Genomic DNA, 114,311 nt, shown 5'->3' with positions numbered 1-114,311 from the left:
GAGCTGCGACGAGCCCGGCGATCGCGGGCCCCACCAGCATCGAGGCCTGGAAGCCGAGGTTGAACAGCGCGAGCCCCGCGCCGACCTGGTCGGCGGGCAACAGGCGGGCCGCGAACGTGCGGCGCGCCGGGGCGCCGATGGCCCCGCAGGCCGACTGCAACGCGACGAGGCCGAGCAGCACGGCGAGCGAGTCCAGGCCCGCGAACGCCTGCGCGGCCAGCAGCCCGGCCACCACCATCTGACCGAGCGTCGTGCCGAGGACCAGGCGCCTGCGGTCGACCGCGTCGGCGAGGACGCCACCCACCATCCCGAACACGACCATCGGGACCGCCTGGGCGAGCCCGATCGCGCCGACGGCCACCGGGCTGGACGTGAGCTCCCACGTCTGCTGCAGGACGGCGACGACAGCGAGCTGGCCGCCCACCGTCGAGAGGACCCCGCCCGCCAAGACGCGGCGGAACGGCGCGCTGGAGCGCAGCGGTCGCGTGTCGAGGATGAGCTTCACGACTCGGCGATCCGGTCGGCGATCCGGTCGTGGAAGGAGCGGCGGGCGAGCGCGGCCTGCAGGTCCCGGACGACCTGGCTGAGCGCGTACGGGATCTCGGCCTCCAGTTCGGCGACCGCCTCCTCCGTGGCCCGCCACTCCGCCTCGAGGAAGGGCAGGATCTCCCGCGCCCGGTCGGTGAGCACCACCTCGCGGGTGCGGGCATCGGCGCCCGCTGCGGTGGTCACGAGACCGTCGCGCTGCAGGGCCGCGACGGTCTGGCTCATCGCCGAGTGCGTGACCTCGAGCGAGTCGGCCAGCTGCCGGATCGTCATCCCACCCCGCCGGCCGAGCCGGATCAGCGGCGCGACGAACCGCGGCCGCACGCCGGTGATGCCCCGATCCGCGTAGAGGCGGGCGATGTCCGCGTCCATGGCATCGAGCAGCTGGCGCAGCGGCCGCCAACGGTGCTGTTCGAGCGGGTCGGGCGTCGCGGTCACGGGCGGATCGTAACAGCGCTTATATAAGTGCTGTTACGGTCTGCGGATCACCTCCGCAAGACTCGCCCACCCGTCCTGGCCGTGCCCCCGCACGATCGCCCTGTCGTAGAGCGACTTGATCGCGGCCGGGAGCGCCGTGTCGAGCCCCATGCCGCTGTTGGCACCCACCACGTGATCCGCGGTCGCGCCCATCATGAGCACGTTCGCCAACTCCCCCGGGTACTCGCCCTCGTCGACGGCGCGGGCCGCATCGGGCAGGAGGGCGGCCACGTCCTCGCCCGGGGCCGCGCGGGCAAGGAACTCCTGCGCCGGGATCCCAGCAGCGGCGAACATCGCGAACGACTGCAGGTACGCGGCGAGCGTCGTCAGGAACACCTGCAGCTGGGCCTGGTAGTGCAGCTGCGCGAGGCCGTGGTCGGCGCCCAGGTACTCCGGCCGCCCGATCGCGGCGAGGGTGGGCTCGTGCGCGTCGAACGCCTGACGGCTGCCGCTGTAGAGCACGGACGCCCCGTCGGCCCCGACCATGTCGGCCGAGGCCAGCACCCCGCCGGCCACGAGCTCCGCGCCGCGGTCGCCGAGCCAGTCCGCCGCCGCGCGCGTGGCGTCCGGGGTGTCGGAGCTGAGGTTGACGACGACCCGGCCAGCGAGTGCGCTGCCGGTGTCGCCGAGGATGTCGTACATCGCTTGATAGTCGGTGAGGCTCAGCACGACCAGCTCGCTCGCGGAGACCGCGTCCGCCGCCGTCGCGGCCCGCACCGCACCCGCTCCCACCAGCTCGTCCGCCCGTGCCTGCGTCCGGTTCCACACCCTCGTCGGCCGGCCAGCCGCAAGGAACGTGCGTACCATCGCCCGGCCCATCGGGCCCAGCCCGATCACCGTCACGCCGTCTGCCTTCATGCCCCTGACGCTCGCAGAGCGCGCGCACGGTTCTCGCACGGAATGCGAGCGGGAGGCGCACGCCTGGACCCTGATGCGCCGGTGGCCGACACCGACGTCAGGTCGGCCGGGACGTCGGAGGCGCGGCGCGCAGCCCGAGGGCCGTCGTCACACCCGGCCCCATCAGCTCGGCGACGGCGGCGAGCACGTCCGCAACGGTCACGGCGAGCAGCGCCGGGTCCGGGTCGCCTGCGAACGGGTCGCCGCGCCGCAGCGCCGGGACGGTGAGCGCGCGGTGCGGCCCGTCCTCGGGCGGTCCCCACTCCTCGACCGGCGCTGGTCCGAACAGCACCACCGACGGCGTCCGGTAGGCCGACGCCAGGTGCGCCACGCCGGTGTCCCCGCTGACCAGCAGGGTGGCGCCGGCGATCAGGGCCGCGAGCTCGCGCAGGCCGGTACCTCCTGCGAGCACGGCCGCAGGCGACAGCCCTCCCAGCTCCGCGACGGCGAGTGCCCGGGACCGCTGCGCGGCCGAGCCCGTGACCACCACCCGGTGGCCGCCGGCCCGCAGCGCGGCAGCCACGGCCGCGAACCGCTCGGTGGGCCACTCCTTGGCGCCGTACCCGGCGCCGACGTGCACGACGACGGCGCCCGGCGCGGGTGACGGCTCCTCCGGGCGGCGCAGCAGCAGGTCGGCGGGGTCGGCGGGGATGCCGTGGGCCGCGAGCATCGCGCACCAGCGGTGCCGCTCGTGACCACCGGGCCACCACTGCGGCCCCGGCCAGCCCGGCGCGGCGAACCCGATGCGCCGCTGCGGATCGAGCGCGTCGAGCGCGGCAGCGCTCTCGCCGCCGGCCGCGTGCAGGTTGACGGCGACGTCCGGGCGGCGCGGGCGCATGAGCGGCACCAGACCGCGAGTCGGCTCGAACCGGTCGATCCCCCCGATCAGCGCGGCGACCGGCTCGAGCCAGCCGTGCGTCACGAGGGTGAGCTCGTGGTCGGGGAAATGCCGGCGCAGCGCCCGCAGCGCCGGCACGACCACCAGCAGGTCACCGAGGTTCAGGGCACGCAGCGCCACCAGCCGCGGGGGAACGGTCATGATCTTGCGGTACCCCGCCGCCCGGTCCCCACGCGCCGCTACCCGGAAGTCCGCCGAGCGGGCGACCGGCTACTCGCCGCCGAACTCGGCGGCTTCCCGTTCGGCGGCGGACCGTTCGTCCTCGCCGCTGTCCGTTGGCGGGTGCGGCTCGCGCTCCTCCGCGGGCTGCGGGTGGTCGTCGTCGGGACTCGTCGGCGGCATCGCGGCTCCTGGTGACGGGCAGATTCTGCGGTCCGGTCGAGCGTGCCCGGTCGCGCCGTCGCGAAACCGCCGGTCGGGAACGCGGATGCGGCACCGGCGGTCCGTGCGCGACGCTGGCGGTGTGATCGAAGAGATCCCGCTCGTCGGCGGCAACGTGAGTGCGGGCGTCGTCCGCGTCGGCGACACCGTGCGCCGCCCGGCCGGGCCGTGGACGCCCGCCGTGCACGCGCTGCTGACCCACCTGCGCGAGGTCGGGTTCCGGGCGGCACCGCGCCCGCTCGGGCTCGACGACAAGGGCCGGGAGGTGCTGGAGTTCGTGCCGGGCGCCACGGTCTGGCCGGACCGGTTCGCCGAGGTCGAGCCGCACGCCCGGCTCGGCCGCGTCGGCCGGATGATTCGCGAGTTCCACGACGCGGTCGCGGGTTTCGTCCCGCCCGCGGACGCGACGTGGCGGGTGGCCATCCCGCCCGAGGACGACGGCGGCGGCGAGATCGTCGCCCACCACGACCTCGCGCCGTGGAACCTCGTGACCAGCGGCGACACCTGGAGCTTCATCGACTGGGACGGCGCTGGTCCCGGGTCGCGGCTGTGGGACCTCGCCTACGCGGTGAAGGCCTTCGTCCCACTCACGGCGGACCTGGCCCGGCGGCGGCCCGACGCCGCCGCCCGCGTGCGCGTCCTCGCCGACGCCTACGGGCTGGACGAGGAGCAGCGCCGCCGCCTCACCCCCATGCTCGCCCGCCGCGCCCGCGCCATGTACGACCTGCTCGCCGCGGGCCATGCGCGCGGCACGCAGCCGTGGGCGCGCCTGTGGGACGAGGGCCACGGCGCGTCCTGGCGTCGGGACACGGCCTACATCGAGCAGAACGAGCAGGCGTGGCTGACGGCGTTGCTCACCTGACAGCCGGCCTCAGGACCTCCTCGCACCAGGTGCGGAAGCTCGTCGGTGCGGTCGGGGCCGGGGCGGTCAGGCCGGAGAGGTAGCTCCCCCGGTCGGTCGCCATCTGGATGTCCACCATGCCCTGGGCCCACGCCTCGGACATGCCGCTGCGCAGCAGGGCCGCCTTGAAGCCCTCGCCCGAGATCTGCTGGAAGCGGACCGGCCGCCGCAGGACCTCCGCAACGATCTCGGTCATCTCCTCGAAGGACAGCACGTCCGGACCGACGATCGGCACGCTCTCCTGCCCCGTCCAGGAACCGTCGAGCAGCAACGTGGCCGCGGTGGCCGCGATGTCCCTCGCGGCGGTGGTCAGGAACTTGCGATCCCGGGACGTGGGCGAGAAGAACACGCCCTGGTTCTTGATCGCGTCGGCCTGCCAGAGCAGGTTCTCCATGATCGACGCCGGGCACAGGGAGCGGTAGTGCACCCCGGTGCTCTCGATCAGGTCGTCCATCGCGTACGTGGCCGACACCTGCCCGGCGTTCCGCGTGATGCCGCGGCCCAGCGTGGACACGGCGACGACGCGCTCGATGCCCTGCCGGTTGATCGCATCGCACAGGGGCCGGACGAAGTCGAGGACGTGCTCCTGGAGGCTCTCCGCGCGCGGGTTCGGGGGAACCAGCCAGAACACGCTGTCGGCGCCCGCGAACGCCTTCGTGACGACGTCGGCGTCGGCGTCGGCGTGCGAGCCCTGCACGACCTCCACGCGCTCGCGCACGCGCGGCGGGAGCCGTTCGGGGTCGCGCACGATCACGCGGATCCCGGCGGCCTTCCCGAGGACGATGTCGAGGATCTCGCGACGGATCTGGCCGGTCGGGGCGCTGATGACGATCATGGCGACCACTCTGCGCCGCCCCGACCCGCAACTGAAGGACCGCTCTGCTCAGGCTTGTTACCCTCAGGGCAACACCGATCGGGAGGGGTCGTGGAGTCGCGCCCACTGCGCTACTTCGTCGCCGTCGCCGAGGAGCTCAACTTCACGCGCGCGGCCGAGCGCCTGGGCATCTCCGCGCCGCCGCTGTCCCGCGCGATCAGCAAGCTCGAGGCCGAGCTCGGCGTCGCCCTCTTCGAGCGCTCCACGCACAACGTCGCGCTGACGCCGCCCGGCGCGGTGCTGCTCCAGGAGGCGCGGATCGCGCTCGACGCCCTCCAGGCCGCCGGACGGCGAGCGCGCCGCGCGGCCGGACCCGAGCCGAAGCTGGTGCTGGCGTTGAAGGCGGACGCCGGGGCGTCACTCCTGGACGACATCCTGGCCCGCTACTCCACCGATCCCGCCGCCCGGCCCGTGGCGGTCCACCTGTGCGAGTGGGGCGAGCAGCCGCAGCTGCTGCGGCAGGGCGAGGTCGACGTCGCGCTGGTGCACGAGCCGTTCGACCACACCGGCCTCGACGCCGAGACGGTCGCGACCGAGCCGCGCATCGCCGCGATCCCGGCCGGCCACCCGCTCGCAGAGCGCGACCAGCTCCGCGTCGCCGACCTCGGCATCCCCACGGGCGAGCTGCGTCGGTACCTCGATCCGGCGGCCGCCCGGCGCCGCCCGACCGGCCTCGCCCAGCTGCTCACGCTCGTCGAGCTCGGCGAGCTGATCCAGCTGCTGCCGGAGTCCGTCACCGCGCGGTACCCCCGGCCCGGCGTCGCCTACCGGTCCGTCGTGGACGCGCCAGCGGCGGTCCTCGCGATCGCGTGGCCGCAGCAGTCCCGCTCGCAGGCCACGGCGGCGCTGGTCCGCGCCGCGACGGCCCTCCGCACGGGTGCGTGATCGACGGTCGCGGGGTCCCGGGGCCTGCCCCGCCCTAGGCCAGGAGCTCCGGGTTCGCGCAGGTCGTGGGGCGGCCGCCGCTCAGGACCGTCGCCACCTCGCGGGCGATCCGGGCCGCCGACTCCTCCGCCACCTGCCGGGAGGCGCCCGCGAGGTGGGGGGTGGCGAACACCTCGGGCCGCCGGGGCAGCGGGTCGTCCGGGGCGGGTGGCTCCGGGTCGAACACGTCGAGCACGGCGGCGCGCAGGTGCCCGGACTCCAGCGCGGCGTCCAGGGCGCGCGTGTCGACCAGCTCCCCGCGTGCCGTGTTCACCAGCACCGAGCCGGGGCGCATCGCGGCGAGCGCGGCCGCGTCGATCATCTGCTTCGTCTCGGGGGTGAGCCGGGCGTGCAGGCTGACGACGTCGCTCGCGGCCAGCAGCTCCGGCAGGTCCACCAGCCGCACGCCGACCCGTTCGGCGTCCTCGGGGGAGGCGTACGGGTCGTGGGCGAGCACGCGGGATCCGAAGCCGCGCAGCAGCTCCGCCACCCGCAGCCCGACCGCACCCAGCCCGACGAGCCCGACCGTCGCGGCCCGCAGCTCCAGCCCGGTGCGCTCGTAACGGAAACCGGCGGCGTCCCAGCGTCCGGCCGCGAGCCCCGCTGCCGCGGCGGGCAGACCGCGCATCGCGCAGATCATCGTGCCCACGCAGAACTCGGCTACCGCGCCCAGGTTCCGCCCGGGCAGGTACGCGACGAGCACGCCCGCGGCCGTCGCCGCCGGCACGTCGACGTTCACGGGCCCGCCCCGGGTCACCCCGACCACCCGCAGGGTGCCGCGGCCGGCTTCGAGGACCTCCGCCGTGAGCGGGGCGAGGTGCGTGACCAGCGCGTCGGCGCCGCGCACCAGCTCGGCGAGCTTCGCCGGGTCGCCAGCCGCCTCGCGCACGCCGTCCAAGGCCCCGAACGGCTCGGTGGGCCACGCGGTGTCGATCCGCCGGAACTCCGCCTCGACGCCTGCCTCGGTGAGCGCGCCGGCGAGCAGGTCGGCGGAGATGAACTCGTCCCCCGCGCACACGACCACTGTCATCTGACCCGCTCCCCCGTCGCCGCGTCGAACACGTGCACCCGCTCCGGCGGCGCGGCGAGCGTGACGCGGTCGCCCGCGCGCAACGGGTGCCCGGACTCCACCTGCGCGACCATCCGGGTGTCCAGGCCGGGCAGCTCCACCGTGGCCAGCCCGAACTCGAGCAGGTCCTCGAACACCAGGACGGTCCCCTCCAGGCCGGGCCCATCGGTCGGGTGGCAGTCCTGCGGTCGCAGCCCGACGAGCACCTCGCGACCGTCGGGCACGGCGACGGCCGACTTCAGCCCGCCCGCACCGCCGACCCGGACGCCGTCCCCGGTGCCGGTGCCCGGCAGCAGGGTGATCGACGGCTCCCCGACGAAGTCGGCGACGAACCGGTCGGCAGGCACGTCGAAGATCTCGTCCGGGGTGCCGAACTGCTTGATCACGCCGGCGTCCATCACGGCCATCCGGTCGGCGAGGCTGAGCGCCTCCAGCTGGTCGTGCGTCACGACGATCGTGGTGTAGCCGAACTCGCGCTGCAGGACCTTCAGCTCCCGGCGCACCCGCTGCCGCTGCCCGGCGTCCAGGTGCGAGAGCGGCTCGTCCAGCAGCAGCACCGGCGGGTTGCGCACCAAGGCGCGGGCGAGCGCCACGCGCTGCTTCTGGCCGCTGGACAGGTTGGCGGGCCGCATGCCGAGCAGCTCGGTCATCTCCAGCCGCTCGGCGATCGCGTCGACGCGGGCGTTCGCGTCCTTGGCCCGCCGCGCCTTGAGCCCGTACGCCAGGTTCTCCCGCACCGTCAGCGGCGGGTAGAGCGCGTAGCTCTCGAACCCGACGCCCACGTTGCGCTTCCCCGGCGGCAGGTCGCCCACGGAACGGTCACCGATCATGATCCGGCCGGCCGTCACGGTCTCCAGCCCGGCGATCATCCGCAGCGTGGTGGTCTTCCCGCACCCGGACGGGCCGAGCAGGGCCACCAGCTCACCCGGCTCGATGTCGAGGTCGATGCCCTTCACGGCCTCGAACGGCTCGCGGCCGCGGGCGGTGTAGGTCTTGCGCAGCGACTCCAGCCGCAGGCGCTGAGCCGTCGCGTTCTGGGTGGTTCCGTCGATCGTTGGAGCGGCGGTCATCGGGTCCCTCCGGCGAGTGCCGCATCCTCCGGCCGCCGGGCGGCGCCCAGCCGGGTTCCGTCGGCCGAGAAGACGTGCACGCGGTCCCAGTCGACGGCGAGGGCGACGTCGCCGCCCTCGTGCACGCGGTGGTCCGAGGTGACGGTGATGACCTGCACCCCGGCCACGTCCACCGACAGCTCGATCGACCGCCCCAGCCGCTCGGCCAGCACGACCTTCCCGTGCAGCACGAGCCGGTCGGCGGGCGCGGGGCCCTCGACGATCTCGAGGTCCCGCGGCCGGATCCCCACCGCGACGCGGCCATCGGACGCGGGCACCCCGGCGGTGAACGCCTTCCCCACCCGCGCCCGGCCCGCCTCCACCTCGGCGTCGAGGAGGTTCATCTCGGGCTGCCCCAGCGCGCGGGCGACGAACGTGTCCACCGGCTGCGTCCACACCTCGGCGGGCGTCCCGACCTGCACCAGCCTGCCCTCACGCAGCACGCCGATCCGGTCGCCGAGCGCGAGGGCCTCCTGGTAGTCGTGCGTGACGTACAGCGTGGTGGTGCCGGACAGCTCGCCGAGCTGCTTCAGCTCGGCGCGCATCGCGGCGCGCAGCTTCGCGTCCAGGTGCGAGAGCGGCTCGTCGAGCAGGTAGACCTCGGCGGGGCGCACGAGCACCCGGCCCAGCGCGGTGCGTTGGCGCTGCCCGTTCGACAGCTCGCGGGGGAAGCGCTTCAGCAGGTGGTCGATGCCCAGGGTGGTGGTGACCTGCTTGATCCGCTCGGTCTGCTGCTGCGGCGTCCAGGTGCCGTTGCGGCCCGAGCGCAACGGGGAGGCGAGGTTCTCCTCCACCGTCTTCTGCGGGTAGAGCGCGTAGCTCTCGAACGCCATCGCGACGCCGCGGTCGTACGGCTCGACGCCGGTCATGTCCCGGTCCGCGATGCGCACCTCGCCCTCGACCTGGTCGACGAGGCCGGCCACGCTCTTCAGAGTGGTGGTCTTGCCGGCGCCGGACGGACCGAGGATCACGAAGAACTCGCCGTCGGCGAGCTCCAGGTCGATCCCGTGCAGGGCGACCGTCTTGCCGTACCGGGCGGTCAGGCCCTTGATGGAGAGCGATCCCACTACGACTTCACCGCCCCGAACGACAGGCCGCGCACCAGGTAGCGCTGGATCGACAGCGCCACCAGCAGCGGCGGCAGCGCGGCGATCAGCGCGGCCGCGGCCGTCAGGTTGTAGTAGGCCTGCCCGCCGCCGCCGAGGAAGCGGGTGACGGCCACGGTCACCGGCGTGTGCTGGCTGCCGGTGAGGATCAGCGGGAACACGTAGTTGTTCCAGGCGAAGATGAACGCGAGCAGCGCCGCCGCCGCGATCCCCGGCCGCACCAGCGGGAGCGCGACCATCGCGAACGCGCGCCGCCGCGTGTAACCGTCGAGCAGCGCGGCCTGCTCCAGCTCGGCCGGCATGTCCTGGAAGTAGGAGCGCAGGATCCAGACGATCAGCGGCATCGTCACCAGCTGCAGCACCCAGATCATGCCGACGTTCGTGTCGAACAGGCCGATCTGGTTGTAGATGACGAAGAGCGGCACGATCACCATCAGCTCGGGCGCGAACCGGAACGACAGGATCGTGAACATCACGTCGTTCGACCCGCGGTACTGCCAGCGCCCCGCCGCGTACGCGGCCGGGATGCCGATCACGAGCGAGACGATCACGGCGCCGACGCAGTTGATGACGCTCGTGAGGATCGCCTGCGTGAAGTTCACGCTGGTCAGCCGCTCGCCCTCGGAGGAGAGCACGATGGCGAAGTTCTCCAGCGTCGGAGTGAACGCGAAGTAGGTGCTGATCTGCTCCGCGTTGGTCTTGAGCGCCAGCAGCACCATCCAGACCAGCGGGAACAGCGAGAACACGAACCACACCAGCAGCGCGGCGTCGGCACCGATCGACGCGGGCGAGAACCGCCGCTGGCCCGGCCCCAGCTCCCTGGCTGCCATCTACTCCTCCGATCCTGCGGCGCGCCGCTGGGCCTTGCCCAGCACGCTCACCAGGTAGCGGGCGGTCACGAAGACGATCACCCAGAGCAGGAACATGTACGTGCTGCCCTGCGAGTACTGCAGCTGGATGATCGAGTTCTGGTACGCGCCGATCTGCAGGGTGCGCGTCGCGTCGCCCGGTCCGCCCGCCGTCAGCACGAACACGTGGTCGAAGATCTTCAGGCAGTCCATGAACCGGAAGATCACCGCCACCAGGATGTAGGGCCACATCATCGGCAGCATCAGCCGGCGGAACATGTAGAACCAGCTCGCGCCGTCCACCGCCGACGCCTCGAACGGCTCCTTCGGCAGCGACCGGATCCCGGCCAGCACGAGGATCGCCACGAACGGCGTGTAGATCCAGACGTCGACGAGGATCACCGACCAGATCGCCGTGTCCTCGCCGAGCCAGTCGAACGTCGAGCCGAGGCCCAGCACGTAGTTCAGGACGCCGTACTGCGGGTTGAACATCAGGCCCCAGATCACGCCGGCGATCACCGGGGCGATCATCAGCGGCAGGATCAGCACCCGCTCGAAGATCCGCCCGACCAGGGTCGACCGGTTGAGCAGCAACGCGATCCCGATGCCCAGCACGGTCTCGACCACGGTGGCGACCACGGCGTAGACGAACGTGACGCGCACGCTCGTCCAGAACGCCGGGTCGGACAGGATCTCGGCGAAGTTCTGCAGCCCGATGAAGACCGGCCGCCGCACCACCGCCGCGTAGTTGAGGAACGCGTAGTAGGCGCCGAGCACGAACGGGTACAAGATCCCGACGATGATCAGCACCGCGGGGATCGACAGCACGTACGGCCGCAGCCCGCGCCGCCAGGCCGGCACCGACCGTGGCTCGCGCTGCACGGCCGGTGCCGGGGTCCTCGGTGGGGCGGTGGTGGTCACGGCCACCCTCCCTGGTGTGTCAGCAAAGCCACCTTGCTGACCCGTGGTGTCAGCAAGGTGGCCTTGCTGACATCCGGGGCAGGACTAGCTCGCACGGTTGACCGCCGTCGTGTTGGCCGCCGCCAGCGCGTCCAGCCGCGTCTTCGCGTCCTGGCCCGCGTAGATGTCCTGCAGCGCCACCGCCCACTCCTCGGTGGTCTCGAAGAACTGGGTCTGCGGCGTGAACTTGATGTCGGTGGACCCGATGACCTTCTCGAAGGTCTCCTGGTAGCCGGGGAAGTTGCCGAGCGTCTGCTTGAACGCGCCGTCGAACACCGACTGGCGGGTGGGGTCGGCGAAGCCGGCCTGCCCGGTCTGCACGGCCTTGGTCTGGGCGTCCTTGCCGGTGGCCCACTGGATGAACAGCCAGGCGGCGAGCTTCTTCTGCGAGGCGGAGTTCATGGCCAGGGACCACGTCCAGAGGTTGGTGCCGTAGCTGCCGTCCGGTCCGGCCGGGCCGGGGTGCCATGCGAGGTTGCCGGCCTGTGCGCTGTTGCCGGCGATGTTCTGCGGGTACGTGGCCGAGTCGGCGTCGTACACCATGAACGCGGTACCCGCACCCAGGTCGCCGGTGCAGTCGGGGTACTCGTAGTTGGTCCACGAGGTCGGCCCTGCCGAGCGGGCGAGCTCCACCCACTTGCGCGTGAAGTCGACGGCCTCCGGCGAGTTCATCGTGGCCTGGAGCTGGTCGCCCTGCTTCTCGTAGTCCTTGCAGCCCTCGCGGGTGAACTGGGTCATGAAGCCCGGGTGGATCGTGGCCCACGACCTCGACCCGCGGAACGCGATGCCGTACTTGTTGTTGGCCCGGTCGGTGAGGTCGGAGGCCAGCTGCATGAGGTCGTCGAAGGTCTCGGCGGGCCGGATGCCGCGGCGGTCGAACTCGGCCTTGTTGTAGCAGAGGACGTTGGTCTCGAAGCCCCACGGGATCGCCCACTGCCCGCCGGTGCCGAGCGGGCTGCCGACCTGGAAGTCCCAGGACGTGGAGCGGCGCAGGCCCTCGTAGATGTCCTCGAAGTCGTAGTCCGGGTTGGTGGCCGAGCTGTTCTGCAGCCAGGGCTTCAGGTCCTCCATCCACCCGGGAGGCCCGTAGGTCCAGATGAAGTAGGCGCCGGTCATGAAGGCGTCGTAGTTGCCGGCGCCGCTGGCGAGCTCGGTGTTGAGGCGCGTGAAGTAGTCGGCCTCCGCCACCAGGTCGGCCTTCACGGTGATGCCGGTCAGCTCGGTGAACTCGGCCAGCAGCGGCTGGAACGCCACCTGGTACGGGTGCGGCGTCTGCAGCACCGAGATCTCGGTGCCCTCGGCCTTGCGCCAGTCGAACCCGCCGGTGACCTCGGCTGCACCGTTGCCGGTGGCGGGGCCGTCCCCGCCGGTGCCGAGGCCGCACGCGGCGAGCAGCGACGAGGCGCCGACGGCTGCGCCGCCGACACCCAGCATGCGCAGCAGGTCACGCCGGTTGGGGGTCCAGAGATCGCGGCGGGTCATGCGGTCCTCCCTGCGGTCGGGGCCGGCTCGTCTGCGGTGACGGCCGGTGAGGTGGGGACGTTGAGGGCCAGCAGAGCCGGCGGGGCGGCCGGGTCGTCCGGCACGCGGAGGCGGGTGGCGGCGGCGTTCTCCAGCCGGGGCAGCACGGCGCGGTAGCGCGCAATCGGGATGCCGAGCCACATGCACAGCGCGAGGCGCAGGAGCGTGTTGTGCGCGACGACCAGCACGGACCGGCCGTTGTGGCGGGCGGCGGCGTCGCGCAGGGCGGCAACAGCGCGCTGGGCGGCCGCGCCGGGCGACTCGGCGCCGGGGAACGGGAAGGCGACCGGGTTCGCGACGAACGCGGCGGCGGCCTCGGGGTGGCTCACCCGCAGCTCCGCGAGCGTGTGGCCCTCCGCGATGCCGAAGTCGACCTCCCGCAGGTCGGCCACCACCTCTGGCTCGAGCCCGAGCGCGGCGGCCACCGGGGCGGCGGTGGCCACCGCGCGCGGCACCGGGGAGCAGACCAGGACGTCGAAGTGCTGGCGACGGGCCCAGTCGGCGAGCGCGTGGGCCTGGGCGAGGCCGGTGTCGTCGAGCGGGACGTCGCTGACGCCTGCGTAGCGGTTCTCGGCGTGCCAGATGGTCCGGCCGTGCCGCACGAGGGTGAGGTCGGTGCTCATGAGGCGGTCCCGCCGGCGGTCTCGGAGTTCAGGAAAGCCACTTTGCTGTCCTGCACGGCCCTGAATGTGGCTCCGCCTTCCCCGGCGAGCCCCCGCCTTGCTTCGCCGCGGCGGTGGCTCCCCGGAAGTGCGTTCGGCCTGAACTTCGGCTCCAGCCAGCCGCGATCGTGGAGCGCCTCGACCAGCCGGCCGTAGCCGTCCGTCAGCTCGTCCGCGCGGGACGGGTCCGGCTCGAACCGGCGCCGCATCCGCACCATCTCGGCGGCCGTGGCGGCGAGCTCGCCGGGCGGGGCCGCGGCGAGCACGGCGGAACCGATCGCGGAGCCCGCGTGTTCCGGGACCGCGACGGGGCGCTGCAGGACGTCGGCCCGCAGCTGCGTCCACCAGTCGTTGCGGCTGGTGCCGCCGGTGGCGACGACCGGGCCGGATACGTCGGCGCCGAGCCCGGCGAGCACGTCGAACGCGAGCCGCTCGACGTACGCGACCCCGTGGGCCACCCGCTGGAACCGCGTGGCCGGGTCCGGGTCGGCCGGGCCGCCGACGTCGAACCCCTCGGCGCCGTCCGCGACGAACGGGAACCGCTCCCCCCGGCCTGCCAGGGGGTAGGTGGCGCCCGCGGGGACCCCTCGCTCCCGCACGCGCTCGGTCAGCTCGTCGAGGTCGGCGCCGGGGAGGTCTGTCGTGAGGACGCCCGCGCCGGTGCTGGAGGCACCGCCGGGCAGCCAGCCGCCGTCGGGGTTGCGGTGGCAGTACACGGATCCGGACGGGTCGTGCAGCAGTTCGGGTGTGGACCCCTTCAGCACCAGGGTGGTGCCCAGCGCCGAGCACCACTGCCCGGGCGCCAGCGCGGCCGTGGCGACCTGCGCGGCACACCCGTCGGTCATCCCGGCGACGATCGGGGTGCCGGCCGGGATGCCCGTCTCGTCGGCGGCGGCTGCCGACACCGTCGCCACCCGCTCACCCGGGGCGACCACGGGCGGCAGGACCGCCGGGTCGACACCGAGGCGGTCGAGCACAGCCTCCGGCCATGCGGCGCCGAGCAGGTCGTAACCGGTCTTGAGGGCGTGGCTCCAGTCGGTGGGCACGGCGTGGCCTGCGAGCCGAGCGCCGATGTGGTCGGCCTGGTGGGCGAGCCGGTGCCCGGCCGGCACGGCGCCCCCGGCCACGAGCCACACCACCTTCGGCAGCGCCCAGCTCGCCTGCATCCGGTACCCGAGCGTGGTCCACAGCTCGGCGCCCGCATCCTGCACGCGGGTGGCCTCGGCGGCGGCGCGCCGGTCGTCGTACATGAGCGCGGGCCCGGCGGCGCGCCCCTGGGTGTCCTGGACGACGAGGGTGCCGGACGTCGAGTCGATGCTCACGCCGCCGACGGGCCGTCCGTCCCGCCCGGCGAGGGCGGCGCGGGTGGCGACGCAGGTGGCCCGCCACCAGTCGGCGGGGTCCTGCTCGTGCCGCTCACCGGCGCGCACGTCGCTCTCCAGCGGCGCCGAACCGCTGCCGAGCACGGCTCCCGACCCGTCGACGAGCACGGCGCGGACACCCTGTGTGCCGAGGTCGACCCCCACCCATAGCGGGGTGTCGACTGGCGAGGGTTCGGGCACCGGTGCTCCTCTGTTCGTCAGCGCTGTGCGCGGCGACACAGTAAGACGACGCTCATCTCACGTCAACACGTTGTTCTCACACTGAGATCCGTGAAGTGCTGGCCAGCCAGGACGGCGATACCCCCGAACTTCACATCGAAAGCAGCGTTGTTCACATCGAAGCTTGACGGATCCCGCTCGGCACGCTGTGATGCCAGTCGCAGCAGACCGGCGAAGGAGGCGAGCGGTGACAGAGCGGGAGGTGGACGCGCCCCGGACCCTCGGACCAGAGGGCCGCCAGGCCCGGATCACCGACCTCGTGCTCAGCACCGGCTCGGTGTCCGCGCAGGAGCTCGCCGAGACCTTCGGCGTCTCGGTCATGACGATCCACCGCGACCTCGACGAGCTGCAGCGCCAGGGCGTGCTCCGCAAGGCGCGCGGCATCGCCACCGCGCAGCCCAGCGGCACCTTCGAGTCCAACGTCGAGTACCGGGCGAAGGCCAACATCGAGGCCAAGCGGCTCATCGCGCAGCACGCGTGCCGCCACGTCGAGCCCGGGATGTCGGTGCTCCTCGACGACTCGACCACCGCGCTGCAGATGCTCCCCCACCTCGCCGCGCTCGCTCCGCTGACGGTGGCCACCAACTACCTCGCCGCGCTCGTCGAGCTGGCCAGGATGCGCGACGTGCAGGTCGTGGCCCTCGGCGGGCACTACGACGTGCAGCACGACTCCTTCCTCGGCTCGACGTGCGTCGACGCGGTGCAGTCCATGCGCTTCGACGCCGCGTTCGTCAGCACCTCCGCGGTGAGCGACGGCTACGCCTTCCACCAGGAGGACCGGATCGTCACGGTGAAGCGCGCGATGGTGGACGTCGCCACCCGCAGCCACCTGCTGATCGACCACACCAAGCTCACCCGCAGCGCCCTGCACCGGCTGCTGCCCCTGCACCGGTTCACGACGGTCGTCGTCGACGCCGGCGTCTCCCCCCGCGACCTGGCCGCGCTGCGCGAGAACGACGTGCTCGTCGAGGTCGCGGGCCGGAACGAGTGACCCCGCCGATCGAGATCGAGAGGAACCCCATGCTCCTGCACGACGAACGCGTCCAGCTGGTGGAGTACTGCCGGCGGATGCAGGCCGACGCCCTCACCGTCGGCACATCGGGCAACCTGTCGATCCGGTCGGGGCACCACATCGCGATCACCCCGAGCGGCGCGGCCTACGAGGACCTCACCCCGGAGTCGATCTGCGTGATCGACCTCGACGGCAACAGCGTCGAGGACGGGCTCGAGCCCTCCTCGGAGGTGCCGATGCACACCTCGGTCTACAAGGCGACCGACGCCAAGGCCGTCGTGCACACCCACCCGCTCTACGCGAGCACGCTCTCCGCGGTCGTCGACGAGCTGCCGGCCGTGCACTACATGGTCGCGCTGCTCGGCGGGCCGGTCCGCGTCGCCCCGTACGCGACGTTCGGCAGCCCCGAGCTCGCCGACAACAGCATCAAGGCGATGGAGGACCGCTTCGGCGCGATCCTGCAGAACCACGGCGCCACCACGTACGGCGACAGCCTCGCAAAGGCCTACACGCGCAGCGTCTACCTGGAGTGGGTCTGCCAGATGTACTACCAGGCGAAGCTGCTCGGGCAGCCGAACATCCTGCCCGACGAGGAGATCGCCCGCGTCGCGGAGAAGCTGACCACGTACGGGCAGACGGTGCCGAGCTCGTCATGACGCGCACCTGGCTCGGCATCGACGCCGGGACGTCGGTGGTGAAAGCCGCCCTCTTCGACGACGAGGGCGAGGCGCTCGCCGTCGCCGGTCGCCCCCTGGAGCTCGTCCACGCCGCGAACGACGGGGTGGAGCAGGACCTGGACGCGATCGTCGCGGCGATCGCGGAGGTCACGCGCGAGGTCTCGGCCGGGCGCACCCCGCACGTCGTCGCGATCACCGGCCAGGGCGACGGCTGCTGGGTCACCGACGAGGCCGGCCGGGCCGTGCGGCCCGCGCTCTCGTGGCTGGACGGCCGGGCGGGCGGGATCCTCGGTCGCTGGAACGCCGACGGCGTCACCGAGCGCGTGTTCCGCACCAACGGCACCACGGTCTTCCCCGGCGCCCCCGGCCCGCTGCTGGCCTGGCTGGACGAGAACGAGCCCGACGCCCTCGACAGGGCCACCACGGCGGGGGCCTGCAAGGACGCCGTGTTCACCCGCCTCACCGGCGAGCGCGCCACCGACCCCAGCGACAGCTCGATGCCCTTCGGCGACGGCACCGGCACCGGCTACAGCGACGCCGCCCTCGACGCGATGGGGCTCACCCACCGCCGCGACCTGCTCGCGCCGATCACCGTCCCGATCCCGCAGGCGCCGCTCGCCGAGGCGGGTGCCGAGCTGCTGGGGCTGCCCGCGGGGACGCCGATCAGCTCCGGACCCTTCGACTTCCCGGCCTGCGCCCGCGGGGGCGGCGTCCGCGCGGTCGGCGACGCGCTGCTCATCGTCGGCACGACGCTGGGCTGCATGGTGCACGTCGACCGGCTCGCCACCGAGGGGGATCCCGCCGGGTTCTCCGTGGCGACGGGCGAGCCCGGCCGGTGGCTGCGCGCGATGCCGGCGATGGTCGGCACGGCCTCGATGGACTGGATGCTGCAGACCCTCGGCCTCGGCGTCGACGCGATCGACGCCGCCCTCGCGGCCAGCCCACCCGGCGCGGGAGGCGTGGAGGTGCTGCCCTACTTCGCGACGTCGGGCGAGCGCGCCCCGTTCGTCGACCCGCACGCGTCCGGGCAGGTCACCGGCGTGCGGCTGACCACCACCCGGGACGACCTGCTGCGCGCGGTCTGCGAGGGGCTCGCCTACGCGGCCCGCCACTGCTTCGACGTGGCCGGCGGGGCCACCCGGATCGTGGCCTGCGGGGGCGGCACCCGCTCCCGCCCCTGGCTGCAGGTGTTCGCCGACGTGCTCGGCGTGCCCCTCGAGCTCGCCCGCACACCTGAGGTGGGAGCGCGCGGCGCGGTGCTCGCGGCGGCCGCTGCCCGCGGCGAGGACCTCGATGTCGACACCTGGACCGGCCCGGAGGACGTCGTGGAACCCGATCCCGCCCGGCAGGCGCGCTACGCCGACGGGTACGCGCGCTACCTCGACCACGTGGCGGCCGCGCGCCCGTTCTGGGCCACGCGGCAGGCGTCGGCGGCAGGCGCGCGATGACCGCGGACCTCTCCCCCGCCACCCGGGATGCCGCCCTCGCGGCCGCGAAGTCCGGCACGTTCGACATCGCGGTCGTCGGCGGCGGCGTCACCGGTGCCGGGGTGGCCCTCGACGCCGCGGCGCGGGGCCTGTCGGTCGTGCTGCTCGAGGCGGGCGACCTGGCGTCCGGCACGTCGTCGCGGTCGGGCAAGACCGTGCACGGCGGGCTGCGCTACCTGGAACAGCTCAACTTCGGGCTCGTCGCGGAGGCGCTGCGCGAGCGCGACCTGATGGTCCGCACGCTCGCCCCGCACCTCGTCACGCCGGAACCGTTCCTGTTCCCGCTGACGAAGCACTGGGAGCGGCCCTACATCGGCGCGGGCGTGCTGCTCTACGACCTGATGGCGGCCGCCGGGCGCACCGGCGGGCGCGGCGGGGTGCCGCACCACCGCCACCTGACCCGGCGCGGCGCGCTGCGCGAGGCCCCCGGCCTCGACCCGCACGTCGTCACCGGGGCGCTGCAGTACTACGACGGCCGCATGGACGACGCCCGGCACACGCTCGCCGTAGCGCGCACCGCGGCCACGCACGGAGCGGTGGTGCTCAGCCACGCGCCGGTGGTGGACGTGCTGCGGGACGGCCCGCGGGTCACCGGCGTCACCGTCGAGGACACGCAGTCCGGCGGCCGGTTCGACGTCACGGCGTCGGTGGTGGTCAACGCCGCAGGCGTGTGGGCGGCCGAGATCCAGGCGATGGCCGGCCCGCCGACCTTCGCGGTGCAGCCGGCCAAGGGCGTGCACCTGCTGGTGGATCAGGAGGCGTTCGACTCGCGGACCGGCATCCTCGCCCGCGCGGAGGACTCGGTGATCATCCTGCGGAAGTGGTTCGGGCACTGGCTGCTCGGCACCACCGACACCGCGTACGACGGCGACCGCCGCGCGCCGACCGTCGAGCGGGAGGACGTCGACTACCTGCTCCGCAACGTCAACCGCTACCTCGCCCGCCCGCTGACCCGCGACGATGTGCTCGGCTCGTTCGCCGGCCTGCGCCCGCTCCTCGCGCCGGTCGCGAAGGACGCAGCCACCACATCCGCGCTCTCCCGCGACCACACCGTGATCGAGGAACCGGCCGGGATGGTGACGGTCGTCGGCGGCAAGTACACGACGTACCGGCGGATGGCGCTCGACGCGGTCGACGCTGCCGGGCGGGCACTCGGGGTCACGCTCCCGCCATCCCCGACCGCGAGCCTCCCGCTCGTGGGCGCCTCGGCCTGGCAGGCGGTGGGCAACAGGGTGCCGCGACTCGCCGCCGAGTACGGCGTGACCGAGGAGCACCTGCGCCGGATGCTCCACCGCTACGGCGACGAGCTGCCCGACGTCCTCGCTCCGATCCGCACCGACCCCGCGCTCGGCAAGCCGCTCCCCGGCGCCGAGGGCTACCTGCCGGTGGAGTTCCAGCGGGCCGTCACGCACGAGGGCGCGCTCACGCTCGTCGACGTGCTGCACCGCCGCACCCACCTGGCGATCGAGCGCACGGACGCCGGGCTGCCCGCAGCCCCCGCCGTGGCCGCCCTGCTCGCCCCGCTGCTGGGCTGGGACGCCGACCGGCAGGCGCGGGAGGTGGCCGCCTACCGGGCGGAGGTGGAGCGCGACCGGGCGGGCCTCGCCGCGGAGCGGGCCGCCGCGCCCTAGCGACGGCCGTCCGGGATCACCGCGAAGCGTCGATGTCTGCGACCACCACGGCACAGCCCTCCGAACCGAGCCGTGCGGCGAGTGCGCGGCCGATGCCCACCGCTGCTCCCGTGACGACCGCGACCTTCCCCGTCAGCTCCACCGCCCCATGCTGAACCCGGCCACCGACATCATCGGCGTCCCCCAACCTGATCTCGGCGAGTAGGGTCCGCCGGCGATGACGTGCATGCACCTGGCCCGCGCCGAGCGGACCGACCTCCTGGCCCTGCTCACCGACCTGACGCCGCAGCAGTGGGACGCGCCGACGCTGTGCGCGGGCTGGCGGGTTCGCGACGTGGTCGCCCACATGATCTGCTACGAGGGGCTCGGCAGGCGGGAGGTCGCCCGCCGGCTCACCCGGGGCCGGTTCCAGCTCGGGCGGGTCAACCAGGCCGGCGTGACCGAGATGCGCGGCGCCACCCCGGACGAGCTGCTCGCCCTCCTGGAACAGCGGCTCGACCCGGACGGGCTCACCACCGCCTTCAAGGGTCGCGTCGCGCTGGTCGACGGGATGGTCCACCAGCAGGACATCCGCCGCCCCCTCGGCGCCCCGCGAACGATCCCGCCGGAGCGGCTGCTCCCCGCGCTCTCGTTCGCCCGCTTCGCGCCGCCGATCGGCGCGTTCTGGCGCGCCCGCGGGCTCCGGCTGGTCGCGACCGACCTCGGCTGGACCGCCGGGAGGGGCCCGGAGGTGCGCGGGCCCGGCGAGTCACTCCTGATGGCGATCTCCGGCCGCCGCGGGGTCGTCGGGGAGCTCACCGGGCCTGGCCAGGCCACGCTCGCCGCTCGGATCGGCGGGTAATCCGCCGCACGCCTGGGGCTTCCGGATCGCGGCTTCGGGTGCGTTCCGCGGAACGCGCCCCGCGCCGTCGTGGTGTCTCTGTGGTGGCAAATCCGTTCCGGTGGGCGCGCCGTCCCGGCCTCGAGCCTCCCGGCCTCACCTACTCGCCACGGCTGTTCACGTGGTCGATCCGGTTCGCCTCTACCGCACCTATGGCGATGGCGGGGTTGGGTTCACTACCGAGTTCCGTGGTTGCTCGGGCGGCCGTCCCCGACGCGGGGGCACGGCGGTTCCCGACGAGCGCGCGCCCTGGGTGCCCCGCAACCTGCTGTGCTCCCGTCCCATCCTGACCACCCCGGGCTGTCCAGCATGATCGGCCGGACGCCTGGTCCTGGGCTGGTCCCGCCTGACCATGCGGGATCGGCTGGAGGTGAGGGTCGGCACCACCGCAGGTTGCGTGGCACCCAACCGCGGCGGTCTCGTCCTCGACCGCCGTGCCTCCGCGTCGGGGACGGCCGTCCACGCCACCACGGAATTCGGTAATGAACCCAACCCAGCCACCCACCATCGTGCGGGGGCGACGGGAAGGAGGAGCACCCGAGAGGCCGAGGCGGACCGAGCGCTGGGAGGCCCGAGCCGGGAACGGCGCGCCCATCGGCGGCGCACCGACCAGACCGACCCGACGAGAACCGATCAACAGCAGGTAGGGAGCAGACCATGATCCGAACGGGCGGTTGTCCATGGCTGCCCCCACGACCGTGACCGCCCGATACACCGGATCATGAACGCCAAGATCGCGAGTAGCGGTTGTCCACGGCTGCCGCCACAGCCATAGCCAACCGATACTCCGGATCATGCGCCCGACCCGCGCCGGTGGTCAGGTCGGGCCGGACACCGGTGCTGCAGGAGTGCCGCTGGTGAGAGTGATCTCGGGCCGCGGTCGAGCCATCACATCGCGGGCTGCAGCAGCGTCTTCACCATCCCGTCCTTCTTCGCCTGGAACGTGGCGTACGCCTCGGGGGCGGCGTCGAGCGGGAGGCGGTGGGTGGCGAAGTCGTCCACCCCCAGCGGGTCGTCGACGAGCAGCGGGAGGATCTCGGGCACCCAGCGGTGCACGTTGGCCTGCCCCATGCGCAGCTGGATCTGCTTGTCGAACAGGGTGAGCATCGGCAGCGGGTCGACCATGCCGCCGTAGACGCCGCTGAGCGAGATCGTGCCGCCGCGGCGCACCAGCTCGATCGCCGAGTAGAGCGCGTTCAGCCGGTCCGCGCCCGCGGTCTCCATGAGCTTCGCGGCAAGGGCGTCCGGGAGCAGGCCGGTGAGCTGCTGGGCCAGCTTGCCGACCGGCGAGCCGTGCGCCTCCATCCCGACGGCGTCGATGACGGAGTCGGGGCCGCGCCCGTCGGTGAGCCCGCGGACGTGGTCGACGAGGTCGCGGCCGTGCTCGGACAGGTCGATCGCCGTGACGCCGTGAGCGCGGGCCCGCTCCAGCCGCTCGGGCACGAGGTCGATGCCGATCACGTTCTCGACGCCGCGGTGCTGCGCCACCCGGGCGCTCATGTCGCCGATCGGGCCGAGGCCGAGCACGAGCAGCGAGCCGCCCGGCGGCACCGCCGCGTACTCGACGGCCTGCCAGGACGTGGGCAGCACGTCGGAGAGGTAGACGAACCGGTCGTCCGGCGGACCGTCCGGCACCTTGATGGGCAGCGTGTCCCCGAACGGCACCCGCAGGTACTCGGCCTGCCCGCCGGGCACCTGGCCGTAGAGCTTGGTGTACCCGAAGAGCGATGCGCCCTTGCCGTGGGCGTGCACCTGCGTGGTCTCGCACTGGGAGTGCAGCCCGCGGACGCACATCCAGCACGTGCCGCAGGAGACGTTGAACGGGATGACGACCCGGTCGCCCGGAGCCAGCGCGTTGACCTCGCTGCCCACCTCCTCGACCACACCCATCGGCTCGTGCCCCAGGATGTCGCCCTCGTCGAGGAAGGGACCGAGGACCTCGTAGAGGTGCAGGTCGGAGCCGCAGATACCCGTCGACGTGACGCGGACGACCACGTCGGTAGGCTCCTGGATCGTCGGATCGGGCACGTTGTCCACGCGTACGTCGCGCTTGCCGTGCCAGGTGACCGCTCGCATTGGGACTCCTCCGTGACGTCGAACCCCTTCCGTTCCCCGCATGGGTTGCCGGAAACGGCGGCGGGTAGCCACCGGGGCATGACTTCGTCCACCACCAGGCCACTCGCCATGGTCACCGGCGCTTCCAGCGGGATCGGGCGTGAGCTGGCCGACCAGTTCGTCCAGAACGGATTCGACCTCGTCATCAACGCGGAGGACGACCGGCTCGAGACGGCCGCCGCCGAGCTGCGCGCCTCGGGTGCCGACGTCCAGGCCGTGCGCGCCGACCTGCGGACGGCCGAGGGCGTCGAGCAGCTCTGGTCGGCCGTCACCGCGACCGGACGCCCGCTGGCCGCCGCGGCGCTCAACGCAGGCGTCGGGAAGGGCGGCGCGTTCGTCGACACCGAGCTGGCCGACGAACTCGCGATCATCGACCTGAACGTCACGTCGACCGTGCGGCTGGCCAAGCACGTCCTGCGGGCCATGACCGCGCGTGACGAGGGGCGGGTGCTGATCACCTCGTCCATCGCCTCGACGATGCCCGGCACCTTCCAGGCCATCTACAACGCCTCGAAGTCCTTCCTGCAGTCGTTCGCCGAGGCGCTGCAGGAGGAGCTGCGCGACAGCGCCGTCACGGTCACCTCGCTGATGCCCGGCCCGACCGAGACCGACTTCTTCCGCCGCGCCGACATGGAGGACACGAAGGTCGGCGCGTCGTCCAAGGACGACGCGGGGCAGGTCGCGCAACAGGGCTTCGAGGCGCTCATGAAGGGCGAGCGGCGGGTCGTCGCCGGGTCGCTGAGCACCAGGGCTCAGGAGGCGGCCAGCAAGGTCATGCCCGACGCCCTCAAGGCGAAGGGGCACCGGCAGATGGCGGAACCGGGTTCGGCCGGTCAGTAACCTCCGGAGCGTGGTGACGCTCCGGCCCGCTCGCCCCGAGGACGCGCCCGCGGTCGCCGCGGTCTGGCGCAGCGGCTGGCGGGACGGCCACCTCGGCCACGTTCCCGACGAGCTGACCGCCGCCCGCACGGACGCCTCGTTCGACGTCCGTGCGGGCGAGCGGACCGGCGACACGGTGGTCGCGGTCGTCGACGGTGCCGTCGCGGGATTCGTGATGGTGGTCGGCGACGAGGTCGAGCAGGTCTACGTCGCCGACGCGCACCGGGGCACCGCGGTGGCGGCCGCTCTCCTCGCGGAGGCCGAGCGCCTCGTCGAGGCCGGTGGGCACGGGCGGGCGTGGCTCGCCGTCGTCGCGGGCAACACCCGGGCCCGCCGGTTCTACGAGCGGAACGGGTGGACCGACGAGGGCCCCTTCGAGCACATGGCGGAGGGACCGGACGCGCCGATCCGCGTCCCCGCCCACCGATACGAGAAGCGGTTGGTTCCCCGCTGAGTTACTCGGTGTTCGAGCCTTCGGAACGGGGGTATCCGGCCCCTCGAGGAAAGCCCTCACGGAAGCGCGACTCCCAGAGAAGGATCGATCGCCATGGCCACATCAGGCAGCCGTGCCGTCGACGTCCGCCGCCCCATCCAGCTCGCCGCACTCGTCGTAGGTGTCGTGTTCCTGCTGGTAGGTGTGCTCGGATTCATCCCCGGCATCACAACCAACTTCGGCGACCTGAGCTTCGCAGGCCACCAGTCCGAGGCGATGCTGCTCGGCCTGTTCCAGGTCTCGGTGCTGCACAACATCGTGCACCTGCTGTTCGGCGTCGCCGGGTTGGCGATGTCCCGTACCGCGGCAGGGGCTCGCAACTTCCTGATCTTCGGCGGCGTGATCTACGCCGTGCTGTGGATCTACGGGCTGCTGATCGACCAGAACAGCGCAGCCAACTTCGTCCCCCTGAACACGGCCGACAACTGGCTGCACCTCGTGCTCGCCGTCGGCATGATCGCGCTCGGCCTCCTGCTCGGCCGCGACCGCCGCACCGTTTGACCTGACCCGCATCAGAGCGGAGCCCACCGCCCCCGCACGGGGTGGTGGGCTCCGTCGCGATCAGGTGGCGTCCGCGGGCTTCTCCCGCGCGCGGGACGGCTGCACCCGCATCGGCTCGCCCGGCATCTTCGGGTACTCCGGCGGGTAGGGCAGGTCACCGAGCCCGCGGTCCCGCTCGTCGGCGGCGTACCACTCGAGCACCCGCTCCAGGCCGCCCGCCGCCTCGTCCATCCCCGCGTGCGGGTCGCCGTGCTCGGCGTAAAGGCCGGGCACGGTGCGCACGTCGAAGTCCTCCGGCTCGACGTCGGGCAGCGTCTCCCACGTCACCGGCATCGAAACGGTGGCACGCGGCCGCCCGCGCACCGACCACGCCGACGCGACCGTGCGGTCCCGGGCGGCCTGGTTGTAGTCGAGGAACACGCGCTCGCCGCGCTCCTCCTTCCACCACGCGACGGTGGCCCTGTCCGGCGACCGATCCGCGACCCGCCGCGCGATGGCGATCACCGCGTGCCGTACGGCCACGAAGTCCCACTCGGGGCGGATCCGGCAGAACACGTGGACGCCCCGCCCGCCGGACGTCTTCGGCCAGCCGACCAGCCCGGCCTCGTCGAGCACCTCGCGCAGCACCGCGGCGACCGCCACGGCGTCGGCGAAGTCGGTGCCCGGCTGCGGGTCGAGGTCGATGCGCAGCTCGTCGGGGCGGTCGACGTCGGCGCGCCGGACCGGCCACGGGTGGAAGTCGAAGGTGCCCATGTTCGCCGCCCAGACCAGAACAGCCTGCTCGGTGGGGCAGAGCGAGTCGGCGGTGCGACCGCTGGGGAACGTCACCCGGGCGGTCTCGACGTACGGCGGCGCACCCTTCGGCAACCGCTTGGCGAAGAACGACTCACCGTCGATGCCGTCGGGGTAGCGCTTGAGGTTGGTCGGCCGCTCGCGCAGCGCGCCCAGGAGCGGCTCCGCCACCGCGCGGTAGTACTCGACGACCTCGCCCTTGGTGATCCCCCGCTCCGGGAAGTACACCTTGTCCGGGCTGGTCAGCCGCACCTCGCGGGCGCCGTCGGGGCCCGGGACCGACAGCAGCACGGCCGCGCTCTTGCTCGCCACGACTGCGGACGCTACCCGCTAGGCTGACCGGGATGCCCGATCTCCACGAACCGGACCGTCCGGGCCGTTCCCGGCAGTTCGACGACGAGCTGCTCGGGCTCGACCCCGAGGACCCGGAGGCGCAGGCCTTCGCCGCGCACCTCGACCGCATGCAGCGCCAGCGCCCCGCCTTCACCGTGGAGGGCTACCTGGAGGGTGTGCGCGACTTCGCCGAGTCCGCCAACCGGGCCGAGGGCGGACGGCGGTGGGCCGCGGTCGCGGTGGTCGCGCTGCTGCTCCTGGTCGTGGCGTGGGTGGTGTGGGAGGCGCTGGTGTTCGTGCTGGTCACGCTCCTGTAGCGCCGGCCGCGGCCGGGTCGGTGCACCGGGCGAGCGGCGGACATAGTCTGGGAAGCATGGATCCCGCCACCGAGCCCGCCCCGAAGGTCGTCAAGTCCGATGCGGAGTGGCGCGCCCAGCTCACCCCCGCCGAGTACCAGGTGCTGCGCAAGGCCGGCACCGAGCGGCCGTTCACCGGCGAGTACACCGACACCAAGACGCAGGGCGTCTACTCCTGCCGCGCCTGCGGCGCCGAGCTGTTCCGCTCCGACACCAAGTTCGAGTCGCACTGCGGCTGGCCGTCGTTCTTCACCCCGCTCGCGGGCGACGCCGTGATCGAGCGAGTCGACACGAGCCTCGGCATGCGCCGGGTCGAGGTGCTGTGCGCCACCTGCCACAGCCACCTGGGTCACGTCTTCGAGGGCGAGGGCTATCCCACCCCCACCGACCTGCGGTACTGCATCAACTCGATCTCGCTCCGGCTGGAGCCGGACGCTAGTTGATCAGCTCGACCTCGCAAGGCAGGCCCGGGGCATTCGCGAGCCGCTTGTCCGCGGTCAGCAGTGGCGCGCGGAGCCGGGCGGCAAGGGCGACGTAGAGCGCGTCGTAGTAGGAGAAGTTGTGGCGCAGGCCCCACACGGTCGGCGCCAACGGGCCGTGTGGATACCGCTGGACGACAAGGGTGTCGAGGGCGCGGAGGGCTCCCTCGGCAAGCTCGGCCGGAAGCATCCCCGCCCCGACTCGCCGTCGCAGCACGCTGCCGACTTCGGCGTCGACGAGGTGGGGCGCATGCCGTCCCAGCCGTCCGAGGCATTCCCGGAGCTCATGCGCCTCGTTCGTACGCTCGACCAGAACAGTCACGGTGGCCGAGGCATCCAGAACGACGTCGGTCAACGGCGGCGGTCCTCATCGAGGTCGGACAGGATCTGCTCACGGCTGACCGTGGGCTGGAACCGCTCGAGCTCCGCCTCCCATTCGGCGACGATCCCCGACCATCGCGCACGCCGACGCGCGAGCTCGGTCACCTGCTCCCGCATGTAGGCCTGCAAGGACTGGCCGGCTGCCTTGGCCTCCTGCCGTATCGCCTCGTAGACGTCGTCCGGAACATCCCGGATCTGGATCGTGGCCATGACGACATGCCTATCGAGTAGCGCTGAATCAGCGCTACTCGATTCACGGCAGCGTTGCGACCAACGCCCCCGGCTCCACCCGGGGTCCGGTGTAGAACGGCGTCTCCTCGCGGACGTGCCGGCGGGCGTCGGTGCCACGCAGGTGGCGCATCAGGTCGACGATCCGCTCGAGCTGGTCGGCCTCGAAGGCGAGGATCCACTCGTAGTCGCCGAGCGCGAACGACGACACGGTGTTGGCGCGCACGTCCGGGTAGTCGCGGGCCTCCCTGCCGTGCTCGGCGAGCATCCGGCGCCGCTCGTCGTCGGGCAGGAGGTACCACTCGTAGGAGCGGACGAACGGGTAGACGCAGATGTAGCGCCTCGGCGCCTCCCCCGCGACGAACGCGGGGAGGTGGCTCTTGTTGAACTCGGCCGGACGGTGCAGGGCCACCTGGCTCCACACGGGCGCGCTGGCCCGGCCGAGCGTGGTGGTGCGGCGCAGGTCGGCGTAGGCCGCCTGGAGGGCCTCGACGTTGTCAGCGTGCCACCAGACCATGTAGTCGGCGTCGGCGCGCATGCCGGCCAGGTCGTAGACCCCGCGCACCGTCACGCCCTTGCCGGCCAGTGCGTCGAGGAACTCGGTGAGCTGGCTCCCCACCGCCCCGCGCTCGTCGCCGAGCCGACCCGGCTCCACCCGGAACACCGACCACATCGTGTAGCGGATGGCGCTGTTCAGCTCTGCGTAGTCGAGGCGTGCCACGCGTCCATCCTGCCACGCAGGTCATCAGCCCCCGTCCGGGCCGGGCGTGGCGCCCAGCACGGTGGTGACGAGCCGGCGAGCCAGGTCCGCCAGCTGGTCCCGTCGGGCGGGTTCCCCGCGAAGTCGGCGAGGAACGCCTGCTGGAAGCACGCCCCGAGCAGGAGCTGGGCCACCGCCAGCGGGTTCGGCGGAGGGGGCGAGCCCGCCCAGGCGCTGGACGCCGGGCACCGGGTCGTCGCCGTGGTCAGGGACCCCGCACGGCTCGCCGTCCCGCCGCGTCCCGGCCTGACCATCGTCACGGCCGGGTTGGACGACCGCGCAGCCGTGCTGCGAGCCGTCGAGGACGCCGACATGCTGGTGATGGAGGAGGTCGTCCGCGCGAGCGGTCTCGACTGGACGATCATGCCGCCGCCGCGTCTCACCGACCGGCCGGCCACCGGCGGATCCGCCACCGCGTCGACGCCGACGTGCGCGGCTCCTACACGATGAGCCGCGCCGACCTCGCGACCGCCGTGCTGCTGCGGGCGGTCACCGACGACACGGTCGGTACGGCCTCGCTCTCGGTCGCCGCCGGCTGATCCCCGGGTGAGCCGCGCCCCCACTCACCGGCACGATGATCCTGAGGAGTGACGTGATCAGGGGGTCTAGTGGTGGAGAACGTCGCGGCGATGTCGACCGGCCGCTACCTGCTGGTGCTGAACGAGGACCTGCTGGGCGACGACGACCGCTCCCGCGCGGCGGTGGAGCAGCTGAGCGGAACGGACGTCACGAGCACGCGCGACGTTCCACCACTCGCGCCCACCCAGCCCACGCTCTTCTCCGAGCTGGGCGTGGCCGTCGCGGACCTCTCCGCGGACCAGCTGGCCGCCGCGCGCACGGACCGGCGACTGCTCGCCGTCGAGCCGGAGCGGGTGCGCCGCGCGATCGGGGTGTCGCCATCCGAGGGGTCCCTTTCCGAGGAGTACCTGCGCGGCTTCCGCGACGCCGCCCAGTTCCTGCACTCCCGGCTCGCGGGCGGCCTCACCGCAACGGCGCGGTTCGGCGACACCGACACCTTGACTTGGGGGCTGCAGGCCACCGGCGTCGCCGACTCGCCGGAGACCGGTGCCGGCGTCACCCTCGCGGTGCTCGACACCGGGCTCGACCTCGGCCACCCCGACTTCGCCGGTCGCGGCATCGAGGCCAGGTCGTTCGTCGAGGGCCAGACCGCCCAGGACGTGCAGGGCCACGGCACCCACGTCACCGGGACGGCCTGCGGGGCACTCGCCCCGACAACTGGTGGGCGGCGTTACGGAGTCGCCCACGGGGCGCGCATCCTCGTCGGCAAGGTCCTCGGGGACGACGGCACCGGCACCGACGCGGACATCCTCGCCGGCATCAGCTGGGCGATCGCCTCGGGCGCGCGGGTGATCTCGATGTCGCTCGGCGCCGACGTCCGGGAGGTCTCGACGGCGTACGAGACCACCGGGCGGCGCGCCCTCGCCGCAGGCGCTCTCGTCGTGGCCGCCGCCGGCAACAACGCCCGCCGCGGCGCGGGCGACCCCGGCTTCGTGGGGGTGCCAGCCAACAGCCCGTCGATCATGGCCGTCGGCGCCGTCGACAGCACGCTGGCCATCGCCGACTTCTCCGCCGCGAGCACCACCGTCGAGGGTGGGCAGGTCGACATCGCGGGCCCGGGCGTCGCCATCTACTCGTCCTGGCCGCTGCCCGGGGGCACGAACACGATCTCCGGCACCAGCATGGCCACGCCGCACGTCGCAGGCATCGCGGCACTGTGGTCCCAGCGCACCGGGGCGACCGGCCACGAGCTGTGGACGCAGCTCGTGCAGGCCGCGCAGCGGCTGCCGCTCCCGGCGAGCGACGTCGGCTCGGGGCTGGTTCGCGCGCCCGGCGCCTGACAGGCTGACAGCATGCCCGAGAAGATCACGGTCTCCGTCGCCGACGACGCGATGGGCCGGATCGACGAGGTCGTCAGAGCCCTCGAGAGCGGCGGCATGCACGTCGAGCAGGTCCTGCGCCCGATCGGGGTGATCACCGGCTCGGTCGACACCCGGCACGTGCGCGCACTGGGCAGCGTGGCCGGTGTCGCGGCCGTCGAGCCGCAACGGACGGTGCAGCTGCCGCCGCCCGACTCCGACCTGCAGTAAACCCGCGCGGTAGCCCGCTCAGCCCGCGGCGGCCACGCGCTCCGCAGCCGCCCGGCCGGTGGCGATGCAGGCCGGCACGCCGACGCCGTGCAGCGCCGCCCCGGCCACGGCCACGCCCCGCGGCAGGCCCTCCTCGACCATCCGCACCCGGTCCAGGTGACCGACGCCGTACTGCGGCAGGCCCCCGCCCCACCGCTGCACGTGGGTGGCAACCGGTGCGGCGGTGATCCCGGTGAGCGCGCCCAGGTCGGCCCGGGCGCGGGCGACGAGCTCGGCGTCGTCGACCTGGAGGGTGGAGGCCTCCCCGAACCGCCCCAGCGACGCCCTCAGCCTGACGAGGCCGCCCTCGGCGAGGTGCGCCCACTTGTTCGAGGAGTGGGTGAAGGCCTTCACGGCCAGTGGCTCGTCCGCCGCGACGAGCACGCCCGAGGTGGGCGGGAGCGATGCGGCGTCCGCCGCCCGGAAGGCCAGCGCGACGACCACGGAGGACGCGAGCTCGATCTCCCCCGCCGCCCTGGCCGCCATCGGGGCCACGCCGGCGAGCAACCGGGCGGCCGCTGGGGCCGGGACGGCGAGCACGACCGCATCGACGTCGAGGACCTCGGGCGCGGTGGTCGGCCCGAGCACGAGCCGCCACCCGCCCTCCCGGCGCTGCAGCTCCCGGACCGTGGTGCGCAGCCGGACGTCCGCCCCGGAAGCCGCGACCAATGCGTCTAGCAGCACCCGGTACCCGCCCCGCACCGCCCCGAACACGGACCCACCCGGCCGCGCCTCGCCACTCAGCTGCACCGAGCCCGCGACTCGCGCACCCTCAACGCGCGAGTCGCGGGCTGGGTGCACTTGTGTCGCGGTGTCGGCGGCGGCGGTCAGGGACGGGGCGCCCGCGTCGAGGGCCGTGGCCAGGGCGGGGACGGTCGCCCGGAGGCCGAGGGCGTCGACGCGGCCCGCGTAGACGCCGCCCAGCAGGGGGTCGGCGAGCCGGTCGGCGATCTCGTCGCCGAACCGGGCCCGCAGCAGCCCGCCGAGCGCCACGTCCCCACCCGGCTCCCAGGAGAGCGGCAGCTCCGGCTCGGCGGTCACCGCGGCGAGACCTGCGGCGGACAGCAGCCCGTCGAGCCGCGCGGCGCTGGTCGGGACCCCCATGAGGGTGCCGCCCGGCAGCGGCCCGGTGCGGCCCGCCGCGCGGACCGACGCGGCCGCCCTCGTCGGGTGCACCAGCGCGTCGGTCAGCCCGAGCTCGGCCAGCAGCGCGGGCACCTCGGGCCTCCTGGCGAGGAACGCCTCGGCCCCGACGTCGAACGGCACGCCGGCGAGGTCGACGGTGTGCAGCACTCCGCCGACGCGGTCGCGCTGGTCGAGCACGTCGATGCGGGTGCCCGGACCGAGGAGCGTGCGCAGCCGGTGTGCGGCCGCGAGCCCGGAGATCCCGCCGCCGACGACCGCGACGCGGGCGATCACGGTTCGAGCGTGTGCACCAGCTCGACGAGCCGGGTGAGCGCGTCGGGGTCGGTCTCCGGGAGCACGCCGTGCCCGAGGTTGAACACGTGCCCCGGGGCGAGCCGGCCCTCCGCGACGATGCGGCGCGCCTCGGCCTCGATCGACGCCCGGTCGGCGAAGAGCACGGCGGGGTCGAGGTTGCCCTGCACGGCGACGCGTCCACCGGTGCGGCGCGCGGCCTCGTCGAGGGGCACCCGCCAGTCGACGCCCACCACGTCGGCGCCCGCCTCGGCCATCGCGCCGAGCAGCTCGCCGGTGCCGACCCCGAAGTGGATGCGCGGCACGCCTGCACCCGCGACGCTCTCCAGGACCCGGGCGGAGTGCGGCAGGACGTACTCGCGGTAGTCCCGCTCGGAGAGCGCCCCCGCCCACGAGTCGAACAGCTGGACCGCGTCGACGCCCGCCGCCACCTGCGCCCGTAGGAAGGTGCCGGTGATCTCGCCGAGCCGGGCCATGAGCGCGTGCCACACGTCGGGCGCCGACCGCATCAGGGCCTTGGTGCGCTCGTGGTTGCGGCTGGGACCGCCCTCCACGAGGTAGGAGGCGAGGGTGAAGGGCGCGCCCGCGAAGCCGATCAACGGGGTGTCACCCAGTTCGGGGATCAGCAGCGCGATCGCGTCGGTGACGGGCGCGACCTGCTCGGGGTGCAGCAGCGGGATCCGCTCGACGTCGGCCATCGTCCGCACCGGGTGGGCGATCACGGGCCCCGTGCCGGCGACGATGTCCACGCCGACCCCGGCCACGTAGAGCGGCACGACGATGTCGCTGAAGAGGATCGCGGCGTCAACGCCGTGCCTGCGCACCGGCTGGAGGGTGATCTCGCAGGTGAGGTCCGGTGTGAGGCAGGCCTGCAGCATGCCGGAACCGGCCCGCAGGGCCCGGTACTCCGGCAGCGAGCGCCCGGCCTGGCGCATGAACCACACCGGCAGGCGGGACGGCCGGTCGCCGCGCGCGGCAGCGAGTAGCGGCGCCGCGGGTAGGTGCCGCCGGGGGTGGACGTCGGAGGCGGGCATGACGGTCATGATCCCGCCATCCTCCCACGCGCCACCACCGCGTCACCGTCGGGCCATCGGGTCCCACGTCCGGGTTGTCCAGCATGCGGCGCGCCTCGGCTGCGGATCACCGAGAGCGACCTAGAGTCCTCGCTCGTGTCCGACGCGCCCGCCCCACCACAGGAGTTCCAGCAGGCCGTCGCCTCGCTGCGCGCCGTGCGGCCGCGGCCAGAGCTCGTGATCGCCCCGCTGGACGCGCCGCCCCGGCTCGCGCCGTTCACGTGGGCGTTCAGCGTGGAGGCCGTGACCGAGGACGGGGACTCCTCGGAGCCGGATACCAGCGGCCGCCTCATCCTGCTGCACGACCCGGCCGGGCAGGACTCCTGGGGGGGCACCTTCCGGCTCGTGTGCTTCGTCCAGGCGCGGCTGGAGCCCGAGCAGCTCGGTGACGAGATGCTGCCCGTGGTCGGCTGGTCCTGGTTGACCGAGGCGCTCGAGCTCGCAGGCGCCGAGCACGTCGCGCTCGGCGGCACGGTCACGCAGACGTCCTCCGTGCGGTTCGGCGACATCGCCGGTCCGCGCCGCGACGACGACGTCGAGCTGCGCGCGTCATGGACCCCGGTGGGCTCCGATCTGTCCCGACACGCCGAAGCGTTCTGCGCACTTGTGGCGTCCGCGGCCGGTCTGCCGCCCGTCGGAGTGCTCCCGCTAGCAACTCGTCGGGTCTGAAAGAAGATACGCCCACGATCGGGTGATCCTGGGGTTCACCAGCGGGTTCGATGCTGCCAGTGATCAATATCCTCACCCGGACGAGTGGAACGGCATCGACAACGCTGTAACTTTCACCCGGAGAAGTTCGATCCGATACACGACGTTAGACCGCTTGGGGGGCTACGCTTCCTCCACGACACCTCCTCGGGCGGTCGGGCGAGTAGTTCTTCCGACCGGGGGTCTGGTGCCGGTCGGGGGGCAACGACCGACTCCAGGGAGGTAGTGACGTGGCCGTTGTGGGCCAAGGCGCGCCGGTGCGCGGCGCTGCGGGGCATCCACCCGCCCATGCTGTGCTGTCGCCCGCGATGGTCCCGCACCCGCGGGAAGAGCTGTTCTCGGTGCTGGTGGTCGACGACCACCCATTGCTGCGCGAGGCGATCGCCGCGCGTCTGCGGTCGATGGGCGCCGGCACGGTGTACGAGGCCGCATCCGTCGCGGAGGCACGCGCTCGTGCGCATGCCAACGGGCCGTGCGACCTGGCGATCCTCGATCTCGGCCTGCCGGACGGCAGCGGGCTCGACCTCGTCACCGAGCTGCGATCGCTCGGCTGGAACCGGCTGGTCGTGCTCGCCTCGTCCGACGACCCGTACGCGGTGCGGTCGGCGTTCCAGGCCGGCGCGCAGGCGTACCTGCTGAAGTCGGCGTCGGCGGCGATCGTCACCGACGGTGTCAAGCGGGTGCTGGACGGCGGCGTGTACGCCGACCCGACCGTTGCGCCGCTGCTCGCCACCGGCACCCGGGTACCGGGTACCGACAACACCCCGCGTGAGCTCTCTGCGCGCGAGGTGGAGGTCCTGCAGCTCGTGGCGGACGGGCAGTCCAACAAGGAGATCGGCGAGGCCCTGAGCCTGTCGGCGCTCACCGTGAAGAGTCACCTCTCGCGCATCGGGCGCAAGCTCGGCACCGGTGACCGCGCCCAGATGGTCGCGCTGGCTATGCGTGCCGGGGTCATCCGCTGACAGAAGAAGCACTCACAGGCGAAGATCCGGACGCACCGGAGCCGGTTCCGCTGCTGCGGCCGGCCGATGGGTTGCCTCCGGTCGTCGTCGACCGCGCTGCGCTCGACCACACCGCCGCTGCCGTCGCGAGCGGCAGCGGGCCCATCGCCGTCGACGCCGAACGGGCGTCCGGCTTCCGGTACTCGCAGCGCGCCTACCTCGTCCAGTTGCGCCGTGAGGGTGCGGGCACGGCTCTGGTCGACCCGATCCCGCTCGGCGGCGACCTCACTCCGCTCGCGCCCGCCCTCACCGGGCCGGAGTGGGTGCTGCACGCGGCCAACCAGGATCTCCCCTGCCTGGCCGAGGTGGGGCTCGCTCCGTCCCGGCTGTTCGACACGGAGCTGGCCGCCCGCCTGGCCGGGTTCCCCCGCGTCGGGCTCGGTCCGCTGGTGGAGCAGCTGCTGGGGCTCTCGCTGGAGAAGGGGCACGGCGCCGCGGACTGGTCGCGCCGCCCGCTGCCCGAGGACTGGCTCGTCTACGCCGCGCTCGACGTCGAGGTGCTCGTCGAGCTGCGTGACGTGCTCGCCCGCGAGCTGGCCGAGCAGGGCAAGCTCGAGTGGGCGGCCCAGGAGTTCGAGGCCGTCCGCACCGCGCCGCCGCACGCGCCCCGCGCCGAGCCGTGGCGGCGCCTGTCGGGGGTCCACAAGCTGCGCAAGCCGCGGCTCCTCGCGGCGGCCCGCGCGCTCTGGGAGGCCCGCGACCGGCTCGCCGCCGAGCGGGACATCGCACCGGGGCGGGTGCTGCCCGACAGCGCGATCGTGGCGGCGGCGTCCGCCGAGCCCGCGTCCGCGCAGGCGCTCGCCGGTATGCCGACGTTCCGCGGCCGGGCCCAGCGCCGCCTCACGTCGTACTGGTTCGGGGCTCTGGAGAAGGCGTACGCGCTCGACCCCGCCGAGTACCCGCGCGCCGCCCCGGCCGTCGAGGGGCCGCCTCCGGTCTCCCGGTGGACCGACCGCGACCCGGACGCCGCCACCCGCCTCACCGCCGCCCGCGCGGCCGTGGCCGAGGTGGGCGAGCAGTGGAACGTCCCGGTGGAGAACCTGCTGCAGCCCGACCTGCTGCGCCGCCTGTGCTGGAGCCCGCCCGCCGACGGCGACGTGCGCGGCGCCCTGCGCGCCGGTGGCGCCCGGGAGTGGCAGATCGACCTCCTCGCCGACCGCCTCGAGAAGGCCCTCGCGGCCCGCTGACGGGCCCGCGTGCACCTGGACGCCACGCCGCTAGGGCGGGCGCGACCGTGAGCCGGCCGCAGCGGACAGGAACTGACCGCTACGTCGGCAGAGTCGTGCCCGTACCACCACCATGGAGCCCGGAGGTCGCGCGATGTACGCACCCGCCCAGCACGACGAGGTCACCGGCCTGGTCAACTACCTCGACGAACAGCTCACCGCCATCCGCGCCGCCGCGCTCGGCCTCACCGAGGAGCAGGCGCGCGAGACGCCGTGCCGGAGCGCACTGTCGGTCGGGGGCATCATCAAGCATGCGGCCTACGTCATGCGAGGAGCGCTGGAGCGGTTGAGGACCGAGGTCACCGAGCAGCCGGTCGATGCAGCGGCGTACGCCGCGTTCACCGACAGCTTCGCCGTGCGCGATGACGAGAGCGTGGCCGGGACCATCGAGGACTTCGACCGGGTACGCGCTCAGCTGCTGGCCACGGTCGCCGCGACCGATCCCGCCGGCGACGCCATCGCGCCGCCCGCACCGTGGCACGGGATCTTCGACGCCCGGCCGATCCACGCCCGCTACTACCTGGTGCACCTGATCGAGGAGTGCGCCCGGCACGCGGGGCATGCCGACATCATCCGCGAGCAGATCGACGGCGTGTCGGTGCCGACGCTGGCGCTCACCCTTGCCGGGGCGAGCGCCAACGACTTCTTCCAGCCGTACCGGCCGACCCCGGGCACCCTCCTGGCGTGAGGCGGGCGTCACCGCGCCGGGAGCTCGACCGTCACCTTCAGGCCGCCGCCCGGCACCGGCTCCGCCCACGCGCGGCCGCCGTGGGCCTGCACGATGGCCCTCACGATCGAGAGCCCCAGCCCGGAGCCGGGGGTGTCGGCCGTGCGGGCCACCGGACCGCGGCGGAAGGGCTCGAACAGCTCCGCCACGCGGTCGCCGGGGATCTCCGGGCCGCTGGAGGAGACCTGCAGCCGGGCCGACCCGTCGCCCGTGCCCGTGCACACCTCGAGCCATCCGCCTGCGACGTTGTGCCGCACGGCGTTCTCGACGAGGTTGCCGGCCACGCGTTCGAGCAGGACCGGGTCGCCACGGGTCGGGGCCGGGGCGGTCTGGACCTGGATGCGCAGCCCGCGCCTGCCCGCCTCGGCCCGCACGGCCGCCAGCGCCGGCACGGTGAGGTCGGCGAGGTCGACGGGGCGCACCTCGGCGAGTCCGGCGCTCTCGGTGCGCGCGAGCAGCAGCAGGCCCGCGATGAGGTCGTCGGCGCGGCGGGTGGCGTCGCGCACGACAGCGGCCATCCGCCGCAGCTCGTCGGCGTCGGCATCGGGGTCGGAGAGGGTGACGTCCACCTCGGTGCGCAGCACCGACAGCGGTGTGCGCAGCTCGTGGCTCGCGTTCGCGACGAACCGGCGCTGCGCGTCGAACGCCGCCTGGAGCCGGTCGAGCATCGCGTCGAAGCCCGCGGCCAGCTCGGCGACCTCACCGTGCGCGTCCTGCAGGCCGGTGCGGGTGTCGAGGGACTCGACGGTGAGCCGCCGCGCCGTGGCCGTCACTGCGTGCAGCGGGCCGAGGACCCTCCCGACGAGCACCCAGGACACCACCGCCGCCGCGGCGACCACCAGCGGGAACGCGATCAGCCCCGCGCGCAGGACGTCGGCGCGCGCGGCGGCGCCGATGGCCTCGTTGAGCCGCTCCGCGGGGACGGTGACGTTGCCGACGCGGACCGTTGTGCCCGGCGGGAGCGACGGCACGCTGCGCGCCACTCCCCCGACGAGCAGCCACCCGAGCCACAGCAGGAGCGCGCTGACGAGCGCGACCACGGCCGTGCAGACGAGGGTGAGCCGCGGCCGCAGGCCCACACCGCGCCGGCGCGACGGCGCCCGGCGGGCCTCCGCCGGGAGGGGCGGCGGTGGGGGTGCGGGCGGGACCGCCTGCTGTTGCGCCCGGCCCGCCATGCGGGTCGGGGAGGGCGCAGGCTCTGCCACGGTCCCTCCTCGGGTCCTAGCGCCCCGCCGCCGGTACGCGGTAGCCGGCGCCGACCACGGTCTCGATGACGCCCGGGTCGCCGAGCTTCTTGCGCAGTGTCATGACGGTGACCCGCACGGTGGTGGTGAACGGGTCGGCGTTCTCGTCCCAGACCCGTTCCAGGAGCTCCTCGCTGCTCACCACGGCGCCGCCCGCGGCGAGCAGCACCTCCAGCACCCCGAACTCCTTGCGCGTGAGCTCGACGGGCCGCTCGGCGCGCTGCACGGTGCGCCTGGCCGGGTCGAGCGCGACGTCGCCCGCCACGAGCAGCGGCGGGACGGCCGGGGTGGCCCGGCGGCCGAGGGCCCGGCAGCGCGCCACGAGCTCGGGGAAGTCGAACGGCTTGGCCAGGTAGTCGTCGGCGCCGCGGGAGAGGCCGTCGACCTTGTCGGCGAGGGTGCCGCTCGCGGTCAGCATCAGCACCCGGGTGGTGGACTCCGACGCCACGATCTCCGCGCAGAGCCGGTCGCCGGACATCCCCGGCAGGTCCCGGTCCAGCACCACCACGTCGTAGCGGGTGATCAGCGCCTTCTCGTGGCCGGTGTCGCCGTCGTAGGCGACGTCGACCGCCATGCCCTCCCGGCGCAGGCCGCGTGCCACCGCGTCGGCCAGCGGCCGCTCGTCCTCCACCACCAGGACCCGCATCAGCGAGCCTCCTCCGACGGTGCGTGCTCCTCGGCCGTGGTGGCGGGAAGAGCGGCCGCCCACTCGGTGACCCGGCGCGCCACGTCCTGCGCGGTGAGCCCGGCGGCGTGCAGGACGTCGGCCCGGCTGCCGTGGTCGAGGAAGCGTTGTGGGAGCGCGAGGTCGCGCAGCGGGACGTCGCACTCCGCCTCGCGCAGCGCGGCCGCCAGCGTGGAGCCGAAGCCGCCGTGGCGGCCGCAGTCGCTGACCGCGACGACGAGCCGGTGAGCGCGGGCGAGGTCGACGAGCACCTCGGGGACCGGCAGCACCCACCGCGGGTCGACCACGGTGACGGACACGCCCTGCTGCTCCAGCCGCCGGGCGGCCGCGACACCGAGCTCACCGAAGGCTCCGGCGCACACCAGCAGCACCGACGGCTCGCCGGAGCCGTTGCGCGCCGGCTCGTGCAGCACGTCGACGCCCCGCACCCGGCGCGCGGCCGGCACCGACTCGATCACCGCGCCCTTCGGGAAGCGGATCGCGGTGGGCCCGTCCTCGACGGCGACCGCCTCGGCCAGCTCCTCGCGCAGCGTGGCGGCGTCGCGTGGGGCGGCCACCCGCATGCCGGGCACGATCCCGAGCAGCGAGAGGTCCCACATCCCGTTGTGCGACGGTCCGTCGTTGCCCGTGACACCGGCGCGGTCCAGCACGAGCGTGACGCCCTTGCCGTGCAGGGCAACGTCCATCAGGAGCTGGTCGAAGGCCCGGTTGAGGAACGTCGAGTAGAGCGCGACCACCGGGTGCAACCCGCTCATCGCGAGGCCGGCGGCCGAGGTGAGCGCGTGCTGCTCCGCGATGCCGACGTCGATGCAGCGTTCCGGGAACGCCCGCGCGAACGGCGCGAGGCCGGTGGGCCCGAGCATCGCAGCGGTGACGGCGACGATTTCCGGCCTGCGGGCCCCGAGCGCCACGAGCTCCTCGGCGAAGACGCTCGTCCACCCGACCGACGGCGGCCCGGTCGGAAGCCCGGTCTCCGGGTCGAACGCGGCCGGGCTGTGCATCTGCTCGGCCTCGTCGTTCTCGGCGGGCGGGTAGCCGCGCCCCTTCTGGGTGACGGCGTGGACGATGACCGGTCCGCCGAAGTGCCTGGCCCGCCGCAGCGCCGACTCCATCGCCGCGATGTCGTGCCCGTCGACCGGCCCGAAGTACTTCAGGCCAAGGTCCGAGAAGAGCGCCTGCGGGCTCAGGGCGTCCTTGACACCCGCCTTGAGCGCGTGCAGCCCGGCGTAGATCGGTGCGCCCACCACCGGGGTGCGCGACAGCGCCTGCTTGCCGGCCTCCAGGACGCGCTCGTAGCCGGGTTGCAGGCGGAGCGAGGCGAGGCGGTCGGCGAGCCCGCCGATCGTGGGCGCGTAGGAGCGGCCGTTGTCGTTGACCACGATGACGACGTTGCGGTCCTTGGCGGCCGCGATGTTGTTCAGCGCCTCCCAGGCCATCCCCCCGGTGAGGGCGCCGTCGCCGATCACCGCGACGACGTGGCGCTCCTGGCCGGTGAGGGCGTAGCCGCGGGCGATGCCGTCGGCCCAGGACAGCGACGTGGAGGCGTGGCTGTTCTCGACGTGGTCGTGCTCGCTCTCCGCGCGGCAGGGGTAGCCGGATATGCCCCCGGTCTTCTTGAGCGACTCCCAGCCGTCGTGGCGGCCGGTGAGCATCTTGTGGACGTACGCCTGGTGGCCGGTGTCCCAGATCAGCGTGTCGCGGGGCGAGTCGAAGACCCGGTGCAGCGCGATGGTGAGCTCGACGACGCCGAGGTTGGGCCCGAGGTGGCCGCCGGTGCGCGACACCGACGCCACCAGCTCCTCACGGATCTCGGCGGCCAGGGCGGGGAGCTGGTCGGCTCCGAGCCGTTTCAGGTCGGCCGGGCCACGGACGGATCGCAACACGGTCACCGGGCCAGCTTACGGAAGGCGGTCGATCCGGCGCTGGCGCGGCAAGCGGGCGATCAGGCGGACTGCGTCCGCGGAGCCGGGATCTGCACCGGACCGGCGATCCGCACCAGGTTGCGCCCTCCGCGCTTGGCCGCGTACAGGTTGGCGTCGGCGACCTTGAGCACGTGGTCGAGCGTGGCGCCGTCGGTGGGCACGGACGCGCCGCCGACCGAGACGCTCAGGCCGGTGATCGTGAGGTTGCCGTCGGGCGTGCAGACCGGGACGTCGAGCTCGGCAACGAGCCTGCGCAGGCGTTCGGCCACCGAGCTCACCTCGGCGCGGCCGAGCGCCCCGGACGGCAGGTCGGCCAGCAGCACCACGAACTCCTCGCCGCCGAACCGGCCGACGAGGTCGCCGTCGCGCACGCCCGCCCGCAGCTCGGCGGCCACGGCGGCCAGCACGTCGTCGCCCGCGAGGTGCCCGTGTGCGTCGTTGACCAGCTTGAAGTGGTCCAGGTCGAGGATGAGCACGGCGGCGGCCCCGTGCCCACGCTGAGCACGCCGCACCGCCCGGGCGGCCTCGGCCTGCCACGCTGCCGAGTTGAGCAGACCGGTCTTCGGGTCGGTGCTCGCCACCTCCTCCAGGTGGCGCACCAGCACCGCGCGGTGCAGCACCAGGATCGGCGGCAGCACGAGCGCCACCAGCCACGGCGTCGAGCCGATCGCGACGGCGGCGAGCCCGCCCATGCAGAGCGTGGCCACCTCCAGCGCGTTGTCGTCGAGGCGGCCGACGAGGGCGCGCAGGCCGGGCCACTCGCTCGTGAGCGCGATGACCCCGGCGACGAGGACGGTGTTGACGACGACGTAGAGCAGCACGGCCACCGCGATGCCCGCGACGCCCGCGACGTCGTCGGGGGTTCCCGGCAACCCGCCCGCCTCCTCGACGGCGGCGTGCGCCGCGCCGGCGGCGAGCACCACCGTCGCGGTCGTGTAGACGTGCCGGTGCAACGGCACCTTCGCGGGCCGCCACACCCGGTGCCACAGGTGCAGGTACACGGCCGCGATCACGGCCGCGGCGAGCGCGGGCGGCAGCAGGAGCGCGGCGGCGAACGTCCAGACGGAGCTGAGGTCGAAGTACGAGGTCTCGGCGGCCCGGCGCCGGATCCGCTCGATCCCGGTGGCGAGCTCGGTGTGCACCACGCTGAGCAGCGTCAGGAACGCGGCCAGCGCCAGAACCTCGCCGGTGAACGCGGCGCGGTCGGAGGTCGTGAGGTGGCTGACGACGGAGGCGACGCCCCCCGCCTCCACGAGGAGAACCAGCGCGACCGCCCTCGCCGGCAGCCGCCACAGCTCCCATCCGGATGGGTCGGCGCGGCCCGCCGGGCTGTGCGTGTGTGCCGACTCCTCCACGCCCGCCCCCTCCCTTGCCGCGACCGCCAGGTGCCTCACGGCGAGGCTAGTGAGGCGGGAACGGCATGTCAGGAGGACTGTGATCGCACATGGGGGTGGTCCTCCGCAACGATCTCGTCACTCTGCGTCAACCATCCACCCGGTGCCCGGGGCCTGCTCACCGGCTTGGCGGGGGATGCCGGGTGACGTTCCCGTGCGCACGACGTTGCGCCCGGCCCTCTTCGCCGCGTACAGGGCGGTGTCGGCGACCTGGAGCAGGGTGCGCAGGTCGGCTCCCTCGGCGGGCGCGACCGCGACCCCGATCGAGACCGTGAGCCCGGACACGCTGAGCGGACCGTCCGGCGTGGGGATCTCCACCCGCAGCCGGGCCACCCGGGTGCGGATGCGCTCGGCCACCGCCTCCAGCTCGGCGGCGTCCCCCGCCGGCGGACCGGCGAGCAGCACCACGAACTCCTCCCCGCCGAACCGGCCGACGAGGTCGCGCTCGCGGACCTCGGCGCGCAGCGCGCCCGCCACGGCGGCGAGCACCTGGTCGCCCGCGAGATGGCCGTGCGTGTCGTTGACGGCCTTGAAGTGGTCCAGGTCCAGCACCAGCACGCCGCGCGGACCGTCGGCCGGGCTGCTGCGCTGCAGCAGCCGCTCCGCCTGCTCGTGCCACGCCACGGCGTTCAGCAGGCCGGTCTTCCCGTCGATGCTCGCAGCCTCCTCCAGGTGCTGCACCAGCACGGCCCGGTGCAGCACCACCAGCGGCGGGAGGGCGAGCAGCACCAGCCACGGGTTGAGGACCAGCGCGACCGCGGTGAGGGCGCCGAGCGAGAGCGTGGCGATCTCGAGGAGGTTGTCGTCCCACCGCCCGAGCACCCGGACCAGGTCGGGCTGCGGGGCGCTCATCGCGATGGCCCCGGCAACGAGACCGGTGTTGATCGAGGTGTAGACGAGCAACGCGAGCGTGATGCCGGGGACACCTGCTGCGGCGAGGGGATCCGGCCCGGAGCCGAGGAGGCCGACGACCGCGGCGGCGCCCAGACAGGCCAGCACGATCGTGGCCGCGCTGTAGACGCTGCGGTAGAGCGGCACGCGGGGCCGTCCGGTACGCGCCCAGATGTGCAGGTGCACCACGACGGCCACGACGGCGGCGCACACGGGCGGCAGCACGAGGGCGCCTGCGAACGTCCACACCGAGCTGAGGTTGGCGTGGTTGCCGACCATCACGCGCCTGCGGAGCCGCTCGACACCCATCGCGGTCTCGGTGTGCAGGATCCCCAGCCCCGCGAGCAGCGCGGCGTGCAGGAGCTCGAGCGTGCCGGGGAGCGGCATCCGCGAGGCGGTGGCGACCACCAGCCCGACCGCCGTGACCTCGACGACGAGGACCGCCACCGCGAGCCGGTGCGGCAGCTCCCACAGCGGCCACCGGCGGATCGTCCACGCCCGGATCGCTCGAACAGCAGGGCGGCCTGCTCCGGGATGTGCGGGCATCAGCGCTCTCGGTCGGTCCTCGGCGTCGGCACCGAGCGTAGGGGAGGACCCTCCTCGTGTCACCCGATCGGGCCGACGCCGCCTCGTCCGGTGACACGGTGGGACGAGCAGATGTTGCAGATCGCACTTCTCGCCCGTCTCGCGGCCTCGCTGCACACCTGAATGCACTACGCGAAGGGCCGCGTCCGGAACACATTCCGGCGGCGATCACGAAAAGCGCTCACGCCATCCGGATGGAAAGGAGGCATGTTCATGCGCAACCGCGACTGGACCTGAACGCCGAACGCGAGCCGGCTGATCGCCGGGTGTGGCAGCAGGACGCCCGAACGATTCGGGTGCCACCCGACGCACCCGGCGGTCAGTCCTTCGCGCGCGCCCCCGAGCCGGGGTTCACCAGCGGCGCGGACGGGAGGTTCACGACCGACGGCACCGAGGAGGCCACGGCGACCCGCACCGTGTTGCGGCCCGCCCGCTTGGCCTCGTAGAGAGCGGTGTCCGCGGTCTGCAGGAGTGCGGGGAGGTCGCTGCCGTCGGGCGAGGCGACCGCGCCGCCGATCGAGACGGTCAGGCCGGCGACCGTCAACGGCCCGCGCAAGGTCGGCACCTCGAGCCGCAGGTCCGCCACGTGGGCCCGGATGCGCTCGGCCACCACCTCCAGCTCCACCGAATCGAGCTCCACCGACCGCTCCCCCGAGGCCGCCCGCCTGGGCAGCACCACGAACTCCTCGCCGCCCATGCGGCCCACGAGGTCGCGGGCGCGCACCACCCGGTGCAGCGCGTGCGCCACCGCCGACAGGACGTGGTCGCCCACCGCGTGACCGTGCGTGTCGTTGACCGCCTTGAAGTGGTCGAGATCGAGCATCAGCACACCGCCTGCGCGCTCGGCGCGGTCCGTGCCGGCGAGGACCCGTTCGGCCTCGGCGACCCACGTGGCGGCATTAAGGAGGCCGGTCTTGCCGTCCGTGCAGGCCGCCGCCTCCAACGGCCGGACCAGCACCGCCCTCAGCACGACGTACAGCGGGAGCAGCGTCAGCAGGAGCAGCACCGGGTTCAGCGCGATCGCGACCGCGGTGAGCGCCCCCATGCAGAGCATGCCGACCTCGAGGAGGTTCTCGTCGCGTGGACCGAACAGGGTCGCCGGGCCTGCACCCGGGATGTTGACCGACACGACGGCGGCGATGAGGCCGGAGTTGACCGCCATGAACAGCACCATCGCGCCGATCACCAGCCACAGCGGTTGCCGCTCCCCGCCCACGTGGTCGAGGAGCTCTCCGACGGCGATGCAGGCGAGCACCACCGTGGCGACGCTGAACATCTGGCGGTGCAGCGGCACCCACTCGCGCCACGCCCGCACCCACAGGTGCAGCATGATGAGCGCCGCCACCAACGCGGCGTGGGCACCGGGCAGCACGAGCGCAGCAGCGAACGTCCACACCGAGCTGAGGTCGACGTGCGACGCGCCGCCCAGCCGCCGCCGTTCCCGTTCCACGCCGACGGCCATCTCGCTGTAGGCGATGCCCAGCAGGCAGAGGACGGCCCCGGACCACAGCTCGGTCCCGGCCGGAGCGCGCCCCGTCAGTAGCCCGGCGACCAGCAGGACCAGCGCGATCGCCTCGATGAAGAGCACGGCACCCAGTAACAACCGCGGGAGCCGCCACACGGGCCAGCGGTGCGGTGCGCAACGGCCCAGGCACGCCGCGTCACCGGAGAGAAGTCGTCGCTCCGACGCCATCGTGCTCCCCCGGTTGTGTCGGCGGCAGTACGGAGCGTAATGCAGGCCACAAGATGGCCGAAGCTCCGTACCGTCAGTCGCCGGCGTTGCTGTGGAGCGAGGGGGGCTCGGCAGGGGCCGGCTCGTCCGGCCGCAGGTGCGCGGGCAGGAGCGCGGACCGCGGGGACGCCGGGTTGCCCATCCGCACGGCGTTGCGCCCGGCCCCCTTGGCCACGTACAGGGCTCGGTCGGCGACCTCGAGGAGGTCACGCAGCTCGGCGCCGCTCTCCGGCATGACGGCGCAGCCGACCGACACGCTCAGCCCGCGCACCGTCAGCGGCCCGTCCGGGGTCGGGATCTCGACGCGGAGGTCCGCCACCCGCCGCCGGATCCGTTCGGCGACCGTCTCGAGCTCGACGGGCGCCCTTCCGCCGAGCCCCGCCAGCATCACGACGAACTCCTCGCCACCGAACCGCCCGACGAGGTCGCGTTCCCTGACCTCGTCCCGCAGCACGCCTGCGACCGCGGACAGCACGTGGTCGCCCGCCAGGTGGCCGTGCGTGTCGTTGACGGCCTTGAAGTGGTCGAGATCCAGCACCAGGACGCCGGGCGGACCGTCCCGGCGCTTCGAGCGCTGCAACGCGCGCTCGGCCTGCACGTGCCATGCGGCGGCGTTGAGCAGGCCGGTCTTGCCGTCGGTGTTCGCCGCCTCCTCGAGGTGCTTGACGAGGACGGCGCGGTGCAGCACGAGCAGGGGCGGCAACACGAACGCGACGAGCAGCGGGTTGATCGCCAGGGCGATCGCGGTGATCGCGCCGAGGGAGAGCGTGGCGAACTCGAGCAGGTTGTCGTCCCAGCGCCCGAGCACCTTGCCGATGTCCGGCTGCGGGCTGCTCACGGCGATCGCACCCGCGACGAGCGCGCTGTTCACCGTGGTGTAGGCGAGGATCGCCACCACGAGCAGCACCACTCCCGAACCGTTGCCCCGGAAGACGGCCCCACCGTCGCGGTTCACGCCGGCGATCGCGGCCGCCGCGAGGCACGACAGAACGATCGTCGCCGTGCTGAAGACGTGCCGGTACACCGGAACGCGCGGCCGCCACGAGCGCCACCACAGATGCGTGAAAACGATCGCCGCAACGCACGCCGCAAGAGCGGGCGGCAACAGGACGGCGCCGGCAAAGGTCCAGACCGAACTCAGGTCGACGTGCAATGTCTCGTTGACCCGGCGACGCACCCGCTCGACGCGCAAGGCAATCTCGGAGTGCACCATCCCGAATAGGCACAGCGTCGCGCCCATCGCAATCGCTCGATGGTCGAATTGCGATGGGACAATCGCGAGTATGGTCAATGCGATCGCGGTGATCTCGACAAGGAGAACTGGCCCGAGGAGCCGCCGCGGAATAGTCCAGATGGCCCATGCCGATGGATGGCGCGCGGGGCCGACCGCACCAACCGAACCACCGTCGGTCGAGGCAGCGACCCTGCGCGCGCCCCTAGCCATCCATACTCACAGCCATCCCTCGATCGAGGGAAGTGAGGCTAGTGGACCCACGCGGGGCTGTCACGGGTCCCGGCTCAGCCACCAGCGTCGACCGTGTCGCATGCCACACGCAGGGACGGCGCCGGCTGGAGGAGGAGATAGCGATGCTGCCCGCACGCACGCGCTGCAGGGCGCCGCTCCCACGGGCGCCGCCACATCCCCGCGCAGGTCGCGAACCCCGGAGTCCCCCGCCCCCCGCCCGTCCTGTGCGGAAGGAGGCAGCCCCGTGCGCAACAAGAGCTGGTGAACCACGCGCAATTCGACCGCCCGCCGACGAAGGAGGCCCCGGTGCGCAACAAGAGCTGGTGAACCGAGCCGCCCCACCCACCACAACTAAAGGAGAGCCCCGTGCGCAACAAGAGCTGGTGATCAACCCAGAGCAGCCCCACCCACCACGACCGAGGGAGATCGCAGTGCGCAACAAGAGCTGGTGACGAAGCCACCCCCGACCACCACCGACCAAGGAGAGCCCGGTGCGCAACAAGAGCTGGTGAACCGAGCCGCCCCACCCACCACAACTAAAGGAGAGCCCCGTGCGCAACAAGAGCTGGTGAACCAACCCACCCACACACCACCACCCGAGGAGGACCCCGTGCGCAACAAGAGCTGGTGAACCAACCCACCCACACACCACCACCCGAGGAGGACCCCGTGCGCAACAAGAGCTGGTGAACCAACCCACCCACACACCACCACCCGAGGAGGACCCCGTGCGCAACAAGAGCTGGTGAACCAACCCACCCACACACCACCACCCGAGGAGGACCCCGTGCGCAACAAGAGCTGGTGAACCACCGCACTCCGACCCACCACCGACCGAGGAGACCCCGGTGCGCAACAAGAGCTGGTGACCGACCCACAGCCCCACCCACTACGACCGGAGGAGATCGCGGTGCGCAACAAGAGCTGGTGAGTGAGAGGAGCCCCGGTCCGGGCGGAGCCCGATCGGAAGGTGTCGGCGTCGGTGAGCCGGCAGGTCAGCGCGACCGCGCGCCCGCCCAGCGGAACTGCGGTGAAGGCGCGGTGGAGTTGGCGCGATGCCAGGCCACGGCGCCGCCGGCCGACAACACCGCCCCGAGCACCCCGGCCGCGGCGACAGCCGTGGCGGGATCCGTCGCATCGGCGAGCAGGCCTCCGAGGAGCACCGCGGCACCCTGCGCCGCGATGATCCCGGACGCGGCGACCCCGATGGCACGGCCGCGACCCCCGTCCGGGGTGGCGCGGACGAAGCTCGCCTGCGTCTGCAGGAGGTAAGCGGTGGAGAGCATCCCGGACACCGCCCACAGGAGGACGGTGAGTGGGACGCCCGGGCGCAGGATGCACAGCGCCAACGGGACTCCGGCCGCAACGGCCATGAGTCCGACGAGCCGTGCCCTCGTCGCGGCGGGCACGAACCGCACGAACAGCCATGCCCCGAGCACGCTGCCGAGGGGGTCGGCCGCCATGAGCAGCCCCACTGCGGCGGGCCCGGCGCCGAGGTGGTCGGCGTACGGGGCGGCGAGCGCCTCGGGCACGACGTACCAGCCGACGAGCCACGCGAGCAGCACGAGTGCGCGGCGGGGCCGGTCGGTGGCGATCTCGACGAGCCCGGCGGTGATGCCGCGCAGCTCGCTGGTCACGGGGCCGGGTCCGGGCGCCTGGACGGGTGCCGGGCGGTCGGCCACGCCGATCCGGACGACGACGGCCGACAACGCGAACGAGACGGCGTTGCCGAGGAGCGCGACCGCGGGGCTCAAGGCGGCGACCAGCAGCCCCCCGGTGGCGAAGCCGACGAGCTGTGCCGTCTGGCTGGTGATCTGCCGTACGGCGAGCCCGCGTTCGTAGAGCTCGCCCGGGAGGACCTCGGGGTAGAGCGCACCCTGGGCCGCGGTGTGGGGCGACCCGAGCAGCACGACGAGGACGAGGACGGCGCAGAGCGCCCACAGGGGCAGGTCCGGGATCGCCATCACGGCGACGAGCACCGCCCGCGCGACGTCCGAGACGATCATGACCTCGCGGCGGCGGAACCGGTCGGCGAGACCGGACAGCAGGACGCCGCCGAGCAGCGCGGGCAGGAAGGTCAGGGCGTAGGCGACGGCAGCCCAGAGTGCGGAGCCGGTGCGGCCGTACACGAGTACCGCCAGCGCGACGCGCGCGAGCTGGTCACCTGCGATCGAGAAGAGCTCCGCGGCCCACAGGACCCGGAACTCGGGTACGCGGAACACTGCGCCGAGTCCGCTACCCGCCATGCGGTCGTTTCCCCCCTCGACCCGTGCCGGGTGGTCCGTTCGATCTACCCACCGTAAATGATCATGTGCGCTGCGTGTCGTTAGATCGGCATGCTGCCTGGTGTCCACAACGGTCGCAAGGACGCCTCCGCTCCGTCACCCGAGGGCGCGAAGCGGCACACCTTCGTCACGGAGAGCGACGGCAGGGACCGGCGAGCGCGGGCCCCCGGACCTGATCGGAGGTGTCAGCCGGCGACGTGCTCGCCGTGCCCCGCCGCGCGGAGGGCGGACCGCAGCTTCTCGGCGTGCGCCTCCTGCTCGTGCGCCTCCACGGACGGCGCCGCGTTCGCGAAGTCGAAGGCGGCCATGTCCCAGGCGGGGAACACGTGGACGTGCAGGTGTGGCACCTCGAAGCCCGCGACGAGCAGGCCGACGCGCGGCGGCTGCCAGACCTCGCGTACGGCCGCACCCACCGCGTGGGACACGGACATGAGGTGTGCCAGCAGGTCCGGTTCGGCGTCGACCCAGTGGTCGACCTCCGCGCGGGGCACGACGAGCGTGTGGCCCGGTCCGAGCGGGTTGATCGACAGGAAACCGACCGCCCGGTCGTCCGACCAGACGAAACGTCCGGGCAGCTCGCCGTCGATGATCCGGGTGAAGAGGGTGCTCATTGTCGGCAAGGGTATCGACGACCGCACTACCCTCTGGCGCCATGGTCCGGACCATCGCCACGAACACGCCCGTCGACCGCGACGCACTGGTCGACTTCGTCCGCTGCCGCCACAAGATGGTCCTGCTCACGCCCCGCAAGGACGGCGGCTGGCAGGGCTCACCGGTCACCGGGGGCATCGACGCCGACGGCCGCATCGTGGTCGCCACCTATCCGGAGCGGGCGAAGGCGACGAACGTCGCCCGGCACGGCAAGGCATCGGTCATCGTGCTGTCCGACGACTTCGGCGGCGCGTGGGTGCAGGTCGACGGCGACGCCGAGCTGCTGACGCTGCCCGACGCGGTGGAGCCGCTCGTCGACTACTTCCGGTGCATCTCCGGTGAGCACCCCGACTGGGACGAGTACCGGCGCGCGATGCAGGAACAGGGCAAGGCCTTGATCAGGATCACGCCGACGCGGTGGAGCCCGGTCGCGACGGGCGGATTCCCAGCGCGCCTCGCCTGACCCGGCGCGCGGCCGGGTGCCACCGGTAACCTCTGGCGGTCCATCTCGAGACGCCGGAGGAACCACATGCGGCCGTGGCCGGGCCACGCCTACCCCCTGGGTGCCACCTATGACGGGTCCGGCACCAACTTCGCGATCTTCTCCGAGGTCGCGGAGAAGGTAGAGCTATGCCTTTTCAGCGCGCGGGGCAAGGAGACGCGCGTCCCGCTGAGCGAGGTCGACGGCTTCGTCCATCACGGATACCTGCCCAACGTCGAGCCGGGCCAGCGCTACGGCTACCGGGTGCACGGGCCCTACGACCCCTCGCAGGGCCTGCGGTGCAACCCGAACAAGCTGCTCATCGACCCGTACACGAAGGCCCTCGACGGCCCGGTGGTGTGGGACGAGGCGGTGTTCGGCTACCCGTTCGGGCAGCCGGAGGGCCGCAACGACGTCGACTCCGCGCCGTTCGTGCCGAAGTCGGTGGTGGTCAACCCGTTCTTCGACTGGGGAACCGATCGCTCCCCGCGCATCCCCTACCACGAGACCGTGATCTACGAGGCGCACGTGCGGGGCCTCACGATCGCCCACCCGGAGATCCCCGAGGAGCTGCGCGGCACCTACACCGGGCTCGCGCACCCGGTGATGATCGAGCACCTCAAGACGCTCGGCGTCACCGCGGTGGAGCTCATGCCGGTGCACGAGTTCCTCAACGACCACCACCTGCAGGAGAAGGGCCTCTCCAACTACTGGGGCTACAACACGATCGCCTACCTGGCCCCGCACCACGCCTACGCGATGAACTCCGGCCGCGCGGGCAACCAGGTGCAGGAGTTCAAGGCGATGGTCCGCGACCTGCACGACGCGGGCATCGAGGTGATCCTCGACGTGGTCTACAACCACACGGCCGAGGGCAACCACATGGGCCCGACGCTCTCGCTGCGCGGCATCGACAACGCCGCCTACTACCGCCTGGTCGAGGACGACCCGCGGTACTACATGGACTACACCGGCACCGGCAACTCGCTGAACGTGCGAAACCCCCACACCCTGCAGCTGATCATGGACTCGCTGCGGTACTGGGTCACGGAGATGCACGTCGACGGGTTCCGCTTCGACCTCGCCTCCACGCTCGCCCGGGAGTTCTACGACGTCGACCGGCTGTCGGTGTTCTTCGACCTCGTGCAGCAGGACCCGGTGATCAGCCAGGTGAAGCTGATCGCGGAGCCGTGGGACGTCGGACCGGGTGGCTACCAGGTCGGCAACTTCCCGCCGCTGTGGACGGAGTGGAACGGCAAGTACCGCGACACGGTCCGCGACTTCTGGCGCGGCGAGCCGGGCACGATCGGCGAGTTCGCGTCGCGGCTCACCGGCAGCTCGGACCTGTACCAGGAGGACGGCCGCCGCCCGTTCGCATCGATCAACTTCGTCACGGCGCACGACGGCTTCACCCTCGCCGACCTGGTCTCGTACAACGACAAGCACAACGAGGCCAACCTCGAAGGCGGGGGCGACGGCGAGAGCCACAACAGGTCGTGGAACTGCGGCGTCGAGGGGCCGACCGACGACGAGGGCGTACTCGCGCTGCGCGCCCGCCAGCAGCGCAACTTCATCACCACGCTCCTGCTGAGCCAGGGCGTGCCGATGCTGCTGCACGGCGACGAGCTGGGCCGCACCCAGCGCGGCAACAACAACGTCTACTGCCAGGACAGCGAGATCTCCTGGGTGGACTGGTCGCTCGCGACCAAGAACGCCCCGCTGGTGAACTTCACGGCCGGTGTGACCGCGCTCCGCCACGCCCACCCGGTCTTCCGGCGCCGCAAGTTCTTCGCCGGGCGCCCCATCGGCCGCCGCCGCCCGGGCGCGCTGGCCGACATCGCCTGGTTCACGCCGGCGGGTGTGGAGATGAGCGAGCAGGACTGGGACTCCGGGTTCGGCAAGTGCGTGACCGTGTTCCTCAACGGTCAGGGCATGGACGAGGTCGACACCCGGGGCGAGCGCGTCAGCGACGACTCGTTCCTGCTGTGCCTCAATGCGCACTACGAGGACATCGACGTCACACTGCCCGGCCCGGAGTACGGCGCGCAGTGGGCGGTGGTGGTCGACACCGCCGCGGGTGAGGTGACCACGCTGTCCACGGCACCGGGCGTGGTGGCCGCCGACCCGCCCACGGTGGCCGGTGGTGGCGTGCACCGGGTGCCGGCTCGCTCGGTCCTGGTCCTGCAGCGCACGGGGACGGCGGGATCGTGACCCGGTCGCACTCCCCCGCCCCCAGCTCGACCTACCGGCTCCAGCTGTCGAAGGACACCACGTTCGACGACGCGGTCGGCCTGGTGCCCTACCTCGACGCGCTCGGCGTGAGCGCGCTGTACGCGTCGCCGCTCCTCGAGTCCGGCGCCGGTTCCAACCACGGCTACGACGTCGTCGACCCCACCCGGGTCTCGGCCGAGCGCGGTGGCGAGGAGGGACGCAAGGCGCTGGTCGCGGCGGTGCGCGAGCACGGCATGGCGTTCGTGCTCGACATCGTGCCCAACCACGTCGGCGTCGACATCCCGCAGGCCAACCCCTGGTGGTGGGACGTGCTCGCGCACGGGAGGGCGTCGGAGCACGCGGCCACGTTCGACATCGACTGGGACGCGGGCCCGATCCTGCTGCCCGTGCTGGACGCCGACGAGGAGAAGGCGCTCTCCGAGCTCGCCCTCTCCGACGACCGCACGCAGCTGCGCTACTACGAGCGGGCCTTCCCCGTGGCTCCCGGCACCGGCGACGCCGGCACCGCCCAGGAGGTGCACGAACGCCAGCACTACCGCCTCGTGTCCTGGAAGCGCGGCGCGGCGGAGCTGACCTACCGCCGGTTCTTCGACGTGTCCACGCTCGCCGCCTTGCGCGTCGAGCTGCCGGAGATCTTCGAGAAGACCCACCGCGAGATCCTGCGCTGGGTCGACGCGGGCGAGGTCGACGGTCTCCGCATCGACCACCCCGACGGGCTGTCCGACCCGGGCGCCTACATGCGGCGCCTGCGGGCCGCGATCGGCCCGGACCGCTGGCTGCTGGTGGAGAAGATCCTCGGCGTCGGCGAGGAGCTGCCTGCCTCGTGGCCGGTGAACGGCACGTCCGGCTACGAGGCGCTGCGAGAGATCGGGGGCGTGTTCGTCGACCCCGACGGCGCGGGCGTGCTCACCCAGCTCGCGGCGGAGCACACGGGCCGCAAGGAGTCGGCGCACGCCGCGGAGCACTCCGCCCGCCGGGAGGTCGCGGACACGATCCTGGCGGCCGAGGTGCGCCGCATCGCGGCGCTCGTCCCGGTGCCGGAAGCCGCGCCGAGCACCGAGGAGGAGCCGGGTGCGGCCGCCGACCGCGTGCGGACGGCGGTCGCGGAGCTGCTCTGCGGCTACCCGGTCTACCGCAGCTACCTCCCGGAAGGGCGCGAGGCGCTCGAAACGGCCGTCGCCGTGGCGCGCACCCACCGGCCCGACCTCGCCGACGTGCTGGTCGCCATCCGCGACGCGATGCTCGCCGACCCGACCGGCCTGCTCGCCACCCGCGTGCAGCAGACGTCCGGGATGGTGATGGCCAAGGGCGTCGAGGACACCGCCTTCTACCGGTGGAACCGGTTCGTCGCGCTCAACGAGGTGGGTGGCGACCCGTCCCGCTTCGGGGTGCCCCCGCAGGAGTTCCACCGGGCCATGGCCGCGCGGGAGGCGTCATGGCCGGCGACCATGACCACGCTGTCGACGCACGACGCCAAGCGCTCCGAGGACGTCCGCGCCCGCCTCGCCGTCATCGCCGAGATCCCCGGCGAGTGGGCGCGGCTGATGCGCCGGTGGGCGGCCGCGCACCCGCTGCCCGACCGGTCGCTCGAGCTGCTGGCCTGGCAGAACCTCGTGGGCGCGTGGCCCATCCCGGCCGAGCGGATGTCCGGCTACCTGACGAAGGCGGCCAAGGAGGCCAAGCTCGTCACGAGCCACGTCGATCCAGTACCGGAGGTCGACGAGGCCATCGCGGCGTGGCCGGCCGAGGTTCTCGCCGACGGCGAGCTGGTGGCCGAGATCGAGGAGCTCGTCTCCCGCATCGCGGGGCCGGGCTGGTCGAACTCGCTCGGGCAGAAGCTGCTGCAGATCGCCGGACCGGGCGTGCCCGACGTCTACCAGGGCACCGAGCTCTTCGAGTACTCCCTCGTCGACCCGGACAACCGCAGGCCGGTCGACTGGGAGGCCCGCCGCGAGCTGCTCGCCAGGCTCGACGACGGCTGGCTGCCCGACGTCGACGCCGACGGCGCCGCGAAGCTGCTCGTCACGGCGAGCGCGCTGCGGCTGCGCCGCTACCGGCCCGAGGTGTTCACCGGCTACCGGCCGCTGCCCGCGGAGGGCCCGGCGGCCCGGCACGCCGTGGCGTTCGCGCGCTCGGCCTCGCTCGTGGCGGTGGCGACGCGGCTGCCGGTCGGCCTCGCGGAGCGCGGGGGCTGGGGCGACACCGTGCTCCCGCTGCCCGAGGGCACGACCGACTGGCACGACGTCATCACCGACACCCCGGTCGACGGTGCCACCCCGAAGCTGGCCGACGTGCTGGGCCGCTACCCGGTGGCGCTCCTGGTCCGCCCGGCATAGCTCCGCCGCTCCGATCTCTGTGCCGGCACATCGACTGCAGTCGGTGTGCCGGCACAGCTGTCGGTGTGCGTCAGACGGGGACGCTCGCCCGCTCCAGCACCTGCATGAACGCGCGCGACCACTCGGGCAGGTCCGGCCAGCCACGGCAGGACACCATCGCGCCGTCGACGACGTCCGGCCCGTCGACGAAGGTGGCGCCCGCCTGCTCCATGTCGGCCTTCAGCGGCGGGAACGCCGCCGTGGTGCGCCCGCGCAGGAGCCCGAGCGCGGCCGGCACCTGCGCGCCGTGGCAGATCGTGCCGACCGGGAGCCCGCGGTCGAAGAAGTAGGTGACGATGCGGGCGACGTCCGGGTCGGTGCGGATGTACTCGGGGGCCCGCCCGCCCGGGATGACGAGCGCGTCGTAGTCCTCCGGGTTCACGTCGCCGAAGGCCACGTCCACGGGCAGCTGGTGGCCCGGCTTCTCGGTGTAGGCGTCGCAGTCGGGCTCGAAGTCGTGGACCACGAGCTTCACCGCGCGGGTGGTGCGCGCGGCGACGACCGCGTCGTGGCCGCCCTCGCGCAGGCGGAACACCGGGTACATCGAGTCGAGTTCCTCAGCGGCGTCGCCGGTCAGTACCAGCACCCGTGCCATGTTCGCTCCCTTCCCCTCCTGGGACGAAGCCCACTGTATGGAGCAGGTGGCCGCGCGCACAGCCCCGTTCTCCGGCGGGCGGCACGCCCCCGCGACGATCCGTCGACGACGATGCGCGGGTCACACCACCCACAGCGGGCGGGCCGGGACGGCGCCAGGCAGGATCGGGCGTCGTGACCGATTTCGCCGTGTGGGCGCCGCAGCGCCAACGCGTCCGGGTGCTGGTGGACGGCACCGCGCACGAGATGTCCCCCGACGCCGCAGGCTGGTGGCAGGCCGCGGTCGACGACGCCGCGCCCGGCACCGCCTACGCCTTCCTGCTCGACGACGACGAGGAGCCGCTACCGGACCCGCGCTCGCGCTGGCAACCCACGGGCGTGCACGGCGCGTCCCGGGTGTACGACGACAACGCCTTCTTCTGGACCGACCGGGCCTGGACCGGCCGCCAGCTGCCCGGCAGCGTCCTCTACGAGCTGCACATCGGCACGTTCACCCCCGAGGGCACGTTCGACGCGGCGATCGAGCGCCTCGACCACCTCGTCGGCCTCGGGATCGACATGGTGGAGGTGCTGCCGGTCAACGCGGTCGACGGGCCGCGCAACTGGGGCTACGACGGCGTCGGCTGGTACGCCGTCACGGAGAACTACGGCGGGCCGGACGCCTTCAAGCGGTTCGTCGACGCCTGCCACGCCCGCGGGCTCGGCGTGGTGCTCGACGTCGTCTACAACCACCTCGGCCCGTCGGGCGCCTACCTGGACCGCTTCGGCCCGTACTTCGCAGGCAGCAACATCTGGGGCCCGTCGCTCAACCTGGACGGGGCCCACTCCGACGAGGTGCGCCGGTACGCGATCGACAACGCGCTCATGTGGTTGCGCGACTTCCACGTCGACGCCCTGCGGCTCGACGCCGTGCACGCGCTGCGCGACAGCCGCGCCACCCACGTGCTGGAGCAGATGGCGGTCGAGGTGGAGGCGCTGTCCGCGCACGTCGGCCGGCCGCTGTCGCTGATCGCCGAGTCCGACCTCAACGACGCCAGGTTGGTCACGGCGCGCGAGGGCGGCGGGTACGGGCTGCACGCGCAGTGGTGCGACGACATCCACCACAGCCTGCACGCCGTGCTGACCGGGGAGTCCCAGGGCTACTACGCCGACTTCGCGAACGCGGGCATCACCGGCCTCGCCCACGTGTTCACCCGCGCGTTCTTCCACGAGGGCACGTGGTCGAGCTTCCGGCAGCGGAACCACGGCGGACCGGTGGACACCCGCCGCATCCCGGGCCACCGCTTCCTCGCCTACCTGCAGAACCACGACCAGATCGGCAACCGCGCCACCGGCGACCGGCTCAGCCAGACCCTCTCCCCCGGCCTGCTGGCGTGCGGCGCAGCGCTCGTGTTCTGCTCCCCGTTCACGCCGATGCTGTTCATGGGCGAGGAGTGGGGAGCCCGCACCCCATGGCAGTTCTTCTCCTACTTCCCGGACGAGTCGCTGCGCGACGCCGTGCGCGAGGGCAGGCGGCGGGAGTTCGCCGAGCACGGCTGGGGCGAGGCCGAGGTCCCCGACCCGAACGCGGAGAGCACGTTCGAGGACTCGAAGCTCGACTGGGACGAGCCCGCGCAGGAGCCGCACGCCACGCTGCTGCGCCTGCACCAGGAGCTGATCACGCTGCGCAAGGCGTGGCCGGAGCTGTCGGACCCGTGGCTGGACGACGTCGCGGTCGGGGGCGACGACACCGCCCGCACCGTGGTGTTGCACCGCGGCACGCTGCGGCTGGCCTGCAACCTCGCCCCGAACCCCGTCACCCTGGACCTGGAGGCACCGATCGAGCGGATCCTGCTGGCGTCGGAGCCGGTGAAGGGCGACGGGACGGCGATCACGCTCCCGCCGGAGTCGTTCGCGGTGGCGAAGCTGGCCTGACCCGGGTCCCGCGCGGAACACAGGTGACCCACCCGGCTCACGCCGTTAACGTTCCAGCGTGCCCTCCGTCGAGACCCTGCTGGCGTTCACGCTCGCCGGCGTCATCCTGGTGATCATCCCGGGCCCCAGCGTGCTCTTCATCGTCGGTCGCGCGCTGGCGCACGGCAGGCGGGCCGCCCTCGCCAGCGTCGCGGGCAACACCGTCGGCGCGTCGCTCGTGGTGGTCATCGTCGCGCTCGGCTTCGGCGTGATCGCCGCGCAGTCGGTGGCGATCTTCACCGCGCTCAAGCTGATCGGCGCGGCGTACCTCGTCTACCTCGGCGTGCAGACCATCCGCAAGCGCGATGACCTCGTCGTCCGGCTCGGCGAGCCCGTCGGGCCCGCCGACCACCGGATGTTCCTGCAGGGCGTGATCGTCGGGGTCACCAACCCCAAGGTCCTGGTGTTCTTCGCCGCCGTGCTGCCGCAGTTCGTCGACACCGCGGTGGGCAGCCCGACCACCCAGATGCTGGTGCTCGGGCTGCTCTTCGCGATCATCGCCGCCGGCCTCGACAGCGTGTGGGGCCTCGCGGCCGGCACCGCGCGGGGCTGGCTCGCCACCTCACCCGAGCGCCTCCGCTGGATGGGCGGGATCGGTGGCACGTCCCTGATCGTGATGGGTGCGGGCCTGGCCCTGACGGGCCGCAAGGACTGACCGCACCCGGAGCGCGACTCGCGCGCATCCAGCACGCGACTCGCGGAACAGGGGGGTCCCCCATTCCGCGAGTCGCGCTGTGGGTGCCCGCGAGTCGCGCTGTGGGTGTGCGCGAGTCGCGCTGTGGGTGCGCGGGTGTCGCGCCCGTCAGGGGTGCGCGCGCAGGGCGTTGATGAACCACTCGAACGGCTCGATCTGCGACGGGGCGCGTCCCCAGCCGTTGAGGATGCCGAGCAGGTCCCAGTAGCGCGCCACCCGGCGGTCGGTGAAGGTGTCGATCGTGTCCGCCAGCTGGTCGCGGGCGGCCGCATCCATGCCCGGCTCGATGAGCCGGGCGAGTACGGCCTGGCCCTCCGGCGAGTCGGGCGCGGTGCCGGCGGCCACTGCGGCACCGGCGTGCTCGACGATCGGCCCCGGGTCGAACGGCGGCTGGTCGCCGCGGGCCTCCGAGCCGGCGACGGCCATCTCCCGGGCCCGAGCCCGGAACGCCGGGTCGGAGACGAGCTCGGCGAGCTCCACCCACGCCTCCACCTGCTCGGTGGTCGGCTCGTCGGGTAGTTCGGTCGGGAGCATCCGCATGCTGTTCGCGATTCCGGCGCCAGGGGCGTCGGGGTCTGTGCCGGCGAACGTGGCGTCGACGAACTCGTCGATCATCTGCTGGCGCTCGGCGGCGGAGAGCCGGGCGAGGTCGTTCATGAGTGCTGCCTTCCGTGGGGAGGGAGCGCCCCGCGCGAGCAACGTGCACACGGCACGCTGCGTCCGCAGGACGCGGATTTGGTGGTCGATGGCCCGCACGTGGGCGGCCGCCACGTCCTCGACGCTGCGCCTGCGCTCGAGCACGAGCCGGATGTCGTCCAGGCCCATGCCGAGCTCGCGCAACGTGCGGACGAGGTCGAGCCGCGCCACCGCCCGGCCGTCGTACCGGCGGTAGTTGCCGGCCGACCGGTCCGTCTCGGGCAGCACGCCCTCGTCGGACCAGAACCGGATGGTGCGGACCGGCACGCCCGTGCGGCGGGCGAGCTGCCCGATCGTCAGCAGGGGTTTCTCGGCCATGAACCGATCCTCGAGTCTCCAGCGGATGGAAGGTCAAGGCCGATTCTGCGCCCGTGCCAGACTGGCTCGTGTGGGTGACGGCATGGCGACGCTCGAACGCACCGTCTCCCTGCTGATCGAGCAGCGGTCGGCCGTGCTGCTCGCCGCGGCGCTCGCGCTCGTCGCCGTGATGTGGACGGCGGCGTGGCGCTGGACGCGCACGGTCGTGACCATCGCGCACGAGGGCGGGCACGCGCTCGTGGCGGTGCTCGCGGGGCGCGGTCTGACCGGGATCCGGCTGCACGCCGACACGTCCGGGCTCACCGTCTCCACCGGCGCCCGCCGCGGCCCGGGACTGGTGTTCACGTTCCTCGGCGGCTACCCGGCGCCGTCGGTGCTCGGGATCGGGGGCGCGCTCCTGGTGGCGGCCGACCAGGCCGCGCTGATGCTGTGGATCGCGATCGCCCTGCTCGTGGCCACGCTGGCGCACGTCCGCAACGCCTTCGGCGTGTTCGCCGTTCTGGTCACCGGGGCGCTGGTCGGGGCCGTCGCGTGGTGGGGTCAGCCCCGGCTGCAGGACGCGTTCGCTGCCGCCCTGTGCTGGTTCCTGTTGTTCGGCGGCATGCGCGCCGTGCACGAGCTGCGGCGTACCAGGCGGCGCGGCGCGTCGGACGCCGACATGCTCGGCTCGCTGACCTGGGTGCCCCGGGGAATGTGGGTGCTGCTGTTCTGGTTGCTCGCGACGGCGGCCGTGATCGTCGCGGCCGGGATCCTGCTCTTCAGGTGAGGGAGATATGAGCGACTGGAACGAGAAGATCATCGAGGAGTTCCGCGCGAACGGAGGCCGCGTGGGCGGCATGTTCGAGGGCGCGCCGATGATCCTGATCCACCACGTCGGCGCGAAGTCCGGCGTCGAGCGCGTCACGCCGCTGGTCCACTTCCCGGAGGACGACGACCACACCGTGATCGTGGCATCCGCGGGCGGCGCACCGAACCACCCGGCCTGGTACCACAACCTCAAGGCCAACCCGAAGATCGACGTCGAGGTCGGCACCGAGCAGTACACCGTCGTCGCCGAGGAGCTCCCCCGGGCCGAGCGCGACGAGATCTGGAAGCGCGTGGTGGCCGAGAAGCCCGGCTTCGCCGACTACGAGCGCAAGACCGACCGCCTCATCCCGCTGCTGCGGCTCACCCGCGTGTCCTGACCACCCGCGTCATCCCGCTGCTGCGGCTCACCCGGTGCCCTGAGGCAGGATCGGCGCATGCCGATCACCTTGGACCAGGCCCAGACCATCGTGCGCGCCGCCCTGGAGCACGGCACGGAGCAGGGCTTCCAGCCGCTGACGGTCGCCGTGCTTGACCCGGGCGGCGCGCTCGTCGCGCTCGCCCGCCAGGACGGCTCCGGCTACCTGCGCCCCGACCTCGCCACCGCGAAGGCCTGGGGAATCCTGGGCATGGGCATGACCAACCGCGCGCTCGCCGCCCGGGCCGAGGCGGCGCCGGACCTCTACACGACGCTCGTCGCACTTTCCGGCGGCAAGGTCGCCTCGGTGCCCGGCGGTGTGTTCGTCCGCGACGCCGACGGGCAGCTGCTGGGCGCGGTCGGCATCAGCGGCGACACGTCGCTGAACGACGAGGCCGCTGCGCTCGCCGGGATCGAGGCGGCCGGCCTCGTCGCGGAGACGGGGGCAGAGGCCTGAGCTGCGGACTGAATCGAAAACGAACCTTCACCTGATCGTTCCAGTTGCCACGCTAGACTCATTCGTGTGAGCCGACGTACCAAGATCGTCTGCACTATCGGTCCCGCCACCGCGTCGCCGGACCGGATCCGCGAGCTCGTGCAGGCGGGGATGGACGTCGCCCGCCTGAACTTCAGCCACGGCAACCGCGAGGACCACAAGCGGGTCTACGACATGGTCCGCGCAGCGGCCGATGCCGAGGGCAAGGCCGTGGGCATCATGGGCGACCTGCAGGGCCCCAAGATCCGGCTCGGCCGCTTCGCCAGCGGACCCGTCGAGTGGCACACCGGCGAGGAGGTGCGGATCACGGTCGAGGACGTCACCGGCACCCACGACCGGGTCTCCACCACCTACTCCGGCCTCGCGACCGACGCCCGCCCGGAGGACCGGCTGCTCGTCGACGACGGCAAGGTCGCCCTCCGGGTGGTGAAGGTCGAGGGCGACGACGTCGTCTGCCGCGTCACCGAGGGCGGACCGGTCAGCGACAACAAGGGCATCTCGCTGCCCGGGATGAACGTCTCGGTGCCCGCCCTGTCCGACAAGGACTGCGCCGACCTCGAGTTCGCGCTGGACCTGCGCGTCGACACGATCGCCTTGTCGTTCGTGCGCAGCCCGGCCGACATCGACCTGGCCCACAAGATCATGGACAGCAAGGGCGTCCGCCTGCCCGTGATGGCCAAGCTGGAGAAGCCGGAGGCCGTCGACAACCTCGAGGCCATCGTCCTGGCCTTCGACTCCGTCATGGTCGCCCGCGGCGACCTGGGCGTGGAGCTCCCGCTCGAGCACGTGCCGCTGGTGCAGAAGCGCGCCATCCAGATCGCGCGCGAGAACGCCAAGCCGGTCGTCGTCGCCACGCAGATGCTCGAGTCGATGATCACCAACTCGCGCCCCACCCGCGCGGAGGCGTCCGACGTCGCCAACGCGGTGCTCGACGGCGCCGACTGCGTGATGCTCTCCGGCGAGACCAGCGTGGGCCGGTACCCGATCAAGTCCGTCCAGACGATGGCCCAGATCATCGAGGCCGTCGAGGACGGGCCGGTCAACGTGCCGCCGCTCAACCACGTGCCGCGCACCAAGCGGGGCGTCATCTCCTACGCGGCCCGCGACATCGGCGAGCGCCTCTCCGCCCGCGCGCTGGTGGCGTTCACACAGTCCGGCGACACGGTCCGCCGCCTCGCCCGCCTGCACACGCGGCTGCCGCTCCTCGCGTTCACCCCGGAGCCCGCCGTGCGCAGCCAGCTCGCGATGAGCTGGGGCGTGGAGACGTTCCTCGTGCCGTCGGTCGACTCCACCGACGCCATGGTCCGCCAGGTCGACCAGGCGATGCTGTCGATCGAGCGGTTCCAGCCCGGCGACCTGGTCGTGATCGTGGCCGGCTCCCCGCCCGGCACCGTCGGCTCCACCAACCTCATCCGGGTCCACCGCCTGGGCGAGGAGGACCACGCCTGAGGGCGAGGTGCTCAGCCGCGCAGCAGCACCGGTAGCTCGACGAGGCGGCTGCCCTGCATCCCGCGGTCGACCCGGCGCAGCTCCGCGTACGGCACGGTGAGGCGCGCGTCGGGGAAGTCGGCCGCCAGCACGTCGGCAACGGCGCGCAGCTCCAGCAGGGCGACCTGGGCACCGATGCAGTAGTGCGGGCCGGCGCCGAACGTCAGGTCGGCGCCCTCGCCCGCCGAGTTGATCCCGGCGATGTCGACGAGAACCGGCGCCCGTTCCGGTAGGCGCACGCCCGCCAGCTCGACCTCGGTGCGGGTGAACCGCCACAGCGTGAAGGGCGCGGGCGGGTGCCGGCGCAGGACCTCGCGCACCAGGTCGTCCGACGGGTCGCCCAGTGCCCGCGCGACGAGGAACCCGAGTGCGGCGTCCGTGGTGATCTGGCTGGCGAAGATCAGCCCGAACAGCAGGTAGTGCAGCTCCTGCGCGGTGGTGCCATCCGGTACGCGGTCGCGTAGCTCCGCAGCCATGCCGCCGCCCTCGAGCGCGGCAGCCGCGAGATCGGCGAACGCCGCCATCACCGCCGCGAACTCGGCAGGCCCGTAGGTGCTCATCCGCGCACAGGCCGCGACCGCCTTGTCGACCCGGTCGGCCGGCACGCCGAGCAGCTCGCAGATCACGGTCAGCGGGAACCGCGTGGTGAAGTCCGCCATCAGGTCGACCGGGCCGTCCACGGCGGCCGCCCCGAGCTGCTCGCGCGCGATCGCAGCGATCCGATCGGCGTACGCCTGCACCCGCCGAGCCGTGAGTAGCGGGGCGTGCGCCTTGCGCAGCGCAGCATGCGGCGGCCCATCGAGCGTGGTCAGCGACATCTGCTCGCCCGCCGTCGGCTCGAGACCCGCCGCCCACCGGTCCCACGACGGCGGGGCGTAGGCGGTGTCCTTCACCAGGCGCTCGTCGGTGAGCACCCGGCGGGCGAGCGAATCGTCGGTGACGATCCAGACCGGGCCGCCGGCAGGAGCCTCCGCACGCACGATCGGCCCGCACGTGCGCAGTGCGGCAGCGGTGCCCGGCTCCTCGATCCGACGGACGGCGGTGGCGAACGGATCAGTCACTTCGGCTCCCAGGTAGCTAGGCTGCCTAGCGACAGTAGCATGATGCGGTGTCAGACGAGATCGAGTCCAGGGAGCGCACCCGTTGGGCGGCCGCCGAGCCGACCTGGGCGCTCTGGGAGGTGATGCGCGGAGCCACCGACGCCGGGTACGTCCTGGCCGAGCGGCTGGGCCTGCCCTACAACGACGTACGCGCGCTGGGCGTCCTGACCGAGTCCGAGGAGCCGCTCGGCCCCGTCGAGCTGGGACACCGCCTCGGGATCCGCTCCGCATCGGCCACCGAGCTCGTCGACCGGCTCGAGGGCACCGGGCACGTCCGCCGCGTCCGGCACCCGCGCGACCGCAGGCGCGTGATCCTCGAGGTGACCGACACCGGCTGGCACGCCGTCATGGCGGAGCTGGGCCCGCTGCTCGCCCGGTTCGACCGGGTGGCTAACGAGCTCGGCCCGGAGGGCAGCGCCGCCGTCGTGCGGTACCTGCGGGCGATCGCAGAGGAGCAGCGCACGTACGCGGCGAGGGGGACGACGCCTGACGGATCGGCGCCGGATGCGTGATCCAGAGCGCCGTCGCGAGGGTGCCGAAGGGATCCCGGACCACGCGCCGAGCCTGCCCTGAGAGGATGCGACGGTGACGCGTTCGCCCGCCGTTCCCGATACCGACGCCGACGGCGTGCCGCGCGGCCAGGCCGTGCTCGACCGGCTCGTCCAGCTCCTCGACCTGGAGCAGTTGGAGGTCAACCTGTTCCGCGGGGTGAGCCCGCCCGAGAGCCCCACCCGGGTCTTCGGTGGCCAGGTGGCCGGCCAGGCCCTCGTCGCCGCGGTACGCACCGTGCCGGACGACCGCGCCGTGCACTCCCTGCACGCCTACTTCATGCGCCCCGGCGACCCCCGGGTGCCGATCATCTACGAGACCGAACGCGTTCGCGACGGCCGGTCCTTCACCACCCGCCGCGTCCTCGCGATCCAGCACGGCGAGGCGATCTTCGCCCTGTCCGCTTCCTTCCAGCTGGCGGAGGACGGCCTGGAGCACAGCGAGCCTGCGCCGTCCGACGTGCCGGCCCCCGACAGCCTCCTCACCGTCGGCGAACGGGTCGTCCGCGGCGACGACGCCGGCTGGCTCGCCCGCACCCCCCGCCCCATCGACATGCGGTTCGTGGACGAACCGGCGTGGTCGACGGCCCGCGACGGCGGCACCGATGCGCCCGTCCGGGTGTGGATGCGCGCCGACGGCACCCTCCCCGACGACCCCCTGCTGCACGTCTGCCTGCTCACGTACGCGAGCGACATGACCCTGCTCGGCTCGGTCGTCGCCCGCCACGACGTGCCCGGCGACCGGCTGCAGATGGCGAGCCTCGACCACGCCATGTGGTTCCACCGCCCCTTCCGGGCCGACGAGTGGCTGCTGTACTCCTGCTACTCCCCCAGCGCATCCGGCTCCCGCGGGCTCGCGACCGGTCGGTTCACCACCCTGGACGGCCGCCTGGTCGCCACCACGGTCCAGGAAGGCCTGGTCCGGCTGCGCCGGAGCTGATCGGGAGCCGCGGTGATCATCGCGATCTCGGCCGGACGTACCGCCAGAGGGTGATCAGGCCGCTACGGTGCACCTGTGAGCGGGGCGCGGGGTGCAGTGGTGGTCCTCGTCCTCCTGCTCCTCGCCGGCTGCACGACGATCGGTGGGCAGGCGGAGCCCGCGGCGCCCTCCAGCTCTGCTCCGGCCCGGCCGCGCGAAGTGCGGATCGATGGGGTGGATCCCTGCTCTCTGCTCACCGAGGAACAGCGGGCGGAGCTGGGGTTGGATGGGGAGCCAAGGTTCGACGACAGCCCATCTCTTCTGTTTCCCGGCAATGCCCGATGTGTGTGACGAGCAGCTTCGGTCCGCGGGCAATCGTCGTGTCGGTCGGGCTTGTCACGACTGCGGGGATCGAGTTCATCTCAACCGGGCAGCTGGCTGCGGACCTCGAGCAGAGCGTCATAGCGGGGTTCCCTGCGACCGTGACTCGCCCGAAGCAGGACGCGCAGTTCTGCAACGTCTTCGTCGACGTGGCATCCGGACAGCTTCTGGATGTCCAGGCGTTGGACGGCGGCAGTCGCCCGCCGATCGCGGAAGAGCAGCTCTGCCAGGATGCGGAGCGCGCTGCAACAGGTGTGATGGAGACCCTCCTCTCCTCCCGATGAGCCGGCCCGCGATGTTCACGATCGCAAACGATTCCTATCGAATCTCCGAATCAGGAGTAGAAGCGTCGTAGCGTCGCGTCGGGAACAGGCCTAGGAAGAGGAGTCCAAATGGCCGGTCCGCAGCCACAGCTCACTCTCTGCACGTCCAACCTCACGCTCTGCCCGCCGCTCGAGCGGCCGTGGAGGAGGCCCTCGCGGAGCTCGGTACCCAGCTGGCGCTGCTCTCGAGGGGCGCATACATCCGAGATGCCTGGATGGGCGACAAGGTCAGCAACGACACTCAGGTGTTCTACAACGCGGCGGTGATGGACTCCCCGAACGGGCCGTTGGCCGCGCTCATCGCCTATCGAGCTGAACTGGGCAGGATCCAGGAGAGCCTCCAGGCGATGGAGGAGCAGTACGTCCAGGGCGAAGGCACGATCGCCGGAAGCTACAGGCCCCTGGCATGACGGACGTCCGTTGGGAAGGCCTCGCCCACGACGAGATCTACGCTGCGGTGCACAAGGGTCCTGGCTCGGCGGCCTCCAACCTGGCCGAGGACGCCTGGAGGAAGACGGAGGCGATGATCCTGCAGATCGACCAGCGCATCGCGGCGGCGATGGTGCGGTCGCAGGAAGCGTGGGAGGGCAGCGCGGCCGACACAACGCGATCCGCGATGACCCCGCTCGGTCAATGGGCACTCGATGCCGCGAGAAGTGCGAAGCTCACCGCCGGAGCTGTGACAGGGCAGGGCTTGTTCGCGCAGCACGTCCGCGACAACATGCCGGAACCGCTCACGGACAAGCGGAACGCAATGATCGGGGACGCCCTGAATGACCCCACCTTCATCTTTCACGGCCTCGACGACCTGCAGGCGGTGGAGCAGGACGCAGCCAACCGGGCCGCACGTGCCGTCGAGTTGATGAACGGCTACACGGACAACTCCAACGGGAACCGGCAGTTCTGGGTTGCGGCGCGGTTCCCACCGCAGGTCACAATCGTGGTAGCCGGCGCACCAGCGGGACCAGCCGGCGCAGGGGTCGAAGCCATCGCCGGCGGCCCTGCGCCGACGCCACCCGCAGAGGTCGCACCACCAGCCCCGGGTACCGGCGCCCCGGTCCCGCCGGGCGGCCCGCCGCCCGCTGTCGCCCCACCCGGCCAACCCACCGGCGCGCCGCCAGCGGCACCGGGCGTCCCCCCGGCGGGACCTCCGGGCGCTCAGGCGCCCCCAGTGCCGATCCCACCGGCTGTCGTCCCGCCGGCTCCCGGGCAGCAGCCCGGCGGGTTCCCGCCGGGAGGCGGCCCCGCTGCCGCGCCGGCCGTCCCCACCGGTCCTGCCGGACCGGGGTTGCCGCCGGGGCCCGGCGGTACGCCGCCGGCCGCCGTTCCCCCGGTCGTGCCCGGAGCAGGTCCGGCGCGCCCGGAGGCGGGCCCCTTCCCGGTCATTCCGAGCCTGCCGCGCCCCGCGCCATTGCCGAGTTGGCGCGATGTCATCCCCGCCGGCCAGGCCGCGCCCGGCACCCGGTTCCCCGGCGGTCCGCCGGACCGGGGCCAGGTCCTGCCACCCGGCCCTCCCACCACATCGGAACCGCCGGCCACGCGGGCCGCCACCGAGCCGACCGCGCGGGCCGCCGCTGCGGGGCCTCCCGCCGGCACTCGAGCAACCGGCCCGGGCGGCATGGGCGGCATGTATCCGCCGCTCGCTCCCGGGCTCGGAAGCGGTTCGGAGCGGGAACGCCGCCGCCCCGACTACCTCCTCGACGACTCGGACGCCTTCGCCGACGACCGCTGGTTCCCCCCGGCGGTCATCACCCCCGACGACGCCCCGCCGATCCGAGGAGCCGCCAGAGCATGAGAAGCACATCCGGGGGGCGCCAACAGCATTGACGTGCGATCCCGATCGATCGTCGGCTTCTTCCGCGAGCACCCGTGACGCAGGATGGGGGCATGAGCGAGCAGGACCGCAGCTGGGGCTTCCGCACCCGCGCCGTGCACGCGGGGCACGTCCCCGACATCGCGACCGGCGCCCGCGCGGTGCCGATCTACCAGTCCACGAGCTTCGTCTTCGAGGACACCACCGACGCGGCCAGCCTGTTCGCGCTGCAGAAGTACGGGCTCATCTACAGCCGGATCGCGAACCCGACGGTCGCGGCACTGGAGGAACGTCTGGCGAGCCTCGACGGCGGGCTGGGCGCCGTCGCCACGGCGAGCGGGCAGGCCGCGGAGTTCCTCACGTTCGCCTGCCTCGCCGGCGCCGGTGATCACATCGTCGCGGGTGCGGGACTGTACGGCGGCACGATCACGCAGCTCGACGTCACGCTGCGCCGGTTCGGCGTCGACACCACCTTCGTCGCGGGCGGTGAGCCGGAGGCGTTCGCCACGGCGATCACCGACCGCACGAAGCTGCTGTTCGCCGAGGTCATCTCGAACCCGGGCGGCCAGATCGCCGACATCGCAGGCCTCGCGGACGTCGCCCACGCCGCGGGCATCCCGCTGATCGTCGACGCCACGCTCGCCACCCCGTACCTGTGCCGGCCGATCGAGCACGGCGCGGACATCGTGATCCACTCCGCCACCAAGTTCCTCGGTGGGCACGGCACCACGCTGGGCGGGGTCGTGATCGAGTCCGGCCGCTTCCCGTGGGGCAACGGGAGGTTCCCGCAGATGACGGAGCCGGTGCCGTCCTACGGCGGGCTCACCTGGTGGGGCAACTTCCAGGAGTTCGGGTTCCTCACCAAGCTGCGCGCCGAGCAGCTGCGCGACGTCGGCGCCTCGCTGTCGCCGCACAGCGCTTTCCTGCTGATCCAGGGCGTGGAGACGCTGCCGCAGCGGATGGAGGCCCACGTGGCGAACGCGCGGGTGGTGGCGGAGTGGCTGCACGCCGACCCGCGTGTGTCGTACGTCCGCTGGGCAGGGCTGCCCGACCACCCCCACCACGACCGCGCGGCGCGCTACCTGCCGCTCGGGCCGGGCGCCGTGTTCTCGTTCGGGGTGGTCGGCGGGCGGGAGGCGGGGACGCGGTTCATCGAGTCCGTGCAGCTGTGCAGCCACCTCGCCAATGTCGGCGACGCGCGGACGCTCGTGATCCACCCCGGCTCCACCACCCACCAGCAGCTCACCGACGACCAGCTCCGCGATGCGGGCGTGCCGCCGGACCTGGTACGGATCAGCGTGGGTCTGGAGGACCCGGAGGACATCCTGTGGGACCTCGACCAGGCGCTCGCCGCCGCGGCGAAGGAGTGATCATGAGCTGGGAGAACCCGTCGGCCACCCGCCGGCAGCAGATCCTGCGCAACAGCCGCACCGTCGCGATGGTCGGTGCGTCCCCCAACCCGGCGCGCGCGAGCAACTTCGTGGCCACCTACCTGCTCGCCAGCACCGACTACCACGTGTACTTCGTCAACCCGAACGCCACCGAGATCCTCGGGAGGCCGGTCTACAAGAGCCTCGACGCGCTGCCGGTGGTGCCCGACCTCGTCGACGTCTTCCGCCGCCGCGAGGACCTGTCGTCGGTGCTCGACGACGTGCTCGCCGTCGACGGTGTGCAGACGTTCTGGCTGCAATTCGGCCTGTTCGACGAGGACGTCGCGCGCCGCGCGGAAGCCGGCGGGCTCGAGGTCGTGATGGACCGCTGCCTCAAGGTGGAGCACGCCCGCTTCCACGGCGGGCTGCACATCGCCGGGTTCGACACCGGCGTGATCAGCTCACGACGGCGCGCGTCTCGCTGAGGAAGGCGCGGATCGCGGAGGTGAGCGCCGCGGGCTGGTCCTCCGGCACCAGCGTGTAGCTGTCGGGGATCGTCACGAGCCTGCCCTGCGGGTAGAGCGCGGCGAGGCGACGGCCGTGCTCGGCGGGCATCACCCGGTCCTCCTCGGCCCACACGACGAGCACCGGGCCGAGGAACGCGCTGTTCCGCTCGGCCCAGAGGAGCAGCACGTCCCGGGGTGGGATGCCGCGGCCGTACGTGGCGAGGTCGCGCCGGACGCCTGCCTGCTCCCGCGCCGGCCGGAACCACTCGTCCATCACCTCGTCGGGCACCGGGCGCTTGGTCATCCAGCCCCACCCGCCGGGGGCGCGCCGTGCCGCCCGGAAGCGCAGCAGCTGCGCGAAGACCGCGAGGCCACCGGGAATCGCGGCGACCGTGGTGAGCACGCGGCCGGCGAGGCCGGGTGGGTAGTTGTCGAAGGCCTCGCACGCGACGAGCACCATCCGCGCCACCCGCTCGGCGCCGCCGTGGGCGACCAGGACCTGCGCCCCGCCCCAGTCGTTCTGCACGAGCGTGACGTCACGCAGGTCGAGCTTCTCCAGGAACTCGCCGATCAGCGCCGCGTGCCCGGCGAGGGACAGGTCCGCGTCCGGCCGCATGGGGCGGGGGTGCGAGCCGAGCGGCAGGTGCGGGAGCACGCACCGGTACTCGCCGCTCAGCTCGGCGACGACCCGGCGCCACACCGACGGCCCGACCATGACCCCGTGGATGAGCACGAGAACCGGGCCGTCCCCGCCGGTGTCGGTGTACTCGATCGTGCCGGCAGACAGGTCGATCTCCGCCATGACTCCCCCGTGACTTGATAGATCGCTCTACTCAGACGGAGGCTAGGCTGTGCGGAAGCGCGTCGCAAGGAGGAGCCGATGGCGGGAACGAAGGAGCGGATCGTGGGCACCACCGGCGAGCTGTTCCGGCGCCAGGGGTACACGGGCACCGGGCTCAAGCAGATCGTCGCGGAGGCGGGTGCACCGTTCGGGTCGATCTACCACTTCTTCCCCGGCGGGAAGCAGCAGCTGGCCGCGGAGGTGATCCGGACGTCGGGGCGGGCGTACCAGCAGCTGGTCGAGGCGATCCTCGACCAGGCGCCGGATGCGACAACCGCGGTGGAGACCGGCTTCGCGGCGGCCGCCGAGACGCTGGTCGCCACCGGCTACGCCGATGCCTGCCCGATCGCGACGGTGGCGCTGGAGGTCGCGAGCACCGACGAGACGTTGCGCGAGGCCACGGCCGAGGTCTTCGCGGCCTGGGTGGAGTCCGGCGCCGTGCGGTTCGAACGCTGGGGGTTCGCCCCGGACGACGCCCGCAGGCTCGCGATCCTGCTGATCACCAGCCTGGAGGGCGCGTTCGTGCTGTGCCGGGCAGCGCGCAGCACCGAGGCACTGGCAGCGGCCGCGAGTGCGGTGACCGCGGCCGTCCGGGCCGCGCAGGAAGGGGTCAGCTCGGCGGGAGGGCGATGAAGACGGCGCGGAGCACCCAGAAGAACGGCGCCGCCAGCAGGACGAGCAGCCAGAACGCCCACGCGCGGCGACGCGCGATCGCCCGGACCGCGACCGCGGCCAGCAGGGTCGGAATGATCAGCGCGCCGATGAGCTGCCCGAGGGCGGCTGCACCGGGCGGCGCACCGGCGACGGCGAGCACCAGCACGACGTTCACCCCCGCCCAGACCGCCGCCGCTCCCAGCGCCGTCACGAACCGGGTGCGCCGCGCCGGCTGCCCCACCGGCGGCGGGGCGTGCTCCGGTGCCTCCGGATAGGGCGGCGCACCGGGCATGGGGGCGTGCGGTGGGAGGCCGTCGACCCCCGGGGTGAAGCCCGGAGCACCCGCCCACGGCGGCGGGTGGCCGCTGCCGGGCCGCGGGTCGTGGGACGGGGAGGTCACCGGCCGACGGTAGCCGCCTCACACGCCGCTGTCGCGCCTCTCACGACTCACCGCGCCGAGAAGCTGGACTCGCTGGGCACGGACGTCGGACTCGCCGTGCCGGAACGCGCGACTCGGGTACACCCGGCGCCCGACTCGCGCGCGCCCACAGCGCGACTCGCGCGCACTCACAGCGCGACTCGCGGATGGTGTCGTGCCCTCACCTCGCGAGTCGCGGTCTGGGTGTGCGCGAGTCGCGGTCTGGGTGTGCGCGAGCCGCGCTGCTACTGCGGCGCGGGTTGGGGCGTGCGGCGGGGGCCGTAGGTGAGGCGGCGCAGCAGCACCTCCGCCGGGCCCCGGTAGGCGGCGCGGGCCGAGGCGGTGGCGACCAGCAGGATCACCAGCCACGTGCCTATCCCGACCAGCGCGGCCTGCCAGATGTGCGCGTCCTCGCCGAGCCCGAGGGTCCACGCCGGGAGCAGGGCCACGAACGCGACGGACTGCGCGAGGTAGCACGAGAGCGACCGCTGCCCGCACGCCTGGAGCGCGTACGTGACGGGGCCGGGGCCGCTGCGGCGGGCCAACCGGATCGCCAGCAGCCCGAACAGGGCGGCGTAGCCCATTCCGCCTGCGTACCCGCCGAGGGCGTGCAGCCCGCCGGCGAGCATGATCACCTCGAGGGGTGGGGCGGTCCACAGCTGGGCCGCCATCAGCGACAGCGGCAGGCCGAGCACCACCGCTGTGCCGATCCCGGCGACCGCCATCCGCACGAGCAGGACCCGGTGCTTCTGCGGGTCGTCGAGCAGCTGGCGCCGCGCCGCCCACGCGCCGATGGCAACGGCCCCGAAGACGGTCAGCCCGGCGGCGACGAGGCCGATGCCGACCCACTCGATAGCCCGGATCAGCGCGGCGTGCAGCGGGTTCTCCGTGGCCATCGAGGGGAGCATGGACTCCATGCCTTCGGCCGGCGGCGGTGGCAGCGATGCCGCGCTGTAGACGAGCGCGGTCACCAGCGCGCCGACGGCGGCGGTGCCGATCAGAGCGCGGTCGCTGCCACCCACCAGCAGCCCGGCCATGAGCACCGCGAGCAGCCCGTACGCCCCGACGATGTCGCCGGCCCACAGGAGCAACCCGTGCGCCGCGCCGATCACGATCATCCACCCCCCGCGCCGCCGGACCAGCGACGTCACGGCCGGCGCGGGCAGCCCCACGGCACCACGCCGTGAGGCCAGCTGCACGATCCCGTAGCCGAAGAGCAGGCCGAACAGCGGATAGGCCCGCCCGTCGACGAGCAGCACCTGCAGCATCACGACCAACCGGTCGACGCCGTCGACGTCGACCGGGTAGCCGCGCACGCCCACCGGGTGCCCGTACACGTAGACGTGCACGTTGGCCAGCGCGATGAGCAACAGCATGAAGCCGCGGGCGAGGTCGGGGGCGAGCGCGCGGGCCGACGGCGGGGTGGCGCCCGGGTCGACGGGCGGCAGGGCGGTCATACGGGACAACGTAGAGCGTTCCCGGCGCGAACCGGTCCACTCATCGGTGGGTCGACGCTCGGCCCGTTGACAGCGCGGGTACCCGGGTCTCCACTTGCAGTGTGATCGGGGTGGACTCCCGCGCCGCGGCCCGGGAGTCGTCAGGAGCAGGCCGGGAAGCCGGGCTCGCCGCGCCGCTGGCCGATCTGGTCGCCCGCGAGCCCCTCTTCGTCGCGCCCGGCACCACCGTCGCGGACGTCGCGCTGGCCATGCGCGAGGGTCAGCACAGCTGCGCAATGGTCACCTCCAGGCCCGACGGGATCGTGACGAACGGGGACCTGGCCAGGGTGGTGGCCGAACGCCGTCCGCCCGACACCCCGGTGGAGCAGGTCATGAGCGGCCCGGTGCGGACGCTGCCCGCCGCCGCGCCGCTGATCCGGGCGCTACTGCTCATGCTGGACGTGGGCATCGAGCACGTCCCCGTGGTGCGGGACGGCCGGATCGTCGGGGTGGTCACCGACGTCGACGTGATCCGCCAGCAGTCCGCCAGCCCGCTGCTCGTCGCCGACCGGATCCGCCGGGCGGGGGCGGGTGGGACGGACGACCCGGCGCTCGCCGACCTGTCAGCCGACCTCGCGCGGGTTGCCGCGGCGCTGCTCGCCGACGGCGTGGACGGGCTGCGCATCGCGACGGTCGTCGCCGGGCTGCGCGACGCGCTGACCATCCGGATGATCGAGCTCGCCGAGCGGGAGCTGGGGCGCCCGCCGGTCCCGTACGCGTGGCTCGCGCTCGGGTCGCAGGGGCGGATGGAGCAGCTGCTGCGCTCCGACCAGGACACCGCGCTCGCCTTCGCCGACCGGGCGGACGAAGCCGGCGCGTACTTCGCGGCGTTGGCCGAGCGCGTCACGGAGGGGCTGGCGGCGGCCGGGGTTCCGCGTTGTCCCGGCGGGTTCATGGCCACCAGCTGGTGCCGGCGCCTCGACGTGTGGCAGCGGACGTTCCGCGGCTGGCTCGACGAACCGCACGCCCGAAGCCTGCTCGACGCACAGGTGTTCCTGGACCTGCGCCGCGTCACCGGCGATCTCGACGTCGACGTTCTGGACCGGGCGCTCGCGCGGGGCCGCGACCGCCCGGGCATCCAGCTGGCGCTGGCGCAGACGGCGCGCCGGTTCGCCCCTCGGACGCGGCGGTTCCGGCTGGTCCGGGCCGACCGGCTGGCGCCGGCCGAGCTGAAACTGCGCGGCACCGTCCCGATCGTCCTGCTCGGCAGGCTCTACGGGCTCGCCGCGGGCTCCGCCGAGCGGACGACCGCGGGCCGCCTGCACGCCGCCGCGTCCGCGAACCTGATCTCCGGCGACGCAGCCGAGACCCTGCTCGACGCCTACGCCGTGCTGCTCTCGGCCCGGCTGCGGGCGGAACTCGACGGCGAGCCGGCCCCGCTTTCGACGCCCCAGCGCCGCGAGCTGCAGATCGCCCTGCGCACCGTCCGCACCGCGCTGCAGGCCAGCGCACTAACCCACCCCGGGCCGGGGTGAGCGCATGCGGGCGAAGCTGATCGCCGTGACCGCGCTCGCCGCGGCGTGCGTCAACTACCCGCTGCTGTCGCTGTTCGACCGGCCGGTCCAGGTGCTCGGCGTGCCGCTGGTGTGGGCGTACCTGTTCCTGGTCTGGGCCCTGCTGATCGCGGCGGTCGCCGTCCTGTCGAGGCGGGCGGACTAGCCATGGTTCCGGCGTGGGTGGTGGTGATCGTCTCGCTGGCCTACCTCGGCCTGCTCTTCGGCATCGCCCACCACGGCGACCGGCGGGCCGCGGCGGGCCGGAGCCTGATCTCGAGCGGCGTCGTCTACGCGCTGTCGCTCGCGGTGTACGCCACGTCCTGGACGTACTACGGCAGCGTGGGGCGGGCCGCGACCAGGGGTCTGGAGTTCCTGACGATCTACCTGGGCCCCGCACTGGCGATGGCGTGCTCCGCCGTGGTGCTGCAGAAGATGATCAGGGTCAGCAAGCGTTACCGCATCACGTCGCTGTCGGACTTCGCCGCCGCGCGCTTCGGCAACAGCAGGCTGCTCGGCGGGCTGGTCGCGCTCATCGCCGTGGTCGGCACCGTGCCGTACATCGCGCTGCAGCTCAAGGCGGTGTCGAGCACGTTCCGCGTGGTGTCGGGCGGTCCGGTGTCGACGGCCGGCGTGCCGCCCTACGCCGACACCGCGCTCTACGTCGCGCTGGTGCTCGCCCTCTTCGCGATCCTGTTCGGGACCGGGCACCTGGACGCCACCGAGCGTCACGAGGGCATGGTCGCGGCGATCGCGTTCGAGTCGGTGGTCAAGCTCGTCGCGTTCCTGGCGGCCGGGATGTACGTGACGTTCGGGATCTTCGGCGGGTTCGCCGACCTGTTCGACCGCGCCGCGGCCGCACAGGTGGCGACCGAGGCGGTCACCATCGGCGGGTACGGCAACTGGTTCTGGTTGATCGTGCTGTCCGCGTTCGCGGTGCTGCTGCTCCCCCGGCAGTTCCAGATCGGCGTGGTCGAGAACGTGGACGAGCGGCACGTGCGCACGGCCTCCTGGCTGTTCCCCCTCTACCTCCTCGTGATCAACGTCTTCGTGCTGCCGATCGCGCTCGCGGGCCTGATCACGCTCGGCCCCGCGGTCAGCCCGGACACCTATGTGCTCGCGCTGCAGCAGCACAGCGCGCTCGCGCTGCTCGTGTTCATCGGAGGGCTGTCGGCGGCCACCGGGATGGTGATCGTCGAGACCATCGCGCTGTCGACGATGGTGTCCAACTCGCTCGTCATGCCGCTGCTGCTACGCCCATCGACCCGGGGCGGCGCCGACCTGGCCGCCCGCGGCGACCTCGGCCGCCTGGTCCTGCGGATCCGCCGCGTCACGATCCTCGTCGTGCTGCTGCTCGGGTTCGGGTTCTTCCGGATCTCCGGCGATGCGCTGGGGTTGGTCGACATGGGCCTGGTCTCGTTCGCCGCGGTCGCGCAGTTCGCCCCCGCCCTGCTCGGTGGGCTGTGGTGGAAGGGCGCCACCCGCAACGGGGCGCTCGCCGGCCTCGTGGCGGGGATCGTGCTGTGGGCCTACACGCTGCTGTTGCCCGAGCTCGCCAAGACGGGCTGGGTGCCCGGGTCCATCGTGCGCGACGGGCCGTTCGGTGTCGCGCTGCTGCGCCCGCAGGAGCTGTTCGGCCTCAGCGGGGCGGGCGCGGTCGGCAACGGGGTGTTCTGGAGCCTGCTGGTCAACGTCGTCCTGTTCGTCGGGGTGTCGCTGGCCGGAAGGCGGACCCCGGCGGAGACCGGCCACGCGGCCCTGTTCGTCGACATCGACCGTCGGACACCGGGGCCGGGCACCCGCTTCTACCGCGGCAGCGTGCCCGTGGCGCGGTTGCGCGACCTGCTCGCGCGGTTCGTCGGGGCCGAGGCCGCCACGGCCCTCGTCGCCGGGCACGGCTCACGGAGGAGTGCTTCCCTGCCCGACGAGGCGGAGGCCGAACCCGAGCTGGTCCGGCAGGTGGAGACCGCGCTCACCGGCGCGGTCGGGCCCGCCGCCGCCCGGGCGCTCGTCGCCTCGGTGGCCGACGAGGAACCGCTGGGCATGGCCGAGGTCGTCGAGCTGGTCGGGGAGGCGCAGCACCTGCGCGAGCTGGACCGGTTGAAGGACGAGTTCGTCGCCACCGTCACCCACGAGTTGCGCACGCCGCTGACCTCGATCCGGGCGTTCACCGAGATCCTGCGCGACAACCCCGACCTGCCGGCCGAGGAGCGGGGCCGCTACCTGGAGATCATGGCGACGGAGACCGAACGGCTGACCAGGATGGTGAACCAGGTGCTCGACCTCGCGCGGCTGGAGTCCGGGAACGCCGAGTGGCGGCTCACCTCAGTCGACCTCGGCTCGGTGATCGACGAGGCCGCCACCGCCACCGCCCAGCTGTTCACCGACAAGCGGGTGGAGCTCGACGTCGACGTCCCCGCGGAACCCGCGGTCACCGAGGCCGACCGCGACGGCGTCATGCAGGTGCTGCTGAACCTGCTCTCCAACGCGGCCAAGGTCAGCCCGTCACCGGGCGGAAGGGTGCGGATCACACTGCGCACCGACGACGGGACGGCCCGCATCGACGTCGCGGACGACGGTCCCGGCGTCCCACCACCGGACCGGGAACTGATCTTCGACAGGTTCCGCCGGGGCGGAGCCGGCGGCACCGGGCTCGGCCTGGCGATCAGCAGGCGGATCATCGAGCAGTTCGGCGGCACCCTCCACGTGTCCGACTGCGGTGGCGACGGCCGGGGCGCCACGTTCACGGTCGGGCTCCCGGTACCGGCCAGGAGGCGGTAGAGCCGTGGCCCGCATCCTGATCTGCGACGACGAGCCCAACATCGTGGTCTCGCTGGAGTTCCTCATGCGCAGGCAGGGGCACGAGGTCCGCGTCGCAGGGGACGGCGACGCCGCCCTCGCGGCGGTGGCCGATTTCGACCCGGACCTGGTGCTGCTCGACCTGATGCTGCCGGGCCGGGACGGGTACGAGGTCTGCCAGGCACTGCGTGCCGACCGGAACCGGACGAAGATCCTCATGCTGACCGCGAAGGGGCGCGAGGCGGAGATCACCAAGGGGCTCGCCGTGGGTGCCGACGACTACGTGACCAAGCCCTTCGGCACCCAGGACCTGGTGGCACGCGTGCAGCGGCTGCTCGGGGCGGGACCGTGAACCCGGCTCGCCTCGCAACCGTCGCGGCCGCGGCACTCGCGCCGGCCGCGGTGGCCGCGGCCGTCGGCGCGGCGGTCTTCTTCAGCACGCCGCCGCCCGACCGAGCCGTACTGGCGCGGCTGCTGTGGGAGCAGGCGGCGTTCCTCGCGGTCGCCGCGGTGCTGGTGACGCTCGTGGCCGGCCTGCTGGTCGGGGCGGCGCTGCGCCGCTCCGTCGCACCCGCCCGCCGGATGGCGGCCGACGTCCGAGTGGTCCTCGGCGCCAACCCCGAGCACCGCGTGACGCCGTCCGGACCTGCCGAGCTGCGTGACCTCGCGACGGCGCTCAACGAGCTGGCCGAGCGGCACGCGGCCGCGCGTCGCGACGTCCGCGAGGAGGTGGCGGCCGCGGCGGCCGACCTGGAACGCGAGCGGAACCGGCTGGCGGTCCTGATGGGGGTGCTGACCGTCGCGGTGCTGGTGTGTGCCGAGGACGGGCGGATCCTGCTCTACAACGCCGCCGCCCGCGACCTGTTCGGCGACGACGCCGGACTGGGCCGGTCGGTGTTCGGCGTGCTCGACCGCGACCTCGTCGTGCACGGCCTCGCCCGGGTCGACGCGGGATCCGCGCCCCACGAGGCGACGGCCGAGCGGGGAGGCAGGCTGATCCGCGTCCGCCTCGCCCGGGTGCCGTCTGGCACGGCGGGGTTCGTGCTCGTCTGCGAGGACGCCACCCGCGTCGAGCGGGCGGCGGCCCGGCACGCCGAGCTCCTGGGTTCCACCGCCGACCTGGTGCGCGGCGCCGCGGGCAGCATCGGGGCCGCCGCCGGGGCGCTGCTGGACTACCCGGACGTGCCAGCTGACCAGCGCCACCGGTTCGTCGAGGTGATCGCCGAGGAGGCGGGCCGGCTCGGCGCGGCGGGCGAGCGCCTGACCGAGGAGCCCGGTCTCGACATGCGCGGCCGGGCGGTCGCCGACATCTCGGCACGGGACCTGCTCACCGCCGTTGCCGCACGCACCGAGGGCCCGCAGACCCGAATCGGCGGGGCCGCGGAGGACGTCTGGTTCGCCGTGGACAGTTTCTCGGTGGCCGACGCGCTCGCCTCGGTGGTCCGGTTCCTGGGCGAACGGCACGGGACATCCGAGGTGGTGCTCGCGGCTCCGGCCGGCGACGCCGGTCAGCTCGGGCGGCTCGACCTGACGTGGGACGGCCCGCCGCTGCGCGCGGGCGACCTGGAGCGGGCTGCCGCGAACGCCGCGGCGGTCGTCCGGCGGCACGGCGGGGAGACGTGGGCCGACCCGCACCAGCCGCTGGTGCGGGTGCTGCTGCCGCGCTCACCGGCCGGGCCACGCCCGGCGGCACGCGCCGGGGCCGACGAGTCCCCACCCGCGCTCTACGACTTCGAGCTCGAACGGTTCCAGCCCGGCCCGGCCGCGTGGTCCGACCGGGCCGAGAGCCCGCTCGACCGGCTCGCCTACACGGTGTTCGACACCGAGACCACCGGATTCGCCCCCGACGACGGCGACGAGATCGTCTCGATCGGGGCGGTGCGGATCGTCGGCGGCCGGCTGCTGCGCACCGAGACCTTCGAGCGCCTCGTCGACCCCGGCCGGAGCATCCCGCGGGCGGCGAGCGCCGTGCACGGGATCACCCGCGACCTCGTCCGCGGCGCCCCGGCACTGGACGAGGTGCTGCCCGCGTTCGCCGCGTTCGCCGCCGAGAGCGTGCTCGTCGGCCACAACGTGGCGTTCGACATGGCGTTCCTCGCGGCCGCGCAACGGCGGACCGGCACGGCGCTCGCCGCGCCGCTGCTCGACACCCTGCTCGTCGACGGGGTGCTCCACCCTGATCACGACGCCCACACGCTCGAGGCGATGGCCGAGCGGCTCGGGGTCGACCTCGTCGGCCGGCACACCGCGCTCGGCGACGCCCTGCTCACCGGGGAGATCTTCCTCCGGCAACTACCGCTGCTCGCGGCCCGCGGGGTGCACACCCTCGGCGAGCTCCGGGCGGCCGCTGCCGCGACCGCCCAGGCCCGCACCAGCGAGCGGCTCTACCGCCCTAATGCGCGATCGGCTTCTCCGAACCCGCGCCGGTGAGCGAGCGGACCTCCATCTCCGCGAATTTCGCCTCGACCACCGGCTGCCGGCCGCCGACGTAGGTGCCGATGACGCCGAGCAGGAACGACAGCGGGATCGACACCAGGCCGGGGTTGGCCAGCGGGAAGACGTGGAAGTCCACGCCGCGGATCATCGCCGTCGGGCTCCCGGACACCGCGGGCGAGAAGACGATCAGCAGCACGCAGCTCGCCAGCCCGCCGTAGATGCTCCAGAGCGCTCCGGTGGTGTTGAACCGCTTCCAGAACAGCGAGTACAGGATCGTCGGCAGGTTCGCCGAGGCCGCCACCGCGAACGCCAGCGCCACCAGGAACGCGATGTTCTGGTTGCGGGCGAGGATGCCGGCCGCGATGGCGATCACGCCGATCACGACCGCCGTGATCCGGGCGACGCGCACCTCGGCGTCCGCAGGCACCTCACCGCTCTTGATCACGTTGGCGTAGACGTCGTGGGCGAACGACGCCGACGCCGTGATCGTCAGGCCGGCCACGACCGCGAGGATCGTGGCGAAGGCGACGGCGGAGATGAACCCCAGGAGCACCTCGCCCCCCAGCTGGTAGGCCAGGAGCGGCGCGGCGGAGTTCGTCCGGCCGGGCGCGTTCGCGATCGTGGTCGCGCCGCCGGGCACGAGCGCCGCGGCGCCGTAGCCCAGCACGAGCGTGAACAGGTAGAAGATCCCGATCAGCCAGATCGCCCAGACGACCGAGCGCCGCGCTTCCTTGGCCGACGGCACGGTGTAGAAGCGCATCAGGATGTGCGGCAACCCCGCCGTGCCCAGCACCAGCGCCAGCGACAGCGAGATGAAGTCGATCTTCGCCGTGACGGTCGCCCCGTACTGGAGACCGGGACCGAGCAGCTTCTCCCCCAGCTCCTTGGGCTGACCACCCGGGGTCTCGAGGACCGGGTTGGCGGAGACCGCCTGCCCGAGCAGGGCCGACAGGTTGAACCCGAAAAGGGCCAGCACCCACACCGTGATCAGGGCGGTGCCCGTAAGGAGCAGCGCGGCCTTGATGATCTGCACCCACGTGGTGCCCTTCATCCCCCCGACGAGCACATAGGTGATCATCAGGATGCCCACCCCCGCGATCACGAGACCCTGGCCGACCGTGTTCGTGTTCGGGATCTTGAGCAGCAACGCGATCAACGCGCCTGCACCGGCCATCTGGGCGAGCAGGTAGAAGAACGACACGACCAGCGTCGACGTCGCCGCGGCCGCACGCACCGGACGCTGACGCATCCGGAAGCTCAGCACGTCCCCCATCGTGAACTTGCCGGTGTTCCGCAGCAGTTCCGCGACCAGCAGCAGGGCCACCAGCCACGCGACGAGGAAGCCGATCGAGTACAGGAAGCCGTCGTAGCCGTTCACGGCGATCGCGCCCGCGATGCCCAGGAACGACGCGGCCGACAGGTAGTCGCCGGAGATCGCGATGCCGTTCTGGGGTCCGGTGAACGAGCGACCGGCCGCGTAGTAGTCGGATGCCGTCTTGGTGGCACGGCTGGCCCGGAACACGACGACCAGCGTGATGACCACGAACAGGGCGAACGTGCCGATGTTCAGCAGCGGGTTGCCGACGCTCGCAGGCGCCGCACCCTGGGCGAGGAGGCCCATCACACCTCACCTCCCTCGATCAGCTCGCGCAGCTTGGTACCCGCGGGGTCGAGGTACCGGTTCGCGTAGCGCACGTAGACGGTCGTGATGACGAACGTCGAGACGAACTGCAGGAGCCCGATCACCAGTCCGATGTTGATGTTGCCCACCAGCTTCGTGGCCATGAACGTCGGCGCGAAGGTGGCGAGCAGGACGTACAGCAGGTACCAGAGCAGGAACGCCGCGCTCATCGGGAAGACGAACCGGCGCAGGCGGCGTCTCAGGTCTTGGAACTCGGGCGTTCGTTGAACCTGCTCGTAGACGGTGCCCGTTTCCGGCCTTCCGGCCGTGGGGTCGATGCTGGCCACGTTGCCTCCTCGCACACCCGAGCCCACCGGCCCGACCGCGCCCGGACAGCGGACCGGACGTCCCGGTCACGATGGGGCCACTCGACAGAGCTCTTCGTCCCGAGATGTACCCGTTCCGAGGTGTGGCCAATACCGCTGCTCCCCGTCGCGGCACACGTGGCGCGAGGGGGCTAGCCTGCCTCCGTGCCTGCGTCGACCACGTCTCCCGTCACCGTCACCGTCACCGGGGCCGCCGGCCAGATCGGCTACGCGCTGCTCTTCCGCATCGCCTCCGGCCACCTGCTCGGGCCCGACACGCCGGTCCGGCTGCGCCTGCTGGAGATCCCGCAGGCGGTCAAGGCCGCCGAGGGCACGGCGATGGAGCTCGACGACTGCGCCTTCCCGCTGCTCACGGGCATCGACATCACCGACGACGCCAACGTCGCTTTCGACGGCACCAACGTCGCCCTGCTCGTCGGCGCCCGCCCCCGCACCAAGGGGATGGAGCGCGGGGACCTGCTGGAGGCCAACGGCGGGATCTTCGCCCCGCAGGGCAAGGCGATCAACGACCACGCCGCCGACGACGTGCGCGTCCTCGTCGTGGGCAACCCGGCGAACACCAACGCGCTGATCGCGCAGTCGGCCGCGCCGGACGTGCCCGCCGAGCGGTTCACCGCCATGACCCGCCTCGACCACAACCGCGCGATCGCCCAGCTGGCCAAGAAGCTCGACGTGCCGGTCACCGAAATCCGCCGGATGACGATCTGGGGCAACCACTCCGCCACCCAGTACCCCGACCTCTTCCACGCCGAGGTCGGCGGCAAGACCGCCGCCGAGCAGGTCGACGAGTCCTGGCTGCGCGACGAGTTCATCCCGACGGTCGCCAAGCGCGGCGCCGCGATCATCGAGGCGCGCGGCGCGTCGTCGGCGGCGTCGGCGGCCAACGCGGCGATCGACCACGTGTACGACTGGGTGAACGGCACCGCCGACGGCGACTGGACCTCGGCCGCCATCCCCTCCGACGGCTCCTACGGCGTGGCCGAAGGCATCATCTCGAGCTTCCCGGTGACGTCGAAGAACGGGAAGTGGGAGATCGTCCAGGGTCTGGACATCGACGAGTTCTCCCGCGGCAAGATCGACGCCTCGGTCGCCGAGCTGGTCGAGGAGCGCGAGGCGGTCAAGGGTCTCGGCCTCATCTGACGGTTCCCGGTTGCAGCATGGCCACCATGCTGCAATTCAGATCGGGAAGAACAGACGCCGGAAGCGATCCGCGACGGCCTGGTCGCCGCGGATCGTCCCGCCCCGCAGCCGCCTGTACGACGCCAGCACGAGGGTGCCGGGATCGAACTCCACCACGGCCGGGACGTCGCCGAGGTCCGCGGGCGCGTACGTGAGCCCCTCCGGGCCGCAGTCGAACCGGTAGTCGCCCGCGTTGGCCCCGGACGTCACCCGGACCCCGACCGCGAACGGCTCGGACAGCTCCGAGGTCAGCGCGGTCGACTGCCACACGATGAGCGCCACGGGGACGAGCAGGTCGGCGGCGTCCCCGGCGAGCGGCCGGGCCGCGTCGGTGCGCTCCCGGATGTCCCACCCGTGCACCGCGTAGTCGACGAGCTGGAACACCGGGTAGCAGCAGGCCGGCAGCGGGCCCATGTAGGGGTGGGGCACCATCAGGCCGGTCCACTCCTCGTCGGTGAGACCGTCGCTGATCCCCAGCATCCGTTCGAAGTCCTCGTGCACGCGCTTGAGCGCGTCCTCCTTGGCCAGGCTGCGGAACGCGCGCGCGTGCTCGTCGAGCCGCTCGGACATCATCGGGAGGCCGAGCGGCCCGGGCGCGGCGGTGCCCGCGCGGGCGTGATCGAATCCGATGAAGTAGCCCTCGGTGACGTCGATCATGTGTCCGACGTGGTCGCGCACCTGCCAGTTCGCGCAGGCCGTCGGCGCCTCCCATTCGGTGTTCGCCGCCAACTCGAAGAACGAGGCCGCCTCGGCGCGAACCGTGCGCATGAGGTTGGCGCGGCTCGCCGGGTCCATGAAGTTCCACTCAGCGCTCATGGCGGAGCACCATGGCCCCGTCAAGTTGCACGGTCAACCACTGCCCGGGTGACTCGGAATGAGTTCGAGAAGCGCGGAGCGGGGCGCCGAGGGCAGCCGGGGCCTGCTGGACCACCGACGGCTGCGGCCCACATGCGGGCTTCTCAAACACATTCTCACCAGCCGTAGAAGACCCGCTCCACCACGGCGCGGGCACGGCGGGTGGCGCGCCGGTAGTCGTCAAGGAAGACGCCGGGGTCGCCGGGCGGGTAGCCGAGGGCGGAGGCGACCGCGGCCAGCTCCCGGCCGGTGCGGGGCACCTGGTCGCCCGGCTTGCCCTTCACCAGCATCACGGCGTTGCGCGCGCGGGTGGCCATCCGCCAGCCTGCGGCGAGCTCGTCGGCGTCCTCCCGCTGCAGGATCCCCGCCTCCACGGCCTCCTGCAGCCCTTCGAGGGTGGACGTCGTGCGCAGCTCCGGCACGTCGCCCGCGTGCTGCATCTGCAGCAGCTGGACGGTCCACTCGACGTCGGCGAGCCCGCCGTGGCCGAGCTTGGTGTGCGTGCTGCGGTCGGCGCCGCGAGGTAGCCGCTCCTCGTCGACGCGGGCCTTGATCCGGCGGATCTCGGTGACGGTCGCGGCGTCGATGCCTGCAGCCGGGTACCGGATCGGGTCGATCATGTGCAGGAACCGCCTCCCGAGGTCCTCGTGGCCCGCCACGGCGGTCGCGCGTAGCAGCGCCTGCGCCTCCCACGGCTCCGACCAGCGCGCGTAGTAGGCGCGGTACGACTCCAGCGTGCGGACGAGCGGCCCGGACCGGCCCTCCGGCCGGAGGTCGGCGTCGACGACGAGCGCCGGGTCGGGCGTGGGCGCGGAGAGCTTGCGCCGGACCGTCTCGGCGATGCCGGTGGCCCACTTCGCGGCCTCGTGGTCGGACGCCCCGCCCACCGGCTCGCAGACGAAGAGCACGTCGGCGTCGCTGCCGTACCCCAGCTCCGCCCCGCCGAGCCGGCCCATCCCGATGACGGCGAGCCGTGCCGGCCCGGGGCCGGCCGCGCGCAGGACCGCGTCCAGCGTCGCCTGGAGCACAGCCACCCACACCGAGCTGAGCGCGGCGCACACCTCGTCGACCTCCAGCAGGCCGAGCAGGTCGGCGGACGCGACCCGCAACAGCTCGTGCCGGCGCAGTGAGCGCGCGGTGGCGGCGGCACCGTCCGGATCGTGCTGCCGGGCGACCGTGGTGCGCAGCGCCGTAGCGAAGTCCTCGGGTTCGCGGCGCAGCTCGTCGGCCTGACCCGCCACGGGCGCGGCGAGCAGTCTCAGCACCTCCGGGGCGCGCACCAGGAGGTCCGGCACCAGGGCGGACGTCCCGAGCAGGCGCATCAGCCGCCCCGCAACCAGGCCCTCGTCACGCAGCAGCCGCAGGTACCACGGGGTCTCGGCGAGCGCCTCCGACACCCGCCGGTACGCGAGCAGCCCGCGGTCGGGGTCGGGGCTCTGCGCGAGCTCGTCGAGCAGCACCGGGAGGAGCGTCTGCTGGATGGAGGCCGCCCGGGAGACACCCGAGGTGAGCGCCCGCAGGTGTCCGAGCGCACCCTCCGGCGAGGCCCACCCCAGCGCGCCGAGGCGGGCGGCCGCCGCCTTCTCCGACAGCCGCACGGTGTCGACCGGCAGCCGCGACACGGCCGTCAGCAGCGGCCGGTAGAACAGCTTCTCGTGCAGCCGGCGCACCCGCAGCACCGTGCGTGACCACTCCGCGTTCAGCACGCCGACCACGTCACGCCGCCCGTCGGGACGCAGTCCGGCAGCGCGCCCGAGCCAGCGTCGCCCGTCGACGTCGTCCTCGGCCGGCATGAGGTGGGTGCGCAGCATCCGTTGCAGCTGCAGCCGGTGCTCCAGGAGGCGCAGGAACCGGTAGGACGTGGCGAGGTCGACCCCGTCCTCGCGGCCGACGTACCCGCCGTCGGCGAGCGCGGTGAGCGCGTCGAGGGTCGACGGCAACCGCAACGCTTCGTCGTTGCGGCCGTGCACGAGCTGCAGCAGCTGCACCGCGAACTCGACGTCGCGCAGCCCGCCCACCCCGAGCTTGATCTCGCGCTCGGCGTGGTCGGGACGGATGTGCTCCTCCACCCGGCGGCGCATCGCCTGCACGTCCGCGACGAAGTCGTCACGCCCCGCCGCGTTCCACACCAGCGGGGCGACCGCGTCCGCGTACGCCGCGCCCAGCTCGGGGTCGCCCGCCACCGGCCGCGCCTTGAGCAGCGCCTGGAACTCCCAGGTCTTCGCCCACCGCTTGTAGTACGAGACGTGGCCGTCGAGCGTTCGCACCAGTGCCCCCTGCCGGCCCTCCGGCCGCAGGTTGGCGTCGACCTGGAAGCAGGCGTCACCCGCGACGCGCATGAGCCGGCTGGCCACCCTGGTCATCTGCTGGTCGGCCGGCTCGGCGACGAACACGACGTCGACGTCGCTGACGTAGTTCAGCTCGCGCCCGCCGCACTTGCCCATCGCGATCACGGCGAGCCGGCCGTCGGCGTCGTTCTCCGCCATCGCGACGGCGTGCGCCGCCTGCAGCGCAGCGGCGGCGAGGTCGGCGAGCTGGGCGGCCACGTCGGCGACGTCGAGCACGGGCAGGTCCGGCTCCCCGACCGCCGCGATGTCGGCGGCCGCCAGCACCAGCACCTCGTCGCGGTACGCCGCGCGCAGCGCGGTGACGGCCTCGGCGCCCGTGAGAACGTCCGCCCCGACCCCGACCGCCCGCAGCAGCGCCTCCCGCGCGCCCTCCCCCGGCTGCGGCGCGGACCCGGTGAGCCGGTGCCACCGGTCGGGGTGGGCCACCAGGTGGTCGACGAGCGCCGTCGAGCTGCCGAGCAGCGTGAGCAGGCGTCCCCGCAGCACCTGGTCGGCGCGCAGCGCGGCGTCCAGGTCCTGCCGGTCCGGCGTTGCGTTCAGCAGGCGTTCCGCGGAACGGAGTGCGAGGTCCGGGTCGGGGCTGCGGCCGAGCGCCGACATGATGGCCTCGGCGCCCGGGGCCGGCTTGTCCCCGGCCCACCAGCCGAGCGCGGTGACCGTGGCCTCCGCCCACGGCTCCGTGAGCCCCAGCCGGGCGAGCGAGGTACCCGTGCGCGTCACGGGGTTGATCCTGCCCCGCTGTGGCCCACATCCACAGTGTGGGTCTCGGCGAAGACCGCGACTCGCGCGCACTCAGACCGCGACTCGCGTCATTCGGACCTCGTCAGGGGACCGCGTCGAGGATCGTGCGGGTGCCCGGGTCGGTGACCCCCGCGTCCTGCCACGCGGCGCGCAGCTCGGGGCTGCCCATGTGCTCCCGGGCTTTAGCCAGGTCGTCGAACTCGAAGAGCACCACGACCTCGTGCGGGTCCTCCCGGTTGCGGAACAGGACTGTGCTGCGGCAGGTCGCCGCGGCGCGGGTGGGCCCGAGCCGGTCGAACACCTCCTTCCAGCGGTCGAACTCCTCCACCCGCTGGTGTACGAGCACATGCGGCATGATCGCTTTCCCCTTCGTCCAGGTTGTGCCAACAACTGTAGGCGAAGCTGGCCGGTTTGCCAACGTCCGTTGGTGACAATCTGCTCGGCATGCCACCGGAGGGGGACGTGTCGACGGCCGGCCCGGACCTCCGGGGTGGCAGGCTCGGCTCGTGTCCGGGCTGCTCGACGCGCCGCTCCTGAGCGGCCCCATCCAGGTCGCCGCCGGCGTCGCCGGGGTGGCGGGCGGGCTCTTCCTGCTCGCCCGCCGCTCGCGCCGCTGGTGGACGCGGACGGTGCCCGCGGTGCTGCTCGGCGCGGCCGGCCTGACCGCGCTGCTGGCGGTGCTGGTCAACCAGGTGTGGCAACCGTTCCCTGACCCGCTGCCGCTGTCGGGACTGCTGCTCGTCGGCGCCGTTCTGGCGGCGATCGGGCTGGCCGCGCTGGGCATGCGCCCCAGGCGTTGGCCGGGCCGCGCGGGCGCGGTGGTGGCGGTCGTGCTGGTGGTGCTGGGGTCCGCCCAGGGGATGAACGTCGTGTACCGCGAGTTCCCGACGCTGCGCACCGCACTGGGGCTCCCCGCCGTCGACGAGATCCCGTTCACGCAGGTCCCGCTGCGCGAGCAGGTGATCGGCACCCGGTCGGGGCTGCCGCTGTCGGCCATCTGGCGCCCGCCGGCCGGGATGCCGGCGAAGGGCATCGTCACCGAGGTGACGATCCCGGCCACGGTGTCGGGATTCGCCGCGCGGCCCGCACGGCTGTACCTGCCGCCCGCCTACCTGTCACGGCCCCGGGCCCAGCTGCCGGTGCTCGTGCTGCTGTCCGGCCAGCCGGGATCGCCCGACGACTGGCTGGACGGTGGCGGGCTCGCGGACCGGATGGACGCCTTCGCGGCCGCCCACGACGGCCTCGCCCCGGTGGTCGTGATGCCCGACCACCTCGGCACCCCGCTGGACAACCCGCTGTGCATGGACTCGCGGCTCGGCAACGCCGCCACCTACGTGTCCGTCGACGTCCCCGCCTGGATCCGCGAGACCCTGCAGGTCGACCCCGATCCATCGGGCTGGGCCATCGGCGGGTTCTCCAACGGCGGCACCTGCTCGCTGCAGATGGCCGTCAACGAGCCGCAGGTGTACCCCACCTTCGTCGACATCTCCGGCGAGGCCGAGCCGTCGCTCGGCGACCACGCCACCACCGTCCAGGCCGCGTTCGGCGGGGACGAGGCCGCCTTCGCGGCCGTCAACCCGCTCGACGTCATGGCGCGCAAGCAGTTCCCGGACACCGCGGGCTTCCTCGTCGCCGGCCAGCAGGACAGCATCTACGGACCGCAGGCCCAGCGGGTGCTCGCCGCGTGCAAGGCCGCCGGCATGGACGTGCAGCTGGACGTGAAGCCCGGCGGGCACACTTGGGAGGTGTGGGGCCCGGGCCTGGAGGACGCCCTTCCCTGGCTCGCCACCCGGCTGGGGATGACGCCGTGAACGGACTGCTGGGACTCGCCCGGTCACTGGTGCGGGTGATCCGGCGGGCGCCGCTCTCCCTCGCGTTCGTCGCGATGGTCTGGGCGTACGGCCTCGCCACGCGCAGCCTTCCCGGCGGACCGAACGACCGCCTGATGGAACGGGTCGGCACCGGCGTCCGCGCGCTGGAGGCCGGCCGCTGGTGGACCCCGCTCTCGGCGATGCTCTGGTGGGGCACCATCGGCGCGGCCGTCATCACGAGCGCGCTGGTGCTGCTCGGTGGGGCGCTGGCCGAGCACCGGATCGGGAGCTACCGCACGGCCGCCCTGCTCGTCGGGACGCAGGTCGTCGGCACGCTGGTCGCGCTGACCGCCGTCGGAGCGGGCGCGGCAGCGGGCAGCGGCTGGCCGTCCGACCTGGCCGCCGAGCTGGTCGTGGGCGCGGCCCCCGGCGCCGTCGGGCTCGTCCTCGCCGCGAGCAGCACGCTGTCGGCGCTGTGGCGGCGCAGGCTGCGACTGCTCATGCTGGCCGCGCTGGCGATGCTGGTGGCGTACTCCGGCGAGCTGCCGGAGGTCATCATGCTGTGCTCCGGCCTGGTCGGGCTCGCCGCGGGCCGGCTGCTCGGCAGGCCAGAACGGCACCCCGGCCCCGCCAGCCGCACGGAGGTGCGGGTGCTCATCGCGCTCGTGGTGGCGGCCTCGGCCGTCGGCCCGATCGTCGCCGCGATCGCGCACGCCCCGATCGGCCCGCTCTCCGTGCTGCAGTTCGTGGTGCTCTCCCCACCACCCGACGCGCTGACCGTGCAGCAGATCTGCGCCACCGGCGACGCCGACGCCTGCCGGAGCCTCCAGGCGCAGCTGCGCCTGTCCGGGATCGGCCCCGCGCTGGCGTCCGTGGTGCCGGTGCTGCTGCTACTCGTGGTCGCCGACGGGCTGCGCCACGGACGGCGCGCCGCCCTCGTCGTCGGCATCGCGCTGAACCTCGCGCTCGCCGCCCTGGGCGTGCTGCTCGCCGTGCTGGTGGTGTCCACCCCGGTCGAGCAGCTGATGGTCTACCAGGCCGCGCCAGGCGCCCGCCGGATCCTGGCGCTGACGCTGCCACCGCTACTGCCGCTCGCCGTGGCCGTGCTGCTGTGGTGGACCCGCGACCGGTTCGCCGTGCGCGCCCCCACCGGCACCTACCGCGAGCTGCTCGTCACCTCGCTGACCGTGCTCGCCGCCGTCAGCGCGGCGTACGTGCTGCTCGGCGCCGCCGTCGCCGACCAGTTCGACCGGCCGCCCACGATCGGCCGGCTGCTCGCCGACCTGCCGGAGCGCTTCCTGCCACCCGGCTACCTCGGCGAGGTCGACCCGGACTTCCTGCCCCAGGGCTACCTCGCCACCCTCCTGTTCGAGTGGACCGGCGTCGTGTTCTGGCTGGTCGTGGCCGGTGGGCTGCTCGCGACGTTCCGCCGGCCGCGCGCCGATCCCGGCGCAGGGGACGCCGAGCGGGCCCGCGAGCTGGCGCGGCGCGGCGGCTCCAACCTCGGCTGGCTCTCCACGTGGGACGGCAACTCCTACTGGTTCGACACCCACGGCGACGCGGCCATCGCCCACCGCGTGATCGGCTCCGTCGCGCTCACCACCGCCGACCCGATCGGCACGCCAACCGGCGACACCGTCGCCCGGTTCGCCGCGTTCTGCCAGGAACACGGGTGGACGCCCGCGCTCTACAGCGTCACCGACGACACCCGGAAGGCGTGCGAGGCACTGGGCTGGAGCTCGGTGCAGGTCGCCGAGGAGACCGTGCTGGCGCTGCCGGAGCTGGCCTTCACCGGGAAGAAGTGGCAGGACGTCCGCACCGCGCTCAACCGCGCCGCGAAGGCGGGGATCACCGCCGAATGGATCCGCTACGCCGAGGCCCCGCTCGCCCTCACCGACCAGATCGGGGCGATCAGCGAGGAGTGGGTGGCCGACAAGGGCCTTCCGGAGATGGGCTTCACCCTCGGCGGCCTCGACGAGCTCGCCGACCCGGAGGTCCGCTGCCTGCTCGCCGTCGACGCCGACCGCACCGTGCACGGCGTCACCAGCTGGCTGCCCGTGCACCGGGACGGGGCCGTCGTCGGCTGGACCCTCGACTTCATGCGCCGCCGCGAGAGCGGCTTCCGCGGCGTGATGGAGTTCCTCATCGCTTCGGCCGTGCTGCGGTTCCAGGAGGAGGACGCGCAGTTCCTGAGCCTGTCCGGAGCCCCGCTCGCCCGGCTCGACCGCGGCGAGCAGCCAGCGGCCCTGCAACGCCTGCTCGACGTCATCGGTCACGCACTCGAACCGGTGTACGGGTTCCGGTCGCTGCTCGCGTTCAAGGCGAAGTTCCAGCCGGAGTACCGGCCCCTGCACCTTTGCTACCCCGACCCGGCCGCACTCCCCGCCATCGGCCTTGCGATCGCCCGGGCCTACCTGCCGGAGGTCACGGCCCGCCAGTCGGCCCGGCTGCTGTCGCGGCTGCGCTGAAGTTCAGGAACGCCACGTTCCTGTCCTGCACGTTCAGGAACGTGGCGTTCCTGAACGTGGCGGAGCGTCAGGCCTCGAACTCGCCTGCGCGGATCCCCGCCAGGAACTCGCCCCAGGCGTGCGCGGAGTGGTGGTGCGGGGGCAAGGCGCGGTCCTTCGTGTCGCGGACGGCGATCCCGCCCGGGATGACCGCGACTTCGATGCAGCCGTCCCCGTTCCCACTGCTCCCGCTGAAGGTGCTCTTCCGCCAGACGACGCCGGCGGGTATCGGGGCGGGCATTGGCACCTCTCGCGGTCGCGACTACGTCTGCGCGGCCACCCGCTCGATCGACGCGACCGACTCGGGCGGCTCGAGTGCGACCGAACGCAGGTGGTCGAACACCAGCCTAGCCCTGCCGACGTCCTCCTTCTTCTCGATGTGCACCGACCCCATCGGGTGCTCGACGTACGCCATGTCGGGCTCCCCGAGCCCTTCGAAGCTCAGGACCGTGAATGCCCCGCCCATGGCGGGGTGGGCGCCGGTGCCGGTCGGCAGCACCTGCAGCTCGACCGAGTCGAGCGCCGCGGCTTCGACGAGGTGCTGGAGCTGAGCGCGCATGACTGTCGGTCCGCCTACCGGGCGGTGCAGCACCGGCTCGTCGATGATCGCCGCAAGGCGGAGCGGGTCGATGGTGGACGTGAGCCGCTCCTGCCTGATCATTCGCACTCGGATTTCGCGCTCGAGGGTCTCCTTCGAGCGACTGCGCAGCGATGACTCGAACATCGCGCGGGCGTAGTCGGAGGTCTGCAGCAGGCCGGGCACGTACGTGACCGTGAAGTCGCGGACCGTGCTGGCCTCCGCCTCCAGTGGCACGTAGCACTTGTCGTCCAGCCCGTACGCCCGCCACCAGCCTTTGACGCTGGCCTCTCGGGTGAGGTCGAGGATCTCGGTCCACCGCGCCCCGCCGACGTCGAACAGGTCGAGCATGCTGCGCACCATGTGCACGTCGACGCCCTGGTGGGCGTTCTCGATGCGGGACAGCTTGCTCGCCGAGACGTCGAGCTGCGGCGCGGCCGCCTCGATCGTCAGGCCGGCGTGCAGCCGCAGCGCACGGAGGGTGCGGGCGAGCTGACGTCTCCGGACCAGGGCACCGCTGCGCAAGCCCCACCCTCCCTGCTCTGTGCGACCGGTCGACGACTCATGGTGGCAGTGGGCGGTGCCAGGTGAAAGATCCGGCCCACGCCGGCCACCCGGACCCTCCTGGGGCATGCAGATCGAGGGGAAACCACGGGACCACATCACCGAGGCCGGGATCGTGATCGCCGGGTGGACCCGGTTGTGGTCGCAGCTGTTGGTGGTGCACGTCGCCGGGCCGGACGGGCGCTGCCGCGGCTGTCCGAGCAGCATGAACGTCGCGCCGCGCTCGCCCTGCCGGCTCGCGGAGCTGGCCGGGGCGGCGCAGCAGGCGCACCGCGCGCAGAGCCGGGAGGGGGCGGTCCGGCTCGCCCCTGATCAAGAGGTGAACCTCAGCTCCACCGCGTCGTGCACGGGGCGGTACCCGATGCGGGGGTAGAGCCGGTTGGTCGTGGGGTTGGCGAGGTCGGTGAAGAGCACTACCCGCTGCGCGCCCGCTTCGAGGGCCCATTGCGACGCGGCGGCCGTCACCGCCGCCGCGTAGCCGTGCCCGCGGTGCTCCGGCGGGGTGTAGACGGGTCCGATCCGGGATGCGCGGGCGATCACCGGCTTCGCACAGGCCTGCGCGACCGGCGCGCCGTCGACCTCCCACAGCAGCTCACCCGCGCCGAGCCGCATCGCGCGGACGACCTGCTCCTCCGCCTCCGCGGTGGTCAGCTCCTCGTGCCCGGCCTCCGTGCCGAACGCCCTGCGCCACGTCCCGAGCAGCGGGACGTCCGCTGCCTCGGCGCGGCGGACCCGGCCGGGGACCGCGCACGGGGGCGTGAGCACGTCCAGCGCGAACAAGCGCATCCGCATCACCGGCTCCGCCCGGCAGCCGGTGCGCGCCGCCCGGGCAGCGCCGAACGCATCGGCCTCGGCCACCGGTCCGCTCGCCCCGCCCGCGGCCGGATCGGCCTCCGCCAGCACCCGCTCCACCGCGGGCGCGAGCCGCGGTGGCACGGCGGAGACGAGGGTGGGGCGGCCCGGCGAGCGCAGCGCAGCGCCCGTCACCTCCCCGGCCTCGTGCACCGTGAGCAGTACCGCGCTCGGCTCACCGCCGCGGTGCATCCCGTCGAGCGCGGTGAGCGCCATGGTGTGGCGCAGCGGGTCGGCCTCCAGGAGCGGACCGGCGGCGGCGGCGAAAGCGGCCGCGTCGTCGTGCAGAACGATCTCCACGACGCCGACCTTGCCGCGTCCGCCCGGTTGCGGCAAAGCCGGTTCGCCGCAACCCGCCTCAGAGCACGGGCAGGTACGTCGCCAGCTCGTAGGGGGTGACCTGGCGGCGGTAGCCGTCCCACTCGCTGCGCTTGTTGCGCAGGAAGAAGTCGAAGACGTGCTCGCCGAGGATCTCGGCCACGAGCTCCGAGTGCTCCATGACCGTCAGCGCCTCCGTGAGGTTCTGCGGCAGCGCCTCGTACCCGAGTGCGCGGCGCTCGGTCTCGGTGAGCGACCAGACGTCGTCCTCGGTGGCGGGCGGCAGCTCGTACCCCTTCTGCACACCGGTGAGGCCGGCGCCGAGGATCACGGCGAAGGCGAGGTAGGGGTTGCACGCGCTGTCGATCGTGCGGATCTCCACCCGGCGCGTGGACGCCTTGCCCGGCGAGTACATCGGCACGCGCACCAGCGCCGACCGGTTGGCATGGCCCCACGAGACCGCGGTGGGCGCCTCGCCGCCGACGATGAGCCGCTTGTAGGAGTTCACCCACTGGTTGGTGACGGCGCTGATCTCCCGGGCGTGCCGCAGCACCCCGGCGACGAACGCCTTGCCGGTCTCGGAGAGCTCGTAGGGGTCGTCCGGGTCGTGGAAGGCGTTGCGGTCGCCCTCGAAGAGCGAGAAGTGCGTGTGCATCGCCGAGCCCGGGTGCTCGGAGAACGGCTTGGGCATGAACGACGCCCGCACGCCCTGGGTGAGCGCGACCTCCTTCACCACGTACCGGAAGGTCATGATGTTGTCGGCCATCGTGAGGGCGTCGGCGTAGCGCAGGTCGATCTCCTGCTGACCGGGCCCGCCCTCGTGGTGGCTGAACTCGACGGAGATCCCCATCGACTCGAGGGTCTCGATCGCGTTGCGCCGGAAGTGCGGTGCGACGTCGTGGCTGGACTGGTCGAAGTAGCCGCCGGAGTCGGCAGGCTCCGGCCGCGACCCGTCGGACGGCAGGCCGCGCAGCAGGTAGAACTCGATCTCCGGGTGCACGTAGCAGGTGAAGCCCGCCTCACCGGCCCGCGACAGCGCACGCCGCAGCACGTGGCGGGGGTCGGCCCACGACGGCGAGCCGTCGGGCATGGCGATGTCGCAGAACATGCGGGCGGAGTAGTGCTCGCCGGGCGCGTTCTCCCAGGGCAGCACCTGGAACGTCGAGGGGTCGGGCCGGGCCACCATGTCCGACTCGTAGACCCGCGCGAAGCCCTCGATCGCGGATCCGTCGAACCCGATGCCCTCGGCGAACGCCCCCTCCAGCTCCGCAGGCGCCACCGCGACCGACTTGAGGAACCCGAGCACGTCGGTGAACCAGAGCCGGACGAACCGGATGTCGCGTTCCTCGAGCGTGCGGAGCACGAACTCCTGCTGTCGGTCCATGGGCGCCGAGCCTAGGAACGTCGGGTTACAGACATGTTTCCTACCTACTCAACGCGTGCGATGTGAGCCACTCGCACCCCCGGACGTGCGACAGCGCCCGTCCATGCCCGGACGGGCGCTGCCATGGTCCGGCCCGCACCCTGCGGTGCGCCCCTCATTCTCACCGGCCCCACCAGCCTTTCGGTGAGGAGGCGCGGGGTGTTACTTGCGTCACCTACCGGGAGTCGGTGCGAGGCTGCAGCGGGCCCCCTCGGGTGGCAACCGCAGGTCGATGAGGTAGGCGCTGACGATGTCGTCGACGCACGTGTTGCCCTGCAGCGCCGCCGTGTGCTGCGCCCCTTCGACCGACAGCAGGCTCCCCGACAGCGCCTTCGCCAGGTCCACGCCTGCCTGGTATGGGGTGGCGGGATCGCCCGTGACCGAGACCGTGAGCGTCGGCGGCAGCCCCTCCACCTGGGGCACGTGCGGCTCGCTCGTGGGCGGCGCGGGCCAGAACGCGCACGGGTCGAGCGCGGCGACGACACCGTGGCCGTCGTCGCGGAACGGCGCCATCTCGTTGGACCGGCGGATCAGCTCGGCCTGCTCACCCCGGTCGGTGATGCGCTCCTCGTCGACGCAGCTGATGGCGACGAACGCCTCGATGCCGTTGCCGTAGTGCCCGTCCGGGTCGCGATCGTTGTACATGTCGGCGAGGCGCATCAGGATCGTGCCGTCGCCGGAGGCGAGCGTGGACAGCCCCCTCGTGAGCAGCGGCCAGAAGTCCGACAGGTACAGCGCCTGGATCGTGCCCGTCACCGCGTCCGGGTAGGAGAGCGTGCGGGCGCCGCCGTCGGCGGGCGCGGGCCGGTCCATGAGCGGCCGCGTGATCGCCTGGAAGTTGGCGGTGGCCCGCGCGGGGTCCTGACCGAGCGGGCAGTTCGGCTCCTTCGCGCAGTCGGCGGCGAAGGCGTCGAAGGCCTGCTGGAATCCTGCGCTCTGGTCGACGGTGCGCTGCACGGTGGTCTGCTCGGGGTCGAGCGCGCCGTCGAGCACGAGCGCCCGCACGTTCTGCGGGTACGCCTCCGCGTACGCGGAGCCGATGCGGGTGCCGTAGGAGTAGCCGAGGTAGGTCAGCTTCTGGTCGCCGAGGACCTGGCGCAGGATGTCGACATCACGGACCACGTCGCGGGTGCCGGCGTTCGCCAGCACGTCGGCGCCGCCGGACCGCTCGGTGCACCGCTGCGCGTACTGCTGGTTCTCCGCCTCCGTCTGCGCGACGCCCTCCGGGGACGGGTCGATGTCCAGGTCGGCGCGCTCGACCTCCCATTCGGCGTCGTTCAGGCAGTCGATGGTCGGCGTGCTCGCCCCGACGCCCCGCGGGTCGAACCCGACCACGTCGAACCGCTCGGAGAGCGGGCTTTTCGCGAGCCGCCGCGACATCGTCGCGCCGAGGCTCATCCCGGACGCCCCCGGTCCACCCGGGTTGACCAGCAACGATCCGATCCGGTCGCCCGTGGCCCGGTGCCGCAGCACGGCGACCTGGGCCGTGCGACCCTCCGGCGCGGCGTAGTCGAGCGGGACCTCGAGGCGTGCGCACTGCAGCGCCTCGTCGTCGAACGACGCGCGGTCGGCAGGGGTACTGGCGTAGTCCACGCACGGGCCCCAGCTGAGCTGCTGGTCGTAGAAGCGCGTGAGCTCGCTCGCCGGCGCCGGTTGCTGCGGGACCACCGCAGGCGCCGCCGGTTGGCTGCATCCCGACAGCGCGAGCGCGGCGGAGCAGGCGGCGACGGCGAAGGGGCGCAGAGCGTCGAGCACGGCGCCAAGCATGCCAGCGCCGGGCGTTCCGGCCCGGTGAACCGCTGCGGGCGCGTCCGGCTAGCGAAGTTCCCGGCCGTGTGAACCTCGTCCCAGCAGCACGCTCGCGCTCCGCCCGCGGTGTCACGCTTCTCCAGGTCATCACCTGACGACCCGGGGACCCGCACGGGCCTCGAGGGAGGACGGACAGCGATGTCTGAGGAGTCCCCGTACCGCACCGTCGAGCGGCCGAAGCGGGTCCGCATCCCGCACCTGCACGCTCTCAAGGAACGCGGCGAGCGCTGGGCCATGCTCACCGCCTACGACGCCTACACCGCGGAGATCTTCGACGAGGCCGGCATCAAGGTGCTCCTCGTCGGCGACTCCGCCGCCAACAACGTCTACGGCTACGAGAACACCCTGCCGGTGACAGTCGAAGAACTGTTGCCGCTGGTCAAGGCCGTGTCGCGGGGCGCTCGGAGCGCGCTCGTGGTGGCCGACCTGCCCTTCGGCAGCTACCAGACCGGCCCCGAGCAGGCGCTCACCACGTCGTTCCGCTTCATGAAGGAAGGCGGCGCGCACGCCGTGAAGCTCGAGGGCGGGGCGCGGTTCGTCCCGCAGGTCGACGCCCTCGTCGGCGCGGGCATCCCGGTGATGGCGCACCTGGGCTTCACCCCGCAGAGCGAGCACGCGCTCGGCGGGTTCCGCGTGCAGGGGCGCGGCGAGGCGGCCGACCGGCTCGTCGAGGACGCCATCGCCCTGCAGCGGGCGGGCGCGTTCGCGGTGGTGCTGGAGATGGTGCCGGCCGACGTCGCGAAGCGCGTCACGGCCGAGCTGGACATCCCGACGATCGGGATCGGCGCAGGCCCGGACTGCGACGCGCAGGTTCTCGTCTGGTCGGACATGGCCGGCATGAACCGGGGACGCAAGCCGCGGTTCGTGAAGCAGTACGCGGACGTGGGCGCGGTGCTCCTGGAGGCGGCACGCCGGTTCGGCGCGGAGGTGGCGGAAGGCCGCTACCCGGCGGAGGAGCACTCCTACACCTGATCCGACGAACGGCGCGTTGGTCGGATAGGTTCCGACGAAACGCGCCGTTCGTCGGAATGGTCAGGGGCGCAGCCCTGCTACCGGCTCGCCTGCGCGGTACAACGCCAGCATCGCGTCGGCCGGGGACTCCCGCCGGAGCCAGCGCTCGCGCAGCCGGGCGAGGCGGGTGAGGTCGGCCGGCCGGTCGGCAAGGGCCCGCTCGGCCGCGTCGAGGAGCTCGCCGGTGCCGGCGTGCACGTCGTCGTCGGCGAGCCCCACCCCGGCCACGTGCTTGTGCAGGCCCGCGTCGGGCGTGGTGCGCCGGCCGGGCAGCGTCTCGTCCAGCACCACGCCGGTGAGCAGGGAGAGCAGCTCGCCGTACAGCTCGGGATCGGGGCAGGCGTCGAACGCCTTGAACTCGATCCGGCCCACCTCTGCGGGCAGGCGCGCCACCTGGGTGAGCGACGGGTCGGCGTCGAGCTGCCCGTCCGGCCCGGAGAGGAACACGAGCGCGGCGGGCCGCACCCCGGTGCGCACCGCCGTGCGCGCCGAGAGCCCACCCCACGGCCCGCCGTCGCGGAACGGGGAGGAGAACGACAAGGGCACGAGCCACGGGCTGTAGTGGGTGAGCTTGCGCCCGGCGTCGACGACCGCCCGCTCGTCGAGGTCGGCGCAGGACAGGTTGAGGTCCGGGCCGTAGGTCGACATGTGCAGGTGCGCCGTGCGCTCCTCCGGCGAGTCCTGCCGGTGGGCCTGCTCCCACGCGTTCAGCGGCGGCTCGATCCGGTACTCCGAGCGGACCGGGTTGAACGCGATCGTCGTGGTGCGCAGCCCGGTGCGGGCCAGCTCCGCGTCCAGGAGCTGCAGGTCGGCGCTCAGCGCGGCGACGGTGTCCTCGATTGAGTCGTGGATGCGGGTGCGGATCTCGAGGCCCTTTGGGTCGCACCGGACGAGGCCACCACGCTCGTCGAACCGCTCGTAGCCCTCGACGTACCACCGCTTGCGCTTGATCCCCTGGTCACCGACGCGCAGGTCGGGGTAGTCGGCCGGGTCCTCCGGCAGCACGTCCACCACGGCCTGCAGCTCGTCGAAGGTGGTCGTCGTGTAGTCCGCGAAACCACCGCTGACGTGCACGAGCGCGATCTCGTGCTCGATGCCGTAGCGGAACGCACGCTCGGGCACCGGCCCACCTCCCGGGGTCGTCGGCGGACCGCCCGCCGCAGGCGAGAGTAGCCGCGCCGGACGGGCCGAATCAGGCCGCGGCGAACTCGATCCGGCCGGTCTCCGGATCGGCGGCGATGAGCCGCACGCGCACGACCGCGCCCGCCGTGAGCGCACCCGCGCAGTGCGCGAGCACGGGCGGGTCGGGCACGTAGATCTCGCCGCCATCGCCGTCCGCGCGCAGGACCACCCCGTCGAACTCCCGCCCGACGCTCCCGGAGAGCAGCGCGGCCTCGGTGCGGTCCATGCAGGCCCGGTCCACGCGCGAGGCCAGCGTGTCCGACTCGTCCATCGCGTCGGGCACCGTCGGCAACGCCGTCCGGAGCCACTCGGGCAGCTCGGTGCCTGCCGTGACCGCCAGGCAGACCTCCGTGGCGAACCGGTCGGCGAGCCGCCGCAGCGGGGCCGTGACGTGGGCGTACGGCGCCCCGACTCCGGCGTGCCCGGCATCGGCGGGTGGCTGCGTGCCCGCGGAGCGGTCGAACGCGCGGTAGCCCGCCCCGCGCAGCAGCGTGGTGGCCGCGCGGCGCACCGCGAGAGCGGCAGGCGTGTCCGCCGGCAACCCCGCGAGCAGCTCGGCCACCGGCGCGTCATCGGGCCAGCCGAAGCCCAGCTCGCGCGCCGCGCGGCGGAACGCGCCCAGCGAATCGGGATCCGGCGCCGGGAGCGTGCGGAGCAGGCCGACGCCGGCGTCGAGCATGATCCGGGCGGCCGCCATGCCGGTGAGCAGGGAGATCTCCGCGTTCCACGACTCCACGTCGAGCCGGCGGCGCACACGCACGGTCCAGCCGCCGGACCCGTCGGGCACGACCTCCTGCTCGGGGAGCTCCAGCTCGATCGCCCCGCGTCGCAACGCGTGCGCCCGGCGCAGCGGCCCGAGCTCGGGGAGCGCGGCGAGCGCCGGGTGCACCCGGCCCGCCGCCAGGTCGGCCTGCACGCCCGCGTAGTCCAGCCGTGCGCGCGACCGCACCACCGCCCGCTCCACGGACATCGCGACCTGCTCGCCCGCGTCGTCGAGGTCGAACGTCCACAGCACCGCCGCGCGCGGCCCGTCCGCGAGCAGGCTGGCCGCGTCCTCGGACAGCACCGGCGGGTGCAGCGGCACCGACCCGTCCGGCAGGTAGATCGTCTGCCCGCGCCGCCGCACCTCGGCGTCGAGCGCTCCGCCGGGCCGCACGACCGCTCCGAGGTCGGCGATCGCGTAGTGCACCCGGAACCCGGACCCGCGCCGCACGACGCCGACCGCCTGGTCGAGGTCCTTCGAACCCGGTGGGTCGATGGTCACCAGCTCGACGTCCGTGGCGTCCCGCCGCCCGGGCCCCGGACCGGGCCGATCCGCCGCGGCCCTCGCGGCCTCCGCCAGCACCGCGGGCGGAAAGGCGTCGGGGAGCGCGAACTCGGCGCGGACGGCGGCGAAGTCCGGGGCGGGACGCGGCGACGCATGCACGGCCGGAGCCTCCCACGGACCGCCGCGCGACCGCGACGGACGCGCACGCCCGGACTGGTCCGTCAGAGCCAGCGGGGCAGGGCGGGGAGCTTCCTGCCGGCGGAGCTGCGCAGGTCGCGGCCCTTGCTGCGCCCCAGCAGCCAGGCGGCGAGGCCGGGTGCGGGGCCGGTGACGGTCGTCGCCTCGGCCCGGTCACCGACGTCCCACGCGGAACCGTCCTCGGCCACGAGGCGCAGGGCGGGGCAGTCCGGCTTCTCCCCCATCGCGGCGGTGACGTCGGTGAGCAGTGCGACCACCATCGGGGCGGGCATGTCGGCGAACGAGGCACCGACGTCGAGGTCCACGGCGTGGATCCACATCTCCCGGGCACGCAGCCACGGGATGTCGATGGCGAGCAGGTCACGGCCCTGCGCGTTCTGGACGTGCACCGACCAGGCGGACTCCGGCATCGCCCGCACCACCTGGGCCAGCCGGTCGGACGACTCCACGACGTCCGCCCGGATCTCCACGGGCGCCCGGTGCGCACCGGCCTCGATGTCGGCGTCGCGCTGCTCGCGGCTCGCGTATGCGGGGGTACGGACGCCGGTCCGCGCCCAGGTCAGCAGGTTGATCATCGCGTCGGCGTTGCGCGCGACGTGGGTCAGGACGTGGGCCCGGCTCCACCCCGGCAGCGCGGACGGCGCCGCGAACGCGTCCTCACCCATCCGCATCATGAGGCCGCGCAGGTGGGCGGCACCGTCGCCGGCCCATGCGAGCGTGTGGGCCAGGGAGCGGGCGCCCGCAGACCTCACAGGCTGTTTCACGGCGCCGCCTCGAGGCGGCAGGTGTTGCGGCACTCGCCGATGCCCTCGATGCGGGTGACGAGCTCCGCCCCGTCCGTGAGGTAGCGCGGCGGCTTGCGGGCGTGGCCGACCCCACCGGGGGTGCCGGTAGCGATCACGTCGCCCGGGTTCAGCGTCACGATGCCGGACAGGTAGACGATCAGGTCCACCGGCGAGAACACGAGCTCCTCGGTGGAGGAGCGCTGCATCGTCTCGCCGTCGAGCACGGTGGAGACCTCCCAGCCGCCTTCCGGGAGCTCGTCGGGCGTCACGAGCCACGGCCCGAGCGGGGTGGTGCGCTCGAACGTCTTGCCCTGGAGGAACTGCGACGTGCGGCGCTGGAAGTCGCGCACGCTCACGTCGTTGAGCACGGTGTAGCCGGCGATCGCCGCTTCGGCCTGCTCCGGCGTGGCGTGCCGCACCGACCGGCCGATCACGACCGTCAGCTCGACCTCCCAGTCGATCGCCGTCGACGCGCGCGGCAGGACGATGTCGTCGTGGGCGCCGACGAGGGCCGGGGCGAACTTCGCGAAGACCGTCGGGTGGTCGGGCAGCTGGTTGCCCATCTCGAGGACGTGGTCGCGGTAGTTCAGGCCGACACAGATGATCTTCTCGGGCGACGGCACGAGCGGTGCGTAGTCCAGGCCGTCCAGCGAGTGCGACGGTCCGGCCGCCGCAGCTGCGTGCGCGGCCCAGTCGGGCCGTTCCAGGAGCGCGCGGACGTCCGCCTGCCCCGTCTCCACCGCCCCGGTCGCATCCACCCGGACGGCACGGTTGCCCGTCGCCGTCCGGATCGTCGCCAGCCTCATTCCCTCACCTCACGGGTCGTCACGGCGGGCAGTCTCGTCCAGCCGGCCGCGTGGCACACGATCGGGGGGCCGCACACCGCGGATCCGGCACCCGTGACCGAAAGACAGGAACCTGGATACCGCTGGAGCATCGGACAATGCCCAACCGGTGTTGGACCGGCATCGATCGGCGCCCCATTCTTGCGCGGGACGCGCCGACGGAGGCTGACGGTATGGGCACGCGCAGCGAGGGTCCCGCACTGGGTCGACGAAGGTTCGTGGTGCTGATGGCGGGAGTCGCGGCCACTGCGACGACGGGAGTCGCGTGCGCTCCGGCCGAGCCGGCCCGCACCGTCTTCTACGCCTCCGTCGGCGCCGAGCTCGGTTCGTACGCGGTGGACGAGAACGCGTTGACCCTCACCCGGGACGGCGTCATCCGCGCCCCCGACCTCGTGCAGTACACCTGGGTGCACCCCTCGTCACCGGTGATGTACGTGGCCTACAGCAACCGGTCCACGGCGAACGACAACCACGGCGTCGCCGCGTACCGGATCGACCGCGGAACCGGACGGCTCACCGAGCTCAACCGGCCGCTCACCCTCGACAACCGGCCGATCCACATCACCGTGCACCCCGACGGGCGCCATCTCCTGATCGCCTACAACCAGCCCTCGACCCTGACCGTGCACGCGCTGAACGCCGACGGCTCGATCGGCGACCCGGTCGACCAGCGAGAACCCGTCGACGCCGGCACCTACGCCCACCAGGTCCGGGTCCCACCGTCCTGGAACCTCGTCGTGCTCAGCGCCCGCGGCAGCGACGCCACCGCCACCGCACCCGCCGCCCCCGGAGCGCTCAAGGTGTTCCGGTTCTCCGACGGGCAGCTGTCGAACGAGGAATCGGTCACCAACGGCGACGGATCGGCCTTCGGCCCACGGCACGTGGACTTCCACCCGACGCAGCCGTGGATGTACGTCTCGATGGAGCGGAACAACGAACTGCTGACCTACGGGGTCCAGGACGACGGGATCACCCCGTCCCCGCTGTTCACGAAGGCGACGGTGGGCCGACCCGAGCTACGAGCGCCCGCGCAGTACCTCGGACCGATCCACGTCCATCCGAGCGGGAGGTTCGTCTACGTGGTCAACCGCTCCGACGGCACCGTCGACTTCGGGGGCGAGAAGGTGCACGGCCCCGGCGAGAACACCGTGGCCGTCTTCTCCATCGACGAGAACAGCGGGGAACCCGCCCTCGTCCATAGCGTCGGCATCGACGCCTACCACGCACGCACCTTCTCGATCCACCCGAGCGGGAAGATGCTGGTGACCGCGGCCGTCGCCCCGCTGTCCGAACGGAACGGCGATCAGGTGCGCGACGTGCCGGCCGGACTGTCGGTGTTCGGGATCGGCGACGACGGACGGCTGACGTTCGCGCGCAAGTACGACGTCGACGTCACCGGCGGCCCGCTGTTCTGGTGCGGCATGGTCTCGCTGTGAGCTGACCCCGACTCGCGGGGACGGGCATCCCCGGCCCCGCGAGTCGCGGTGTCAGATGGTGCCCTCCTCGACGGCCCCGACGCCGTCCGCGCCGCGGACCGGGAGCGTCGCGAACACCGCGGGAGGCTCCCGCCACGGGTCGGCCGGCTGCCCGGCCCGCGCGTCCTGCACCGCCCGCCACACCCGTTCCGGCGTGCACGGCAGGTCGACGTGCCGCACCCCGAGCGCGCTCAGCGCGTCTACAACGGCGTTCTGCACGGCCGGCGTCGAGCCCACCGTCGCCGACTCGCCGATCCCCTTCGCCCCGAGCGGGTTCAGCGGGGTGGGCGTCTCGGTGTTGGCGGTCTCGAACATCATCAGGTCGGCCGCGCTCGGCATCCGGTAGTCGGCGAGGGTGCCGGTGAGCGGCTGGCCGTCCGGGTCGTAGACGACCTCCTCGTAGAGCGCCTGCGCGATCCCCTGCGCCAGCCCGCCGTGCTGCTGGCCCTCGACCAGGAGCGGGTTGAGCACGCGCCCGCAGTCGTCAACTGCGACGTGGCGCCGCGGCGTGACCTGCCCGGTGTCCGTGTCGACCTCCACCACCGCCACGTGCGCCCCGAAGGGGAACGTGGCGCCGTCCTGGTGGAAGTCCAGCCCCGCGAAGATCTGCTCTCCGTCGGCCTCGGCCCCGCTCGCGACCTGCGCCCACGTGAGCGTCACGGACGGCACGCCGACCACGCCGAACTCGCCGTCGTCGGTGAGCTGCACGTCGTCGACCGACGCCTCCAGCATCGCGGCGGCGCGCCTGCGACCCTGTTCGAGCACGTCGTCGGCCGCGGCCCCCACGGCGTTGCCCGCCATCTGCAGCGACCGCGACCCACCCGTGCCGCCGCCGCGCGGCACCGTGGCCGTGTCGGACTGCACGAACCGGATCTTCTCCACCGGGATGCCCAGCCGGTCGCTCGCGACCATGGCGAACGCGGTGGCGTGGCCCTGGCCGTGGGCGGAGGTGCCCGCCGAGATCGTCGCCGAGCCGTCGGGGTGCACGGTGACCGAGCCGAACTCGTCGCCCGCACCGCCGGTGATCTCGACGTACACGCTGAGGCCGATCCCCAGCTGCACCGGGTCACCGGCCTCGCGACGGGCGGCCTGCTCCTCACGGAGCTTCTCGTAGTCGACGAGCCGCAGGGCCTCGCGCAGCGACAGGTCGTAGTCGCCGACGTCGTAGCGCACGCCGGAGAGGGTCTCGTACGGGAACTCGTCGGGCCGGATGAAGTTGCGCCGCCGCAGCTCGACCGGGTCCATGCCCAGCTCGGCCGCGGCGATGTCCATCATCCGCTCGATGTGCGCCGTGGCCTCCGGGCGGCCCGCGCCGCGGAAGGCGCCCATCGGCGTGGTGTTGGTGAGCGCGACCGCGCCGTCGAACGCGAGCTTCGGGATCCGGTACACGCCGGTGGCCATCGTGTGCGTGGACAGGAACACCAGGCCGCCGCCGAACCCGGCGTACGCGCCCGCGTCGCCGATGACCCGCGCCCGCAACCCGGTGATCACGCCGTCGCGCGTGAGGCCCAGCTCGTAGTAGGCGACCTGCCCGCGCCCCTGGGGCATCGACACCAGGTTCTCCGAGCGGGTCTCCACCCAGGTCACGGGCCGGCCGAGCGCCCTCGCGACCCCGACGGCCGCGGTGTGCTCGGCGAGCATGCCCGCCTTGCCCCCGAACCCGCCGCCGACGTGGGGCGCGATCACCCGCACCCGGTCCTGCTCCAGCCCGAACAGCTGCGCCGCCTGCCCGCGGAAGCCGTGCGGCATCTGCGTGGAGACCCAGATCGTGAGGTCGTGGTCAGCGCCCTCGTAGCCACAGGGGAGGACGGCGATCGCGTTGCCCTCCATGGGCATCACGGCGAGGCGCTGGTTCACCAGCCGGGCCCGCACGACCACGTCGGCGTCGGAGAGCACGTCGGCGTCTGCCGACCGCTCCCCCTTGGCGAGGTTGGTGCCCAGCTGCGGGAACTGCAGCTCCGCGTCCGGCTCGAGCGCTGCCTCCATGTCGACGACGGCGGGCAGCGGGTCGTAGTCGACCTCCACCAGCTCGACCGCGTCGACGGCGGCGGCCTTCGACTCGGCGACGATGACGGCGACCGCCTCCCCGACGAAGCGGACGCGGTCGGTGGCGAGCGGCGGGCGCGGCACGTCCTCGTTCACCACGAAGAGGCCGTGGTGGGCCGGCAGGTCGAGATCGGCGGCCGTGTACACGGCGACGACGCCCGGCGCCGCAGCTGCTGCCGAGGTGTCGATCCCGGTGATCACGGCGTGGGCGAGCGGGGAACGCACGAACGCGAGGTGCAGGACGCCTTCGAGGGCGAGGTTTCCGACGTAGGTGCTTGCGCCGGTGATGAGGTCACGGTCCTCCACGCGGCGTACGGAGGTACCGAGAATCGATCCAGGCATGCAATGACCCTACGGTCCGCGAGCGGGTGCTGCCCAGAAGTTGACGCGGGGCCGTTGTCCAGGAGAACCTCTCCCACCGGGAGACCTCGCGCGCCGGCCCGTCCGGACGCGCGCACCACGGGAGGTCGGACTGGTCGGGGGCCGGTCCGGCCTCCCGACCATTTTGCGGTTAGCTTCTGCAGGTGCCCGGTTTCCACCACACCGACGTGCTTCCCCTCGGCCAAGACGACACCGAGTACCGGCTCCTCGACCTGCCTCCGGGCCGGGTCGTCGAGGCGGCGGGCCGCACCTTCCTCGAGATCGACCCCGCCACGATCACCGCGCTCGTGCGCGAGTCGGTGCACGACATCCAGCACATGCTGCGGCCGTCGCACCTCGCGCAGCTGCGGGCGATCATCGACGACCCCGAGGCATCGCCGAACGACCGCTTCGTCGCCACGGACCTGCTGCGCAACGCCTGCGTGTCGGCGGGCGGTGTGCTGCCGATGTGCCAGGACACCGGCACCGCGATCGTCGTGGCCAAGCGCACCGAGACCGTGCTCACCGGCGGCGACGACGAGCGCGCCATCTCCCGGGGCGTCTTCGAGGCTTACGACGAGCTGAACCTGCGCTACTCGCAGATGGCGCCCGTCTCGTTCTGGGATGAGAAGAACACCGGCACGAACCTGCCCGCCCAGGTGGAGCTGTACACCGCGCCGGGACAGGCGCCGAAGTACGAGCTCCTGGTGATGGCCAAGGGCGGGGGCTCGGCGAACAAGACCTTCCTCTACCAGGAGACGAAGGCGCTGCTGAACCCGAAGAAGCTCGCGGCGTTCCTCGACGAGAAGCTGCGCTCGCTCGGCACCGCCGCCTGCCCGCCGTACCACCTCGCGGTGGTCGTGGGTGGCATGTCGGCCGAGTACACGCTCAAGGTGGCCAAGCTCGCCTCCGCCCGCTACCTGGACACCCTGCCGACCGAGGGCTCGGAGCTGGGGCACGCGTTCCGCGACCACGACCTCGAGCAGCAGGTGCTGGAGCTGACCCGCGGGTTCGGCATCGGCGCGCAGTTCGGCGGCAAGTACTTCTGCCACGACGTGCGCGTGATCCGCCTCCCCCGCCACGGCGCCTCGCTGCCGGTCGGGATCGCCGTGTCCTGCTCCGCCGACCGCCAGGCCAAGGCCAAGATCACCCCGGAGGGGGTGTTCCTCGAGCAGCTGGAACGCGACCCGGCCCGGTTCCTGCCCGAGACCACGACCGAGGACCTGTCCGACGAGGTCGTGCGCGTCGATCTCAACCGGCCGATGGCCGAGATCCGCGCGCAGCTGTCGACCCTCCCGGTGAAGACGCGCGTGTCGCTCACCGGCCCGCTCGTCGTGGCCCGCGACATCGCCCACGCCAAGATCGCCGAGCGGCTCGATGCGGGCGAGCCGATGCCGCAGTACCTGCGCGACCACCCCGTCTACTACGCCGGGCCGGCCAAGACACCCGAGGGCTACGCCTCCGGCTCCTTCGGCCCGACCACCGCGGGACGCATGGACTCCTACGTCGAGCAGTTCCAGGCCGCGGGCGGCTCGCTCGTGATGCTGGCCAAGGGGAACCGGTCGAAGCAGGTGACCACCGCCTGCTCGGCGTACGGCGGGTTCTACCTCGGCTCGATCGGCGGTCCCGCCGCCCGGCTCGCCCAGGACTGCATCCGCAAGGTCGAGGTGCTCGAGTACCCCGAGCTCGGGATGGAAGCGGTCTGGCGCATCGAGGTGGAGGACTTCCCCGCCTTCGTGGTGGTGGACGACAAGGGCAACGACTTCTTCGCCGAGGTGAGCCGGCCGACGATGCAGGTCTCCTTCCGCCGGTAGGGCACGCGCTACGACAGCCGGCGGGGCCCGCTGTCCTGCCGGGTGGGCGGCGGGCCGAGGACGATGCGCGCGCCCGTGACGAACGCGCCCGCGGGCGAGGTGAGCACCGGGTCGAGCACGAGGGAACGCACCTCGGGCAGGTCCTCGGCGATCCGCCCCACCCGCAGCACCAGGTCCTCGAGCGCGGCCAGGTCGACCGGCTCGGTGCCGCGGTAGCCGGCCAGCAGCGGCGCCGCCCGCGGGGCGCGCACCAGCGAGGCCGCGTCCTGGTCGGACACCGGGACGACCCGGAACGCACGGTCGCCGAGCAGCTCGGTGGCCATCCCGGACAGCCCGAACGACAGCAACGACCCGAACGACGGGTCCTCGACGATCTCCAGCACGCAGGAGATCCCCTTCGGGGCCATCCGCTGCACGTAGACCTCGCTCTGCCCGGTGAGCCGGGCGAGGTCGGCGTGGGCGCGGCGGACACCGGACGGGTCGTCCAGGTCGAGCCGGACCCCCACCTGGTCGGTGCGGTGGCGCCAGCGGTCGCCGACCGCCTTGATCGCCACCGGGTAGCCCAGCTCCTCGGCCGCCGCGACCGCCGCCTCGGAGTCGGTCACCACGCGGAAGTCGGTGACCGGGATGCCGTAGCAGGCCAGCAGCTCCACACTCTCGGCGTCGCCGAGCCGGTGGGAGTGCTCGGCGCCGAGGCGGGCGACCACGGCCCGGGCCCGCTCCGTGTCGATCCCCGGCGGGCTGAGGAACTCCCCCACCGGGCGCGCCCGCCAGCTCGCGTAGCGGCTGACCCGCGCGAGCGCCGCCGCGGCCCGCTCCGGGCTGGGGTAGCTCGGCACCGATCCGGGCCCCGGCGAGCCGTCCTCCCCGGCCACCGACAGCTCCGCCGGCACGCCCTCGGCGGCGAGGAACACCGCGACCACCGGCTTGTCCGACCCCGCCACGGCCTCCCGCAGCGCCCGCGCGTACTCCGCACCGGGAATCGCGATGGGCGGGACGAACACGGCGATGAGGGCATCGGCCCCGCCTGCCTCTCCGCCCGTTGTTCCGTCCTCCTGGTCGTCCCGGATCGCGTGGGCGACCGCGGCGGCGAACTCCTCGGGCGGTGCCGCGGTGCCGACGTCGACCGGCGGGCCCGCGAGCTCCATCCCGCCGTCGAGCAGCGCGTCGGCGACCAGGACGCCCAGTGCGCTGGAGTTGCCCACCACCGCGACCCGCGGCCCGGCCGGGAGCGGCTGGTAGGCGAGCAGGAGGGCCGTGTCGAACAGCTGGGTGAGCGTCTCGACCCGGATCACGCCCGCCTGCTCGAACAGCGCCCGGACGCTGGCCTCGTCGATCTCCGCTGCGCTCGCCGCCAGCGCCGCCGTGGGGCCGGAGTGGCGCCCGCTCTTCACCGCGACGATCGGCTTGGTGCGCGCGAGCCGCCGCGCCAGCCGGGCGAACTTGCGCGGGTTGCCGAACGTCTCGAGGTAGAGCAGGACAACGTCGGTGTTCGGGTCGGTCTGCCAGTACTGCAGCAGGTCGTTGCCCGACAGGTCGGCCCGGTTGCCCGCCGAGACGAAGGTGGACAGGCCCAGCCCGCGTTCCTTCGCCGCGGCGAGGATCGCGATGCCCAGCGCACCGGACTGCGAGAAGAAGCCGACCCGGCCCGCACCGGGCAGGTCGGGGGCGAGGGTGGCGTTGAGCCGCACCGCCGGATCGTTGTTGACCACTCCGAGCGCGTTCGGCCCGATCACCCGCATGCCGTGCGCCCTGGCCTCGGCCACCAGGCGCCGCTCCGCGACGACACCGCTCCCACCCACGTCGGCGAACCCCGCGCTCACCACGACGAGCGTGGTGACGCCCTTCTCGAGGCAGGAGTCCATCACCTCGTCGATGCCCGCGGCGGGCACCGCCACCACGGCCAGGTCGACCTCGTCGGGGATGTCGGTGACCGACGCGTACGCCCGCACGCCTCGCACCGAGCGGGTGGCCGGGTTCACCGGGTAGACGGGCCCGGTGAAGTTGGCGCGCAGCAGGTTGGCCAGCACGGCGTGCCCGATCTTCGACGGGTCGGTGGACGCCCCGATCACGGCCACCGAAGTGGGGTGCAGCGCGTTGTGCACGCTGCGGGCCTCGGCCCGCTGCTCCCGGGAGTCGCGAACGGCGAGCGAGCGCTCCGTGGGGTCGATGTCGAACTCCAGGTGCAGCACGCCCTCGGCGAACTCCCGGCTCACCTGGTAGCCGGCGTCGCGGAAGACCCGGACCATCTGGTGGTTCTCCACCAGCACCTCGGCCTCGAACCGGCGCAGGCCGTTCTCCCGGGCGGCCGCCGCGAGGTGCTCCAGCAGGATCGAACCGAGGCCGCGACGCTGGTGGTCGTCGCGCGCGACGAACGCGACCTCGGCCGACTCGACCCGCCCGCCCGGCCCCGGCAGCCCCTCGTACCGCCCCACCGCGATGATCTCGTCGCCGAGCAGGCAGATGAGCGCCACCCGCGTGCGGTGGTCGACGTTGGTGAACCGCTCGAGGTCGCGCGGTGGGATCCGCGGGTACGGCCCGAAGTAGCGCAGGTAGCGGGTGCGCTCCGAGAGGCTCTGGTGGAACCGCAGCAGCGCGTCGGCGTCGCCGGGCAGGATCGGGCGCAGGTGCACTATGCCCCCGTCGGAGGCCACGACATCTGCCTCCCAGTGACGCGGGTACCCCGGGTCGGATTCCGGCACCGCCGTGTCGCTGCTCGTGGTCATGCCCGTCAGTCCCTCGGATCGTCGGGGTCGAGGCCGTGCAGCGGGAAGACCGCCCGCCTCGTGTCCAGCACGGCGGTGTCGACGCGGTCGGCGCCCTCCGTCCACGGGACGTACCCGGTATCGCCGCCGTCGGTCATCGAGATCGGCAGCTGCTGGCCGGTGAGGCTCGCCGCGTGGGCCACCCAGCCGGCTGGCAGCGGGCGGTCCGGCTCGACGTCGCGGTCGAGCACGGTGGCGATCAGGTGGGTCCAGGACCGGGGCACCACGCGGAAGAGCCCGTACCCGCCGCCGCCGACGGCGAGCCACTTGCCGCCCGCGGTGTGGACGGCGAGCTCACGCAGCGCGCGGTAGATGGTGCGGTGGCCGTCGACCGTGAGCCCGAGGTCGGCGAGCGGGTCCTCGACGTGGGTGTCGACGCCGCACTGCGTGACCAGGATCTGCGGCCGGAACTCCGCCAGCAGCGACGGCACCACCGCGTGGAAGGCGCGCAGCCAGCTCGAGTCGGGCGTGCCCGGCGGCAGCGGCACGTTGACCGCGCACCCCTCGGCGTCGCCCTCGCCGTACTCCCCCGGCCACCCGGTGCCCGGCCACAGCGTCATCGGGTGCTGGTGCAGCGAGATGGTGAGCACGCGGGGATCGGCGTAGAACGCGGCCTGCACGCCGTCGCCGTGGTGGACGTCGACGTCGATGTAGGCGACGCGGTCGAAGCCGTGGTCGAGCAGCCACGAGATGGCCACCGCACAGTCGTTGTACACGCAGAACCCCGACGCGCGGTCGCGCATCGCGTGGTGCAGCCCGCCCGCGATGTTGACCGCGCGGTCGGCGCGGCCCTCGGCGATCTCGCGCGCCGCGAGCAGCGACCCGCCGCAGACGAGCGCGCTGGCCTCGTGCATCCCGAGGAAGATCGGGTTGTCCTCGGTGCCCAGCCCGTGGCCCACCCCGAACGGGTGCTCGGGCGCCGACTTCACGGCCGTGAGGTACGACGGGACGTGCACCCGCTGCACCTCCTCGTCGGGGGCCTGCTCCGGCACCAGTGGCTCGACGCCCTCGAGCACGCCGAGCTCGGTGGCCAGCCGCATCGTGAGGTCCAGCCGGACCGGGTCGAGCGGGTGGTCGCCGCCGAGGTCGTAGGCCAGGAAGTCGGGGGTCCACACGACCGCGGCCCGCGTGCTCACGGCGCGGCCCCCGTGGCCACGGGCCGCTGCGGATCGGCGGACCAGTTCGACCACGAACCGACGTACAGCGGGACCGGTCGCTCCGGCGAGCGGAACCCGGCGTGCTCCGCGGCGAGCACGAGCGCAGCGGCGGTGGCGCCCGACCCGCAGTAGGCGCCGACCTCGCCCTCACCGGCCTCCGCCAGCCCGCCCAACCACTCGGCCAGCGCCGCGGGCGGGAGCCAGCGACCGTCGGACCCGAGGACGTCGGTGGCCGGCGCGTTGCGGGCGCCCGGGATGTGGCCGGCCTTCGGGTCGACCGGCTCGTGCTCACCCCGGTAGCGCTCCGGCGCGCGGGCGTCGAGCAGCACGCCGCTGCGGGCGAGCGCCGCCGCCTCGTCGGCGTCGAGCACCGGCATGCCGCCGGGCCGGACCGTGACGTCGCCCGGGGCGGGCCGGGACGGCTCGGCGGTGGTGGGCAGCCCCGCGTCGACCCAGCCCCGGAACCCGCCGTCGAGCACCGCGACCGTGCCAGGGGCGAACCCGGCCCACCGCAGCAGCCACCAGGCCCGGGCGGCCTGCACGCCCTGGGCGTCGTCGTGGGCGACGACCAACGAGTCGTCGCGCACCCCTGCCCTGCGGAGCGCGGCCTGCAGCCGCTCGACCGACGGCAGCGGGTGCCGGCCGGCCGGCCCCGGCGGGTCGGCCAGGTCGGTGTCCATGTCGACGAAGACGGCTCCGGGGATGTGCGCAGCGTCGTGGTCGGGCCGGGCAGGCGGACCGCCGAGCCGCCACCGCACGTCGAGCACCACCGGGCGCCGAGCGGGATCCGGATCGGCGAGGAGCTCGGCGAGCCGGGAGGGGGCGAGCAGCGGATCGATCGGTGCGAACACCCGGTCATCCTGCCCGGGATGGCGGGGCTGCTGCGAGCGGTTGCACCGATAGAATGGGCCTTGACGGAAGGGCTGGGGGCGTGAACGAGCTCATCGATACCACCGAGATGTACCTCCGCACTATCTACGAACTCGAGGAGGAGGGTGTCGTCCCGCTGCGCGCGCGCATCGCGGAACGACTCGCTCAGAGCGGCCCGACGGTGAGCCAGACCGTGGCCCGGATGGAACGGGACGGGCTGGTGGTGGTGGCGGGCGACCGGCACCTCGAGCTCACCGAGGCCGGCCGCTCGCGCGCGGTGGCCGTGATGCGCAAGCACCGGCTCGCGGAGCGGCTGCTCGTGGACGTGATCGGGCTCGAGTGGGAGTTCGTGCACGCCGAGGCCTGCCGCTGGGAGCACGTGATGAGCGAGGCGGTCGAGCGCAAGCTCGTGAAGCTGCTCGACAACCCCACCACCTCCCCCTACGGCAACCCGATCCCCGGCCTCGACGAGCTCGTGAACACGCCCGACCCCGCCACCGGCACGCGTTCCGCCTCCGCGCCACCGGTGCTGGAGGTCGGCCTGCAGCGGCTCGACGAGTTCGCCCGCCGCGGCGGCGGGCCGGTGGAGGTGCGCCGCATCGCCGAGCACGTGCAGGTGGACGCCGACCTCATGGCCGACCTGAAGACGGCCGGCATCGTGCCCGGGCAGGACGTGGACGTGGACGCCATCTCCCGCTTCGGTGACGCCGTGACGGTGGCGAGCAACGGTGCCTCGGCCTCGGTGGCGCCGCTCATCGCCCACGCGGTGCTCGTGCGGGCGCGCTGACGCGAGCCCTCCGGGGACAGCGGTGCGCGTCGTGAGACGGTGGGTCGCGACGTGCGACAGCCGTGGGACGCGCGCCGAACCCCGAGGAGGAGTCCTGTGAAGCTGCTCGTGACCGGTGGCGCCGGCTACGTCGGCAGCGTGTGCGCCGCCCACCTGGTGGACGCGGGCCACGACGTGACGGTGCTCGACGACCTGTCCACCGGGCACAAGGACGCCGTGCCGGACGGCGCGCGGTTCGTGGAGGCCGACCTGGCCGACGCGGCCGACGACGTGCTGGCCGAGGGGTTCGACGGCGTGCTGCACTTCGCGGCCAAGTCGCTCGTGGGGGAATCGGTGCAGCGCCCGGAGCTGTACTGGAACGGCAACGTGGTGACGAGCTTCCGGCTGCTCGAGGCCATGCGCCGGCACCGAACGCCCCGCCTGGTGTTCTCCTCCACCGCCGCGACCTACGGCGAGCCGGAGCAGGTGCCGATCCGCGAGGACGCTCCCACCAGGCCGACCAACCCGTACGGCGCGAGCAAGCTCGCCATCGACCACGCCATCCGCTCCTACGCGGTGGCGCACGGGCTGGCCGCGGTGAGCCTGCGGTACTTCAACGTGGCCGGGGCCCACGGCCGCTTCGGCGAGCGGCACGCGGTGGAGACCCACCTGATCCCGCTCGTGCTGCAGGTGGCCATGGGCAGCCGCGACGCCGTGCAGGTGTACGGCGAGGACTGGCCGACGCCGGACGGCACGTGCGTGCGCGACTACATCCACGTGGACGACCTCGCCGACGCCCACCTCCTGGCGCTCGACCACGCTGAGCCGGGGCGGCACGCGATCTACAACCTGGGCTCGGGCAGCGGCTTCTCGGTGCGCGAGGTGGTGGAGGCCTGCCGCGCCGTGACCGGGCACCCGATCCCCGCCGTGTCCGCCCCTCGCCGGGCAGGCGACCCCGCCGTGCTCATCGCCTCGAGCGCCGCCGCGCAGGCCGAGCTGGGCTGGCGGCCGCACCGCACGGACCTCGCCACGATCGTGGGCGACGCCTGGGAGTTCACCCGGAGCAGGACGGCCTGACCGGGCGTTCACCGCGAGTCCCGCGTGAGCACCTCGCGGATCGCGGACGGCCGGAGCCCGGCCATGGCGGCGCGGCGGACCAGCGCGGCGAACGCGTGACCCGGCCACGCCCCCTCCGCGCGGTCGAGCGCGACGTTGGCGAGCGCACCGTCGCCGCGCAGCAACGCCGACATCGCCAGCAGTGCTGCCGGCTCCGCGGCCTCCGGATCGGGGGTCTCCCGGGTCAGCGCGGCCCACAGCTGCTCGGCCGCCGCCGCGTGCGGCCCGGCACACCGCCGGAGGGCCGTGGCGCGCACCTCGTCGATCCCGAGGGCGGTGGCCAGGGCGAGGACGCGAGCGTCGGACAGCTCGAGGCGCCCGGCCGCGGCGTCGGCGAGCGCCGTGTGGAGGACGTCGATCCCGGCGGAGGCCTCGACGACGATCGGGCCGTCGTCGACCGGATCCCCGTCCGTCGCCCTGATCAACATCTCCTCGCGGCGGCGGATCCGCGCTGCGTCGGCGGGAGCGACGAACGCGGTGAGCTCGGCCCGATCGGCGAGCACCACCCTGCCCTCCGCCACCACCGCGGCGACGAACGCAGTGCCGCTGGGGTCCGGGACGAGCCCCGCGCAGCTGCACGGCTCGTAGCAGGCCCAGCGGGCGCCTCCGGCGGTGCGCTCGGCCCACACCATGGCCTGGAGCGGGACGTGCCGCGCCTCCAGTGCCGACGCCACGCGGCCGGCGAGCAGGAGGTGCGGGAGCACCTCGGGCGGATCGCCGGACTCGCTGACCACGAGGGCGACGGCTCCCGCCGGCTCGTCGAGGAGCACCCCGCTCACGGCGGAGGCCGCGATGAGCTCGGCGTGCTCGGCGTGGTCCGGATGCTCGGGTGGCGGCAGGTCGACCCGGAGCGTGAGGCCGAGCCTGCGGCCGGACCGGCCACCCGTGGCGATGAGCACGAGCGACTCGCGGGGGTGGAACCCGAGCATGGCCGGGACCGCGGCCACCAGCTCGCCCTGGTCGCGGACGCGGAGCACGGGGTGGCTGTCGACCGGGAGCTGTTCGGCGGGAGGCGTCATGCGGCGAGAATGCGTCGCGTTTCGGCGGGTGCGGGGGCGTTGCTCCG

At 73.2% G+C, this 114,311-nt stretch carries 107 protein-coding genes (1 of these 107 cut by a window edge); 51 read left to right on the top strand and 56 right to left on the bottom strand.

Annotated elements, in window-relative coordinates:
• From FB388_RS07185 to FB388_RS40825, 5 genes are all read right to left on the bottom strand, one after another.
• Positions 1-505: the beginning of an MFS transporter gene (locus FB388_RS07185; RefSeq protein ID WP_142098582.1), read on the bottom strand. Its footprint begins 743 nt before the window's first position; the window shows 505 of its 1,248 coding nt (coding positions 1-505); it begins with the start codon at positions 503-505; the stop codon falls past the left edge of the window.
• Complete coding sequence (locus FB388_RS07180; protein WP_142098579.1) at positions 502-984, bottom strand: MarR family winged helix-turn-helix transcriptional regulator; 483 nt, start codon at positions 982-984, stop codon at positions 502-504. Before FB388_RS07180 ends, FB388_RS07185 begins: the two co-directional genes overlap by 4 nt.
• A 33-nt stretch (positions 985-1,017) precedes the next feature.
• Positions 1,018-1,881: an NAD(P)-dependent oxidoreductase gene (locus FB388_RS07175; RefSeq protein ID WP_142098576.1), complete on the bottom strand. Its 864-nt coding sequence runs from the start codon at positions 1,879-1,881 to the stop codon at positions 1,018-1,020.
• A 97-nt stretch (positions 1,882-1,978) separates the two neighbouring features.
• Positions 1,979-2,959 carry a glycosyltransferase family 9 protein gene (locus tag FB388_RS07170; RefSeq protein WP_142098573.1) on the bottom strand — a complete coding sequence of 327 codons (981 nt, stop codon included), beginning with the start codon at positions 2,957-2,959 and terminating at the stop codon, positions 1,979-1,981.
• A 69-nt stretch (positions 2,960-3,028) separates the two neighbouring features.
• A complete protein-coding gene (locus FB388_RS40825; RefSeq protein ID WP_281290382.1) occupies positions 3,029-3,160 on the bottom strand; it encodes a hypothetical protein in 132 nt (43 codons plus the stop codon).
• A gap of 121 nt (positions 3,161-3,281) precedes the next feature.
• Here FB388_RS40825 and FB388_RS07165 point away from each other — a divergent pair, with 121 nt between their 5' ends.
• Positions 3,282-4,061, top strand: coding sequence for a phosphotransferase (locus tag FB388_RS07165; RefSeq protein ID WP_211361805.1), 780 nt, complete (start codon positions 3,282-3,284; stop codon positions 4,059-4,061).
• Here FB388_RS07165 and FB388_RS07160 read toward each other — a convergent pair.
• Complete coding sequence (locus FB388_RS07160) at positions 4,054-4,935, bottom strand: NAD(P)H-binding protein (protein ID WP_142098567.1); 882 nt, start codon at positions 4,933-4,935, stop codon at positions 4,054-4,056. The two genes, FB388_RS07165 and FB388_RS07160, sit on opposite strands and share 8 nt — an antisense overlap.
• Before the next feature lie 90 nt (positions 4,936-5,025).
• Between FB388_RS07160 and FB388_RS07155 the strand changes: the two genes are divergently transcribed.
• A complete protein-coding gene (locus tag FB388_RS07155; protein WP_142098564.1) occupies positions 5,026-5,859 on the top strand; it encodes a LysR family transcriptional regulator in 834 nt (277 codons plus the stop codon).
• A gap of 34 nt (positions 5,860-5,893) precedes the next feature.
• Here the strand turns inward: FB388_RS07155 and FB388_RS07150 are convergent, their stop codons facing one another.
• The 8 genes from FB388_RS07150 to FB388_RS07115 all read right to left on the bottom strand — a co-directional run bounded on the left by FB388_RS07150 (position 5,894) and on the right by FB388_RS07115 (position 14,735).
• The gene (locus FB388_RS07150; protein ID WP_142098561.1) at positions 5,894-6,928 is read right to left on the bottom strand and encodes an NAD(P)-dependent oxidoreductase; all 1,035 of its coding nucleotides are present in this window, start codon (positions 6,926-6,928) and stop codon (positions 5,894-5,896) included.
• Positions 6,925-8,037, bottom strand: coding sequence for an ABC transporter ATP-binding protein (locus FB388_RS07145; protein WP_142098559.1), 1,113 nt, complete (start codon positions 8,035-8,037; stop codon positions 6,925-6,927). Before FB388_RS07145 ends, FB388_RS07150 begins: the two co-directional genes overlap by 4 nt.
• Positions 8,034-9,143 carry an ABC transporter ATP-binding protein gene (locus FB388_RS07140; protein ID WP_142098556.1) on the bottom strand — a complete coding sequence of 370 codons (1,110 nt, stop codon included), beginning with the start codon at positions 9,141-9,143 and terminating at the stop codon, positions 8,034-8,036. The genes FB388_RS07145 and FB388_RS07140 overlap by 4 nt, the downstream gene beginning before the upstream one ends.
• Positions 9,143-10,012: a carbohydrate ABC transporter permease gene (locus FB388_RS07135; RefSeq protein ID WP_142098553.1), complete on the bottom strand. Its 870-nt coding sequence runs from the start codon at positions 10,010-10,012 to the stop codon at positions 9,143-9,145. The genes FB388_RS07140 and FB388_RS07135 overlap by 1 nt, the downstream gene beginning before the upstream one ends.
• Complete coding sequence (locus tag FB388_RS07130) at positions 10,013-10,951, bottom strand: carbohydrate ABC transporter permease (protein ID WP_142098551.1); 939 nt, start codon at positions 10,949-10,951, stop codon at positions 10,013-10,015.
• An 84-nt stretch (positions 10,952-11,035) separates the two neighbouring features.
• Positions 11,036-12,472 (bottom strand): ABC transporter substrate-binding protein, encoded by a 1,437-nt coding sequence (locus FB388_RS07125; protein ID WP_142098548.1) that lies wholly within the window; start codon positions 12,470-12,472, stop codon positions 11,036-11,038.
• Positions 12,469-13,134 (bottom strand): histidine phosphatase family protein, encoded by a 666-nt coding sequence (locus FB388_RS07120; protein WP_142098546.1) that lies wholly within the window; start codon positions 13,132-13,134, stop codon positions 12,469-12,471. Before FB388_RS07120 ends, FB388_RS07125 begins: the two co-directional genes overlap by 4 nt.
• Positions 13,131-14,735 (bottom strand): FGGY-family carbohydrate kinase, encoded by a 1,605-nt coding sequence (locus tag FB388_RS07115; protein WP_142098543.1) that lies wholly within the window; start codon positions 14,733-14,735, stop codon positions 13,131-13,133. The genes FB388_RS07120 and FB388_RS07115 overlap by 4 nt, the downstream gene beginning before the upstream one ends.
• A 226-nt stretch (positions 14,736-14,961) precedes the next feature.
• Here FB388_RS07115 and FB388_RS07110 point away from each other — a divergent pair, with 226 nt between their 5' ends.
• Genes FB388_RS07110 through FB388_RS07095 form a run of 4 tightly spaced genes read left to right on the top strand, consistent with a single transcriptional unit; the run spans position 14,962 to position 19,581 of the window.
• Positions 14,962-15,765, top strand: coding sequence for a DeoR/GlpR family DNA-binding transcription regulator (locus FB388_RS07110; protein ID WP_246121700.1), 804 nt, complete (start codon positions 14,962-14,964; stop codon positions 15,763-15,765).
• Positions 15,766-15,794: 29 nt separating this feature from the next.
• A complete protein-coding gene (locus tag FB388_RS07105; protein WP_142098539.1) occupies positions 15,795-16,442 on the top strand; it encodes a class II aldolase/adducin family protein in 648 nt (215 codons plus the stop codon).
• The gene (locus FB388_RS07100; RefSeq protein WP_142098536.1) at positions 16,439-17,911 is read left to right on the top strand and encodes an FGGY-family carbohydrate kinase; all 1,473 of its coding nucleotides are present in this window, start codon (positions 16,439-16,441) and stop codon (positions 17,909-17,911) included. The genes FB388_RS07105 and FB388_RS07100 overlap by 4 nt, the downstream gene beginning before the upstream one ends.
• On the top strand, positions 17,908-19,581 hold the full coding sequence (locus FB388_RS07095) for a glycerol-3-phosphate dehydrogenase/oxidase (RefSeq protein WP_142098534.1): 1,674 nt from the start codon (positions 17,908-17,910) through the stop codon (positions 19,579-19,581). Before FB388_RS07100 ends, FB388_RS07095 begins: the two co-directional genes overlap by 4 nt.
• A gap of 16 nt (positions 19,582-19,597) precedes the next feature.
• Here the strand turns inward: FB388_RS07095 and FB388_RS07090 are convergent, their stop codons facing one another.
• Positions 19,598-19,723, bottom strand: coding sequence for an SDR family NAD(P)-dependent oxidoreductase (locus FB388_RS07090; RefSeq protein ID WP_211361804.1), 126 nt, complete (start codon positions 19,721-19,723; stop codon positions 19,598-19,600).
• 75 nt (positions 19,724-19,798) lie between these two features.
• Here FB388_RS07090 and FB388_RS07085 point away from each other — a divergent pair, with 75 nt between their 5' ends.
• On the top strand, positions 19,799-20,422 hold the full coding sequence (locus FB388_RS07085; protein WP_142098531.1) for a maleylpyruvate isomerase family mycothiol-dependent enzyme: 624 nt from the start codon (positions 19,799-19,801) through the stop codon (positions 20,420-20,422).
• A gap of 927 nt (positions 20,423-21,349) precedes the next feature.
• Here FB388_RS07085 and FB388_RS07080 read toward each other — a convergent pair.
• Positions 21,350-22,537, bottom strand: coding sequence for a zinc-dependent alcohol dehydrogenase (locus tag FB388_RS07080; RefSeq protein WP_142098528.1), 1,188 nt, complete (start codon positions 22,535-22,537; stop codon positions 21,350-21,352).
• 78 nt (positions 22,538-22,615) lie between these two features.
• On the opposite strand from FB388_RS07080, the gene FB388_RS07075 reads away from it, so the two are divergent.
• The 3 genes from FB388_RS07075 to FB388_RS07065 all read left to right on the top strand — a co-directional run bounded on the left by FB388_RS07075 (position 22,616) and on the right by FB388_RS07065 (position 24,449).
• Entirely contained in the window at positions 22,616-23,416 is an 801-nt protein-coding gene (locus FB388_RS07075; RefSeq protein ID WP_211361803.1) for an SDR family NAD(P)-dependent oxidoreductase, read from the top strand.
• Between the two features lie 10 nt (positions 23,417-23,426).
• Positions 23,427-23,909, top strand: a complete 483-nt coding sequence (locus tag FB388_RS07070; protein WP_246121698.1) for a GNAT family N-acetyltransferase — start codon at positions 23,427-23,429, stop codon at positions 23,907-23,909.
• Between the two features lie 93 nt (positions 23,910-24,002).
• The gene (locus FB388_RS07065) at positions 24,003-24,449 is read left to right on the top strand and encodes a DUF4383 domain-containing protein (protein WP_142098525.1); all 447 of its coding nucleotides are present in this window, start codon (positions 24,003-24,005) and stop codon (positions 24,447-24,449) included.
• Positions 24,450-24,509: 60 nt separating this feature from the next.
• Here FB388_RS07065 and ligD read toward each other — a convergent pair whose 3' ends face one another.
• Positions 24,510-25,553, bottom strand: coding sequence for a non-homologous end-joining DNA ligase (ligD, locus tag FB388_RS07060; RefSeq protein WP_142098522.1), 1,044 nt, complete (start codon positions 25,551-25,553; stop codon positions 24,510-24,512).
• A 32-nt stretch (positions 25,554-25,585) separates the two neighbouring features.
• On the opposite strand from ligD, the gene FB388_RS07055 reads away from it, so the two are divergent.
• Positions 25,586-25,891, top strand: coding sequence for a hypothetical protein (locus tag FB388_RS07055; protein WP_142098519.1), 306 nt, complete (start codon positions 25,586-25,588; stop codon positions 25,889-25,891).
• Between the two features lie 56 nt (positions 25,892-25,947).
• A complete protein-coding gene (gene msrB / locus FB388_RS07050; protein WP_142098516.1) occupies positions 25,948-26,373 on the top strand; it encodes a peptide-methionine (R)-S-oxide reductase MsrB in 426 nt (141 codons plus the stop codon).
• On the opposite strand, the gene FB388_RS07045 is transcribed toward msrB, so the two are convergent.
• From FB388_RS07045 to hemQ, 3 genes are read right to left on the bottom strand one after another with little or no spacing between them, the layout of a single operon-like run.
• On the bottom strand, positions 26,366-26,764 hold the full coding sequence (locus FB388_RS07045; protein ID WP_142098514.1) for a type II toxin-antitoxin system VapC family toxin: 399 nt from the start codon (positions 26,762-26,764) through the stop codon (positions 26,366-26,368). The two genes, msrB and FB388_RS07045, sit on opposite strands and share 8 nt — an antisense overlap.
• The gene (locus tag FB388_RS07040) at positions 26,761-27,000 is read right to left on the bottom strand and encodes a FitA-like ribbon-helix-helix domain-containing protein (protein WP_142098511.1); all 240 of its coding nucleotides are present in this window, start codon (positions 26,998-27,000) and stop codon (positions 26,761-26,763) included. The genes FB388_RS07045 and FB388_RS07040 overlap by 4 nt, the downstream gene beginning before the upstream one ends.
• Before the next feature lie 43 nt (positions 27,001-27,043).
• Positions 27,044-27,739 (bottom strand): hydrogen peroxide-dependent heme synthase, encoded by a 696-nt coding sequence (gene hemQ, locus FB388_RS07035; RefSeq protein ID WP_142098509.1) that lies wholly within the window; start codon positions 27,737-27,739, stop codon positions 27,044-27,046.
• A gap of 240 nt (positions 27,740-27,979) precedes the next feature.
• On the opposite strand from hemQ, the gene FB388_RS40245 reads away from it, so the two are divergent.
• From FB388_RS40245 to FB388_RS07020, 3 genes are all read left to right on the top strand, one after another.
• Entirely contained in the window at positions 27,980-28,228 is a 249-nt protein-coding gene (locus FB388_RS40245; protein ID WP_246121696.1) for an NAD(P)H-binding protein, read from the top strand.
• Between the two features lie 158 nt (positions 28,229-28,386).
• A complete protein-coding gene (locus FB388_RS07025; protein ID WP_246121694.1) occupies positions 28,387-29,637 on the top strand; it encodes a S8 family serine peptidase in 1,251 nt (416 codons plus the stop codon).
• 12 nt (positions 29,638-29,649) lie between these two features.
• Complete coding sequence (locus FB388_RS07020) at positions 29,650-29,886, top strand: ketohydroxyglutarate aldolase (protein WP_142098506.1); 237 nt, start codon at positions 29,650-29,652, stop codon at positions 29,884-29,886.
• An 18-nt stretch (positions 29,887-29,904) separates the two neighbouring features.
• On the opposite strand, the gene hemG is transcribed toward FB388_RS07020, so the two are convergent.
• Both hemG and hemE read right to left on the bottom strand, forming a co-directional pair.
• Positions 29,905-31,341: a protoporphyrinogen oxidase gene (gene hemG, locus FB388_RS07015; protein ID WP_142102685.1), complete on the bottom strand. Its 1,437-nt coding sequence runs from the start codon at positions 31,339-31,341 to the stop codon at positions 29,905-29,907.
• Complete coding sequence (gene hemE / locus FB388_RS07010; protein WP_142098504.1) at positions 31,341-32,405, bottom strand: uroporphyrinogen decarboxylase; 1,065 nt, start codon at positions 32,403-32,405, stop codon at positions 31,341-31,343. The genes hemG and hemE overlap by 1 nt, the downstream gene beginning before the upstream one ends.
• Positions 32,406-32,531: 126 nt before the next feature.
• Between hemE and FB388_RS07005 the strand changes: the two genes are divergently transcribed.
• The 4 genes from FB388_RS07005 to FB388_RS06990 all read left to right on the top strand — a co-directional run bounded on the left by FB388_RS07005 (position 32,532) and on the right by FB388_RS06990 (position 36,058).
• A complete protein-coding gene (locus FB388_RS07005) occupies positions 32,532-33,104 on the top strand; it encodes a DUF3000 domain-containing protein (protein WP_142098501.1) in 573 nt (190 codons plus the stop codon).
• Positions 33,105-33,373: 269 nt separating this feature from the next.
• Entirely contained in the window at positions 33,374-34,105 is a 732-nt protein-coding gene (locus FB388_RS07000) for a LuxR C-terminal-related transcriptional regulator (RefSeq protein ID WP_379590190.1), read from the top strand.
• Positions 34,102-35,331: an HRDC domain-containing protein gene (locus tag FB388_RS06995; protein ID WP_142098499.1), complete on the top strand. Its 1,230-nt coding sequence runs from the start codon at positions 34,102-34,104 to the stop codon at positions 35,329-35,331. Before FB388_RS07000 ends, FB388_RS06995 begins: the two co-directional genes overlap by 4 nt.
• Positions 35,332-35,464: 133 nt before the next feature.
• The gene (locus FB388_RS06990) at positions 35,465-36,058 is read left to right on the top strand and encodes a DinB family protein (protein WP_142098496.1); all 594 of its coding nucleotides are present in this window, start codon (positions 35,465-35,467) and stop codon (positions 36,056-36,058) included.
• Between the two features lie 8 nt (positions 36,059-36,066).
• On the opposite strand, the gene FB388_RS06985 is transcribed toward FB388_RS06990, so the two are convergent.
• The 9 genes from FB388_RS06985 to FB388_RS06945 form a co-directional block, all read right to left on the bottom strand.
• Positions 36,067-37,302, bottom strand: a complete 1,236-nt coding sequence (locus FB388_RS06985) for a sensor histidine kinase (protein WP_246121692.1) — start codon at positions 37,300-37,302, stop codon at positions 36,067-36,069.
• A 16-nt stretch (positions 37,303-37,318) separates the two neighbouring features.
• Positions 37,319-37,987, bottom strand: coding sequence for a response regulator transcription factor (locus FB388_RS06980; protein WP_142098493.1), 669 nt, complete (start codon positions 37,985-37,987; stop codon positions 37,319-37,321).
• A complete protein-coding gene (gene dxs / locus FB388_RS06975) occupies positions 37,987-39,915 on the bottom strand; it encodes a 1-deoxy-D-xylulose-5-phosphate synthase (RefSeq protein WP_142098490.1) in 1,929 nt (642 codons plus the stop codon). Before dxs ends, FB388_RS06980 begins: the two co-directional genes overlap by 1 nt.
• A 53-nt stretch (positions 39,916-39,968) precedes the next feature.
• Positions 39,969-41,342 (bottom strand): sensor domain-containing diguanylate cyclase, encoded by a 1,374-nt coding sequence (locus FB388_RS06970; protein ID WP_142098487.1) that lies wholly within the window; start codon positions 41,340-41,342, stop codon positions 39,969-39,971.
• A gap of 78 nt (positions 41,343-41,420) precedes the next feature.
• Positions 41,421-42,779 carry a GGDEF domain-containing protein gene (locus FB388_RS06965; protein ID WP_142098485.1) on the bottom strand — a complete coding sequence of 453 codons (1,359 nt, stop codon included), beginning with the start codon at positions 42,777-42,779 and terminating at the stop codon, positions 41,421-41,423.
• 358 nt (positions 42,780-43,137) lie between these two features.
• Positions 43,138-44,406, bottom strand: a complete 1,269-nt coding sequence (locus tag FB388_RS06960; protein WP_170225509.1) for a GGDEF domain-containing protein — start codon at positions 44,404-44,406, stop codon at positions 43,138-43,140.
• 178 nt (positions 44,407-44,584) lie between these two features.
• On the bottom strand, positions 44,585-45,790 hold the full coding sequence (locus FB388_RS06955; RefSeq protein ID WP_246121690.1) for a GGDEF domain-containing protein: 1,206 nt from the start codon (positions 45,788-45,790) through the stop codon (positions 44,585-44,587).
• A gap of 1,220 nt (positions 45,791-47,010) precedes the next feature.
• Positions 47,011-48,261 (bottom strand): MFS transporter, encoded by a 1,251-nt coding sequence (locus FB388_RS06950; RefSeq protein WP_142098479.1) that lies wholly within the window; start codon positions 48,259-48,261, stop codon positions 47,011-47,013.
• 224 nt (positions 48,262-48,485) lie between these two features.
• The gene (locus FB388_RS06945) at positions 48,486-48,911 is read right to left on the bottom strand and encodes an HIT family protein (protein ID WP_142098476.1); all 426 of its coding nucleotides are present in this window, start codon (positions 48,909-48,911) and stop codon (positions 48,486-48,488) included.
• A gap of 41 nt (positions 48,912-48,952) precedes the next feature.
• Between FB388_RS06945 and FB388_RS06940 the strand changes: the two genes are divergently transcribed.
• The 3 genes from FB388_RS06940 to treY all read left to right on the top strand — a co-directional run bounded on the left by FB388_RS06940 (position 48,953) and on the right by treY (position 54,000).
• A complete protein-coding gene (locus FB388_RS06940; RefSeq protein ID WP_142098473.1) occupies positions 48,953-49,414 on the top strand; it encodes a PPOX class F420-dependent oxidoreductase in 462 nt (153 codons plus the stop codon).
• 66 nt (positions 49,415-49,480) lie between these two features.
• On the top strand, positions 49,481-51,643 hold the full coding sequence (gene glgX / locus FB388_RS06935) for a glycogen debranching protein GlgX (RefSeq protein WP_142098470.1): 2,163 nt from the start codon (positions 49,481-49,483) through the stop codon (positions 51,641-51,643).
• The gene (treY, locus tag FB388_RS06930; protein ID WP_142098467.1) at positions 51,640-54,000 is read left to right on the top strand and encodes a malto-oligosyltrehalose synthase; all 2,361 of its coding nucleotides are present in this window, start codon (positions 51,640-51,642) and stop codon (positions 53,998-54,000) included. The genes glgX and treY overlap by 4 nt, the downstream gene beginning before the upstream one ends.
• A 70-nt stretch (positions 54,001-54,070) precedes the next feature.
• On the opposite strand, the gene FB388_RS06925 is transcribed toward treY, so the two are convergent.
• Positions 54,071-54,634, bottom strand: coding sequence for a DJ-1/PfpI family protein (locus tag FB388_RS06925; protein ID WP_142098464.1), 564 nt, complete (start codon positions 54,632-54,634; stop codon positions 54,071-54,073).
• Positions 54,635-54,807: 173 nt separating this feature from the next.
• Between FB388_RS06925 and treZ the strand changes: the two genes are divergently transcribed.
• Both treZ and FB388_RS06915 read left to right on the top strand, forming a co-directional pair.
• Positions 54,808-56,547 carry a malto-oligosyltrehalose trehalohydrolase gene (gene treZ / locus FB388_RS06920; RefSeq protein WP_142098461.1) on the top strand — a complete coding sequence of 580 codons (1,740 nt, stop codon included), beginning with the start codon at positions 54,808-54,810 and terminating at the stop codon, positions 56,545-56,547.
• Positions 56,548-56,605: 58 nt separating this feature from the next.
• Complete coding sequence (locus FB388_RS06915; protein ID WP_142098458.1) at positions 56,606-57,241, top strand: LysE family translocator; 636 nt, start codon at positions 56,606-56,608, stop codon at positions 57,239-57,241.
• A 147-nt stretch (positions 57,242-57,388) separates the two neighbouring features.
• Here FB388_RS06915 and FB388_RS06910 read toward each other — a convergent pair whose 3' ends face one another.
• Positions 57,389-58,294, bottom strand: a complete 906-nt coding sequence (locus tag FB388_RS06910) for a helix-turn-helix domain-containing protein (protein WP_142098455.1) — start codon at positions 58,292-58,294, stop codon at positions 57,389-57,391.
• A gap of 82 nt (positions 58,295-58,376) precedes the next feature.
• On the opposite strand from FB388_RS06910, the gene FB388_RS06905 reads away from it, so the two are divergent.
• From FB388_RS06905 to pyk, 4 genes are all read left to right on the top strand, one after another.
• Complete coding sequence (locus tag FB388_RS06905) at positions 58,377-59,060, top strand: M50 family metallopeptidase (protein WP_142098452.1); 684 nt, start codon at positions 58,377-58,379, stop codon at positions 59,058-59,060.
• A gap of 7 nt (positions 59,061-59,067) precedes the next feature.
• The gene (locus FB388_RS06900; RefSeq protein WP_142098449.1) at positions 59,068-59,478 is read left to right on the top strand and encodes a nitroreductase family deazaflavin-dependent oxidoreductase; all 411 of its coding nucleotides are present in this window, start codon (positions 59,068-59,070) and stop codon (positions 59,476-59,478) included.
• Positions 59,479-59,535: 57 nt separating this feature from the next.
• Complete coding sequence (locus FB388_RS06895; protein WP_142098446.1) at positions 59,536-59,973, top strand: GlcG/HbpS family heme-binding protein; 438 nt, start codon at positions 59,536-59,538, stop codon at positions 59,971-59,973.
• 66 nt (positions 59,974-60,039) lie between these two features.
• The gene (pyk, locus tag FB388_RS06890) at positions 60,040-61,461 is read left to right on the top strand and encodes a pyruvate kinase (RefSeq protein WP_142098443.1); all 1,422 of its coding nucleotides are present in this window, start codon (positions 60,040-60,042) and stop codon (positions 61,459-61,461) included.
• Between the two features lie 11 nt (positions 61,462-61,472).
• Here pyk and FB388_RS06885 read toward each other — a convergent pair whose 3' ends face one another.
• Complete coding sequence (locus tag FB388_RS06885; RefSeq protein ID WP_211361802.1) at positions 61,473-62,561, bottom strand: cytochrome P450; 1,089 nt, start codon at positions 62,559-62,561, stop codon at positions 61,473-61,475.
• 47 nt (positions 62,562-62,608) lie between these two features.
• Between FB388_RS06885 and FB388_RS06880 the strand changes: the two genes are divergently transcribed.
• The 8 genes from FB388_RS06880 (at position 62,609) to FB388_RS06845 (ending at position 68,439) form a co-directional block, all read left to right on the top strand.
• Positions 62,609-63,112, top strand: coding sequence for a MarR family winged helix-turn-helix transcriptional regulator (locus tag FB388_RS06880; protein ID WP_246121688.1), 504 nt, complete (start codon positions 62,609-62,611; stop codon positions 63,110-63,112).
• Between the two features lie 73 nt (positions 63,113-63,185).
• Complete coding sequence (locus tag FB388_RS06875; RefSeq protein WP_142098437.1) at positions 63,186-64,088, top strand: acyl-CoA thioesterase; 903 nt, start codon at positions 63,186-63,188, stop codon at positions 64,086-64,088.
• Between the two features lie 75 nt (positions 64,089-64,163).
• Positions 64,164-64,418 carry a DUF3558 family protein gene (locus tag FB388_RS41170; protein WP_142098434.1) on the top strand — a complete coding sequence of 85 codons (255 nt, stop codon included), beginning with the start codon at positions 64,164-64,166 and terminating at the stop codon, positions 64,416-64,418.
• Positions 64,415-64,732, top strand: a complete 318-nt coding sequence (locus FB388_RS06865) for a DUF3558 family protein (RefSeq protein WP_142098431.1) — start codon at positions 64,415-64,417, stop codon at positions 64,730-64,732. The genes FB388_RS41170 and FB388_RS06865 overlap by 4 nt, the downstream gene beginning before the upstream one ends.
• A 254-nt stretch (positions 64,733-64,986) precedes the next feature.
• Complete coding sequence (locus FB388_RS06860) at positions 64,987-65,181, top strand: hypothetical protein (RefSeq protein ID WP_170225507.1); 195 nt, start codon at positions 64,987-64,989, stop codon at positions 65,179-65,181.
• Positions 65,178-66,566, top strand: a complete 1,389-nt coding sequence (locus tag FB388_RS06855; protein ID WP_142098425.1) for a PPE domain-containing protein — start codon at positions 65,178-65,180, stop codon at positions 66,564-66,566. Before FB388_RS06860 ends, FB388_RS06855 begins: the two co-directional genes overlap by 4 nt.
• Before the next feature lie 92 nt (positions 66,567-66,658).
• A complete protein-coding gene (locus FB388_RS06850) occupies positions 66,659-67,954 on the top strand; it encodes an O-acetylhomoserine aminocarboxypropyltransferase/cysteine synthase family protein (protein WP_142098422.1) in 1,296 nt (431 codons plus the stop codon).
• Positions 67,955-67,956: 2 nt separating this feature from the next.
• Entirely contained in the window at positions 67,957-68,439 is a 483-nt protein-coding gene (locus tag FB388_RS06845) for a CoA-binding protein (RefSeq protein WP_142098419.1), read from the top strand.
• Here FB388_RS06845 and FB388_RS06840 read toward each other — a convergent pair.
• Positions 68,411-69,262, bottom strand: coding sequence for an alpha/beta fold hydrolase (locus tag FB388_RS06840; RefSeq protein ID WP_142098415.1), 852 nt, complete (start codon positions 69,260-69,262; stop codon positions 68,411-68,413). The two genes, FB388_RS06845 and FB388_RS06840, sit on opposite strands and share 29 nt — an antisense overlap.
• A gap of 78 nt (positions 69,263-69,340) precedes the next feature.
• Here FB388_RS06840 and FB388_RS06835 point away from each other — a divergent pair, with 78 nt between their 5' ends.
• Entirely contained in the window at positions 69,341-69,934 is a 594-nt protein-coding gene (locus tag FB388_RS06835; protein ID WP_142098413.1) for a TetR/AcrR family transcriptional regulator, read from the top strand.
• On the opposite strand, the gene FB388_RS39265 is transcribed toward FB388_RS06835, so the two are convergent.
• Together FB388_RS39265 and FB388_RS06825 are read right to left on the bottom strand one after the other, a co-directional pair.
• Positions 69,912-70,355, bottom strand: a complete 444-nt coding sequence (locus tag FB388_RS39265) for a hypothetical protein (protein ID WP_170225506.1) — start codon at positions 70,353-70,355, stop codon at positions 69,912-69,914. The two genes, FB388_RS06835 and FB388_RS39265, sit on opposite strands and share 23 nt — an antisense overlap.
• Positions 70,356-70,618: 263 nt before the next feature.
• Positions 70,619-71,830 (bottom strand): DUF418 domain-containing protein, encoded by a 1,212-nt coding sequence (locus FB388_RS06825; protein ID WP_142098410.1) that lies wholly within the window; start codon positions 71,828-71,830, stop codon positions 70,619-70,621.
• A 110-nt stretch (positions 71,831-71,940) separates the two neighbouring features.
• Between FB388_RS06825 and FB388_RS06820 the strand changes: the two genes are divergently transcribed.
• From FB388_RS06820 to FB388_RS06800, 5 genes are read left to right on the top strand one after another with little or no spacing between them, the layout of a single operon-like run.
• Complete coding sequence (locus FB388_RS06820) at positions 71,941-73,344, top strand: DUF294 nucleotidyltransferase-like domain-containing protein (RefSeq protein WP_211361801.1); 1,404 nt, start codon at positions 71,941-71,943, stop codon at positions 73,342-73,344.
• A 4-nt stretch (positions 73,345-73,348) separates the two neighbouring features.
• A complete protein-coding gene (locus FB388_RS06815; RefSeq protein WP_142098403.1) occupies positions 73,349-73,528 on the top strand; it encodes a hypothetical protein in 180 nt (59 codons plus the stop codon).
• Between the two features lie 2 nt (positions 73,529-73,530).
• On the top strand, positions 73,531-76,143 hold the full coding sequence (locus FB388_RS06810; RefSeq protein WP_142098400.1) for a sensor histidine kinase: 2,613 nt from the start codon (positions 73,531-73,533) through the stop codon (positions 76,141-76,143).
• Between the two features lie 4 nt (positions 76,144-76,147).
• Positions 76,148-76,513, top strand: coding sequence for a response regulator transcription factor (locus FB388_RS06805; RefSeq protein WP_142098397.1), 366 nt, complete (start codon positions 76,148-76,150; stop codon positions 76,511-76,513).
• Positions 76,510-78,591, top strand: coding sequence for an exonuclease domain-containing protein (locus tag FB388_RS06800; protein ID WP_142098394.1), 2,082 nt, complete (start codon positions 76,510-76,512; stop codon positions 78,589-78,591). Before FB388_RS06805 ends, FB388_RS06800 begins: the two co-directional genes overlap by 4 nt.
• Here the strand turns inward: FB388_RS06800 and FB388_RS06795 are convergent.
• Both FB388_RS06795 and FB388_RS06790 read right to left on the bottom strand, forming a co-directional pair.
• Positions 78,554-80,218 carry a solute symporter family protein gene (locus FB388_RS06795; RefSeq protein ID WP_142098391.1) on the bottom strand — a complete coding sequence of 555 codons (1,665 nt, stop codon included), beginning with the start codon at positions 80,216-80,218 and terminating at the stop codon, positions 78,554-78,556. The genes FB388_RS06800 and FB388_RS06795 overlap by 38 nt on opposite strands.
• Entirely contained in the window at positions 80,218-80,565 is a 348-nt protein-coding gene (locus FB388_RS06790) for a DUF485 domain-containing protein (RefSeq protein ID WP_142098388.1), read from the bottom strand. The genes FB388_RS06795 and FB388_RS06790 overlap by 1 nt, the downstream gene beginning before the upstream one ends.
• A gap of 183 nt (positions 80,566-80,748) precedes the next feature.
• On the opposite strand from FB388_RS06790, the gene FB388_RS06785 reads away from it, so the two are divergent.
• A complete protein-coding gene (locus tag FB388_RS06785) occupies positions 80,749-81,744 on the top strand; it encodes a malate dehydrogenase (protein ID WP_142098385.1) in 996 nt (331 codons plus the stop codon).
• A gap of 36 nt (positions 81,745-81,780) precedes the next feature.
• Here FB388_RS06785 and FB388_RS06780 read toward each other — a convergent pair whose 3' ends face one another.
• The 3 genes from FB388_RS06780 to FB388_RS39260 all read right to left on the bottom strand — a co-directional run bounded on the left by FB388_RS06780 (position 81,781) and on the right by FB388_RS39260 (position 86,082).
• Positions 81,781-82,599 carry a maleylpyruvate isomerase N-terminal domain-containing protein gene (locus FB388_RS06780; RefSeq protein ID WP_211361800.1) on the bottom strand — a complete coding sequence of 273 codons (819 nt, stop codon included), beginning with the start codon at positions 82,597-82,599 and terminating at the stop codon, positions 81,781-81,783.
• Between the two features lie 155 nt (positions 82,600-82,754).
• The gene (locus tag FB388_RS06775; protein WP_246121686.1) at positions 82,755-85,706 is read right to left on the bottom strand and encodes a bifunctional [glutamine synthetase] adenylyltransferase/[glutamine synthetase]-adenylyl-L-tyrosine phosphorylase; all 2,952 of its coding nucleotides are present in this window, start codon (positions 85,704-85,706) and stop codon (positions 82,755-82,757) included.
• Positions 85,707-85,809: 103 nt separating this feature from the next.
• The gene (locus tag FB388_RS39260; protein WP_170225505.1) at positions 85,810-86,082 is read right to left on the bottom strand and encodes an antibiotic biosynthesis monooxygenase family protein; all 273 of its coding nucleotides are present in this window, start codon (positions 86,080-86,082) and stop codon (positions 85,810-85,812) included.
• A 151-nt stretch (positions 86,083-86,233) separates the two neighbouring features.
• On the opposite strand from FB388_RS39260, the gene FB388_RS06765 reads away from it, so the two are divergent.
• Together FB388_RS06765 and FB388_RS06760 are read left to right on the top strand one after the other, a co-directional pair.
• The gene (locus tag FB388_RS06765) at positions 86,234-87,538 is read left to right on the top strand and encodes an alpha/beta hydrolase (RefSeq protein ID WP_142098381.1); all 1,305 of its coding nucleotides are present in this window, start codon (positions 86,234-86,236) and stop codon (positions 87,536-87,538) included.
• Positions 87,535-90,006, top strand: coding sequence for a bifunctional lysylphosphatidylglycerol flippase/synthetase MprF (locus FB388_RS06760; RefSeq protein WP_211361799.1), 2,472 nt, complete (start codon positions 87,535-87,537; stop codon positions 90,004-90,006). The genes FB388_RS06765 and FB388_RS06760 overlap by 4 nt, the downstream gene beginning before the upstream one ends.
• Before the next feature lie 67 nt (positions 90,007-90,073).
• On the opposite strand, the gene FB388_RS06755 is transcribed toward FB388_RS06760, so the two are convergent.
• Positions 90,074-90,286, bottom strand: a complete 213-nt coding sequence (locus FB388_RS06755; protein WP_142098378.1) for a DUF397 domain-containing protein — start codon at positions 90,284-90,286, stop codon at positions 90,074-90,076.
• A 21-nt stretch (positions 90,287-90,307) separates the two neighbouring features.
• Positions 90,308-91,147: a helix-turn-helix domain-containing protein gene (locus tag FB388_RS06750; RefSeq protein WP_211361798.1), complete on the bottom strand. Its 840-nt coding sequence runs from the start codon at positions 91,145-91,147 to the stop codon at positions 90,308-90,310.
• Between the two features lie 106 nt (positions 91,148-91,253).
• Between FB388_RS06750 and FB388_RS06745 the strand changes: the two genes are divergently transcribed.
• Positions 91,254-91,559, top strand: coding sequence for a hypothetical protein (locus FB388_RS06745; RefSeq protein WP_142098372.1), 306 nt, complete (start codon positions 91,254-91,256; stop codon positions 91,557-91,559).
• On the opposite strand, the gene FB388_RS06740 is transcribed toward FB388_RS06745, so the two are convergent.
• The 3 genes from FB388_RS06740 to FB388_RS06730 all read right to left on the bottom strand — a co-directional run bounded on the left by FB388_RS06740 (position 91,499) and on the right by FB388_RS06730 (position 95,534).
• Entirely contained in the window at positions 91,499-92,338 is an 840-nt protein-coding gene (locus FB388_RS06740; RefSeq protein ID WP_142098368.1) for a GNAT family N-acetyltransferase, read from the bottom strand. The genes FB388_RS06745 and FB388_RS06740 overlap by 61 nt on opposite strands.
• Positions 92,339-92,396: 58 nt before the next feature.
• Positions 92,397-93,740, bottom strand: a complete 1,344-nt coding sequence (gene glnA / locus FB388_RS06735) for a type I glutamate--ammonia ligase (RefSeq protein WP_142098365.1) — start codon at positions 93,738-93,740, stop codon at positions 92,397-92,399.
• A gap of 210 nt (positions 93,741-93,950) precedes the next feature.
• Positions 93,951-95,534: an alpha/beta hydrolase gene (locus FB388_RS06730; RefSeq protein WP_246121684.1), complete on the bottom strand. Its 1,584-nt coding sequence runs from the start codon at positions 95,532-95,534 to the stop codon at positions 93,951-93,953.
• A 192-nt stretch (positions 95,535-95,726) separates the two neighbouring features.
• On the opposite strand from FB388_RS06730, the gene panB reads away from it, so the two are divergent.
• Positions 95,727-96,560 (top strand): 3-methyl-2-oxobutanoate hydroxymethyltransferase, encoded by an 834-nt coding sequence (gene panB / locus FB388_RS06725; RefSeq protein ID WP_142098359.1) that lies wholly within the window; start codon positions 95,727-95,729, stop codon positions 96,558-96,560.
• A gap of 60 nt (positions 96,561-96,620) precedes the next feature.
• Here the strand turns inward: panB and FB388_RS06720 are convergent, their stop codons facing one another.
• The 4 genes from FB388_RS06720 to FB388_RS06705 form a co-directional block, all read right to left on the bottom strand.
• Positions 96,621-97,721, bottom strand: a complete 1,101-nt coding sequence (locus FB388_RS06720) for a glutamate-cysteine ligase family protein (protein WP_142098356.1) — start codon at positions 97,719-97,721, stop codon at positions 96,621-96,623.
• Positions 97,722-97,791: 70 nt separating this feature from the next.
• On the bottom strand, positions 97,792-99,207 hold the full coding sequence (locus tag FB388_RS06715; RefSeq protein ID WP_142098353.1) for an RNB domain-containing ribonuclease: 1,416 nt from the start codon (positions 99,205-99,207) through the stop codon (positions 97,792-97,794).
• A 62-nt stretch (positions 99,208-99,269) separates the two neighbouring features.
• Positions 99,270-100,010 carry a maleylpyruvate isomerase family mycothiol-dependent enzyme gene (locus tag FB388_RS06710; RefSeq protein WP_246121682.1) on the bottom strand — a complete coding sequence of 247 codons (741 nt, stop codon included), beginning with the start codon at positions 100,008-100,010 and terminating at the stop codon, positions 99,270-99,272.
• Positions 100,007-100,837, bottom strand: coding sequence for a fumarylacetoacetate hydrolase family protein (locus FB388_RS06705; protein WP_142098350.1), 831 nt, complete (start codon positions 100,835-100,837; stop codon positions 100,007-100,009). Before FB388_RS06705 ends, FB388_RS06710 begins: the two co-directional genes overlap by 4 nt.
• Before the next feature lie 212 nt (positions 100,838-101,049).
• Between FB388_RS06705 and FB388_RS06700 the strand changes: the two genes are divergently transcribed.
• Positions 101,050-102,312 (top strand): lactonase family protein, encoded by a 1,263-nt coding sequence (locus FB388_RS06700; RefSeq protein WP_170225504.1) that lies wholly within the window; start codon positions 101,050-101,052, stop codon positions 102,310-102,312.
• A gap of 51 nt (positions 102,313-102,363) precedes the next feature.
• Here the strand turns inward: FB388_RS06700 and FB388_RS06695 are convergent, their stop codons facing one another.
• Positions 102,364-104,739 (bottom strand): xanthine dehydrogenase family protein molybdopterin-binding subunit, encoded by a 2,376-nt coding sequence (locus FB388_RS06695; RefSeq protein WP_142098345.1) that lies wholly within the window; start codon positions 104,737-104,739, stop codon positions 102,364-102,366.
• Positions 104,740-104,921: 182 nt separating this feature from the next.
• Here FB388_RS06695 and FB388_RS06690 point away from each other — a divergent pair, with 182 nt between their 5' ends.
• Positions 104,922-106,571, top strand: a complete 1,650-nt coding sequence (locus FB388_RS06690; RefSeq protein ID WP_142098342.1) for a fumarate hydratase — start codon at positions 104,922-104,924, stop codon at positions 106,569-106,571.
• 8 nt (positions 106,572-106,579) lie between these two features.
• Here FB388_RS06690 and FB388_RS06685 read toward each other — a convergent pair whose 3' ends face one another.
• From FB388_RS06685 to FB388_RS06675, 3 genes are read right to left on the bottom strand one after another with little or no spacing between them, the layout of a single operon-like run.
• The gene (locus tag FB388_RS06685) at positions 106,580-109,297 is read right to left on the bottom strand and encodes a bifunctional acetate--CoA ligase family protein/GNAT family N-acetyltransferase (protein ID WP_142098339.1); all 2,718 of its coding nucleotides are present in this window, start codon (positions 109,295-109,297) and stop codon (positions 106,580-106,582) included.
• Between the two features lie 5 nt (positions 109,298-109,302).
• Positions 109,303-110,472 carry an acetoin utilization protein AcuC gene (locus FB388_RS06680; protein ID WP_142098336.1) on the bottom strand — a complete coding sequence of 390 codons (1,170 nt, stop codon included), beginning with the start codon at positions 110,470-110,472 and terminating at the stop codon, positions 109,303-109,305.
• Positions 110,469-111,332 (bottom strand): sulfurtransferase, encoded by an 864-nt coding sequence (locus FB388_RS06675; RefSeq protein WP_142102668.1) that lies wholly within the window; start codon positions 111,330-111,332, stop codon positions 110,469-110,471. The genes FB388_RS06680 and FB388_RS06675 overlap by 4 nt, the downstream gene beginning before the upstream one ends.
• Positions 111,333-111,424: 92 nt before the next feature.
• Here FB388_RS06675 and FB388_RS06670 point away from each other — a divergent pair, with 92 nt between their 5' ends.
• Together FB388_RS06670 and galE are read left to right on the top strand one after the other, a co-directional pair.
• The gene (locus FB388_RS06670) at positions 111,425-112,150 is read left to right on the top strand and encodes an iron-dependent transcriptional repressor DtxR (RefSeq protein ID WP_170225503.1); all 726 of its coding nucleotides are present in this window, start codon (positions 111,425-111,427) and stop codon (positions 112,148-112,150) included.
• A gap of 96 nt (positions 112,151-112,246) precedes the next feature.
• Positions 112,247-113,206, top strand: coding sequence for a UDP-glucose 4-epimerase GalE (galE, locus tag FB388_RS06665; RefSeq protein WP_142098330.1), 960 nt, complete (start codon positions 112,247-112,249; stop codon positions 113,204-113,206).
• An 8-nt stretch (positions 113,207-113,214) separates the two neighbouring features.
• Here the strand turns inward: galE and FB388_RS06660 are convergent, their stop codons facing one another.
• Positions 113,215-114,264, bottom strand: coding sequence for a DUF4192 domain-containing protein (locus FB388_RS06660; RefSeq protein WP_142098327.1), 1,050 nt, complete (start codon positions 114,262-114,264; stop codon positions 113,215-113,217).
• Positions 114,265-114,311: the final 47 nt, after the last annotated feature.

This window comes from Pseudonocardia cypriaca (genome assembly GCF_006717045.1).
Lineage (GTDB): Bacteria > Actinomycetota > Actinomycetes > Mycobacteriales > Pseudonocardiaceae > Pseudonocardia > Pseudonocardia cypriaca.
This window is presented reverse-complemented; position numbering and strand designations above follow the sequence as displayed.

Excerpts from the sequence above, each read along its gene's own strand:
- FB388_RS07175 (WP_142098576.1), bottom strand. The coding sequence starts at position 1,881 with ATGAAGGCAGACGGCGTGACGGTGATCGGGCTGGGCCCGATGGGCCGG.
- FB388_RS07170 (WP_142098573.1), bottom strand. The coding sequence starts at position 2,959 with ATGACCGTTCCCCCGCGGCTGGTGGCGCTGCGTGCCCTGAACCTCGGT.
- FB388_RS40825 (WP_281290382.1), bottom strand. The coding sequence starts at position 3,160 with ATGCCGCCGACGAGTCCCGACGACGACCACCCGCAGCCCGCGGAGGAG.
- FB388_RS07160 (WP_142098567.1), bottom strand. The coding sequence starts at position 4,935 with ATGATCGTCATCAGCGCCCCGACCGGCCAGATCCGTCGCGAGATCCTC.
- FB388_RS07150 (WP_142098561.1), bottom strand. The coding sequence starts at position 6,928 with ATGACAGTGGTCGTGTGCGCGGGGGACGAGTTCATCTCCGCCGACCTG.
- FB388_RS07145 (WP_142098559.1), bottom strand. The coding sequence starts at position 8,037 with ATGACCGCCGCTCCAACGATCGACGGAACCACCCAGAACGCGACGGCT.
- FB388_RS07135 (WP_142098553.1), bottom strand. The coding sequence starts at position 10,012 with ATGGCAGCCAGGGAGCTGGGGCCGGGCCAGCGGCGGTTCTCGCCCGCG.
- FB388_RS07125 (WP_142098548.1), bottom strand. The coding sequence starts at position 12,472 with ATGACCCGCCGCGATCTCTGGACCCCCAACCGGCGTGACCTGCTGCGC.
- FB388_RS07120 (WP_142098546.1), bottom strand. The coding sequence starts at position 13,134 with ATGAGCACCGACCTCACCCTCGTGCGGCACGGCCGGACCATCTGGCAC.
- FB388_RS07105 (WP_142098539.1), top strand. The coding sequence starts at position 15,795 with ATGCTCCTGCACGACGAACGCGTCCAGCTGGTGGAGTACTGCCGGCGG.
- FB388_RS07100 (WP_142098536.1), top strand. The coding sequence starts at position 16,439 with ATGACGCGCACCTGGCTCGGCATCGACGCCGGGACGTCGGTGGTGAAA.
- FB388_RS07095 (WP_142098534.1), top strand. The coding sequence starts at position 17,908 with ATGACCGCGGACCTCTCCCCCGCCACCCGGGATGCCGCCCTCGCGGCC.
- FB388_RS07085 (WP_142098531.1), top strand. The coding sequence starts at position 19,799 with ATGACGTGCATGCACCTGGCCCGCGCCGAGCGGACCGACCTCCTGGCC.
- FB388_RS07080 (WP_142098528.1), bottom strand. The coding sequence starts at position 22,537 with ATGCGAGCGGTCACCTGGCACGGCAAGCGCGACGTACGCGTGGACAAC.
- FB388_RS07075 (WP_211361803.1), top strand. The coding sequence starts at position 22,616 with ATGACTTCGTCCACCACCAGGCCACTCGCCATGGTCACCGGCGCTTCC.
- FB388_RS07065 (WP_142098525.1), top strand. The coding sequence starts at position 24,003 with ATGGCCACATCAGGCAGCCGTGCCGTCGACGTCCGCCGCCCCATCCAG.
- FB388_RS07055 (WP_142098519.1), top strand. The coding sequence starts at position 25,586 with ATGCCCGATCTCCACGAACCGGACCGTCCGGGCCGTTCCCGGCAGTTC.
- msrB (WP_142098516.1), top strand. The coding sequence starts at position 25,948 with ATGGATCCCGCCACCGAGCCCGCCCCGAAGGTCGTCAAGTCCGATGCG.
- FB388_RS07040 (WP_142098511.1), bottom strand. The coding sequence starts at position 27,000 with ATGGCCACGATCCAGATCCGGGATGTTCCGGACGACGTCTACGAGGCG.
- FB388_RS07020 (WP_142098506.1), top strand. The coding sequence starts at position 29,650 with ATGCCCGAGAAGATCACGGTCTCCGTCGCCGACGACGCGATGGGCCGG.
- hemE (WP_142098504.1), bottom strand. The coding sequence starts at position 32,405 with ATGACCGTCATGCCCGCCTCCGACGTCCACCCCCGGCGGCACCTACCC.
- FB388_RS06990 (WP_142098496.1), top strand. The coding sequence starts at position 35,465 with ATGTACGCACCCGCCCAGCACGACGAGGTCACCGGCCTGGTCAACTAC.
- FB388_RS06980 (WP_142098493.1), bottom strand. The coding sequence starts at position 37,987 with ATGCGGGTCCTGGTGGTGGAGGACGAGCGGCCGCTGGCCGACGCGGTG.
- FB388_RS06965 (WP_142098485.1), bottom strand. The coding sequence starts at position 42,779 with ATGCCCGCACATCCCGGAGCAGGCCGCCCTGCTGTTCGAGCGATCCGG.
- FB388_RS06955 (WP_246121690.1), bottom strand. The coding sequence starts at position 45,790 with ATGGGCGCGACGCTGTGCCTATTCGGGATGGTGCACTCCGAGATTGCC.
- FB388_RS06950 (WP_142098479.1), bottom strand. The coding sequence starts at position 48,261 with ATGGCGGGTAGCGGACTCGGCGCAGTGTTCCGCGTACCCGAGTTCCGG.
- FB388_RS06945 (WP_142098476.1), bottom strand. The coding sequence starts at position 48,911 with ATGAGCACCCTCTTCACCCGGATCATCGACGGCGAGCTGCCCGGACGT.
- FB388_RS06940 (WP_142098473.1), top strand. The coding sequence starts at position 48,953 with ATGGTCCGGACCATCGCCACGAACACGCCCGTCGACCGCGACGCACTG.
- glgX (WP_142098470.1), top strand. The coding sequence starts at position 49,481 with ATGCGGCCGTGGCCGGGCCACGCCTACCCCCTGGGTGCCACCTATGAC.
- FB388_RS06925 (WP_142098464.1), bottom strand. The coding sequence starts at position 54,634 with ATGGCACGGGTGCTGGTACTGACCGGCGACGCCGCTGAGGAACTCGAC.
- FB388_RS06910 (WP_142098455.1), bottom strand. The coding sequence starts at position 58,294 with ATGGCCGAGAAACCCCTGCTGACGATCGGGCAGCTCGCCCGCCGCACG.
- FB388_RS06905 (WP_142098452.1), top strand. The coding sequence starts at position 58,377 with ATGGCGACGCTCGAACGCACCGTCTCCCTGCTGATCGAGCAGCGGTCG.
- FB388_RS06900 (WP_142098449.1), top strand. The coding sequence starts at position 59,068 with ATGAGCGACTGGAACGAGAAGATCATCGAGGAGTTCCGCGCGAACGGA.
- FB388_RS06895 (WP_142098446.1), top strand. The coding sequence starts at position 59,536 with ATGCCGATCACCTTGGACCAGGCCCAGACCATCGTGCGCGCCGCCCTG.
- FB388_RS06860 (WP_170225507.1), top strand. The coding sequence starts at position 64,987 with ATGGGCGACAAGGTCAGCAACGACACTCAGGTGTTCTACAACGCGGCG.
- FB388_RS06855 (WP_142098425.1), top strand. The coding sequence starts at position 65,178 with ATGACGGACGTCCGTTGGGAAGGCCTCGCCCACGACGAGATCTACGCT.
- FB388_RS06850 (WP_142098422.1), top strand. The coding sequence starts at position 66,659 with ATGAGCGAGCAGGACCGCAGCTGGGGCTTCCGCACCCGCGCCGTGCAC.
- FB388_RS06845 (WP_142098419.1), top strand. The coding sequence starts at position 67,957 with ATGAGCTGGGAGAACCCGTCGGCCACCCGCCGGCAGCAGATCCTGCGC.
- FB388_RS06840 (WP_142098415.1), bottom strand. The coding sequence starts at position 69,262 with ATGGCGGAGATCGACCTGTCTGCCGGCACGATCGAGTACACCGACACC.
- FB388_RS06835 (WP_142098413.1), top strand. The coding sequence starts at position 69,341 with ATGGCGGGAACGAAGGAGCGGATCGTGGGCACCACCGGCGAGCTGTTC.
- FB388_RS06825 (WP_142098410.1), bottom strand. The coding sequence starts at position 71,830 with ATGACCGCCCTGCCGCCCGTCGACCCGGGCGCCACCCCGCCGTCGGCC.
- FB388_RS06815 (WP_142098403.1), top strand. The coding sequence starts at position 73,349 with ATGCGGGCGAAGCTGATCGCCGTGACCGCGCTCGCCGCGGCGTGCGTC.
- FB388_RS06810 (WP_142098400.1), top strand. The coding sequence starts at position 73,531 with ATGGTTCCGGCGTGGGTGGTGGTGATCGTCTCGCTGGCCTACCTCGGC.
- FB388_RS06795 (WP_142098391.1), bottom strand. The coding sequence starts at position 80,218 with ATGGGCCTCCTCGCCCAGGGTGCGGCGCCTGCGAGCGTCGGCAACCCG.
- FB388_RS06780 (WP_211361800.1), bottom strand. The coding sequence starts at position 82,599 with ATGAGCGCTGAGTGGAACTTCATGGACCCGGCGAGCCGCGCCAACCTC.
- FB388_RS39260 (WP_170225505.1), bottom strand. The coding sequence starts at position 86,082 with ATGCCGCATGTGCTCGTACACCAGCGGGTGGAGGAGTTCGACCGCTGG.
- FB388_RS06755 (WP_142098378.1), bottom strand. The coding sequence starts at position 90,286 with ATGCCCGCCCCGATACCCGCCGGCGTCGTCTGGCGGAAGAGCACCTTC.
- FB388_RS06745 (WP_142098372.1), top strand. The coding sequence starts at position 91,254 with ATGCAGATCGAGGGGAAACCACGGGACCACATCACCGAGGCCGGGATC.
- glnA (WP_142098365.1), bottom strand. The coding sequence starts at position 93,740 with ATGGACCGACAGCAGGAGTTCGTGCTCCGCACGCTCGAGGAACGCGAC.
- panB (WP_142098359.1), top strand. The coding sequence starts at position 95,727 with ATGTCTGAGGAGTCCCCGTACCGCACCGTCGAGCGGCCGAAGCGGGTC.
- FB388_RS06705 (WP_142098350.1), bottom strand. The coding sequence starts at position 100,837 with ATGAGGCTGGCGACGATCCGGACGGCGACGGGCAACCGTGCCGTCCGG.
- FB388_RS06700 (WP_170225504.1), top strand. The coding sequence starts at position 101,050 with ATGGGCACGCGCAGCGAGGGTCCCGCACTGGGTCGACGAAGGTTCGTG.
- FB388_RS06695 (WP_142098345.1), bottom strand. The coding sequence starts at position 104,739 with ATGCCTGGATCGATTCTCGGTACCTCCGTACGCCGCGTGGAGGACCGT.
- FB388_RS06685 (WP_142098339.1), bottom strand. The coding sequence starts at position 109,297 with ATGACCACGAGCAGCGACACGGCGGTGCCGGAATCCGACCCGGGGTAC.
- FB388_RS06660 (WP_142098327.1), bottom strand. The coding sequence starts at position 114,264 with ATGACGCCTCCCGCCGAACAGCTCCCGGTCGACAGCCACCCCGTGCTC.